This window comes from Sphingomonas sp. ABOLH, from assembly GCF_003951715.1.
GTDB classification, from domain to species: Bacteria; Pseudomonadota; Alphaproteobacteria; order Sphingomonadales; family Sphingomonadaceae; genus Sphingomonas; species Sphingomonas hankookensis_A.
The window spans coordinates 1-115,343 of sequence record NZ_QQWV01000004.1 but is presented as its reverse complement, the minus strand read 5'-3'; the positions used below and the strand labels follow the sequence as shown (position 1 = coordinate 115,343).

Genomic DNA, 115,343 nt, shown 5'->3' with positions numbered 1-115,343 from the left:
CTGGAGGCGCAGGGGAAGAATCTCCCGCGCGGACGGATCGTCAAGGACGAGACGATCGCCGATCTGGCCGGCAATCCGCCGCGCAGGCAGGGCGATCTGGCGAAGGTGCGCGGGCTGTCGGCGGCATGGGCGCACAACGATATCGGCGGACGGATGATGGCGGCGCTGGCCGATGCCGAACCGTTGCCGGCGAGGGAAATGCCGGGCCGCGACGAGCGCAAACCCGCGCTGGGCAAGGAAGGCGCGCTGGTCGCCGACCTGCTGAAACTGCTGCTGAAGATCCGGGCGAACGAGATCAAGGTCGCATCGCGGCTGCTGGCGCGGTCGGACGATCTGGAAGCGCTCGCCGCCGGGCAGCGCGACGGGCTCTCGATCCTGAATGGCTGGCGGTTCGAACAGTTCGGCCGCGACGCGCTGGCGCTGGTCGAGGGTCAGCTTGGGTTCACCGTGCTGGGTGGAAAGCTGAAGATGACCCGAGCGGAGGTAGTGGAATGAAGCCGACCATCCTGATCGTAGCCATGGCGCTGGGCGCCTGTACGACGACGCAGCAGACGGCGGGCGATCCCGCGCCGGCCGCGCCGGAGCTTCCCGGCGGGGCATGCGAGACTACGGCGCTTGCCGCGTTGGTCGGCAAGTCCTTCACCCCGGCACTGGAAGCGGATGCCAGGGCGCGGGCGAAGGCGAGGACCGTGCGGGCGATCCGGCCGGGGATGGCGGTGACGATGGATTTCCGGCCCGATCGGCTGAACATCGCCATCGATGAGAAGAATATGGTGGCTGGATTCCGCTGCGGCTGAGGCGTGGAAGTTTGCGAAGTTGACAGGACGTCGAAACTTTCGCGACAGGATTATCATGTTATTCTAGCAACTTAAGCGTAACCTTTTGCGCCGAAGTTGACGGTTTGCGACGGGGCGAGCGTCCGCGATGCTCGGTAGGGCTGCGACGATGTGAAAGAGCGTCGCCAGCCTCGCAGAACAATGCGCTGTAGGAAAGCGACGCCTCAGCGGGTGACCAGCGCCGCGTCCATGCCCATGGCGCTCGCCAGCGCGCGGTGGCGCTTCTGCACCGCTTCGCCGTAGAGCGCGGTGTCGGCGGTGGGGACGATCAGTTCCAGCTGCCCGCGCTTGCGGCGGACGTCGGTGCGCTGGAGCGGGGTGGCGACACCGCCGCTGAGACGCTGGCCCAGACGCATGGCAAGGCCCCAGCGGTGCGCCGCCTCCAGCGCGGCGATCGGCGCCAGGCGACCGAGCGGTTCGGGCGGGCCGTCGGTGCTGCCGCCGCCCAGACAGCTGTGCAGCGCCTGCGCGACGATCGCACGACCGGCGGCGTCGATCGCGACCCAGTTGCCGTGCAGCGCAATCTCCATGCCGCGTTCGGCGCGGAATTCGGGGTTCGCGTGCCAGCCCACATCGGCCAGCAGACAGGCGGCGTGGCGCAGGCGCACCGCGGCGGGGGCGTCGTCGGGAAAGAGTGGCGCGATCCATTTGTGGAGTAGGTCGCCATGTTCGACGAAGCGGCCCTGTCGCGCGCCTTCGTCATGCGCGGCGACGATCAGCGGGTCCTGCTTGCGGACCGACGACGGGAGCGCGGCATAGAGCAGCCCTTCGCGCAGGCCATAGGCGGAAATCATCGTCGTCGCGCTACCGAGATGCCGGGCCATCGCAGCCAACACGGCGGTCGCATTGTCGAGCGTCGGCAGGCGTCCGCCCGACAGGTTCGGCACCGCCTTCAGCTCGGCGCGGGGCGTCTGCGCGATGATCCGTTCGAGTTCGGCGATGCGGGCGAGCGACATGGTGTAGCCGTGCGCGATCGGCAGCGGATAGTGGGTCAGGTGCATGTCGAACCGGGCGAGCGCCCGCCACGACCCGCCGACGAGATAGAAGGGCAGCCCCTTCCCCCGCCCGGCCCAGCCGGCTTCGGTCACCAGCCGCTGCACCACGCGGTCGAGTTCGCCCGCGCGGCGGTCGCGGATCGCGCCGATGCGCAGCACGCCCAGCGGAAACGACACGCGGTCGCCGATCTTGCCGTTTTTCACCCGCACCAGTTCGAGGCTGCCCCCGCCCAGATCGCCGACGATCCCGTCGGCGTCGGGAATGGCGGATAGCACGCCGTTGCCGGCAGCCTGTGCCTCCTCCTCGCCCGACAGCGTTTCCACCGTCAGGCCGAGCGATTCGGCGAGCGCCACCAGTTCGTGTCCGTTGGCGGCATCGCGGACGGCGGCGGTCGCGACGGTGCGTACCACCTCCGCCTCCATTTCGCGGGTCAGCCATGCAAAGCGGCGCAGCGCGGTGGCGGCGAGCGCCATCGCCTCCGGATCGATCCGCCCGGTTTCCGCCAGCGAACGCCCGAGGCCCGCCAGCACCTTTTCGTTGAACAGCGTGGCCGGAATGCGCTCCGGCCCGCCATAGACGACGAGCCGGATCGAGTTCGACCCGATGTCGATGATCGCACTATGCGCCGCGCTGACCGGGCGGCTGGCCCAGGGCAGGCGGATCAAACCGCGCCGTCCCGTGCGGCCCGCCACGCGCGGAGCGACAATTTCTGCGGCACCGTCGCCGACCCGCTTTCGATCGCGGCACCGCGTCCCGATAGCGACGGGTTGGTCATGAAATAGCGGTGGAGGTTGAACGGACGCTCACCCTTGGCGACGCGGCGATAGCTGCCGTCCGGTCCGAGTTCCCATGTCTGTTCGGTGTCGAGCAGGTTGGCGACCATCACCTGATCGAGCACCTGGTCGTGGACGGTCGGGTTGTTGATCGGCAGCAGATATTCGACGCGGCGGTCGAAATTGCGCGGCATCCAGTCGGCCGAGGACACATAGACCAAAGCATCGTCATTGGGCAGCGCCTGTCCGTTGCCGAAGCAATAGATGCGGCTGTGTTCGAGGAAGCGGCCGACGACCGATTTGACGCGAATGTTGTCGGACATGCCCGGCACGCCCGGCCGCAGGCAGCAGATGCCGCGCACGATCAGGTCGATCTGGACGCCCGCCGCCGACGCCTCATACAGCTTGTCGATCAGCGCCGGGTCGACCAGCGAGTTCATCTTCAACCAGATCGATCCTTCGCCGCCCGACCGCGCGGTCTGGATCTCGCCCTCGATCAACGCCTCCAGCCGGTTGCGCAGATCGCGCGGCGAAATGGCGAGCTGTTGCAACGCCTGCGGTTCGACATAGCCGGTGATGTAGTTGAACACCTGCGCGGCGTCGCGTCCGATCACCGGATCGGCGGTGAAGAAGCTGAGGTCGGTATAGATACGCGCGGTTACGGGATGATAATTGCCGGTGCCGAAGTGGCAATAGGTGCGATAGCCCTGCTCCTCGCGGCGGACGACCATCGAGATCTTCGCATGGGTCTTCCACTCGATAAAGCCGTAGACGACCTGCACCCCGGCGCGTTCGAGGACCGAGGCGAGGTTGAGATTCTGCTCCTCGTCGAAGCGGGCCTTCAATTCGACGACGGCGGTGACCGACTTGCCCGCTTCGGCAGCGGCGACCAGCGCGGCGACGACGGCGGACTGCTTGCCGGCGCGGTAGAGCGTCTGCTTGATCGCCACGACATCGGGGTCGGCGGCGGCCTGTTTGAGGAAGGCCAGCACCACGTCGAAGGTTTCGTACGGGTGGTGGACGACGATGTCCTTCGCCCGGATCGCCGCGAAACAGTCGCCGCCATATTCGCGGATGCGTTCGGGGAAGCGCGGGGAGAAGGGCGGGAATTTCAGGTCGGGGCGATCCTCCGCGACCAGCATCGACAGGTCGCCGATGCCGAGAAACCCGCCGGTTTCGGTGATCAGCGCATCGCTGCCGCCCATTTCGTCGCGCAGCAGCTGGACCAGTTCGTCGGAGATGCCCGATTCGATTTCAAGGCGGATGATCCGTCCGCGACGGCGGCGTTTGATGGCGGTGCGGAAATAGAGGACGAGGTCTTCGGCCTCTTCCTCCAGCTCGATATCGCTGTCGCGGATCACGCGGAAGGCGGCCGACGCGCGCACGGTGTAGCCCGGAAAGAACAGGTCGGAGAAATGGCGCAGGATCGTTTCGATCGCGACATAGCGCGCGGCCTTGCCCGGCAGGCGGACGAAGCGCGGCATGGCGGGCGGGAGCAGGACGACTTCGCGCACCTCGACATCGTCCGAGCGGCGGATGAGGTCGAACAGCATCGCCGAGCCGAGGTTCGGGATGAAGGGGAACGGATGCGCCGGATCCAGCGCCTGCGGGGTCAGGACCGGAAAGATCTGGTCGCGGAAATGGCGTTCCAGCCAGACTTCGGTATCGCCGCGGATCTCGTCGGCGCCGAGCACGAAGATGTTGGCTTCGGCCAGCGCGGCGGCGATGTCGCGCCAGATGCGCTGCTGGCTGTCGACCAGCCCGGCGGCGTCGACGGTGATCGCGGCCAGCTGTTGCGAAGGGGTGAGGCCATCGACCGATTCATGGCCGACGCCCTGGTTCTGCTGCCCCTTCAGGCCGGCCACGCGGACCATGAAGAATTCGTCGATGTTGGTGGCCGAAATCGACAGGAAGCGGAGCCTTTCGAGCAGCGGATGGTCGGGGTTGCACGCTTCGTCCAGCACGCGGCGGTTGAACGCCAGCCACGACAGTTCGCGGTTGAAGTAGCGCGCTTCCGGCGCGGCGGCGACCGTGGTGCGGGCGGAGGGGACCGGATCGTTCACAGCAGGCGGTCCAAGAGCAGCGGGCTGTCGGACAGCGCGGCGCGCGCGGTCGGGATCGTCAAACGGCGCGTCGAGCGCAACATCGCATCTTCCTCCAAAGCCTCGACGATCCGAAGCACCGCAAGGTGGCTCCGTTCGACCCGGCGGGCAAGCCAGCGCACGACATCCGGCGCGGCGACGAGCTCCTTCCTGTCGAACAGATATTGCAGCAGTGTTTCGATCAGCAGTTCGTCGGGCGCTTCCAGCCGCAGCACCGGCGTCGCCCCCATGCGCGAACGCAGGTCGGGCAGGCCGATCCGCCAAATGGGCGGCGGGGCATCGGCGACGATCAGCAGCGGCTGACCTTCGCTCTGCGCGCGGTTCCAGGCGTGGAACAGTTCGGTCTCGTTCCACCGCTCCGCATCGTCGGCGATCGTGCCGCCGCTGCGCGCGACGAACGAGCGGGCGAGCAGCGTCCGGCCCGATTTGCGCGGGCCGACCAGCAGCGCGGCCTTGACTGGCCACGTCTCCCAATGGTCGAGATGATGGACGGCGGCTTCGTTCGACGGCCCGACGAGGAACAGGTCCTGCCGGGCGCCGGCGGGCAGTTCGAGCGAGAAGGAAAGCTGGGCCGATCCGGTACGCGACTGGGTCATCCCTGCGGCGTACTCGCGGGCGGCGGGGGCGTGGCGGCGGCGGCACGGCGGCGGATGCGAAGCGCGCCCTCACCCTGCTGGACTTGCCAGCCGCGGGCCTCCAGCGCGGCGGCAAGGATCGCGGCATCGCCGTCGAAGGTGACGCGCAGCACCGATACGCCGCCCAGCGCAAGGCTGGAGGTCGCGGCCGAACGGACGCCGGGAACGGCACGCAGCGCCGCTTCGGTCGATTCGACGGCAGCGACATTGGGGGTGTCGGCCTGGATCGACAGCGTGACCGCCTCGGCGGCAGGCGCGGGCGTCGGCGTGGCGGTGGGATCGGTCAGGGTCAGGTCGGTGATTTCCTCCTCGACCGGGGCGACCGGCGTGCCGGGCGGCGGCGCGGCGAGGACGACGTCGGGGCGCAGCGTGCCGGACTGCAACGCCTGTTGATACATTGCGTCGATCCGGCGGACGCCTTCGTCGAGAAGCGCGGGGACGGCGTCGCCCTGCTCCACCCGCAACGAGAAGCTGCCGAGCAGGCGGTTGTCGGGGCCGTAGCCGGCGGTGAAGGTGCCGATCACCGGGCCGCCGGGCCATTGGCGGTACAGGTGGACCTGCGGGATCAGCACGTCGGACGCGCCATATTGGTTGAGGACGGTGCGCCACCAGCCGCGCCCGCGCCGGGTCACCTGTCCGGCGTTCAGCAACAGGCCGTCGGCGCCGGTGCCGCTGGGGCGGACATAGTCCATGACGCTGCCGCCGGTGCGGAAGCGCGCCCATGCCGCCTGCCACGGGGTTGCGCGTTCGAACACCGTGCCCGTCCCACCGTCCCAGATGAGCGGCAGGACGAGCATGGCGGGACTGCGTTCGGAAACCCCGGCTATCCCTAGGATCGACGCGGCACGGCCGCGATTGAACAGCACGCCCAACCGCGCGATGTAGCGCTTCGGCCCGATCTGTTCGCTTTCGACGACGATGCCGCTGACCAGCGAATCGAGCGTGCCGTCGGGCAGCGAGCGGGCTTGCCCGGTCAGGCGCTGCGACAGCATTTGCCACCCCTTGCGCTGGGCGATGCGCCAGCCGGCGGTACGGGCGGCATCAGCAGAGGGGCCGGCGACATCGACGCGCACGCCGTTCACCTCGAAACTGCCCGAGCTGTCGATCGCGGCGACGCCGCCTTGTTGCGCCACGACCGCGCCCGTGGCGACGACGCCCAAGGCGACGGCGGCAAGGATGCGGCGGGGCTGATACAAAGTCATGGCCGCCTTTTGACGAAGCAGGCGTGGAAATCCAAGCGCGATGTAGCTAACCGGCAATCATGAGCAACGAAGCGGACCGCGGCGGCGGCTATACCTACGCACAGGCAGGCGTATCGATCGCGGCGGGCAATGCCCTGGTCCGTGCCATCGGGCCGTTGGCGAAATCGACGCGGCGCCCGGGGGCGGATGCCGAACTGGGCGGGTTCGGCGGGGTGTTCGATCCCAAGGCGGCGGGGTTCAAGGACCCGTTGCTGGTCGCCGCCAATGACGGCGTGGGCACCAAGTTGAAGCTCGCGATCGAGCACAACGCCCATGACGGCGTGGGCATCGACCTGGTCGCGATGTGCGCCAACGACCTGATCGTGCAGGGTGCCGAGCCGCTGTTCTTCCTCGACTATTATGCCACCGGCAAGCTGGTCGCCGAGACCGCCGAGCGCGTCGTCGGGTCGATCGCGGAGGGGTGCCGTCAGGCCGGCTGCGCGCTGATCGGCGGCGAGACGGCGGAAATGCCGGGCATGTACGAGGGCGAGGATTACGACCTCGCCGGCTTCTGCGTCGGCGCGGTCGAGCGCGAGCAGTTGCTGACCGGCGACAAGGTGGCGGTCGGCGACGTGATCCTGGGCCTCGCCTCGTCGGGGGTGCATTCGAACGGCTTTTCGCTGGTGCGGCGGCTGGCGGCGGACAAGGGGTGGAAGCTCGACCGCCCCGCCCTGTTCGATCAGGACGTGCTGCTGATCGACGCACTGATGGCGCCGACGAAAATTTACGTGAAGTCGCTGCTGCCGCTGCTCCGCGAGGGGCGCATCCATGGCCTCGCCCATATCACCGGTGGCGGATTGCTGGAGAATATCCCGCGCGTCCTGCCCGAGGGTGCCCATGCACAGGTCGATGCCGATGCGTGGGAACAGCCGCGGCTGATGGCGTTCCTGCAGGCGCAGGGCAATATCGAGCCGGAGGAGATGGCGCGGACCTTTAACTGCGGCATCGGCATGGCGGTGCTGGTCGCGGCCGACGATGCCGAGGCGGTCGCCGCAGCGCTGACGCAAGCGGGCGAGACGGTCGTGCGGATCGGTACGGTCGAGGCGGGCGACAAGGGCTGCACCGTGAAGGGCAGCGCGGGCACGTGGAGCGCGCGCGCCGACTGGAGCGCGACGCATCTTGGCTAGGCATCGTGTCGGCGTCCTGATTTCGGGGCGCGGGTCGAACATGGCGGCACTGGTCGCGGCGGCGAAGGCGGCGGACTGTCCCTATGAGGTCGTGCTGGTGGCGTCGGACAAGCCCGATGCCGCCGGCCTGACCCATGCCGCCGAACAGGGCATCGCGACCTTCGCCCATTCGCCCAAGGGTATCCCCAAGGCGGAGTATGAGGCGGCGATCGACGGCGCGCTGCGCGAGGCGGGCGTCGAAACGATCGCGCTGGCGGGCTATATGCGGCTGTTGTCCGGTGACTTCGTGGTGAAGTGGCGCGACCGGATCGTCAATATCCACCCCTCGCTGCTGCCCGCCTACAAGGGCCTCGACACCCATGCGCGGGCGATCGCGGCGGGTGACCGCGAAGCCGGCTGTTCGGTGCATGTCGTCACCGAAGAGCTGGATGCCGGGAGCGTATTGGCGCAGGCGCGCGTTCCGATCCTGCCCGACGATACGCCGGACAGTCTGGCGGCACGGGTGCTGGTGGAGGAACATCGCCTCTACCCGCAAACGCTGGCGGAGTTTGTGACGCGATGACCGAGATGCTCGACCGTATCCGTGAGGCCGTGAAGGTGTTGCCGGAGGTGGACGAGCGAACCACCCACGGTGAGCCGACCTTCTTCGTCCACGACCGGCAATTCGCGCAGTTTCGCGACGACCATCATGGCGACGGACGCACCGTGTTGTGCGTGCGGACCGGCAGCAGCGACGAACAGGCGATGCTGATCGAGGCGGCACCCGACACCTATTCCCTGCCCGCCTATCTCGCGGCGAAGGGCTGGGTCGCGATAACGCTGACCGGCGATGTCGACTGGACGCTCGTCGAGGATCGCATCGCGCGCAGCTGGGAACTGGCGGCACCACGCGCATTGCTGGAGGCGGGCGGTCGGTGAGCGGCGCGGAGGATGCGCGGGCCGAGCGGCGGCGCTGGATCGCGCTCACTTCAATTCGATGAAGTGGCGTAGATCAGTCCGGCTACGCGACCATGTTGTATCGTTCGGAGTTAGCTGTTCGTGGAGTGCGGTACAAACCGCACCCCACACCGTGATTTACGGACATTGAATGTTGTACTGCCAACAATAGGGTGGGTTCGGATCGGTCGGTGGTTTCGAAGGGGGGCCAGGAATTCCTTCGAGACAATCCTCGTACTCGGTCCCAACACATTCCTGATACGATGCGTATTCGTCGGGGTTGGCATCGCAGTAGTTTTTCGCAGCGCGAGCGCAAACAGCTTGCCTGCTCTCGGCCAAAGCCGGCACAGACATTGTGCTTGCGAGCGAAAAGGCACAAGCTACAAATAGACGCATTCTCGAAGATCTTGTCATACTTGTTTCCTTTGCAACGTGAGTCGCAAGGCAAACTTACTCGCACCAAACGCAACATCAATGCAAATAGAACCATTACATATATATTTAAGCGATCGGACAAATGTGCGGTCGCGTTTCAAAATTAGAAAATCGCGTTCTCCCCAAAACTCGGCAGGCTCGAGGCTGCTCGAACCGAACGGGTGGGGTGGTATGAGCCTTCAGACAAAGAAAAAGGCCCGCCTCCCAATGGGAAGCGGGCCCGTCTCCATCGACCGACCAAAATCAGCCGACGATCTCTTCCGGCTTGAAGAAGAAGTCGATCTCGATCTTCGCATTCTCTTCCGAATCCGAACCATGGACCGAGTTGGCTTCGATCGATTCGGCCAGTTCCTTGCGGATCGTGCCCGGCTCGGCGTTCGCCGGATTGGTCGCGCCCATGACGTCGCGGTTCTTCTGCACGGCGTTCTCGCCTTCCAGTACCTGCACGACGACCGGGCCGGAGATCATGAACGACACCAGGTCGTTGAAGAACGGACGCTCGCGGTGCACGCCGTAGAAGCCTTCGGCCTGTTCGCGGGTCATCTGGATGCGCTTCGAGGCGACGACGCGCAGGCCGGCTTCCTCCAGCATCTTGGTGACGGCGCCGGTCAGGTTGCGGCGGGTCGCGTCGGGCTTGATGATCGAAAAGGTACGGGTAGCGGCCATGGTGGTCGCGGCTCCTGCGTTATGGTGTTGGAAGGATTGTCGCCGGTCCCCCTAGTCGGGCGGCGCGCGACAGGCAAGCGTTACGCCGCCTGCTCCCAGCCGCCGTCACCCTGCCGCCAGTAGCGGCGCTCGACGTCCTCGCGGTCGGCCAGCCCCTTCCATGCGGTGCGGGCGGCGGCGATGTGATCCTCGCCGAAGAAGTGGAACGCGCGGTCGAAGGTGAGCGCTTCGTCGCGCCAGCGACCGTCGACGATCGCGACGTTGCGTGCGGCGTTGGCGTCGGTCGGTTCGGGGGCGATCAGCACCGCTTGGCAAGCGTCGTCGCCTGAGCCGGCCTCGGCATGCGGCAGGAAGCTGTCGGGGGCATAGGTCCACAGCAGCATGTCGAGGTGACGGCGCTGGTCGGCGTCGTCCGACAGCAGCAGCAGGCGCTCGCCATCGTCATGGAGACGCTGGGCGATGCGCGGCAGCACCCGGTCGAGCGGGCTGCGGGTCAGGTGGTAGAAGTCGACTTTCATGTCCGCGCCCTTTCGTCGTTCCCGCGCAGGCGGGAACCCATAGCCGCTAACGATCGCGATGGAGCCGCGACGTCAGCGTGTATGGATTCCCGCCTGCGCGGGAATGACGTCATTGCTCGAAATTATCCGCCACGAACCGGTCGAGCAGGCGCACGCCGAAACCGGTCGCGCCCTTGTCGTGATGGTTGCCGGGCTTGTCGGCCCACACCATGCCGGCGATGTCGAGATGCGCCCAGCGTACGCCGTCCTCGATATAGCGCTTGAGGAACTGCGCGGCGGTGATCGACCCGGCGCCGCGCGGGCCGATATTCTTCATGTCGGCGATCGGGCTGTCGAGCAGCTTGTCGTACGCCGGCGACAGCGGGAAGCGCCACAACAGGTCGCCCGATTCGCGCGAGGCGGCGAGCAGCTCGTCGGCCAGCGAATCGTCGTTGGCGAACAGGCCGCCATGTTCGTTGCCGAGGCTGATGATCATCGCACCGGTCAGGGTGGCGAGATCGACGATGGTCTTGGGGCGATGCGTCTTCTGGACCCAGGTGAGCACGTCGCACAGGACGAGGCGGCCTTCGGCATCGGTGTTCAGCACCTCGATGGTCTGGCCCGACATCGACGTCACCACGTCACCCGGACGCTGCGCCTTGCCGTCGGGCATGTTCTCGACCAGCCCGACCACGCCGACGACGTTCGCCTTCGCCTTGCGGCTGGCCAGCGCCTTCATCGCGCCGACGACGGCGCCCGCGCCGCCCATGTCCCACTTCATGTCCTCCATGCCGGGCCCGGGCTTGAGCGAAATACCGCCGGTGTCGAAGGTCACGCCCTTGCCGACCAGCGCGAGGTCGACATCGCCCTCGGCCTTGCCGGTCCAGCGCATCGCGAGCAGGCGCGATTCCTTTTCGGAGCCCAGACCGACGCCCAAGAGCGCGCCCATGCCGAGTTCGGCCATCTGCCGTTCGTCGAGGATCGTCAGTTCGACGCCCAGCGCTTCCAGCTCGCGGCACTTCTCGACGAAGCTGACCGGGTACAGGATGTTGGGCGGATCGGTGACGAGGGTGCGGGTCAGGTCCAGCCCCTTGGTGATCGCATCGGCGGCGACGAAGGCATCGTCGATGCCCTCGGGCGCGCCGACGATGGTCAGGCCGGTCAGCGTCGGCTTCGACTTTTCGGGCATCTTGGTGCGATAGCCGTCCTGCCGCCAGCCGCGCTGCGCCGCGGTTGCCGCGAAGCGGGCGATGGCCCTGGCCGACACGTCGGTGCCGGTGAAGTCGACGGTCAGGTCGGTCAGGCCCGACAGCAGGAAGCGGCCGGTCAGCGCACCGCCGGCCTTTTCGAGCGCCGGCCCTTCGCCGTCGCCGATGCCGAGCAGGATGACGCGACCGGCGCTATCCCCCTCGCCCGGCACGAAGATTTCGGCCATCGACCCGGCTTCGCCGTCGAAGCGCCCGGCCTTGGCGGCACCCGCCACCAGCGAGGCGACCTGCGGCTCCAGACCCGCGGCATCGACCCGCGCCAGACCGCCGGCGGCGATGGGCAGGACGAGGGCGGTGGCGGTTCCCCGCTGGGACGCGAACTGGATCGAAATCGACATGGGTTTCCTCAAGACAGTGGCGCACGCGGCGCAGGCACCTTCTAGGCGCGTCGCGATGGGCAGGTAAAGCGGGCCAAGGGCGATTGCGGTTCCCGCGCCACGATGCAATAGCGCGGAACGAGCGTCCGCGGGTCGGGCGCCAAACGGTTTGGGGAAGCGAGACTAGTGAAGCGTTCGTTGGGGTCGCTTGCCCTTGGCCTGACGCTGGCGATCGCCGGCCCTGCGGTCGCACAGGACCTGCAGGATCGCAGCCTTCCGCCTCCGCCACCGGGAAGCGCGCTGCCGACGCCCGCGACCAGCGACCAGATCGATTTTTCGTCAGACCTGCTGGAATATGACAGCAACGCCGATGTCGTGACCGCGACCGGCGAGGTGCGGCTGCTGCGCGAGGGCAACCGGTTGCGTGCCGACCGGGTGACGTGGAACCGCAAGACCGGACAGGTCGTGGCCGACGGCAATATTGCGGTCACCAACCCGGAAGGTGACGTCGCCTATGGCGACCGGATCGAGCTGACCGACAGCCTGAAGGACGGCGTGGTCGACAACATGCTGGTCGTGCTGGACGAAGGCGGCCGGATCGCGGCGAAGCGCGGCACCAGGTCGGAAAACGGCGTGGTGACGGTCGAAAGTGCCGCCTATACACCCTGTTCGGTCACGAACTCCGCCGGCTGTCCCAAGGAGCCGTCGTGGAAGATGACCGCGCTGAAGGTCCGGTACGACCCGACGCGCAAGCGCATTCGCTATACCGGCGCGGGGCTGACTATCTTCGGCCTGCCGACCATCCCGCTGCCGTCCTTCTCGCACACGATCGGCGATGGCAGCGATTCGGGGCTGCTGGCGCCGTCGATCCGGCTCGACCGGGTCAACGGGCTGGAAGTCGCGGTCCCCTATTATTTCAACCTCGCGCCCAATCGCGACCTGACAATCACCCCACATGTCTTCACCGCCGTCCTGCCGATGCTGCAGGCCGATTACCGGTCGCTGTCGAGCAAGGGCGCGTACCGGGTGCAGGGCTATGCAACGGTCAGCCGGCGCAGCGACGACCTGGTGCTCGGCGCGTCGCCGACCGGGACCGAGCGGTCGTTCCGCGGCTATATCGATACGGTCGGCCGGTTCCAGCTCGACCCGAACTGGAGCGTGTCGGGGTCGCTGCGCTATGCCACCGACCAGACGTTCCTGCGCCGCTACGACATTTCGCGCGACGACCGGCTGCGCAACAATGTGACGGTGGAGCGGATCGACCGCGATACGATGCTCTCGATCAGCGGCTGGGCGGTGCAGACGCTGCGCGTCGGCGACGATCAGGGGATGCAGCCGATCGCGCTGCCCGAGATCGATTATCGCCGCCGCTTCAACGGGTTGCTGGGCGGCGTCGCGCAGGTGCAGCTGAACACGCTGGCGATCAGCCGCAGCGAGGGACAGGATACGCAGCGCGCCTTCGTCGCCGCGCGCTGGGACCTGACCCGCTATACCCCGCTGGGGCAGGAGGTGACGTTCACCGCCTATGGCCGTGCCGATGCGTACAACGCGCGCGATACGATCGATACGGCGGTGCTCAGCTATCGCGGCGACGAAGGCTTCACCCCGCGCGGGATCGCCGCGCTGGCGGTCGATGTCCGCTGGCCGTTCGTCGGCGCGATCGGGCGCGGCACGCAGCGGATTTCTCCGCGGGTGCAGTTGGTCGCATCGCCCAGGATCGCCAATCTCGCCGTGCCGAACGAGGATGCGCGCGCGGTCGATCTGGAGGATTCGAACCTCTTCGCGCTCAATCGCTTCGCCGGATATGACCGGTTCGAGGATTCGTCGCGCGTCACCTATGGCCTCGACTATGCGCTCGACCTGCCGGGCGTGGCGGTGGCGGCGACGGTCGGGCAAAGCTATCGCACCAGCCAGCGGGCGAGCATCCTGCCCAGCGGCACCGGGCTGGACGACCGCTTTTCCGATATCGTCGGTCGCACCGACATGCGGTTCCGCGAACTGGTGACCTTCACCCACCGCTACCGGCTGGACAAGGACGGGTTGAAGATCCGCCGCAACGAAGTGGACGCGACGGTCGGCAGCCGGCGGACCTATGTCCAGGTCGGCTATCTGCGGCTCAACCGCGACATCGACGAGCTGGAAGATTTGCAGGATCGCGAGGAAATCCGCGTCGGCGCGCGGGCGGCGTTCGGGCCGTTCTGGTCGGCCTTCGCCTCCGCCACCGTCGACCTGACCGACAAGTCGGAGGATTCGCTGTCGCTGTCGGACGGCTATGACCCGATCCGCCACCGGCTGGGCGTGCAGTATGAGGACGACTGCCTGCGGCTGGGCCTCACCTGGAAGCGCGATTACCAGCGGATCGGCGACGCGCGCAGCGGCAGCAGCTATCTGGTAACGCTGGCATTGAAGAACCTGGGACGATAAGGCTCTGTTCAGGCGCGGCGGGCCATGAATTTGCCCGAATGATGCGGCACCGCCCTGATCATCCGCGCATGGGATATGACGACCAAGTGACCAAGAACATCGTGAATGCCGGCCGTATCGGCCGTTCGATCGCCGGTTTCGTCGCGATCGCCGCCGCCGCAACGCTGGCCGCGCAGACGGTTAGCGACGGGCAGGACGTGCCCGGCGCGAACCTGAACCTGCCGGGCAACCCGACGATCTTCGGCAAGCTGGACCCCAATATCCGCAAGCCGACCGCGATCGTGAACGACACGGTGCTGACCGGCACCGATGTCGACCAGCGCATGGCGTTGATCGTCGCGCTGAACGATTACAAGCTGACCGCCGAGGATCGCGAAGTGCTGCGCGCGCAGGTCGTGCGTCAGCTGATCGACGAGACGCTGCAGATCCAGCAGGCGAAGGCAAAGGACATCACCGTCACGCCTGCCGAGTTGGAGCAGAGCTTCAACCGGCTGGCCAAGCAGCGTTTCAACCAGACGCCGGAACAGCTGCGTGCCTATCTGCGCACCGCCGGCTCGTCGGAGCGGTCGCTGCGCCGCCAGATCGAGGGCGAACTGGCGTGGAGCCGGCTGCTGCGGCGGCAGGTCGAACCGTTCGTGAACGTGGGCGAGGAAGAAGTCGCCGCGGTCATCAAGCGGATGGAGGAATCGAAAGGCACCGAAGAATATAGCCTTCGCGAAATCTACATGGCGGCAACGCCCGACCGCGCGCCCGAGGTGCAGGGCGCGATGCAGAAGATGATCGAACAGATCCGCCAGGGCGCTCCGTTCGAATATTTCGCGCGCAACTTCTCCGAAGCATCGACCCGCGCGGTCGGTGGCGACCTGGGCTTCGTCCGGCTCAATATGTTGCCCGACGCGTTGCAGCGCGCCGCCACCCAGATGCAGGTCGGCCAGATCGCCGGCCCGATCGAGGTGCCGGGCGGCTATTCGATCCTGTACCTGGCCGACAAGCGGCAGGTGCTGATGGCCGATCCGCGCGACGCCAAGCTGGCGCTGCGCCAGCTGTTCCTGCCGTTCGCCCCCGGCACGACCGAGGCGCAGGCGAGCGCGAAGGTCGCCGCCTTTACCGAGGCAACGCAGGCGATCCGCGGTTGCGGCGATGCGACCAAGATCGCGCAGGCGCAGAAGGCCGAAGTCGTCGACAACGACTCGGTGGTGCTGCGCAGCCTGCCGCCGGCACTGCAGGACATCATCCTGAAGCTGAACGTCGGACAGGCGACGCCGCCGTTCGGTTCCCCCAAGGACGGCGTCCGCGTGCTGATCCTGTGCGGTCGCGAAGACCCGCGCACCGCCGGCATCCCGAGCGCGGCGCAGATCCAGCAGGGCTTGGAACAGGAGCGCGTGAACCTGCGTGCCCAGCGGATGATGCGCGACCTGCGGCGCGATGCGGTGATCGAGTATCGTTGAGGGGGCGGGCGCGATGCCGGTTGTCGCTCCGCTCGCCATATCGATGGGCGATCCGGCGGGTATCGGCCCGGAGGTGATCGCAAAGGCATGGGCGCGCCGGGAGACGGAGGCGCTGCCCTGCTTCTTCGCGGTCGGCGACGTCCGGGCGGTATCGCAGGTCTGGACCGGGCCGGTAGAGCGGATCGACGATCCGCGCGACGCGGCGAAGGTGTTCAACCGTGCGCTGCCCGTCGTGTCGGTGGTCGATGGCGATGCGATCGTGCCGGGGCGGCCGGATATCGGCGGGGCACGCTGCGCGCTCCAGTCGCTCGAGCTGGCGGTGGGACTGGCGCGATCGGATGCCGCGTCGGGGCTGGTCACCGCGCCGATCTCCAAGGCGGAGCTGTATCGCGTCGGCTTTACCTATCCGGGGCAGACCGAATTCGTCGCGGAGCGGTGCGGCGTGGCGCGCGAGAATGCGGTGATGATGCTGGCGGGACCGACGCTGCGCGTGGTGCCGATCACGATCCACGAGCCGCTGGCCGACGTCCCGTCGACGCTGACCGTCGAGCTGATCGTCGCGCGGGCGCGAACGACGGCGCGAGGGCTGACCCGCGATTTCGGGATCGCCGCGCCCCGGCTGACGCTGGCGGGGCTGAACCCGCATGCCGGCGAGAGCGGCGCGATCGGCCGCGAGGAGATCGAGGTGATGCAGCCGGCCGTCGCGCAGTTACGGGCCGAAGGGATCGACATCGTCGGACCGCTGGCGGCGGACACGATGTTCCATCCGCGCGCGCGGGCGAAATATGACGCGGCACTGTGCGCCTATCATGATCAGGCGCTGATCCCGATCAAGACGCTGCATTTCGACGATGGGGTCAACATTACGCTGGGCCTGCCGATCGTGCGGACGTCGCCCGATCACGGCACCGCGTTCGATATCGCCGGGGAAGACGTGGCCGAGCCGGGCGCGATGATCGCGGCGATCCGTATGGCGGGCGAGGCGGCCGCGCGCCGGGCCGCCGTCGCATGAGTGTCGCGCCGCTTACCCCGCTCCCGCCGCTGCGTGACGTCATCCAGCGGCACGGGCTGTCGGCGAACAAGGCGCTGGGGCAGAATTTCCTGTTCGACCAGCAGTTGCTCGACCGGATCGCACGCGTACCGGGCGATCTGCACGATCAGGAGGTGCTGGAGGTCGGACCAGGTCCGGGTGGCCTGACGCGGGCATTGCTGCTGGCGGGCGCGAAGGTGACGGCGATCGAGCGCGACCATCGCTGCATTCCCGCGCTGGAGGAGCTAGGGGCGTTGTTCCCGGGACGGCTGCGGCTGATCGAGGGAGATGCCCTTGAGATCGATGCTCCCGCGCTGTTCGAAGGGCGGCCGCACATCGCGTCGAACCTGCCGTACAATGTCGGCACCGCGTTGTTCGTCGGCTGGCTGTCGAGCGACTGGCGGCCATGGTGGCAGAGCCTGACGCTGATGTTCCAACGCGAGGTCGCGGACCGGATCGTCGCGGGCGCCAATGACGATGCCTATGGCCGGCTGGCGGTACTGGCGCAATGGCGCAGCACGGCGCGGATCGCGATGCCGGTGCATCGCAGCGCCTTCACCCCGCCGCCCAAGGTCATGTCGGCGGTGGTCCATGTCGTGCCGACCGATGCGCCGGACGGCGTTTCGCTGAAGGTGCTGGAGCGGCTGACGGCGGCGGCATTCGGTCAGCGGCGCAAGATGCTGCGGCAGAGCTTGAAGGCGGTGCCGGGCGCGATCGAGGCTGCGGAAGCGGTCGGGATCGACGTCACGCGGCGGGCGGAGACGGTGTCCGTCGCCGAGTTCGTGACGTTGGCGCGGGCACTGTCAGTTTAGGAACAAGGGGTTCACGCGAAGGCGCGGAGACGCGAAGGGGTTGCGTTTCTAGCGGACGGCCCGCGAACGGGTGACGTCTCGCGCGGCGAGGGCCGGTGCTGCCGCCGCTGGCGTGGCGGGCCGTTGCGACACGCGCAACGCCTTCGCGTCTTCGCGCGAATCCAACCTTCCTTGAACCAGCGCTTATTGCGGCGTGGCAGGCTTCGGCGCGCCCGGAACCACCGGCGGGGTCTGCTGCGCGGTCGCGGTGACCGGCGGGCCCTTGGCGATAACCGCCGCCAGTTCGTTCGCTGCCGGACAGGTCGCGCCGCACACCGTCTTGAGCTTGGCCAGCGTATCCTTGGCACGATTGACGGCGCCCTTCTGGACCAGCGCCTCGCCCTCACCCTTCAGCGCGGCGACGTCGTTCGGTTCGAGGCTCAGCGCCTCGCGGTACAGGCGGATCGATTTGCCGGGCAGCCCCTGCGCGCGAGCGATATCGGCAAGGGTGATATAGGCGGCGCGGTTGCGCGGATCGATCACCAGCGCGCTTTCGATCAGGCCGGTCGCGGCATTGGTGTCGCCGGCGGCCTGCGCGGCGCGCCCCTGTTGCAGCAGCGCCATCGACCGCGGATCGACCTGATTGTCGGGACGCTGACCGCTGAGCGAGGCCGATGCACAAACCAGCACCAGCGCGCCCGCGACCGAAACCGAGGTGAACCGCATCAACATCTCCGACCGAGCGACTGGCACCTTATGCCCGGCCGAGCCGTGCGACGAAGAAACCGTCGGTAGAGTCGGATGCCGGGGTCAGGCGCATGCCCCGACAGTGGACGCGGCCGCGCGGCAATGCAAGCGGCAGCGCTTGCCAATCGGAATGACGCGACAGGAACGCATCGACCTGACCCCTGCCTTCGGCGTCCAGCAGCGAACAGACGACATAGGTGATGGTGCCGGTCGGCGAGGTAAGGCCAGCCGCCACGTCGAGCAATCGTGCCTGGGTCGCCACGACCCGGTCGAGCCGATCCGGCGTCAGCCGCCAGCGCGCCTCCGGATTGCGGCGCCAGGTGCCGGTGCCCGAACAGGGCGCATCGACCATCACCCAGTCCGCCTGACCTGCAACATCGGACAGCATCGCCGCCTCCTTGCCCGGATCGAGCAGACGGGGCTCGGCGATGGTCACGCCGGCACGGGCGGCACGCGGCGCGAGCCGCGACAGGCGCGGCCGATCGGTATCGGTGGCGAGGATCCGCCCCCGCCCCGCCATCTGCGCGGCAATGGCGAGCGTCTTGCCGCCGCCGCCGGCGCACAGGTCGATCGCGAAGCCGTCCGGTGTCGCGCCGACGGCGAGCGACACGATCTGGCTGCCGAAATCCTGCACCTCGGCGCGGCCGTCCTGCAACACGCCGTCCTGATCGAGCGGCGCATCGGCGGGCAAACGGATCGCGTCGGGCAGATCGACCGCAGGCTCGCCTCCCAGCTCGGCAAGAACGGCGTCCCGGTCGGCGCGGAGGCGATTGACCCGAATATCGAGCGGTGCGCGCTCGAGCAGCGCGGCGAGGTCGGCATCGCCCAATTCCGAGCTTCGAAAGGCGTCGACCAGCCATGCCGGTGCCAGACCGGTTTCGGCGCGCGGTTCGTCGACGGTAATGGGCGACGGACCATAGGATGATCCGTCGAACGTCGCTGCCAGCGCCGCGTCCGCGTCGGCCATCGCGACGATCGCGGCGCGGGCCGATACCGGGACCGGTCCGAATCGTCGGACGGCGTCATAGGCCAGCGTGCGGATCGCACGACGGTCCTTCGACCCCGCATAGCGCCGCGCCGCGAAGAAGCGCTTCGCCACTTGATCCGCCGCCGCACCGCCGCTCTTCGCTGCATCGATGATCGCATCGACCAGATCGATTGCCGCCTGGGTCCGCGCTGCGGGATTCATGCCGAAACTTCCTGAAAATTGATACGCGACGCTACCAACATAACCTAGATCAATCCAGCGGGATGCGGATGGCCGTCAACGTACCCGCAAACGCCCGGCACCCGATTTCGGGGCCGGGCGTTGCGTGCGCCTGTGACGGGGTGCCGATCAGCGCGTGGGGTAGTTCGGCGCCTCCCGGGTGATCGTCACGTCATGGACGTGGCTTTCGCGCAGGCCGGCATTGGTGATGCGGACGAAGCGCGCGCGATCCTGCAATTCGGTGATGGTGTGCGATCCGGTATAGCCCATCGCTGCCTTCACGCCGCCGACCAGCTGATGAATGACGTCCTTGGCCGGGCCCTTGAACGCGACCTGCCCCTCGATCCCTTCGGGCACGAGCTTCAGCTGGTCCTTGATATCCTGCTGGAAATAACGGTCGGCCGACCCCTTGGCCATGGCACCCACCGAACCCATGCCGCGATAGCTCTTGTAGGCGCGGCCTTGGTACAGGAAGGTTTCGCCGGGCGCTTCCTCGGTGCCGGCCAGCAGCGATCCGATCATCACCGCCGATGCGCCGGCGGCGAGCGCCTTGGCGACATCGCCCGAGGTCCGGATGCCGCCATCGGCGATGACCGGCACGCCGGTGCCGGCTGCCGCCTTGGCCGCGTCCATCACCGCCGTCAGCTGCGGCACGCCGACGCCGGCGACGACGCGGGTGGTGCAGATCGAGCCCGGGCCGATGCCGACCTTGATACCATCAGCCCCGGCATCGATCAGCGCGCGGGTGGCTTCGCCGGTTGCGACGTTGCCGGCGATGACCTGGACGTGCGGGGCGATCGCCTTCACCCGTTTCACCGCTTCCGCAACCTGGCGGTTATGGCCGTGGGCGGTGTCGATGACGATCAGGTCGCATTCGGCCTCGATCAGCGCTTCGGTCCGTTCATAGCCCTTGTCGCCGACCGTGGTGGCGGCTGCGACGCACAGGCGCCCGGCGCCGTCCTTGGTCGCGTTGGGATAGGTGACGGCCTTTTCGATATCCTTGACGGTGATCAGGCCGACGCAGTGGTAATTGTCGTCTACCACCAGCAGCTTCTCGATGCGGCGCTGGTGCAGCTGGCGACGCGCCTCCTCCTGCGCAACGCCGATGCGAACGGTGGCAAGATTGTCCTTCGTCATCAGCTCGGCAACGGGCTGGTTCGGGTTCTCGGCGAAACGGACGTCGCGGTTGGTGAGGATGCCGACCAGCTTGCCCGAGGCGTCGACGACCGGAATGCCGCTGATCCGGTGGCGTTCCATCAGCGCGCGGGCGGCCGACAGCGGGGCGTCGGCGGTGATGGTGATCGGGTTGACAACCATGCCGCTTTCGAAACGCTTGACCGCACGGACCGCCGCGCATTGTTCCTCGATGGTCAGGTTGCGGTGGAGCACGCCGATGCCGCCCAGCTGCGCCATGACGATCGCCATGTCGGCTTCGGTCACGGTGTCCATCGCCGACGACAGGAACGGGATGTTGAGCGCCAGATTACGGGCGACGCGGGTGCGCGGGTCGGCCTGGCTGGGGAGCACGTCCGATTCCTGCGGAACCAGCAGCACGTCGTCGAAGGTCAGGCCGAGGGTGATATCCATGGGAAGCGTCGTCTCGTCTCAGTTGGCGGGGTAGCGGGCGGGATCGGCAAGCGCACGGGCGAGCGCGACATGCAGGTCGGCGTCCTCGGCGGCACCCGACAGGTCGATGTGCGCGAGGTCGTCATTGGGTTTGTGGTACGGCCCTTCGAGATAGGCGAACAGCCGCTTCATGTCGCTGACCGACCCGGTGGCCATCACCGCGGGGATGCCGCGCTTTCCGAACGCCCAGCCGTCCTGGCGCTGCACCATGATGTTCGCTTCGGTATCGGTATCGACCTTGCGGCCGATCGCGCGGGCGGTGGCGTCGACGATGGCGTCGATCTTCGGATGGTTGCCCCGCCCGACCATCGCCACCGGCATGCCGGTCGGCACGATCGCGGCGGTGTCGATATTGAGGTTCGCGACGATCTTCAGCGGGGTTTCGGCGACCGCGGCGGCATAGGCATCGGCACCGATCAGCCCTTTTTCCTCGGCGGTGGTCGCGACGAAGTAGATGCTGCGCTTGGACGGCGGCCCCTTGGCGAGGACCTTGGCGACCTCGATCAGGATCGCAGTGCCGCTGGCATTGTCTGCCGCGCCGTTGCAGATGCGGTCGGGTGCGCCTTCGGGACGGCAGATGCCGATATGATCCCAGTGCGCCGATAGCAGCACCGCTTCGTTCGGCGTCGCGGTGCCCGGGATCATGCCGACGATGTTGGCAGTGGTGTAGCGGTTGCGGACGGTGACCGCCGACAGAGCGACCGTTCCGTCCAGCGCGACGGCGCGAAAATCCTTAGCGGCGCCAACTTTCGTCAGCGTGGCGGCCTGCGGACCGAGCAGCGCGGCCGCCTGCGCTTCCGAAAGATAGGCGACGAGCATCGGTTCGACGCTGCCGTCGCGGACGGTGGCATGGCCGAACGCCTCGCGCAGTTCCGCTTCCTTGAGCGTCGCGGGCGCCACGAAGATCGCGGCGGCGGCACCGGCACGGGCGAGCGCCTCCAGCTTCGCGCTACGCCCCGGCCCCAGCGTCATCACGACGACCTTGTCGCGAACCGGTCCCGCCGCAAGCGCCGCACCGTCCAGCCCACCGGCATAGACCATGCCGACCCCGGCAATGCGCGTGTCGGGCATCTTGCCCGTGGCCACTACGCCGGGCAGCGAAGTCGTCCGACCGTCGCGCGTGACCGATCCACTGCTCGATACCGAGCGGACGCTGGTCAGCGACACTTCCTGCCGCCAGCGGCCATCGGGTGCGCCCGGCTTGAGCCCCGCATCGGCAAATGCCTGCAACACATAGGCTTCCGCACGATCGCCACCGGCGGTCCCGGGTTCCCGTCCTTCGTATGTATCGCTGGCGAGGACCGCGACATGGTCGCGCAGCATCTGCGGCGTGATCGACTGGGCAAGGACCGGCGTGCTGCACAGCAGGGCGGCGAGTCCGAGGATCGGGCGGAGCGTCATGCGCCCCACTATCGACCCGAACCGTTACGGGCAAGCGTCAAGGCGCGCGTTGCAGCGTCCGGCGTGCCATTTCGACGTGCATGTCCTCGATCATGCGATCCTGGAACCGCTCCGCCCCGCCCCGCGCGGCAGCGACCAGCGCCGTCGCCTCTTCGATTTCGGCGGCGCTGGGTGAAAAGGCCGTGTTCGCCACCGCGATCTGGTCGGGATGGATCAGCGACTTTCCGTCAAAGCCCATCAGGCGCCCATCGGCACATTCCTGCGCCAGTCCGGCGGCATCCTTCAGTGCGTTGAAGACGCCGTCGATCGCCCAGCCGCCTGCCGCCCGCGCGGCGATGACGACGGTCTGCAATGCATGCGACAACGACCCCCGCCCGGCACCCGGCGGCAGGCGCAGCGATGCGGCGAGGTCGTTGGTGCCGACCATCAGGCCGACCACGCCGGGCGTCGCCGCGATCTGCGGTGCCGCCAGCACCCCGGCGGGCGTCTCGATCATCGCCAGCACCGGATGACCGGCGAGTTGCGCAAGGTCGGCGGGCGATTCCACCTTCGGCACCACCACCAGCGCCACATTGGCCAACCGGATCGCGGCAAGATCCTCTGCGAAATAGGGCGTGCCGGGCGCATTGATCCTGACCCCGGCGCAACGACCATGCAGCAATTCGAGCGAGACCGGCAGCGCCTCGCGCGCGCCTGCCTTGTCCGCGTCGCGTACCGCGTCCTCGAGGTCGAGGACGATCAGGTCGGCGGGCAGGCCCGCCGCCTTGGCGATCATGCTGGGTCGGACCGCGGGCACGAACAAAACGCTCCGCGGTGCTAGGGTTATCGCTGGTTCCATCGGTCGGTCATGCTAGACAGCAAGGGACAAAACACAAGCTGGGGACGACCGATGCTCTTGGGCCTGATCGCCGCTATCGTTCTGATGGTCGTATTGTACCTGTTCGCGAGCGTGAAGATCGTCACGCAAGGGCATCAATATACGATCGAGCATTTCGGCCGCTTCACCGCCGTCGCGAAGCCGGGGTTCAACTTCTACCCCGCCTTTTTCTATCGGGTCGGCCGCAAGGTGAACATGATGGAGCAGGTGATCGATATACCGGGTCAGGAAATCATTACCCGCGACAATGCCATGGTATCGACCGATGGCGTCGTGTTCTTCCAGGTGCTGGACCCGGCCAAGGCAGCCTATGAAGTGTCCGACCTGTACGTCGCGCTCCAGCAGATCACGACGACCAATTTGCGCACCGTGATGGGGTCAATGGACCTCGACGAAACCCTGTCGAAGCGTGACGAGATCAACGCGCGACTGCTGGGCGTGGTCGACCATGCGACGAACCCGTGGGGCGTGAAGATCACCCGAGTCGAGATCAAGGACATCCGCCCGCCGGCCGATATCGTCAATGCGATGGGTCGCCAGATGAAGGCGGAGCGCGAGAAGCGGGCCAATATCCTGGAGGCGGAAGGGGCGCGTGCGTCCGAGATCCTGCGCGCCGAAGGCCAGAAGCAGGCCCGCATCCTCGAAGCCGAAGGGCGGCGCGAATCCGCCTTCCGCGATTCCGAAGCCCGCGAGCGCGCGGCGGAGGCCGAGGCCAAGGCGACGCAGGTGGTCAGCGACGCGATCGAGGCGGGCGGCACGCAGGCGATCAATTATTTCATCGCGCAGAAATATGTCGAGGCGGTCGGCAAGTTCGCCACCAGCCCCAATGCCAAGACCATCCTGTTCCCGGTCGAGGCGACCCAGCTGATCGGTACGCTGGGCGGCATCGGCCAGCTCGCCAAGGAAGCGCTGGGCGATGGCAAGGCCCCTGCCCCCGCGCCTGCCCAGCCGGTGCGCGAGCGGCCCGCCGGACCGTTCGAGCCACCGGTGCGATGATCAACAGCGGCTATGCATGGTTGCTGCTGGCGGTCGCGCTGGGCGTGGCCGAACTGGCGGTGCCGGGCGTCTTCCTGGTTTTCATCGCGATCGCCGCCGGGATCACCGGATTGTTGGCGCTGCTGTTCCCGGCGCTGACGGTGAGTGCGGAGCTGGCGGTGTTCGGGGCGTGGAGCGTCATCACGGTGCTGATCGGGCGGCGCTGGTATGCCGACTATCCGGTCGACAGCGACGATCCGTTGCTGAACGATCGAGGCGCACGGCTGATCGGCCAGTCGGTGACGGTGGTCGAGGCGATTGTCGGCGGCAGCGGGCGGGTGCGCGTCGGCGACAGCGAGTGGATCGCACGCGGCCCCGACCTGCCGGCCGGGGCGCGCGTCCGGATCGTCGGCGTCAGCGGCGCGGTGGTTCAGGTCGTGGCGGCCGATTGACGCCGCGCGTTCGCGCGACAAGTATCGCCGCGAACGATCTTGCCCGAAGGAACTGCCATGGACCTCACCCGCCGCGACTGGATCGCCGGTGCTGCCGCATCGACGCTCGCCGCCGCCCTGCCTGCCCGTGCGCAGCAGACTGTGACCAAGGCCATTGCGAGCCCCGCCGACCGCGCGGCCGAAGCCACGCTGTCGCAGATCGCCGAAAGCTGGCTGCAGGATTCACCCGAAAGCGCGACCGGGCTGGGCATCGATACCGGCCCGCGCGCCGCGCTGAAATCCCGGCTGGGCGACCGGTCGGCGGCGGGGCAGCGGCGCCTGGCGGAGCATCTGCAAGCGCATGTCGCAACGCTCAAGGCCATCGATACCGACGCGCTGTCGCCCACGACCCGTACCGATGTCGATGTCGTGCGAACCGCGTTCGAAACCGCGCTGGACGGCTTTGCCCTCCCTTACGGCGATGTCGCCGTCGGCGGGTGGCGCAACACGCCCTATGTCGTCATCCAGAATGTCGGGGCCTATCTGGACGTGCCGCGCTTCCTCGACAGCGACCACGGCATCGCGAACAAGGCCGATGCCGATGCCTATCTGGCGCGGCTGGACAGCTATGCCGCGCAGTTGGATGGCGAAACCGACCGGATGCGCGCGGCATCGGCACGCGGGGTGGTCGCGCCGGACTTCCTGCTCGACAAGACGCTGACGCAGCTGGGCAAGGCGCGTGGCGGTGACCCAGCGACATGGGACATCGTCACCTCGCTTGCCCGGCGGACGAAGGACATTCCCGGCGACTGGACCGCACGCGCCACCGCCATTGCGCGCGACAAGGTCGGCCCGGCGCTCGACCGGCAGATCGCGGCCGTCCGCGCCGACCGTGCGAAGGCGACAGCCGATGCGGGCATGTGGGCGCGACCCGATGGCGATCGCTGGTATGCCTGGGCGTTGCGCGCGTCGACCACCACGCCGATGACGCCCGATCAGGTGCATGCGCAGGGCCGCGACGAACTGGCGCGGCTGCAGGGGCAGATGGACCCGATCCTGCGCAAGCTGGGCTATACCGCCGGATCGGTCGGCGAGCGGATGACGGCGCTGGGCAAGGATCCGCGCTTCGTCTTTCCAGAAGGCGATCCGGGCCGGGCGCAGATCATGGTCCTCGTCCAGAACCGCCTGAACGATATCCGCGCGCGGATGCCGCGAGCGTTCAATACGTTGGCGCCGGGCAATGTCGAGGTGAAGCGCATTCCGCCGGTCGAGGAAGCGGGCGCGCCCGGCGCCTATGGCGGGGCGGGATCGATCGACGGCAAGACGCCGGGCCGCATGTGGATCAACCTGCGGACCACCGGCATCTGGACGCGCTATTCGCTGCCGACTTTGGTGTATCACGAAGCGATACCGGGCCATGTGTGGCAGGGCGAATATACGTTCCGCCTGCCGCTCATCCGCTCGTTGATGGCGTTCAATGCCTTTTCAGAGGGTTGGGCGCTCTATGCCGAGCAGCTGGGCGATGAACTGGGCGCCTATGACGGCGATCCCGTCGGGCGGCTGGGCTATCTGCAGTCGCTGGCGTTCCGCGCGTGCCGGATGGTGGTGGACACCGGGCTGCATGCCAAGCGCTGGACCCGGCAGCAGGCGATCGACTGGTTCGCCACGACCAACGGATCGAGCGTCGACGAAGTGTCGGGCGAGGTCGACCGCTATTGTTCCTGGCCGGGTCAGGCATGCGGCTACAAGGTCGGTCATTCGGAGATCGTGCGGCTGCGCGCGAAGGCGCAGGCGGCGCTCGGACCGCGCTATGACTTCAAGGCGTTCAACGATCTGGTCGTGCAGGGCGGTGGCGTGCCGATGACGGTGCTGGGCCGCAACGTGGACGCGTTCATCGCTGCCAATAGGGCCTAACGTCATTCCGGCGAAGGCCGGAATCGATGGATGGGGTGAGGTCGCGGTTCCAGCCGAGGCCGTCCGTGTCCATGGATTCCGGCCTCCGCCGGAATGACGGATTAGTGGGGCGGCGCTTCCTGCTCCTCCACCAACAGCCGCCGCTTCGGCAGGGCTTCGGGCATTTCGTCGCGGATATAGGCCAGCATCCCCTCGCGCAGCGAACAGCGCAGGTCGAACGCGCGGGCGGCGTCGGACGCGGTGGCGAGGATGCGGACCTCGATCGCGTCGGGTTTGGTATCGGTCACCTGCAACACATGCGCGCGCCCGTCCCACAGCGGATCGGCCTCGACCAGTTCCTCGAACTTTTCGCGCAGGCGCGGGATGTTGGTCGTCGGGTCCAGCCAGAAGAAGGCCGATCCCAACAGGCCGCTGGTCGTCCGCGTCCAGTTCTGGAAACTCGATTCGAGGAATTTCGACACCGGCACGACGAGGCGCCGTTCGTCCCACAACCGGACGACGACATAGGTCAGGCGGATCTCCTCGATCCGGCCCCATTCATTCTCGATGATGACAACGTCGTCGATGCGGATCGGTTCGGTGAACGCCATCTGCACGCCGGCGATGATGTTCTTGAGCGCCGGCTGGGCCGCGGCACCGACCGCAAGGCCGGCAAGGCCCGCCGATGCCATCAGCGTGACGCCGACCGAGCGGATGCTGGGGATGGAGAGCAGCATCAGGCAGACGGTGATGAAGCCGATGGCGATGATCGCGATCCGGCCGAGGATCGCGCTGCGCGTCCGCCGCCGCCGCGCGCGCAGATTGTCGGCGACGGTGATGTCGGTTGCGACCTCCACCGCCTTTACCGACGCGCGGATCATCGCGATGGCGAACCAGCCCATCAGCAGCGGCACGACCAGTCCCGCCATCTGCGTCCACAAATCGTCCCAGCGGTCGGGCAGGCGCAGCGGCTTGCGGACGCTGGCAAGCGCCATCGCGACGAGAATCCAGCGCATCGGTCGCCACGCATGGTCGACATAAACGTCATCAACCGACCCCGGCGTTCGCTCGGCAAAACGGCGAAGTACCCGGAAGGTGGCGGCGTGCAGCAGCAGCGCCGCGAGGATCGACAGGACGATGGTGCCCAGATCGGCGGCGGCCGGCGGCAGGGCGTTAAAGGCTTGCTGAAGATCGCGCATCGTCAGGGGCAACACGCTGCGCCGCACCATGTTCCGAACCGCCCTGATCCCGGTCGCGAGACTTGGCTTTCCGCCCCCGACCGGCTAATCTGCCATGCAACCGAAACATTCCCCGAAAGCATCGAACTTTGACAGACGCGACGCTGATCGCCGACCCATCCGATATCGCCCCCATCTCGATCGTGGACGAGATGCGGTCGAGCTATCTCGACTATGCCATGAGCGTCATCGTCTCGCGCGCGCTCCCCGACGTGCGCGACGGGTTGAAGCCGGTGCATCGGCGCATTCTCTATTCGGCGCAGGAAAGCGGCTTCGTGCCGGGCAAGGCGTATCGCAAGTCGGCGCGCATCGTCGGCGACGTGATGGGTAAATATCACCCGCATGGCGATACCGCGATCTACGACGCGTTGGCGCGCATGGCGCAGCCCTGGTCGATGCGGCTGCCGCTGATCGACGGTCAAGGGAACTTCGGGTCGATGGACCCCGATCCGCCCGCCGCGATGCGATACACCGAGGCGCGCCTCGCCAAGTCGGCGATGGCGCTGCTCGACGATCTCGACAAGGATACGGTCGATTTCGTGCCGAACTATGACGGGTCGGAACGGGAGCCGGCGGTCCTGCCGGCGCGCTTCCCGAACCTGCTGGTCAACGGTGCAGGCGGTATCGCGGTCGGCATGGCGACCAACGTGCCGCCGCACAATCTGGGCGAAGTGGTCGATGCCTGTCTCGCGACGATCGACCGCCGGGTCGAGGGTGGCGAGCCGCTGACCCATGAGGAACTGTGCGAGATCGTGCCCGGACCGGACTTCCCGACCGGCGCGCTGATGCTCGGTCGCGCCGGCGCGCGCGCTGCCTATGCCGGCGGTCGCGGGTCGATCATCCTGCGGTCGCGCCACATCGTCGAGGCGCGCGGCGAGCGGCGCTCGATCGTGCTCACCGAAATTCCCTTCCAGGTCGGCAAGTCGGGGCTGGTCGAAAAGATCGCCGAGGCCGCCAAGGACAAGCGCATCGAAGGCGTCAGCGACATTCGCGACGAATCGAACCGCGAAGGCGTGCGGATCGTCATCGACTTGAAGCGCGATGCGACGCCCGACGTGGTGCTGAACCAGCTGTGGCGGCACACGCCGGCGCAGTCGAGCTTCGCGGCGAACATGCTGGCGATCCGCGGCGGTCGTCCCGAACTGCTCAACCTCAGCCAAATCATCGACGCGTTCGTCGGCTTCCGCGAAGAGGTCATTACGCGCCGGTCGAAGTATGAACTGGCGAAGGCGCGCGAGCGGGCGCACCTGTTGCTGGGTCTGGTGATCGCGGTCACCAACCTCGACGAGGTGGTGCGGATCATCCGCGGGTCGGAAAGCCCCGCCGCCGCCCGCGCCGCGCTGCTGGCGCGCGAATGGCCGGTGGCGGAGATCGCGCCCTATCTGAAGCTGGTCGAGGCGGTCGAATCCGACACGACCGGCGACGTCTACCGCCTGTCGGACCTCCAGGTCCGCGCGATCCTCGACCTGCGGCTCCACCGCCTGACCGCGCTCGGCCGCGACGAGATCGGCGAGGAGCTGAAGGAACTGGCCGGGTCCATCGGGAACCTGCTCGAGATTCTCGGGAACCGTGCCAAGCTCTATGCCGTCATGCGGCAGGAACTGGTCGACGTCCGCGCCGAATTCGCGACGCCGCGCCGGACCGAGATCGCCGGTGCCGCCGACGGCATCGATGACGAGGACCTGATCGAGCGCGAGGACATGGTCGTCACGGTCACGGTGCAGGGCTATATCAAGCGCACCCCGCTCGATGCCTTCCGTGCGCAGAAGCGCGGCGGCAAGGGACGCGCGGGCATGGCGACGAAGGATGAGGATGCGATCACGAACCTTTTCGTGACCAGCACCCACACCCCGGTGCTGTTCTTCTCGACCGCGGGCAAGGTGTACCGCATGAAGGTGTGGCGCCTGCCCGAGGGCGGTCCGGCGACGCGCGGACGGCCGATGGTCAACCTGCTGCCGCTGGCGGCGGGCGAGACGATCTCGACCGTGCTGCCGCTGCCCGAGGACGAGGAGCGGTGGAGCGACCTGCACGTCATGTTCGCGACCGCGAACGGCACGGTGCGGCGCAACTCGATGGACGCGTTCGCGAACATTCCGACCGCCGGCAAGATCGCGATGCGCTTCGACGACGACAGCGACGATCGCCTGATCGGCGTGGCGCTGCTGACGGAAACCGACGACGTGCTCCTGGCGACCAAGGCGGGCAAGGCGATCCGCTTCGCCGCGACCGATGTGCGCGAGTTCCAGAGCCGGACGTCGACCGGCGTGCGCGGTATCTCGCTGGGCAAGGACGACGACGTCATCTCGCTGTCGATCCTGGGCGGGTTCGAGGCGAGCGCCGAGGAGCGCGAGCAGTACCTCAAGGCCGCACCTTGGAAGGAAGGCGACCGCGAAATCACGCTGCCTGCCGAACGCATGGCCGAGTTCGAGGCGGCGGAGGAATTCATCCTGACCGTCACCGCCAACGGCTTCGGCAAGCGGACCTCGGCCTATGAATATCGCCGTACCGGGCGCGGCGGTCAGGGGATCACCAACATCGTCACGTCCGACCGCAACGGGCCGGTCGTTGCCAGCTTCCCGGCGCATAATGGTGAACAGCTGATGCTGGTGACCGATCAGGCCAAGCTGATCCGCACGACCGTCGGCGACATTCGCGTCGCGGGTCGTAATACACAGGGGATCACCATCTTCCGCGTGGGCTTTGGCGAGCAGGTCGTGTCGGCGGCGAAGATCGACGAGGACGAGACGCCGGAGAACGAGGCCGAAGCGATCGTCGCCGAGGAACGCGCCGCGATGCCGGCGGCCGAGGGCGATATCGTGCTCGACGACGGCACCGGCCCCGACACGATCAGCGAAGGGGATGTCGAGGAATGACCCCGACCACCGCGTTCAAGGTGCTGACCGCCCAGCAGATGGCGGCGCTGGAGGCCGATGGCAGCTTTGCCGGCGCGCCGGTCGATCTGGCGGACGGGTATGTCCATCTATCGACCTTCGAGCAGTTAACTGAAACGGTCGACAAGCATTTCGCCGGGCAGGACGACCTGCATGTGGCGGAAGTCGATCTGGCGGCGTTGGGTGATGCGGTGAAGTGGGAGGAGTCGCGTGGCGGTCAGTTGTTCCCGCACCTCTATGCTCCACTGCCGCTCAACGCGGTGGTGGCGTATGGGCCGCTGCACCGGGATGAGGACGGCAAGGTGAAGCGGCCAATCACGGGCTGAAGGTCTTTCCCCGCCTGCGGGGAGGGGGACCGTCGCCGAGGCGATGGTGCAGGGGAATGCCCGCGAACGCTACCGTTCCGTATGGGGATACCCGCCTCCACCATGCTGCGAATGGTCCCCCTCCCCGTGCCGGGGAGGGTCTAGGCGTACAGCTCGATCACCTCCGCCCCCTGCCCGACCGCTTCGAGCAGCAACGTCCGGTGGCAATGCGCCGGCTCCCGCTCGAAGCATAGCAGCGCCGACGGCATCTCCGCCGCCAGGTCCAGCATGATCGCGGCCTGTGCCTGAGCCTCGGGCAGTTCGAGCTGCTCGTCATAGACCGCGCGCAACGTAGCGACGTCGCCCTTCTTCGCCGCGTCGCGCCCACGTTTCGGCGTGCCGAGCGCCTTCAGATGGACATAGTCGATGTCGTGCGTCGCGAGTTCGGCGGCGAGCGACGACTTCGAAAAGCCGGGTCGGCGTGACAGCGGCAGCGCACGCACGTCGATGACCCGGCGCACGCTGGCAGCCTGCAACGCCGCGACGAATTCCGCCATGGTCACCGCTTCATAGCCGATCGTATAGATTTTCATGCGTTCATCCCGTCGTGCCGGCACCCCGTCCATAAAACGATGGTCCGCGGCGTACGTTCATTGCCCGTTATCGTTGATCGGCCTAGACGCCTGCCATGCAATATGACGTTCACATCATCGGCGGCGGTCTGGCCGGTTCCGAAGCCGCATGGCAGTTGGCGGAGGCCGGCGCCAAAGTCCGCCTGTCGGAAATGCGTGGCGGCGGCGACAACACGCCGGCGCATCAGGGCGACGACCTGGCCGAACTGGTCTGTTCCAACAGCTTCCGTTCCGACGATGCCGAATCGAATGCGGTCGGGCTGCTGCATGCCGAGATGCGCGCGCTGGGATCGCTCATCATGGCAAAGGGCGACGAGCACAAGGTCCCGGCGGGGTCGGCGCTGGCCGTGGATCGCGACGGCTTCTCGGCGGGGGTAACTGCCGCCCTTGAAGCGCATCCCAACATCACCATCGTCCGCGAACGGGTCGATACCCTACCCGATGCCGGCATGACGATCGTCGCCACCGGCCCACTGACTGCCCCCGCGTTGGCCGGTGATATCGGCGGCGCGACCGGTGCCGAGGCACTCGCCTTCTTCGACGCCATCGCCCCGATCGTCCATTTCGATTCGATCGACATGGAGCAGGCATGGTTCCAGAGCCGCTGGAACAAGGGCGACGGCAAGGATTACATCAACTGCGCGATGAGCCGCGAACAGTATGAAGCGCTCCACGCCGGCCTGCTCGCGGGCGAGAAGGCCGAGTTTCGCGAATGGGAGAATGTCCCCTATTTCGAAGGCTGCATGCCGATCGAGGTCATGGCGGAACGCGGGCTCGACACGCTGCGTTTCGGCCCGATGAAGCCGGTCGGGTTGGATGATCCGCGTACGGGGCGTTGGCCGCATGCTGTTGTTCAACTTCGGCAGGACAATGCTACCGGTACGTTGTGGAACATCGTCGGGTTTCAGACGAAGCTGAAGCATGGCGAGCAGGTGCGGTTGTTCCGGACGATCCCGGGCCTGGAGAATGCCGAGTTCGCGCGGCTGGGCGGGCTGCACCGCAATACCTTTATCCGCTCGCCCGAACTGCTCGACCCGACGCTGCGGTTGAAAACTCGCCCGCATTTGCGTTTTGCGGGACAGATGACGGGGTGCGAGGGCTATGTCGAAAGCGCGGCGGTCGGGCTGATGGCGGGCCGCTTCGCCGCGGCCGAACTGGCGGGCAAGGAACTGGCGCCGCCGCCGGTCGAGACGGCGATTGGCGCGTTGCTGCACCACATCACCGGGGCGGCAGTCGCGGAAACCTATCAGCCGATGAACGTCAATTTCGGGCTGATGCCGCCGATCCCCGGCCGGACCAAGAAAGCCGATCGCAAGAAGATGTATACCGCCCGCGCCCGCGATGCGTTCGGGGAATGGGCGGCGGCGGCGCTCTAACGCTGGGTCAGGTTGAGGGCGAGGAAACTCGCCCCCGCCCCCAGCATCAGCAGCCCGAACCCGCCGATCGCGCCATAGACCGGCCCCCAGGCGGCGAAGGCCGTGACGAAGGTCAGCGCGACCAGCGCCCATCCGCCGCGCCGCCGCCAGGCGATGTCGATGCCTTCCCAGCGATGCTGGTGCCGGTCACTGGCGAGCGCGAGCAGGGAGAATGCGCCGAGCGCGATGAGGAGTGCGAGAGCGATCATTCGGCCGGCGCCAGATTGGAGGAAACGATAGCGGCATTGCGGGCGGGACGCCGCGCCTTCGGGCGATAGCGGTGCACCCGCCATGCGGCGAAGCCGAACCCGGCACCAAGCGCAAGGAAGGTCAGGTCGGCACCGGCCAATGCCCAGTCGCCCGATCCGATGGTCGCAAACAGGCCGGTGGGCAGGGCAACGATGTTGTAGAGCGGCAACGCGATCAGCAGCACCGCCTGCAACGCCAGCAGTTCGACCCATGCCCGTGTCGGCCGCCGTGCCAGCGAGTAGAGGAAGATCGCCGCCCATCCGGCAAACATCGCGTTGATCTCGGCATCGGCACGTGCGGCGAGGCTGGTCGGCAACAGGCGATTGGCCCAGAGATAGATCGTCATCGCCAGCGGAAATCCCGCGACGAAGCCGATGTTTAGCCGCTCGACCACGCGGAAGCCGAAGGGCGGTCGGGCCGCGTTCGGCAGGCGCTCCCGCCGCTTGACCGTCCACAACACCAACCCGCTGGCGACCATCAGCGAGCCGGCGATGCCGCACAGGAAATACAGCCAGCGCATCGGGTAATCGCCGAACCGGCCGGCGTGCAGCCCGACCATCACGCCCTGCGTCTCCACCGCGCCGCCCGGTGGCGGGGCCTGCCACAACATGCGGCCGGTCACACCGCCATAGGCGATGCTGGGGCTGCGCGCCGACAGCATCGACGTGCCCGAACGGGTCAGCGAAATGCGCGCAGCGGCGTCGCCGGGGTTGAGGACGGTGACATAGCCCGTCGTTCCGCCCATGCGACGTTCGGCATCGCGGATCACGCTGACCAGATCGGTCAGCGGCGCGGGGCGCCCCGTCCGCTCGACCGCCGGTGCTTCGGGGAAGACCGCAGCGTACAGCTTTGATTCGTCGCTGTAATTGGCGACGATCGCCCAGGGCATCAGCATCGCGATCAGCGTGACGAGGCCGGTATAGGTGATCATCAGGTGGAACGGCAGCGCGAGGACGGCGGTTGCATTATGCCCGTCCAGCCAGGATCGCTGCCCCTTGCCGCGTCGCAGGGTGAAGAAGTCGCGGAAGATCTTCTTGTGGGTCACGATGCCGGTGAAGATCGCGACCAGCATGAACATCGCGGCGATGCCGACGATCCAGCGGGCCCAGAAGACCGGCATATAATGCAGGTCGAAATGGAAGCGGTAGAAGAAGTCGCCGCCGCGCGTCTCGCGCGCCGTCCCCTCCTGCCCGTCGCTGCCGATAAAGGCGCGGGTGTCACGCCGCCCGCGTCGACGACCTTCCTCGCCGGGCTTGGCCTGCGGCACCCAGAACAGATCGGCACCGGCGCTTTGCGTCGTCGGCACGGTGATGAACCAGCTCTGTGCCTCGGGCGCCTTGCGCGACAGGAACGCGACCGCCCCTTCCACGACCCGATCGCGATCATCGATCCGGCTGAGTTCCGGCCGCGCCCAGCGGTTCAGCGCTTCGCGCCAATAGGCCGACGTACCGGCGACGAACACCGCGAACAGCAGCCAGCCGAGCAGCAGTCCCGACCAGGTATGCAGCGTCGATTGCGACTGGCGAAATCCCTTGCTCATATCCGTCCCCAGACCGCGATCGATCCCCAGCAAATTCCGCCGGCCACTGCCCCCGCGACGACCAACGTCCACAGGGCGCGCCAGCCGCTACGCGCGGCATAGGCCCACATCGCCGCCAGCGCGCACAGGACCAGCGCGATCAACGCAGCGGCGATCGTCGCCTGTACCGGATCACCGGGCAGGATGCGGGCGAGCGCCATCGACCAGAGGCTCGCCACCGCATAGCCGACCGGCAGCGCAGCGATCAGCCGCAACGCGTTGTCGCCGACCCGCCGCCACAGGACATGGCGCACCTGCCCGGCGGCACTCATGGCAAGGTTGCCCGGATGCTGGCGAGCACGGTCCGCAGTGCGCCATAGTAATTGCCTCGTCCGGTCGACGATATGCGGGCGTAATAGCTGCGGTCGAACAGGTTGTTGACGTTGATGGCGAGCGAGAGATTATCGTTGATACGATAGCCGGCCCGGACATCGGCAACGGCATAGGCCCCCTGCCGGACGATGCTGGAGCGCGTGCGCAGCGTGCCGTTGGCATTGTAGAATGCCGGATTTCCGGCCCAGGTCGAATCGAACCACGTCACCCCCGCGCCGATGCTGGCGCCGGCAAGCGGTCCGTCGACCGGTTCGTAGTTGGTGAAGACCTTCACCATATTCTCCGGAATCACCGGCAGCAGGCTCAGGCCCTCCAGCACGGGGTTGGCGTCCTCCAGATATTCGGTCCGGGTATAGCTGTAACCGCCATTGATGCGCCAGCCGGGCAGGATTTCGCCACTCGCCTCCGCCTCCACGCCGCGCGCGCGGACCTTGCCGATCTGATAGACGATCGTGTCGAGGTTGGGATCGTTGAAGACGCGGTTCTTCTGCGTGATCTGGTACACCGCCGCCGACAGCAGCAGGCGCTTGTCCATCAGCGAGAGCTTGCTGCCCGCCTCATACTGTTCGCCGATCAGCGGTTCGAGCGCGCGACCATCCGGACGGATACGCCCGCCGACCGGCGCCTGCGGCGTGAAGCTGTCGGCATAGCTGGCATAGAGGTTGAGGTCGCGGGTGACGTCCCACACCACCCCGGCATAGGGGGTGAAGCGTTCGTCGAAGCTGTAGGTCGAGGGCAGCCCCCGGACCAGTTGCGCCGAGATCAGCATGATCGTGGTGTCCCACCACGTCATGCGGCCGCCGCCGACCAGCGTCAGCCCGGCCAGCGGGCTTAGTCGCAGCTGTCCGTACAGGCCATATTGCTCGACATCGGTCACGCTGCCGTTGACCGCCTTGCCGGTCGCCAGCGTATAGGGATCGAGATCGGGCTCGGTCGGCGATACCGGATCGTACACGTTGATCGTCGCATAGTTCGAACGACGCGCACTGGCCGACGTCGACGTGCTCGCCTGATAGTCCGCGCCGAGGATCAGCGTCTGTTCGCGCCCGAAGGCAGGAAAGCTCCCTACCCCGTTGAAATCGAACGAGCGCGTTTGCATCGTGCTGTCGCCGCGATAGGCAATATGGCTGGTGACGCCGTTGGTTGGCGTGACCGGCTGATTGCCGATATAGCTGTACACGTCGATGCGATCGACGTCGCTCAACAGCCCCGTCGCACGCAGTGTCCAGCGGTCGCTGACGCGGTGGGCCAGTTCGACGAAGCCCGACCAGCTTTCGGAGCGGAAGCGGTTCCAGTCCGCGCCGAGATAGGTCGACCGCGCCACGTCGAGCAGCCGCCCTTCGCTGCCATCCGCGCCGCCGATGATGCCGGGCAGGCCGGACTGGATCGCGGGCTTGAACAGGTCGTAATTGCCGCCGACGGTCAGCGTCGTGTTGTCGCCGATCCGGGTGTCGGCGACACCGAACGCCGCGAAGCGGTAACGGTGCGCCACGTCGAAGAACTGATCCTGATCCTGGACCATCGCGCCCAGACGAATGCCCGACACCGGATCGAGCGGCGTCGAGACATCGACCTCCCCCCGGAAATTCCGGAAGCTGCCATAGCCCGCCAGCGCACTAACGCGACGTTCGTCGAGCGGACGCTTGCGCACCAGGTTGATGCTGCCGGCCGGATTGCCGGCGCCGCTGAACAGCCCCGCCGGGCCGCGCAGCACCTCTACCCGGTCGTAGAGGAAAAGGTCGGGCACCACCGCCGGAAAGCCGAAGGCAAAGGTCGGTACGCCGTCGACCAGATAGTTGTTGATGGTGAAACCGCGAGACAGATAGGACGGGTCCTCGCTGCTGATCCCGGTGATGGTGACGCCGTTGGTGGCGGTCAGCGCGTCTTCCAGCGTGAACAGGTTGCGTTGCTGGATCAGTTCCTGATCGATCACGGTGATGGTGTTCGGCACATCCTTCAGCGGGGTGACCGTCTTGCCAACGGCCTGCCCATAGCTTTTGCCAACGACGATGATCTCCTCACCGCGCTGATCCTCCGCATCGTCCTCTGCCGCCCGTTCGCTCGACACCGGTTCCGCCCATGCCGGCAGCGCGGGAAGACACAGCGCGGCAAGCCCCATCAGCGCGCGCGATCGTACCGAATGCTTCACCCCAACCCCTTTTGCGACTCGCTTTCAATATCGCCATTCTCTATCGGCCCATTTTGGACAAGGCAACGCTATTGCGACCTAATCGCATTATTACTATGCAGATCGGGCAGAACAGGAGAGAATTGATGCGACGTTTGGCCCTGATGATCGCGCTGGTAGCGCCGGCAACGGCGAACGCGCATGAGGTGTGGGTGGAGCGCGACGGCAACGGCCCGGCGCGCATCTATCTGGGTGAACCGGCCGAAGCGATGCCCGCCGGCGGCGATCCGGAGTTCAAGAACCTGACTGCGCCCAAGATCGTGGGTCAGGCCAATGTGCCGCTGGTACGTCGCGCAGGGTATATCGAAGCGGCGGTCGCGCCTGGCGACGTGCGCGTCACCGACGATTCGGTTTTCCAGCCTTGGGGCGAGGCCGGAGCGAAGGAAGGCGTAGTCTATTACGCCCGCGCCGGTCGCAGCGAGACGGGCACGCGCATGACCTATGAGATCGCGCCGTTGTCCGCCGGTGCGAACCGCTTCGCCCTGCTCCACAACGGCAAGCCGGTGGCCAGCGCCAAGATGACGCTGATTGCGCCCGACCGGAAGAGCGTGGAGCTGACCGCCGGTGCCGATGGCGCGGTGGACGTCCCCGTTGCCGGCAAGGGCCGCTATCTGCTGAACAGCGCACAGGTCGAAACCGGCCGCCTGCGGGTCGCGGGCGGCCCGGTCGACAAGCTGCATCACATTGCCACGACCACATTCGTCGTACCGTGATGCGGATGGCGGCGGGGCGCCTGCCCCGCCGCCTACCCGTCAGCGGACCGGCAGCGTGAACGGCGCGGCTGGCAGGTCGGCGCCATCGAACAGGTTGACGAACGGCGCGTCGGACCAGGCATAGCGGATCGTCGTCACCTCCGGCCGGTTGGCACCGGGCAGCACGATCGCGTCGCCCTGTACCATCCCGTCGACGAAGCTGCACATGGTCCCGGCGCACCGTTCGAACCCGATCGCCGAAGCGCCGCCATAGCGTTGCAGCCCGCCGGTCACATTGCGGAAGCGGACGACGATATCGCCGGCTTGCCGCACCGCCTCCACCGCCTCCGGTCCGCTGCGAAAGCCCGGCTGACGATAGGCGACGACACGGGCGAGTCGGGCGAGGCGTTCGCCCACGACCTTCTTCTGCGCCGGGTGGATGTCGAACCGGTCGCCGACGTCCAGCGTCACGCCCAGGCCGGCATGGGCGTCGGCCGCGACCGCCTCCGCCTGTGCCTGGCGCAGCGCCGCCCAGCCCGAATCGACCGGTACGGTCTGCGGCTTGCCAAAGGCGGTCAGCTGCACGACGAAGAAGGGCAGGTCCGGCTGGGCGAAGGTTCGCCGCCAATCCGCCATCAGCGTCGTCAGCAGCCCGCGATAGGCCCTCGCCTCGCCGGCGTTCGATTCCCCCTGATACCATGCGGCGAGCTTCAGCCCGTAGCCGGCGAGCGGAGCGATCATCCCGTTGTAGAGCGTCGTCAGGCTGTTCGGGACTTCCCAAGGCGCGGGCGGCACCTGCACATTCCCGATCCGGCTGCCGATCCGGTAGCGCCACGGACCGTTGAGCGGCACCGTGCCGCCATCGCCAAGGCCGATGGCGCGGTTGCCGGCGTTGGTGATCGCCATCCGCCCGTTCGCGCCGACCACGCGGACCGCGACGACGTTGCGCCCGGCCTTCAGCGTGCCGGACGGAAATTCGTAATTGCGCCAGACCCAGTCGACGCTGCCGCCGCCGACATAGCGGCCGTTGATATAGGTTTCGTCGAACTTGCCGATCGGTCCCAGCTGGATCCGCCGGGCCGCCGCGGCCTGTTCGGGCGTCAGGTCGATGGTCGTGCGCAACCACACGACGCCTTCAAGGCCGGCGCGGTCGGCCGCGGGCAGTTGCCCGTCATCCGCGGGAAGCGTCGCCCAGCCGCTATCGTCGAACGTTGCAGCGCGGAACGCCCGCTCCTTCTTTGCCGCCGGATCGAACCCATCCCAGATCGCCTCCCGCCGGGCGCCCTCCCGCGCGACCGCCGCCGCCGGATCGGAGCCGAAGGTCGCCACGCTCGCCAGCCGGTCGGCAAAGCCCGGCAGCTTGCCGAGCGACGGCGCGCTGATCCAGCTTTCGATCCGCGTGCCGCCCCATTCGGAGGCGATGAAGCCCATCGGCACCTGTTCGGTCGTACGCAGCGATCGGGCCATGAAATAGCAGACTGCCGACGCATCGCTGACGGTTTCCGGCGACACCGCCTTCCACTGCGCCCGCGCAGGCAGTTCGGCGGCGGGTGCCGGCACGCTGACGTCCGGAATGGTGGTGAAGCGCAACTGGGCGTCGTTCGCCGACGGAATGACCTCCAGCCCAGTCGCATGACTAACCTGGAATTCCATGTTCGACTGGCCACCGCACAGGAAGACGTCGCCGACCAGCACGTCGGACAGCTGCTGCGCCGGTGCACCCGCCGTCCCGCCGACGCTCAGCGTATAAGGACCGCCCGCGTGCATCGCCGGCAAGGTCGCACGCCACTTGCCGTCCTTGGCGGCGACGGCAGTGACGCTGCGATCGGCCAGTCGGACGGTCACTTTTTCGCCCGGCGTGGCATCGCCCCAGACCGTGATCGGCCGATCACGCTGCAGGACGGCATGATCGCCGAAGATATTCGCCAAGCTGGGCGCGGTTGCCTGCGCCCATGCCGGCGCGCTTCCCGCCAGCAACGCGGCCGTCAGACCCGCCGCCCATCCCATGACCGAACGCATAGCCTCTCCCCGATTCGCGTGTGAGCGCTACCATGGCAAAGGCCGCGAAGCTGCGCCAGCCACCGCGCGTACGGATCGGGTCGGCGATCAGCCCATCGCCGAGCGGGTATCCTCCAGCGCCAGCGTCACCAGAGCGTTCATCGCGTCTTCCGCCGCCCGTGCGTCGCCCGCCACGATGGCGTCGAACACCCGCGCGTGATCGGGGACCGGGTCGCGCGGCAGCGCGCGCTGCCGCTGTTTGAACTGCGTCGTCCAGTTCACTGCCGCGCCGATACTGGCGCTCAGCGCCACGAACGTCTCGTTATGGGTGGCGAAGATCAGCGCATCGTGGAAATCGCGGTCCGCCGCCCGACCGGCTTCGGTCGCGAGGGTATGGCGACGCATGCCGGCCAGCGCAGTCTTCAGCGCCTTGATGTCGTCCTTGTCACGCCGTTCGGCCGCCAGTCGCGCCACCGCCGGCTCGACGACCGAGCGCAGTTCGAACAGCCCGCGGACAAAGGCGATGTTCGGTTCCCCCTCGAACGCCCACGCCAAGACCATCGGGTCGAGGAAGTTCCAGCGGCGGCGCGGCAGGACGCGGGTGCCGATCTTCGGACGGCTTTCGACTAGCCCCTTGGCGGTCAGCACCTGCACCGCCTCGCGATAGGCGCTGCGCGACACGTCGAGCGCCTCGGCATTGGCAACTTCGCCGGTCAGCAATTCCCCCGGCGCGATCCGGCCGGACACGATTGCCGTGCCGAGATAATGCGCGACTGCCCCGCGGAGGCGTCGCCCCGATCCCTTGCGCGACGATCCGGCGTGATCGCCCAACGCACCGGTCGTCTCGGCGGCGACGATGTCTTCTTCCTCCAATGCGCTGTCCGTGTTCACGTCGTTTCCTTCGTCCTCGGCTTCGATCCGCATCGAGCACCCGATGTCGCCATCGTATTGTATAACCAATATTGAGCGGGCATTTGCGCGCGCCAGTGAAGCGATACGCTAGGCACGGCGGGAGCCGTCGTCAAACCGTGCTTCGATGCTCCACCGGGACGAACTTGCCCGATGGCCGGGGCAGACGACCAAGCGCTGTGGATAATAGCCGTTGACCGCAATTTCTTCCATCAATACCCAGACTAATAGCGGGCAAACAGACACCGTCGTCAGGAGAGAAGATGCGGGGCGGGACGATGACGGGCGTGGCCGTGCTGGCCATGGCATTGGCGGCGGGCGGCCCCGCTTCGGCGCAGGTCTGGCGATCGGACCAGGGCGATGGCACCTATCGCAACCCGTTGCTGTTCGCCGATTATCCGGATCCCGACATCATCCGGGTCGGCAGCGATTATTACTTCGTCACGACGACCTTTGCCAACGCGCCGGGGCTGACGCTGCTGCATTCGAAGGACCTCGTAAACTGGCGGCTGTTCAGCCATGTCGTGCCCCGGCTGGACGATCGTCCCGATTATCGGCTGGACAATGGCAAAGACGCCTATCGGCGGGGACTGTTCGCCGCCAGCCTGCGGTATCACGATGGGACGTTCTATGTGGCCGTGACGCCGGTCGGGCAGAACACGCGCATCTATCGTTCGCGCGATCCACGCGGCCCATGGGTGATGAACGAACTGGACCGGGAGGCATTCGACCCCGGCCTTTTCATCGAACCCGATGGCACCGCCTATATCGCGACCGCGATCGGTTCGGACGGCACCATCCGCCTGCTGAAGCTCGACCCCGGCCTGCGTCGCGTCGTCGACGACCGCAAGGTTCATTACAACGCCGGGGCCGAGGGGTCGAAGATCATCCGGCGCGGGCAATATTATTATCTGTTCAACGCGATCCCCCGGCGGCTGGGGCTGACCGTGTCGCGCGCCCACAGCCTGTACGGCCCATGGGAAACCCGGCCGCAGGTCGACGATCGCAGCGGCGGGCATCAGGGGGCGCTGGTCGATACCGCCGACGGCAAATGGGTCGGGTTCGTCATGCTCGACGCCGGGTCGATCGGACGGACGACGAACCTCAGTCCCGTCTTCTGGCAGGACGACTGGCCGGTCTGGGGCACGCCCGACGCACCGGGCCGCGTGCCGGAGCGGGCGGCCAAGCCGATTGCGGGGTTCCCCTTTGCCGAACCGGCGACGTCCGACGACTTTTCCTCGGCGAAACTGGGGCAGCAATGGCAATGGAACCATAATCCTGACGACACACGCTGGTCGCTGACCCAGCGGCCCGGCTTCCTTCGGCTGCGCCCGACCCGGGCGGACGGCCTCTGGCGGGCGCGCAACACGCTGACGCAGAAGGCGCAGGGTCCGCGCAGCCGGGCGGAGGTGAAGCTGGACATTAGCGGTATCGCGGCCGGCGACCGCTGCGGCTTCGGGACGTTCGGCCAATATAGCGCGACACTCGCCGTCAGCCGCGACGATCGCGGTGCCGCCCGGCTGGCGATGGACGTGATCGAAAGTACCGAGACGGGGCCGGTGGTCAAGGATCGGGCACCGCCGATAGCCTTTGCCGGGTCGACCCTGTGGATCGGTCTCGACCTCGATTTCACTACCGACCAAGGCCGTCTGTCGTACAGTCGCGACGGGAAGCGTTGGGTGGCGGCGGGCGGGGCGTTCCCCCTCGCCTTCGCGTGGCGGACCGGCACCTTCCAGGGGCAGCAGATGGTACTGTCCTGCTACAACGCCAAGCCGGGTAACGGCTATCTCGACATCGACCGCTTCACGCTGCGCGCGGCGCGGTGAGCGACTTCCTTCCACGACTGACCGGAGCAACCGACGTGGCATCAGACATTACCCGCCGCAGCCTTCTCGTCGGCGCCGCCACCGTTCCGGTTCTCGCCGGGTCCGTCGGCGCGACGGCAGCGCCCCGGGAGAAGCCGAAGCTGGCGCAGACACCGCCGATGGGCTGGAACAGCTGGAACAGCTTCGCGACGACCATCACCGAAGCGCAGGCGATGGAAACCGCCACGATCATGCGCGACCGGTTGTTGCCGGCGGGCTATTCGATCTTCACCATCGACATCCAGTGGTACGAACCGGGTGCGACCGGCTATGCCTATCGCGCGGATGCAGTGCCGGTGCTGGATGCGTATGGCCGGCTGCAACCCGATCCCAAGCGCTTCCCGTCCGCAGCCGATGGCCGGGGCTTTCGATCGATCGCCGACCGGGTGCACGCGATGGGGCTGCAATTCGGCATCCATTTGATGCGCGGCATCCCGCGCGAAGCGGTACGGCGCAACCTCCCGATCCTGGGCACCCGGTATCGCGCGCAGGACATTGCCGACCAAACCAGTATCTGTTCGTGGAACAGCGACATGTACGGCGTCGACATGCGCCATCCCGCTGCGCAGGCCTATTACGACAGCGTGTTCGCGCAATATGCCGACTGGGGCGTCGATCTGGTCAAAATGGACGATATGAGCCGTCCCTATGACTCGCACGCGCCGGAGATCGAGGGGGCGGCAAAGGCGATCGGCCGTTCCGGCCGCCCGATCCTGCTGAGCCTGTCGCCGGGCGAAACCCCGCTCGCCAGTGCCGACCATGTCTGGGCGCATGCGCAGATGTGGCGGATCAGCGACGATTTCCGGGACGAATGGCCACTGCTCGACGCGCAGTTCGTCCGCCTGGAGAATTGGCAGCGTTTCGCGGGGCCCGGGGGCTGGCCCGATGCCGACATGCTGCCGCTCGGCCGACTGGCACTAGGGCAGCGCGACACCAAGTTCACGCCGGCCGAACAGCGTACGCTGATGACGCTGTGGTCGATTGCCCGGTCGCCGCTCATCATGGGCGGCGACCTGCGCCATCTCGACGCGGCCACGCTCGACCTGCTGACCAATCCGGAGGTCATCGCCGTCAACCAGAGCAGTTCGGCCAACCGCCCCCTGCATGTCCAGGACGGCATGCGCGCCTGGACCGCACGCAGTCCAACCGGGTCGACCTATCTCGCGCTGTTCAATCCGGGCGACAAGCCGTCGCGGCCGGGCGTCGACCTGCGCTGGCTCGACCTGCGCGAGTCGGTGCGGGTGCGCGACCTGTGGGCCCGGCGGGACATCGGGACGGTTGCCGACCGGGTCGAGGCCGACGTGCCGCCGCATGGCGCCGCGCTGTTCCGCCTTGACCGCGCCTGAACTCCTGCCAACGAAAGAGCGATCGATGTTCCGCACCCTGATGACCGGCCTGCTGCTGACCGCTAGCATCGGCACCGCCATGGCCGAGCCAGCCCGGTTCAGCCGCTTCACCTATGACGGCCGCAGCGTCGAGCGCGCCACGCCGGGTCCGAACCAGTATCGCAACCCGATCCTGTCGGGCTATTATCCCGATCCGTCGGTGATCCGGGTGGGCGACGACTATTATCTCGCTTTGTCGTCCTTCGCCCATTATCCAGGCCTGCCGATCTTCCATTCGCGCGACCTGGTGAACTGGACGCAGATCGCCAACGCGATCGACCGGCCCGAACAGCTGGATTTCAGCGGGCGGCGGGTGTCCGAAGCGGTCTTCGCACCGGACATCAGCTACCACGATGGCACCTTTTACATCGTCAACACCTGCGTCCAGTGTCGCGGCAACTTCGTCATCACCGCCAAGGACCCTAAGGGCCCGTGGTCGAACCCGATTTGGCTGCCGTTCGAGGGCATCGACCCATCGATCTATTGGGAGAACGACCGAGCCTATATCGTCAACAACCGCGCACCGAACGAACCGCCGCGCTATGACGGCCACCGTGCGATCTGGATCCAGGAATATGACTGGCGCGCGGGCAAGATGGTGGGTGAATCGACCCAACTCATCAATGGCGGCGTCGACCTGTCGAAGAAGCCGGTGTGGATCGAAGGACCGCATATCTTCCGGAAGGACGGCTGGTATTATCTGACCGCGGCCGAAGGCGGGACGAGCGTCAATCATTCGCAGGTCGTGTTCCGGTCGAAGGAACTGCGTGGGCCGTTCGTGCCGTGGAGCGGCAATCCGATCCTGACGCAGCGCGACCTGCCGAACGATCGCGCCGACCCGATCTCGGCAGCGGGCCATGCGGAGCTGGTGCAGACGCAGAATGGCGACTGGTGGGCGACCTTCCTCGCGGTGCGACCGTATGGCGACGACTATTATAATATCGGGCGCGAGACGTTCCTGCTGCCGGTAACGTGGAAGGATGGCTGGCCGACGATCCTGCCTGCCGGACAGCGCGTACCGTTCGTCGCCGATCGCCCCAAACTGCCGAGCCAGCCTGCGCCGAAGCTGCCGACCAGCGGCGATTTCGGCTATGTCGACGAGTTCGATGGTTCGAAGCTCGCGATGCAGTGGATCGGCGTCCGCACGCCCAAGGCCCCCGTCTATCGCCTTGCCGGCGGCGACCTGCTGATCGATGGCGGTGCGGCGATCGGCGACCAGAATGGCGTGCCCGGCTTTGTCGGACGGCGTCAGCAGCATCATATCGCGACGATGGCGACGACCGTCCGCTTCTCGCCGCGTCGGGACGGCGACCGCGCCGGGCTGGTCGCGATGCAGAGCGACGAAAGCTATCTGTTCTTCGGCATTACCCGCCTCGCCGGCAAGCCGGTGATCGCGCTCTACACCCGCGCCAAGGGCACCGAGCAGCTGGTGGCGAGCGCACCGCTTACCGGCACGGGTCCCGTCACGCTGACGCTGCGCGCGGATCGCGGGACGATGGCGGTCGATTATGCAATCGGTGGCAAGCGCACTACGCTGGTCAAGGATGTCGATATCCGCTTCCTCAGCACGCGCATGGCGGGAGGGTTCACGGGTACGGTCGTCGGCCCCTACGCCTACCAACGATAAGCCGACAAAGAAAACCCCGCCAAGTCGCATGACCTGGCGGGGTTTTCCATGGCGCACCCGGAACGATTCGAACGTCCGACCCTCAGATTCGTAGTCTGATGCTCTATCCAGCTGAGCTACGGGTGCCCGGTGGAGGCCGCCTGTTAGAGAGGCTTTTCCGGTCTGGCAAGTCGGTTCGGCAGGGAAATTTCATGCCGCCGAACGTCATGCCGTCCGGACAAAGAAAACCCCGCCAAGTCGCATGACATGGCGGGGTTTTCCATGGCGCACCCGGAACGATTCGAACGTCCGACCCTCAGATTCGTAGTCTGATGCTCTATCCAGCTGAGCTACGGGTGCCCGGTGGAGGTCGCCTGCTACAGGCCACCTCCCCGGCTGGCAACCCCGTTGTGTCAATTTTTTTGCATGGGTATCGGTGGGCCATGACCCGCTCCGCGATCCCGCTCGTCCTGCCCGCCGCCCTGTTGTCGGCCTGCGCCGCGCCGGCGGGGGATTATCCCTCGCTGCTGCCGCGCCCGATCGAAAAGATCAGCCTGGCCGAACCGGTTCGCCCGGTCCCGGTGGCGACGCCCGACGCCGCGCTCGACGCCAAGATCGCGACGCTGACCCGCGAGGTCACCGGCGCGAAAAGCGCCTTCGATGCGGCGGCGGCCCGGGTAGGGAAGACCGTCAATGCCGCCGCGGGCACCGCGGAGGGCAGCGAGCGCTGGCTGGGCGCGCAGGTGGCGCTCGCCGAACTGGACGTCGCACGGACGGCGATCGACGTGCCGCTGGCCGAACTCGAACGCCTAGCGATCGATCGGGCGGCGGCCGGCGCCCCGCCCTACCCGGCGCTTGATGCCGCACTGGCCAAGGCGAACGCCGCCTCGACCGAACAGCGCGCCACCATTGCGTCGCTCAACGCACGCCTCAAATAACTATTGCAGCGCGCGCAGGACCGGCAGGATCGACGCATAGTCGTCGGTCCATGGCGCGGTGTCGGTCACTGGCAACGGTTCCCAATCCCCACCCGACGTCAGCAGCGTGCCCAGCACTTCCGGATCGCGGGTCAGCGCGATCCACAGCGAACCGGTTTCGGCCGGGTCGGATGATTTGGGCTGATAGGGCAGCTGCGCCGCCATCCATCCACCCGCCGTCCGCGCGACGACCGGGCCCAGGTCGAGATAGCGGTTCGACACATGGACCAGCAGCAGCCCGCGCCGCCCGAGCACCCGGCCGTAAGTCTCGAACGCCTCGCGCGTCATCAGGTGCATCGGCACGGCGTCGGACGAAAAGGCGTCGAGCGCCAGCAGGTCGAGGTTGCCTGCCGGCTCCTGCGATAGGCTCAACCGCGCGTCGCCGACTACGATCTGCGCACTGGGTGCACAACGCCGCAGGAAGGTGAAGGCACCGGAGTCGCGCGCAATCCGCACTACGACCGGATCGATCTCATAGAAGCGCCAATGCTGTCCCGGCTGCGCATAGCAGGCGAGCGTCCCGGTCCCGAGGCCGACAATGCCGATCCGCGCCGCCGGGCCGTAGAGCGACGGGGCCGCGCGCAACGCCTCACCCACGCCCGAGCCCCGCACATAATAGGTCGTCGGCGTCCGTTCCCGCTCCGGCGACCCGGTCAGCTGGATACCGTGCAGCGTCGTGCCGTGCTGGAGTTCGTTGACGCCTTGCCCCCGCATGATCGTGTAGACGCCGAAATAGCTCCGCGTTCGCGCACCCGGCTCCAGCGACAACGCGATCGCGCGATAGCCGCCGAACAGGAACAGCGCGGCGGCAAGCGCGAAGACGAACGGCGCGCGCGCACCGATTGCGAACAGTCCGACCGCGACGATCCCGAAAAACGCGACCGCATCGGGCTTGGCGCCGAGCATCCCGCCGGGATTGGTCATACCCATGGCGACCAGCACGCCGATGATCAGGATCACCGCGACGCGCAGCTTCACCCCGCCCGTTTCCCACAGACGCTGGGTCGCCGGCAGCAGAAACGGCAGCGGCGCGAGCATGCCCGCGGCCAGGATCAGCAGCGGATATTCATAGGTCCAGTCGAACAGGACCGGCGCGATCAGCCCGGCGAATACCCCGCCCAACGCCCCGCCGACCGACATGGCGAGATAGAAGCCAGTCAACCGACCCGGCGCCGGCCGCAACGCATACATGTGCGCATGGAGCGTGACCGAGACCGCAAACAGCAGCATCAGCGCGGCCAGTGCACTGAGCAGCGGAAAGTCGTGATGCCCGCCGATCATCATCCCGCCGAACACGAGGATCGTGATCGGTGCGTAGCGAGCGATTGCATCGGCCAGCCCCCGCCGCGCGGCGAACGCCACGGTGAAGCTGAGCAGATACGGCCCCAGCGGCAATACCCACAGCAACGGCACTGCCACGATGTCGGTCGTCAGGAAGGTCGAGGTCGCGAGCATCAGTCCCGACGGCACCAGCGCCAGCACGATCCAGTGCAGCACGCGCCGCGTGCCCGGTGCTTCGCCCTTGTCCAGCGGGACCGCCTGTTCACGGCGATGCGGCAACAGCCATCCGCAGCCGATCACCAGTACGAACAGCAGCACATAGCCGATGCTCCAGCCCCAGCTCTGCGCCCGAACCGGCAGCAGAGGTTCGACCAGCAGCGGATAGGCCAGCAGCCCGGCAAAGCTGCCGACATTCGACGCGGCATAGAGCGCATAGGGGTCGCGGCCGGGACAGACAAAGGCGAACCAGCGTTGCAGCAGCGGCGCCTGTGCCGACACGGCGAAGAACAGCGGGCCGATCGAGGCGGTCAGCAGCCACGGCGTCCACAGCGCCGGTTCTACCCCGGTCGGCGTCGGAGTCGAATTGACTCCGATCGGCAACCACACCGCCGCGCAGAGCAGGACGAGAATATGCACCGCCGCCTGCGCCTTGGGCATCAGCTTGCCGAGCAGATGGGCATAGGCATAGCCGCCGAGCAGCAGCGCCTGGTACACCAGCATCGCCGAATTCCACACCGCCGGCGCGCCGCCCAGCTGCGGCAACGCCATGCGCGCGACCATCGGCTGCACGAGGAACAGCAGGAACGATCCGGCGAGGATCGTGGTCATGAAGATCCAGCGGATTGGCCAGCCGGCGGTCCGGTCGGGTATCGTCACGGACGCGTCTTCCAATAGGTGATGTGGCGTTTCAACGGGCTGTCATCGGCGACGACCGGATGATCGAAATCCTCCTGCGGCGAACGGGTCATGCCGATCCGCTCCATCAACCCCCAGCTACGCGTGTTGGCAAGGACGGTGATCGCGCCGATCCGTTCGACCGGCAGATTGGCGAACCCCCAGGCAAGCGACGCTTCCGCCGCCTCACGCGCATAGCCCCGCCCCCAATGTTCCTTGCCGAACCGCCAGCCGATCTCGACCGAACCCTCCAGCGGCGTCCCCTCGGCACCCGGCTTCAACCCGCAAAAGCCCAGCATCCGACCGCTCGAACGGTCTTCGGCGACCCAGAAGCAGAAGCCGTGGCTCGCCATGTAGCCGTCCTGCCGCGCAATGGCGGCATCCACTTCCTCGCGGCTGAGCAGCGCCGGAAAATAGCGCATGACGTCCGGATCGGCGCAATGGGCGTAGAAGGTTTCGCGGTCACGGTCCTGCCACCGCCGCAGGACCAGTCGCCCGGTGTCGATCATGCGCCCAGCAGCCGGGCGGCATGGGCGGCATGATAGGTCAGCACCCCCGAACAGCCGGCACGCTTAAACGCCAGCAGTGTCTCCAGCACCATCGCATCGCGATCCGCCACGCCTGCCGCCACGCCGGCCTCGATCAGCGCATATTCGCCCGATACCTGATATGCGAACACTGGGACTTCGAACGCCGCCTTCACGCGGGTGATGATGTCGAGATAGGGTAGCCCCGGTTTCACCATCACGCTGTCGGCGCCCTCGGCCAGGTCGAGCGCGACCTCGCGCAACGCTTCCTCGCTATTGGCCGGGTCCATCTGATAGGTCTTCTTGTCGCCCTTCAGCAGGCCATGGGTCCCGACCGCATCGCGGAACGGGCCGTAGAAGGCGCTGGCGTACTTGGCGGCGTAAGCCATTATCTGCACATTGGGATGGCCACCGCTTTCCAGCGCGTCGCGGATCGCGGCGACGCGGCCGTCCATCATGTCGGACGGCGCGACGATATCGCTGCCCGCCTCCGCCTGCACCAGCGCCTGCCGGACCAGCGCCTCCGACGTCACGTCGTTCAGCACATATCCCGATGCATCGACGATGCCGTCATGCCCATGCGAGGTGTAGGGGTCGAGCGCGACGTCGGTCAGCACGCCGACCTCCGGCACCGCATCCTTGATCGCCCGGATCGCGCGGCACATCAGATTGTCGGGATTGAACGCCTCCGCCCCATCGTCGCTACGAAGTTCGCGCGGCGTGTTCGGGAACAGCGCGACGACCGGAATGCCCAGATCGCGAGCTTCACGGGCACGATCGACAATGCCCGACAGGTTCCAGCGCGATACGCCGGGCAGCGCCTTGACCGGCTCCCCCTCACCCTCGGTCACGAACAGTGGCCAGATCAGGTCGGCGGGCGTCAGCAGGGTTTCGGCGTGGAGGCGGCGGCTCCATGCGGTGGCGCGGGTGCGGCGCAGGCGGAGCGCGGGATAAGCAGCGGACATGGCGCGACTTGTGGGCCATGGCGTCCGGGCGATCAACCCAAAGTCGCGTGGGTCCATTTTCGTTACGGAACGTTACCGACGCCATGAACCGCATCCGCACCGCCGCCATGATCGTCAACGCCCGGTCACGCAGCGGGCAGGACCAGTTCGCCCAGGCGTGCCACGCCTTGCAGGGCGCCGCGTTCGAGGTCGACGCCCATGCCGTCGAAGACCCCGATCAGCTCGTCCCGACGCTGAAGCGCGCGCTGGAGCGCAAGCCGGACATGGTGATCCTGGGCGGGGGTGACGGGACGATCAGCAGCCTGGTCGACTATCTGCTGGGGCACGACGTCGTTCTTGGCGTGCTGCCGCTCGGCACCGCCAACAGCTTCTGCCGGACGCTCGGTATCCCGCTCGACATTCCGGGTGCAGTGGAGGTGCTGAAGACAGGCCGGCCGCGCCGCATCGACCTCGGCATGATCGACGGCGATTACTTCGCCAATTGCGCCGCAATCGGCCTGTCGCCGCAGATCGCCAAGACCGTACCGCATGGCGTCAAGAAGCTGTTCGGGCGGGTCGGCTATCTCGCCTGGGCCTCGCTGCAATTCGCGAAGTTCCATCCGTTTGAGCTGATCGTCGGCCAGGGTGCTAGCGCCAAGCGGATGATGGCGACCGAGGTTCGCATCTCGAACGGGCGCTTTCATGGCGGCACCGAACTGGTCGAGGAAGCGCGGTTGGACAGCGGAGAGATCATCGTTCAGGTCGTGTGCGGCAAGGGCAAGCGCAGCTTGGCCCGCAACTGGGCGGCCGGCTTCTTCCGGCTCGACTCCCGCCGGGTGGATACCGTGACGTTCCACGGCCAGTCGCTCCGGATCGAGACCAACCCGCCGCTGCCGATCTCAATCGATGGCGAGGTGCTGGCGAAGACGCCGGTCATGGCGAAGATCGCGGCGGGGATCATCGAGGTGATGGCGCCGGTCGAAGAGTGACGTCGTCCCCGCGCAGGCGGGGACCCATAAGCGCTGACGCCAGCGATGGAACCGAACCGTCGCGTTTATGGATTCCCGCATTCGCGGGAATGACGAGCGGGTCGCCAACAAAAACCCCGTCATTCCGGCGAAGGCCGGAATCCATTGTGTCGGGCGCTCACGGCAGAAACGCCGCCGTCACCCCATCCATGGATTCCGGCCTCCGCCGGAATGACGAAGCACCTTAGCCCAGCCGCCCCAGCGCCGCGTGCAACCGTGCCGCCTCGGTCATCTTGTCGGCATGGTCCGCCCGCGCCTTTTCGACCGCTTCGGGCTTGGCGCGCTCGACGAAGCTCGCATTGCCCAGCCGCCCGGCGAGCGCATCGCGCTCCTTCTCCGCCGCCGCGATCGCCTTGGTCAGGCGGGCGCGTTCCGCATCGAGATCGATAACGTCGCCCAGCGGCAGGACGAAGGTCGCTTCGTCAACTACGATCTGCAACGCGCCACCGGCCGGCGCATCGCCCGCAACCGCATCGACCCGCGCTAGCCGCGCCAGCACCGCACCCTGTCGCGCCAACCGCTCGGCCGTCTCGCCCGAAGCATCGCGAACATGCAGCGACAGGCGCGCGCCCGGCGGCACGTTCAGCTCGGTCCGCGCCGCGCGGATTTCGCTCACCAGCCGGACCAGCCAGTCGATCTCCTCGCGTGCCGCCGGATCGATCGCCCGCGCATCCGCCATGGGCCAGCGGGCGACGAGCAGGTCGTTCGACCGTGCCCCAAGCGCGTGCCACAATTCTTCGGTGATGAACGGCATGAACGGGTGGAGCATGACCAATATCTGGTCGAGCACCCAACCGGCGACCGCGCGCGTTTCCTCGCCGCTCTCGGCCCCACCCTGCAACACCGGCTTGATCAGTTCGAGATACCAGTCGCAGAACCGGCTCCACGTGAACTGGTAGATCGTGTTCGCCGCACCGTCGAAGCGCAGATCGGCGAGCGCGAGGTCCAGCGCCTGCACCGTCTCGATCGTCTCGGCGATGATCCAGCGATTGACCGCCAGCTCGGCCCGGGGCGGCTCGATCGTCGTTGATGCGCCGATGCCGTTGGCCTGCGCAAAACGGGTCGCGTTCCACAGCTTCGTCGCGAAGTTGCGATAGCCCTCGACCCGCTTCTCATCCATCTTGATGTCGCGGCCCTGGCTCTCCATCGCCGCCATGAAGAAGCGCAGCGCGTCGGCGCCATAGCGATCGATCAGCCCGAGCGGATCGACGGTGTTGCCCTTCGACTTCGACATCTTGGCGCCATCGGCGGCACGGACGAGCCCGTGGAGGTACAGCGTCTTGAACGGCACCTCCTTCATGAAGTGGATGCCCTGCATCAACATCCGCGCGTCCCAGAAGAACAGGATGTCGAAGCCCGAAATCAGCACGTCGTTGCTGTAGCGCCCGCCAAGCGTCGGGTCGGTGTTCTCCGGCCAGCCTAGGGTCGCGAAGGGCCACAGCGCAGACGAGAACCAGGTGTCGAGGACGTCCTCGTCCTGCTTGAGCGCAACGCCTTCGCCCGCCTCGGCCTGCGCCGCTTCATAGGTCTCGGCGACGAACACCCGACCGTCATCGGCGAACCACGCGGGTATGCGATGCCCCCACCACAGCTGGCGCGACACGCACCAAGGCTGGATATTCTCCATCCAGTTGAAATAGGTCTTTTCCCACGATTTCGGCACGATCTTGACCGCGCCCGACCGCACCGCCTCGATCGCCGGCTGGGCCAACGTCTTGGCATCGACATACCATTGGTCGGTCAGCCACGGCTCGATCACCACGCCCGAACGGTCGCCGAACGGAGTCTGGATCGTGCGTGGCTCGGCGTCGTGTTCGGCGCCGTCCTTGTCGACATGCGGGATCAGGACGCCTTCGTCCTTCAGCCGCGCGACGACCGCCTTGCGCGCGTCGGCGGTCGACAGGCCGAGGAACGCGTCGGGGATCAGGCCGTCCGCGGTCTGGACGATGCGCGCCTTGGCATCGAGCATGTTGAGCATGTCGCGGGCCTCGAAGCCCGCGCGGCGGCCGACCTCGAAATCGTTGAAGTCATGGCCCGGCGTAATCTTCACCGCGCCCGACCCGAGCTCGGGGTCGGCATGTTCGTCGGCGAGGATCGGGATCAGGCGACCGGTGATCGGCAGGCGCACCTGCTTGCCGATCAGTGCGGTATACCGCGCGTCGTCGGGATGCACCGCGACCGCCATGTCGGCCAGCATCGTTTCGGGCCGCGTCGTCGCGACCTCAATGAAGCCTGATCCGTCGGCGAGCGGATAGCGCAGGCGCCAGAAGCTCCCTCTGACCTCGCGCGTCTCCACCTCGAGATCGCTGATCGCGGTGCCGAGGCCCGGGTCCCAGTTGACCAGCCGCTTGTCGCGATAAAGCAGGCCCTGCCGATGCAGCTCGACGAAGACCTTGAGCACGGCCTTCGAAAAGCCCTCGTCCATGGTGAAGCGTTCGTTGGCCCAATCCATCGAACAGCCCAGGCGCCGCAACTGCCCCGTGATCTGCCCGCCGCTTTCGGCCTTCCAGTCCCAGACCTTTTCGATGAAGGCGTCACGCGTGAAGTCGGTGCGCTTCTGCCCGGCCGCGTTCATCTGGCGTTCGACGACCATCTGCGTCGCGATGCCGGCATGGTCGGTGCCGACGACCCAGCGCGCGTCCTTGCCCTGCAACCGGGCATGACGGACCAGAATATCCTGCAGCGTATTGTCGAGCGCGTGGCCGATATGCAGGCTGCCCGTCACGTTGGGCGGCGGATTGACGATGGTCCACGGCGTCGCGTTCGGACGCTCGGGGCGGAACAGGCCGCATTGTTCCCAATGGGCATACCAGCGCGCTTCGATGGCGGCGGGGTCGAAAGTCTTGGGCAGTTCGCTCATGCACCGCCGCATGGCGCGGATGCGGCGGCGTTGCAAGAGAGTGGGGGCAAGAGAGCGGCGTTACTCGCGCCCGCTGATCCGGGCGATCTCGCGCGCGACCATCGATTCGACGATGCCGGGCAGCTGCGCATCGAGCCATTCGCGCAGCATCGGTCTGAGCATCTCGCGCACCAGCCCTTCGAGCGAATCGGAACCTGGCGTTTCCGGCTTCACGACCAGCCGCGACAGCTGGTCGAGCGCACCGCGGCTCGCCTCGGCGGCACGTTCCGACACGATCGACGGATCGACCTTCGGCGCGGGCGCGGCGGCGACGGGTTCGGGCTCCGGTTCGGGTGCACGGGCACGCTCGACACGCGGCGGTTCGGCGCGCATCGCCTCTGCCCGCATCGCGTCGACCCGCGACGGCGGAGGCGGCGGCGCGGCGACGCTCTGGTTCAGTTCCAGCACCTCGTCGCGGTCGTCGATGTCGCGGACCTGCTGCGCAGTCCGAATCGATTTGCGCCCGCGCAACGCCTGGGCCGATCCTTCGCCCTCTTCGGCGATGATCCGCTTGATCGAGGACAGGATGTCCTCCATCGACGTTTCGTTGCTGATATCGCCCATCGCAACCCTCATCTCTATCGCCTCTGAACGCTTAGCTGTCGGGGTTGGCGCGCGGCGTGTCAACGCCCTGCGTGGCGCGCGGGGCGCCGCCCTGCCGATTGGGGGCATCGATGCCCTGGGTCGGGGTGTACGGATTGGGGCTGCGCTGCAGCGACGGATCGAGTTCGCGGGTGACGACCGGGGTCTGCGCCGGGCTGTTCACCGTGCTGGGCGCGATCGGCACCGGCGCGGGATCGCCGCTCCAGTCCCAGATATTGTTGCGCACCCGGCTGTAATTGACCGTCGGATCGTAGAGCGCGCCACCGTCGAGGCCCAGATCGCGTGCCTCGGCCTTGCCCATCGCCGCCAGCAGCGCGAAGCCCGCGACATAGGCGTCGCGCCGGGCCGACACCAGCTGGACCTGCGAATTGAGCAGTTCCTGTTCGGCGTTCAGGATGTCAAGGATCGTGCGCGTGCCCACGCTGTTCTCGGCGCGAACGCCCTCCAGCGACAGGCGGTTCGCCGCGACCTGCACTTCCGACGACTGGATCACGCGCAGCGCCGACTGCCACGCGGCGAAGGCCGAGCGGGCGTCGGAAACGACGGTACGTTCGACCTGCGTCACCTGTTCGATCGCGGCGCCTTCCAGCGCCTGCGCCCGGCGAATCTGGGCGCTCGGACGGCCGCTCTGCCACAGCGGCAGGCTCATCTGCACGCCGACCTGCGCCTGACCGCCGTCCTGCTGCAACACGATGCCGTTCACCGACTCAGCCGATCCGAGGAAGCTGGTATAGCCGCCGCCACCGACCGCGCTGATCGTCGGCAGCCGGCTGGCGCGCGCCACGCTGACGTCGAACCCGGCGGCATCGCTGGTACGACGCGCGGCGATCAGCGCGGGATTGTTCGCAACCGCCACCCCGACCGCCGCATTGGGATCGACCGGCAGGTTGGGGAGCACCGGCGGCGTGTCGAGCGTCGCGGCCGGCGAACCGGTGGTCGCGACATAGTTTTCGCGGCTGCGGATCAGCGACGCTTCGGCATTGCGCAACTGCGCCTGCGCCGATGCCAGCCGTGCCTCCGACTGCGCAACGTCGGTGCGGGTCAGGTCGCCGACCTGGAACCGGTCCTTCGATGCCTGGAGGTTCACTTCCAGCACGCGGACATTCTGCTGGTTCAGCCGGACGATCGCTTCGTCGCGGATGACGTCATTATAGGCGGCGACGACCAGCGTGAAGACATTCGCCTCGGTGCTGCGCAGGTTGGCACGGCCGGCATCGACCCGCGCATCGGCGGCGCGGACATTGTTGCGCACCGACCCGCCGGCGAACAGCGACTGCGATACCTGCACCTGCACGGTGCCCTGGCGTGGGGCCTGGGTGAAGCCGCGGCTTGCCGGGGTGATGACGTTCTCGATCACCGAGCTCTGGGTCGTGACCTGCGGCAGGCCCTGCGAGCGCGCCAGCGGTACGCCCTCGTCGGTCGCGCGCAGGTTCGCCCGCGCGCCGGTCAGCTGCGGGTTGGTGGCATAGGCCCGCGCCAATGCCTCGCGCAGCGTTTCCGCATTCGCCGGGCCGGTCAGCAGCGCCAGCGCCGCGACTCCGGTAATGAACTTCCCCCCCCGCATATGTCCCTTACCTTGCGAACTGAAATGTCTTGGGCTTGGCGAAACCGGGCAGCTCGACGCAGCCGAGATCGGCAAAATCGACCAGCCCGAAACCGCCCTCGGTGCGACGGCCCAGCGCCAGGCGGGTCACGCCGCGATCGACGATGCCGGTGGTCAGCCGCCCGCCGGGGGCCAGCTGCGTGACGATCGCGTCGGGAACCGACTCCACGGCGCCGTCGATGACGACGACGTCATAGGGTGCACCCTGCGCCCAACCGGCATTGAGCGGTCCTTCGACCACCTCCACCGTCGCGTCCGCGATCGCGTCGCGCGCGGCGGCGGCCAGCGCGGCATCCTCCTCCAGCGCCACGACCGAACCGGCCAGCCGGGCGAGCACGGCGGCGGCATAGCCCATGGCGGCCCCGACCAGCAGCACGCGGTCGGTCGGCTGCACTTCGGCGGCGGTCAGCAGGCGACCGGTAATCAGCGGCGGGTTGATCGCGCGGTCGCCACTGAGCGGCAGCGGTGCGTCGCGATAGGCGACCTCCGCCTGCGCGGGCGGCACGAAGCCTTCGCGTGGCACCTCGCCCATCGCACTGACGACGCGCACGTCGCTGACGGCGCTGGTACGCAACTGGCTGACGACCATCGCATGGCGCATCGCATCGAAATCGGGACGGGTCGGGATCGAATCGGTCATGGTGCAATCCTGTCGCACAACTGTTTTAGCCGCGCAACACACATCGCGCGATCGCCGCTGTCTATCGCGACCGACGCCCGCCGCCAAGGATACCTGCGGGGATAATTTACATTCCGGCAGTTGACACCGGCGCGCGCGCCCCGCAAATGCCCGCCTCCCACCGTATCGAGGCGCGATGGCGGAGTGGTGACGCAGAGGACTGCAAATCCTTGCACCCGGGTTCGATTCCCGGTCGCGCCTCCAACGATGGTAATTTCCTGACATTGCCGGAAATTACAACGGGGCCACGGCATCGCCGCAGCCCCGCGCAATCTTGTTCGCGTCCCGCTCAGGCGGCGAACTGATTCATCGTATTGCGCGCGCCGCCCGCCTTCAGCGCCGCCTCTCCGGCGAAATATTCCTTATGGTCGTCGCCGATATCCGACCCGCTCATATTCTGATGCTTCACGCAGGCGATACCCTGTCGGATTTCCTGGCGCTGCACCCCCTTCACATAACCAAGCATCGCCGCATCGCCGAAATAGTCGCGCGCCAGATTATCGGTGCTGAGCGCCGCCGTGTGGTAGGTCGGCAGGGTGATGAGGTGGTGGAAGATGCCGGCGCGCGCGCTCGCGTCCCGCTGGAAGGTACGGATCTTCTCGTCGGCCTCCTGCGCCAGTTCCGACGCGTCATAGTCGACACTCATCAGCTTCGCCCGGTCATAGCCCGACACGTCGCGCCCTTCCTCGACCCAGCGGTCGTACACCTGCTGGCGGAAATTCAGCGTCCAGTTGAAGCTGGGCGAATTATTGTAGACCAGCTTGGCGTTCGGCACGACGGCACGGATGCGGTCGACCATCGATGCGATCTGTTCGATATGCGGCTTCTCGGTCTCGATCCACAGCAGGTCGGCGCCATTCTGGAGCGAAGTGATGCAGTCCAGCACGCAGCGATCCGCACCGGTCCCCTCGCGGAACTGGAACAGGTTCGACGCCAGTCGCTTCGGCCGCACCAATTGCCCGTCGCGCTCGATCACCACATCGCCGCACAGCGCGGAAACGTCACCGACCGGCTCGCAATCGAGGAAGGCATTATACTGGTCGCCCAGATCGCCCTTCGCGGTCGAATAGGCGATCTGCTTGGTCAGCCCGGCGCCCAGCGAATCGGTCCGGGTAACGATGATGCCGTCCTCGACGCCCAGTTCGAGGAAGGCGTAGCGACAGGCGCGGACCTTCGCGAGAAAATCCTCGTGCGGCACGGTGACCTTGCCGTCCTGATGGCCGCACTGCTTTTCGTCGCTGACCTGGTTTTCGATCTGCAACGCGCAGGCGCCGGCCTCGATCATCTTCCTGGCGAGCAGGTAGGTCGCCTCGGCGTTGCCGAAGCCCGCGTCGATATCGGCGATAATCGGCACGACATGGGTTTCATACTGGTCGATCGCATTGCTCAGCCGCTGCGCCTCGACGGCATTGCCCTCGGCCCGCGCCCCGTCGAGGTCGCGGAACAGCATCCCCAACTCGCGCGCATCGGCCTGTTTCAGGAAGGTGTAGAGTTCGGCGATCAGCGCGGGCACGCTCGTCTTCTCATGCATCGACTGGTCGGGCAGCGGACCGAACTCGCTGCGCAGGGCCGCGACCATCCAGCCCGACAGATAGAGGTAGCGCCCCTTGGTCGTGCCGAAATGCTTCTTGATCGAGATGATCTTCTGTTGCGCGATGAAGCCGTGCCAGCACCCCAGCGACTGGGTGTAGGCCCCCGGATCGGCATCATAGGCCGCCATGTCGCGCCGCATGATCCCGGCGGTGTAGCGGGCGATGTCGAGGCCGGTCAGGAACCGGTTCTGCAACCGCATCCGCGCGACGGCGTCTGCATCGATGCCGTCCCACGTGCCGCGATGCTGCTGGATCAGCGATGCGGCACGCGCCGCCTGTTCTTGATAGGTCATGGTCGGTCCTTCTGTACGGACGGCACGGGGCGACCACCGGCGACGAAGCGGTCGCGCCGGCGGGGCGTGGTCGGGATGGTGGACGATGCGCGGTGCCAGCCCGCGCGGTGCTCAGCTTAGTCGGCCGAGGCGATGGTAGAGGTTGGAGAATTTCGACGACCGCGGCTCTTCCGCAATCTGCCGGACATAGGCGCCGACGGCTTCCTTCAGCAGGCCGAAATCCTCGGTCGAGAAAACCGCGCGGCTGCGTTGCGGTTCGTTGGTCATGCGTCACACCCTTTCGCGGGTGGCGAACCATTCGCCACCGATGTCAGGTAAGGAACATGATAGGATGACCCGCGTAAACGCACCGAATGCCCGGAACAGTGTCGCGACGTCGTCGCGAACCGCTCCGGGCATTGTCAGTTTGTCACGATTTTACAAATTCAGGACTCTGCCCGCTCCCAGTCGGGTTTGAGCACGACCTTGGTGCAGCGGTTCTGCTCGTCATGGAATTTCCGATACCCCTCCGGCGCATCCTCCAGCGCCATCCGGTCGGAGATCATGAAGGTCGTGTCGATCTTGTCCTCCATGATCGCGCTGAGCAATCCCGGCAGGTAGCGCTGGACATGGGTCTGCCCGGTCTTCAGCGTCAGCCCCTTCTCCATGATCGATCCGAACGGGAATTTGTCGATCAGCCCGCCATAGACACCGGGCACCGAGACGCGCCCGCCCTTGCGACAAGCGACGATCGCCTGCCTGAGCGCATGCGGTCGGTCGGTGCCAAGAAAGGTCGATGCCTTGAGTTGGTCGACGATATTGTCGACGAACATGCCGTGACTTTCGAGGCCGACGCTGTCGATCACCGCGTCGGGTCCGATCCCGCCGGTCATCGTCATGAGCGCGTCGTAGATGTCGGTTTCCTCGAAATTAAGGACCTCGGCCCCCAACCCCTTGGCCAGCGCCAGCCGGTGCGGAAAATGATCGATCGCGATGACGCGGTGTGCGCCCATCAGCAACGCCGACTGGATCGCGAACAGCCCGACCGGGCCACAGCCCCACACCGCGACGATATCGCCGTCCTCGATATCTGCATTTTCCGCCGCCATCCATCCGGTCGGCAGGATGTCGGACAGGAACAGTACCTTCTCGTCCTCGATACCATCGGGGATCACGATCGGCCCGACATCGCTGAACGGCACGCGGACATATTCCGCCTGTCCCCCCGGATAGCCGCCGGTCATGTGGCTGTAGCCGAACAGCGCCGATCCGACCTGCCCCCACAATTCCTGAGCAATGTCCTGATTGTCGGCCGGATTGCCGTTGTCGCAGCCCGAATATTGCTGCTTCGAACAATGATAACAGCTGCCGCACGCGATCACGAAGGGCACGACGACGCGCTGCCCCTTCTTCAACGTCGATTTGGGACCGGTTTCGACCACCTCGCCCATGAATTCATGGCCGAGAATGTCGCCCGCCTTCATCGTCGGGATATAGCCGTCGTACAGGTGAAGGTCCGACCCGCAGATCGCGGTCGAGGTGATCTTAATGATCGCATCGCGCGGGTTGATGATCTCGGGATCGGGAACAGTATCGACGCGGACGTCGTGCTTGCCGTGCCAGGTAAGTGCGCGCATCGCCGGCTCCTTATGATTTGGGTTCGCGATTGGGGGGCGTGGTCGTCGCGATCTCGCCGGTTTCCATCAGCTGCTTGAACCGGCGCAGGTCGCGCCGCGCCTGAATCGCCGGTTCCTGCTGCGTCACCTTGGCGACCAGCTTGCCGACGATGCCCGCGGGCAGGGAATAGGCGATCATCGCCGTAACCACCGTCCCCCGCGCGGGGCCGGCGTCCGCGAAGGAAACCCAGCCGCTGTTCGGCACGTCGGCCTCTTCGGCACGCCAGCCGATGCGCTGGTCCGGCACATCCTCGGTCACGACGGCGTCCCATTCGTAGGTACCGTTGGGACCGGCCACGCGCCAATGCGATCGCTCGCGGTCGATGACGTCGATGCCCTCGACATTCAGCATGAAGCTGGCAAGGTTCTCGAAGTCCCGCCAATAGGCGTAGAGTTCGGATGCGGGCCGGTTGATCGTGACCGCGACGCCGGAAACCGACGATTCGCCCTCCGGCGCCGCGTGCCCGCGTTCCTCCCGGTCTTTCGATGTGAAGGCGGGTCCGTCGTCCCGCTCGACGTCGCCGGGCAGTTCGGCTTGGGCCATGGCGATGCTCTCCCGTCCGCCGGGCCAGTGGCCCGACTGGTTGATCCATGATAAGCTATTGATCGAACATTATTTTCTGTTCGAAGTAGCCCCAACCTACGGGTCCACCCGCTGTTCCATGGGCGACCGCGCTTTTCGCCGCGAACAGCCCGGATTTGCAGACGGGCCGCATCGCGCTACACGCCGCGCCATGCACGGTGCCCCGCTCACGCTCCACAATTCGCTGACGCGCAGTACGCAGCGTTTCGAACCGCTCGATCCGACCAAGGGCGTCCGCGTCTATTCGTGCGGGCCGACGGTCTACAACTATGCCCATATCGGCAATCTGCGTGCCTATGTGTTCACCGACACGTTGAGCCGGGTGCTGCGATGGAAGGGCTATCCGCTCACCCATGTCATCAACATCACGGATGTCGGCCATCTGACGTCCGACGCCGATGCTGGCGATGACAAGATGGAAGCGGCGGCCAAGGCCCGCGCCCAGTCGATCTGGGACATCGCCGCCCATTATACGCAGGCGTTCAAGGGCAATCTGCGCGACCTGAACATCGACGACCCGACCCGCTGGTCGGTCGCGACCGACCATATCGCGGAGATGATCGCCTTCGCCGAACGCATCGCGCCGGAGCATTGCTACGAAATCGACAGCGGCCTGTATTTCGACAGCACCACCGTTCCCCATTACGGCGCACTCGCCGGCGGACAGGACGATGCCGGCGAAGGCCGCATCGATCCCGTCGCCGGCAAGCGCCATCCGCAGGATTTCGCGATCTGGCGCAAGACTCCGGCGGGCGAGAGCCGCCAGATGGAATGGGATTCGCCGTGGGGGAAGGGTGCGCCCGGCTGGCACCTCGAATGCTCGGTCATGAGCATCAAATATCTCGGCGCGCCTTTCGACATCCACACCGGCGGCATCGACCACCGCGAAATCCACCACCCCAACGAAATCGCCCAGAACCAAGCCTATTGCGGCTGTGCCGACAGTGGTGCCGCCTTCTGGATGCACAACAACTTCCTTGTCGAACGATCGGGCAAGATGTCGAAGTCGAAGGGCGACTTCACCACGCTCCAGACGCTGATCGACAACGGCGTGCATCCGCTCGCCTACCGGCTGATGTGCCTGTCGGCGCAGTATCGCTCGGAACTGGAATTTTCGGCCGACAATCTGCTCGCGGCGCTGACGCGGTTGAAGCGACTGGTGATGACCGTCGCCGCGCTGCGGTCCCGCGCGAGCGGCGAAGGCGACGCGGCCAAGGCGGCGGCCTATCGCGAGCGGCTCGATGCGGCTGTGTCCGACGACCTCAACACCCCGCGCGCGCTGCCGGTGCTCGACGAATTGCTGGCGGACAAGAAGCTGACGCCCGCCGACCGCCTCGCCGCGCTCGCCGACTTCGACGCGGTGCTCGGGCTCGGCCTCGCCACCCTCGACCGCGCCGACCTGCGCGTCCGCCCGGCCGATGCTACGATCGACGCTGCGACGATCGAGGCGCGGCTGGCCGACCGCAAGGAAGCCCGTGCTGCCAAGGATTTCGCCGCGAGCGACGCGATCCGCGACGAACTGATGGCGGCGGGGGTCGAGGTCATGGACGGCGACCCGCTCGGCTGGGATTGGCGCCCGACGCTGGCCTAGCCGCCCCTCACCCCGGCCTTGAGCCGGGGTAACGCTTCTTCCTCTACGGGCGGTAGGACGCGCGCCGGGATCATATACCGGCCGGCGGTTCACCAACCTGCCCGAACCCCTTGCTCCCGGCCCCGCTTCGCCTTCATACCCCTGCCCGCGAATCATCGGGGGTCGATATGCGGGGACAGGTGCTGGGCGTTGATCGGAACGGACGCGAAGGGCGTATCGCCGGCGACGATGGACAGCGTTACTGGTTCGAACCCGACGACTGGTCCGACCGGATCGGCCCGGCAGTCGGCGCGCAGGTGGATTTCGAGGTCTCGAACGGTCGCGCGCTGCGCATCTACCATGTGCCGGGCACCGTCGCGCCGCGCCCCGCCCCCGATCCGGCCCGCCGGCGTCCGCGCAAGGACAAGGTCGCGGCCGTGCTGTTCGCCTTCTTCCTCGGCACGCTCGGCGTCCACCGCTTCTATCTCGGTCGCACGGGGTCGGGCATCGTCATGCTGCTGCTCAGCTGCACGCTGGTCGGGCTTTTCGTCACCGGGCCGTGGGCGCTGATCGACGCGATCCGCTACCTCGTCATGGACCATGAGGAATTCCAGCATCGCTATGGCTGATCGAAGCGGTCGATCGGGGCGATGAACCTTTCCTTCATTGCGCGAACGGTCCGTTTCGCGCATGGGAATTGCCCGAACCGACTTGGATGGAATGTGACATGGCCGCAATCTGGGCCCCCGACAGCTGGAAATCCGCCGAAGCGCGCCAGCTCCCGACCTATCCCGACGCACAGGCGCTCGATGCCGCGACCGCGCAGCTCGCCAGCTATCCGCCGCTCGTCTTTGCCGGCGAAGCGCGCAACCTGACCGCCGAACTGGCGCAGGTGGCGGAGGGGAAGGCGTTCCTGCTGCAGGGTGGCGATTGCGCCGAGAGCTTTGCCGAATTCCATCCGAATTACATCCGCGACACCTTCCGCGTCATCCTCCAGATGGCGGTGGTGCTGACCTTCGCGTCGAAGCTGCCGACGGTGAAGGTCGGGCGCATGGCTGGACAGTTCGCCAAGCCGCGCTCGGCCGATACCGAAACGGTCGATGGCGTCGAACTGCCCAGCTATCGCGGCGACAATATCAACGACATCGCCTTCACCGCCGAAGGCCGCGTGCCCGATCCGCAACGGATGATCCGCGCCTATTCGCAGGCGGCGGCGACGCTCAACCTGCTGCGCGCCTTCGCGACCGGCGGCTATGCGAACCTGCATCAGGTGCATCGCTGGACCCATGACTTCATGGGCCGGTCGCCTTGGGCCAAGAAATATGCCGATGTCGCCGACCGTATCGGCGAGGCGCTCGACTTCATGGCGGCATGCGGCATCGATGCCGACAGCGTGCCGCAGCTGAAGGCGACCAGCTTCTACACCAGCCACGAAGCGCTGCTGCTGCCCTACGAGCAGGCGCTGACCCGGCAGGATTCACTGACCGGCGACTGGTACGACACCTCGGCGCATTTCCTGTGGATCGGCGACCGCACCCGCTTCGACGGATCGGCGCATGTCGAATTCCTGCGCGGCATCGGCAATCCGATCGGCATCAAGTGCGGCCCGACGCTCGAGCCGGACGCGCTGCTGCGCATGCTCGACACGCTCAACCCGAACCGCATCGCCGGACGGATGACGTTGATTACGCGCTATGGTCACGACAAGATCGAAGCCGGACTGCCCAAGCTGGTCCGCGCGGTGCAGCGCGAAGGGCACAAGGTCGTGTGGTCGTGCGACCCGATGCACGGCAACACGGTGAAGGCGACGACCGGCTACAAGACGCGGCCGTTCGACCGCATCCTTGCCGAAGTGCGCGGCTTCTTTGCCGTGCACCGTGCGGAAGGCAGCCATGCCGGCGGCATCCATGCCGAAATGACCGGGCAGAACGTCACCGAATGCACCGGCGGCGCGATCGCGGTCACCGAACAGGCGCTGGCCGATCGCTATCACACCCACTGCGACCCGCGCCTCAACGCCGGGCAGAGCCTCGAACTGGCATTTCTGCTGGCCGAGATGCTCAACGACGAGATGGCGGAGCGCCGCAAGGTAGCGGCGTAACCCCACCGTCATCCCGGCCTGTTTCAGGCTGACGAGAGCGACCGGTTTCGGCCTCTCCTTCGTCATTCCCGCGAAGGCGGGAATCCATTGCCGCTACCGTTTCGGCTTAGAACGAACTGCTGGCGCGTATGGATTCCCGCCTTCGCGGGAATGACGGACAATAGATTTACTCCAACCCCACCAACACCTTGTCGACGGTAATCGGATACTCCCGAACCCTCACCCCACAGGCATTGTACACCGCGTTCGCGACCGCCGCGCCGACGCCGCAAATGCCCAGCTCGCCCGCGCCCTTCGCCTTCATCGGCGACGAATAAGGGTCTGTCTCGTCAAGGAACACGACTTCCTGATGCGGAATATCGGCATGGGTCGGGACATGATATTCGGCGAGGTCGTGATTGATGAACCCGCCCAGCCGCGGATCGACGACCAGTTCCTCGGTCAACGCCGCGCCCACGCCCATCGTCATCGCGCCCAATATCTGGCTGCGTGCTGCCTTCGGGTTCAGTATGCGTCCGGCGGCAAAAACGCCCAGCATCCGGCGGACGCGAACCTCCGCGGTATCGGCGTCGACGCCGACCTCGACGAAATGCGCGCCGAAGGTCGCCTGCACGAACTTCTTCGTCAGGTCGCCGAACTCGATCCGGTCCTCAACCTCGATTCCCGCACCGCCCGCCGCCTCGCCCAGCGCGACCGACTGGTTGCCCGACCACACCCGGCCCTCGGCGAAGCGCGCCGTCGCGGGGTGGAACCCGACCGCCTCGGCGATCCGGTCGCGTAGCCCCACGCAGGCGGCGTAGACCCCCGCCGTCGAGCTGTTCGCACCAAACTGCCCCCCCGACCCCGCGGACACCGGGAAGCTCGATTCGCCCAGCCGGACCGTCACCTGATCCAGCTCGACGCCCAGCATCTCGGCGGCGGTCTGCGCCAGGATCGTATAGCTGCCGGTGCCGATATCGGTCATGTCGGTCGTGACCGTCACCCGGCCATCGCCGGCAATCCCGACCCGCGCCGCCGACTTCAACACCATGTTGCCGCGATACGCCGCCGCCATGCCCACGCCCACCAGCCAGCGCCCCTCACGTCGCCGGCCCGGAACCGGATTACGCTCGCGCCATCCGAAACGCTCTGCCCCCTCGCGCAGGCACCCGATCAGATCGCGGTGCGAAAAGCGGCGCTCGGGCTTTTCCGGGTCGACCTGCGTATCGTTCAGCACGCGCAGTTCGACCGGGTCGATCGCCAGCTTTTCGGCAAGCTCGTCCATCGCCGCTTCGATCGCCATCATCCCGACAGCCTCGCCCGGCGCCCGCATCGCGCTGGATTCGGGCAGGTTCAGCTCGGCGAGCCATTCGACCACCCGACGATTCGGCGCGGCATAGAGCTGCCGCGTCTGCGCGCCGGCACCCTCCGGACTGCCGCCGGGCAGATCGCCCGACCAGCTTTCATGCGCGATCGCCTGCAACCGCCCGTCTGCCGCCGCGCCCAGCCGCAGTCGCTGGATCGTCGACGACCGGTGCGTGGTGTTGTTGAACATTTGTGGCCGGGACAGCACAACCTTGACCGGCCGCCCAACCTGCCGCGCGGCGACGGCAGCCAACACCGCATCGGCACGGACCCACAGCTTACCGCCGAAGCCGCCACCGACATGATGCGCGACGATCCGCACCTTGTCCTTCGGCATCTTCAATATTTTCGCCATGTCGCGTGCCGCCCAGTCGACCATCTGGTTCGCGGTCCACAGCGTCAGCGCGTCACCCTCCCACGCCGCGATCGACGCGTAAGGCTCCATCATCGCGTGGGCATGATCGGGCGTGGTGTAGGTCGCATCGACCTGCACCGGCGCATCGGCAAAGGCACGGTCGAAATCGCCATGTCCGTTCGACCGGAACGGCTTGTCCGCCCCGCGCGCGGCCGCGTCCGCCAGATCGAAGGCACCGTCCGCCGCCGAATAGTCGACCTGTACCAGCTTCGAAGCCGCGCGTGCCGCCTCGAAACTTTCGGCCACTACCTAAGCCACCGCCTGGCCGAGTTGATCGACCTGCGGCCCGGCAAGCATCGGCACCTTGTGATCCTCGCCGATACCCAGCGGCCCGGCATTCTCGTGTGTCACCACCGCCAGCACGCCCGGCGCTGCCAAGGCGTCCGCCGCGTCGATCGACACGATTCGCCCGGTCGCGATCGTCGTGCCGACGACCACGCCATAGACCTGCCCCGCCACCGCGAACTCGGCGGCATAGGTTGCCCGTCCGCTGACCTTCAACGGCCCTTCGATCCGATCGGTCGGCCGTCCCAGCACCCGCATCGCATCGGTCGGGTTGGCGCCGGCGGCTTCGGTGAACTTCATGGCGCTACTTCCTATTTCCGTCCGAACAGCTTCTCGATATCGCCATGCGCCAGTTTGATCCACGTCGGTCGACCATGGTTGCACTGGCCCGAATGCGGCGTGACCTCCATCTCGCGCAGCAGGGCGTTCATCTCGACCACCGACAACACCCGCCCGGCGCGAACCGATCCATGACACGCCATGGTCGCCGCGACATGGTCGATCCGCTCTTTCAGCGACAGCGCGGCATCATGCGCGCGGATTTCGTCGGCAAGGTCGGTGACGAGGCCGATGACGTCGCCCTGCCCCAGCATCGCCGGCACGGCACGCACCAGCATCGCGCGCGGGCCGAACCGTTCCACCTCCAGTCCGAATTCGGCGAGTTCCTCCGCCTTGTCCTCCAGCGCGTCGCACGCGATCTCGTCCAGCTCGACCACTTCGGGGATCAGCAGCGCCTGCCGTGCCACGCCGCCCGTCGCCATTGCCGCCCGCATCCGCTCCAGCACCAGCCGTTCGTGCGCGGCATGCTGGTCGACCAGCACCAGCCCGTCCTCGGCCTCCGCCACGATATAGCTTCGCGCGACCTGCCCGCGCGCCGCGCCCAGCGGAAATTCCGTCGAGGCCGGCGGAGGCTCGACGGCCACCTCAGCGCGCGCCTGGGGCGGCGGCGCGAAGAACGTCGGACGCTTGTCGTGAAAGGCGAAGCCCGGGGACACGCTCGTCTCGGCAAGCGGCGGCAACGGCATTGCCGGGGCCGTCACCGGCGCCACCGGCTCGGTCGTCCATGCCGCCATCGCATCGGCGGCGGGACGCTGCACCGCGCGAAACCCCGCCTCGTCGAGTGCGCGCCGCAAGCCACCGACGATCAGCCCGCGCGCCGCCGCCGGATCGCGAAAGCGCACCTCGGTCTTGGCCGGATGGACGTTGACGTCGATAAGGTCGGGATCGACATCGAGGAACAGCGCGACCACCGCATGCCGGTCCCGCGCCAGCATTTCGGCATAGGCACCGCGCACCGCGCCCGACAGCAGGCGGTCCTTCACCGGCCTGCCATTGACGAACAGATATTGATGGTCCGCGACGCCCCGGTGGAAGGTCGGCAGCCCGGCGACGCCGCCCAGCCGCATCCCTTCGCGTTCCCAGTCGAGCCCGACCGAGTTCATCGCCAGCGCGCGATCGGTCAGCGCCGCGACGCGTTCCGGCCGCGATTCGCCCGCCTGCACGCCCAATATCCGGCGCCCGTCATGTTCGAGGGTGAAAGCGATATCGGGTCGCGCCATCGCCAGTCGCCGCACCTGATCGACACAGGCCGCGAATTCCGACCGGGGCGAGCGCAGGAACTTGCGCCGCGCCGGCACGCGGGCGAACAGCCCCTCGACCCGAATGCGCGTGCCCGGCGGGACCGCGGCGGGGCGATCCTCGACCACCTCACCATTGTCGACGGTGCGCAGCCACCCCTCCGCCCCGGCCGGGCGGCTCTCGATCGACAGGCACGCGACACTGGCAATCGACGGCAACGCTTCGCCGCGAAAACCCAACGTCGTGACCGCTTCGATCCGGTCGTCGGGCAGCTTGGAGGTCGCATGCCGTTCCAACGCGAGCGCCATGTCGGCCGGCCCCATGCCGCAGCCATCGTCGCTAACCTCGATCAAATCGATGCCCCCGCCCGCCAGGCGGACGAGGATGCGGCCGGCGCCGGCGTCGATCGCGTTCTCGACCAGTTCTTTCAGCGCGGAAGCGGGGCGTTCCACCACTTCTCCCGCAGCGATGCGGTTGACTAGATGCTCGGGCAGACGGCGTATTGACATGGGGGTCGCTCTAGCCCAAGCGGCGCCATCCCGCGACCCGCTTCCGCCATCTGGCAACCGACTGGAACCCCGGTCGGACGGGTCGAGGTACAAGCTGCGAACCGCCGCGTCGGGACACGCGGATAAGGACGGAAGTATCGATGGCCTTCTCGCGTTTCTTCAAGTTCATGTCGCATGATATGGCGATCGACCTCGGCACCGCCAATACGGTGGTGTACCTGCGGGGTCGCGGTGTCGTGCTGAACGAACCGTCGGTAGTGGCGGTCGAGACGCTGAACGGGGTCAAGCGGGTGAAGGCGGTCGGCGACGACGCCAAGCTGATGATGGGCAAGACCCCCGGCTCGATTGAGGCGATCCGCCCGATGCGCGACGGCGTCATCGCCGACCTCGACGTCGCCGAACAGATGATCAAGCACTTCATCCAGAAGGTGCATGGCCAGCGCCGCTTCATCCGCTGGCCGCAGATCGTGATCTGCGTGCCCTCGGGCTCGACCAGCGTCGAACGCCGCGCGATCCGTGACGCAGCCTCGAACGCCGGCGCATCGCAGGTCTGGCTGATCGAGGAACCGATGGCGGCCGCGATCGGTGCCGACATGCCGGTGACCGAACCGATCGGGTCGATGGTCGTCGACATCGGCGGCGGCACGACCGAAGTCGCCGTCCTGTCGCTGCGCGGCCTCGCCTATTCGACCTCGGTCCGGGTCGGCGGCGACAAGATGGACGAAGCGATCGTCAGCTATGTCCGCCGCAACCACAACCTGCTGATCGGCGAAGCCACGGCCGAGCGCATCAAGCAGGAAGTCGGCACGGCAAAGCCGCCGGCCGACGGCATCGGCACGCTGATCTACGTCAAGGGTCGCGACCTCGTGAACGGGGTGCCGAAGGAAATCCAGATCAACCAGGGCCAGATCGCCGAGGCGCTGTCCGAACCGGTCGCCGCGATCGTCGAGGGCGTCCGCATCGCGCTGGAAAACACCGCCCCCGAACTGGCCGCAGACATCGTCGACCAGGGTATCGTGCTGACCGGCGGCGGCGCGCTGCTGCAGGGTATCGACGAAGTGCTCCGCGACGAAACCGGCCTGCCGGTGACGGTCGCCGAAGACCCGCTGACCTGCGTCGCGCTCGGCACCGGTCGCGCGCTGGAGGATCCGATCTACAAGGGCGTCCTGCTCGCCGTCTGACATAGGGATTGGGGGGCATGGCGCCGCCACGCAACCACCGTCCGGGCTTTTCGCGGCGGGCGCAATATACGGTGTTCGCCGGGTACGTGCTGGCGGCAAGCGGCGCGCTCGTCGGGGCGATCCTGCTGCTGATCTCGATCATCGATCCCCGCGCCTTCTCCGCGCTGCGCGGGGCGATGCGGGAGGCGACGACCCCGATTTCCTCAGGCGCCGACTGGGTGTGGGACGGAGTGGCATCGGTGCCCGCAGGGATCGGCGACTATTTCGGCGCGGTGTCGGAGAACCGCCGTCTGCGCGCGCGGGAGGAGGCGACCCGCCGCTACCTGATGCAGGCGCGGCTGCTGAACCGCGAAAACGCCCGGCTGCGCACGCTCCTCGCCTTGCGCGACCGGTCGGCCGCTCCGGTGATTACCGCCCGTCTGGTCAACAGTTCGGCCAGCAGCACCCGCCGCTTCGCGACGCTTAACGCGGGGTCGCGACAGGGCGTGATGCGCGGACAGCCGGTGCGCGGACCCAACGGCCTGATCGGGCGCATCGTCGAAACCAGCCCCAACACCGCCAGCGTGCTGCTGATCATCGATCCCGAAAGCATCGTGCCGGTGCGTCGCACGCGCGACGGACTGTCGGCGATCGTCGCCGGCGTCGGCAACGGCATGGTCGAGGTCCGCACCGCCGGCGTCGTCAACGCGCCGCTGCTGGCCGGCGATGTCTTCGTCACCTCGGGCACCGGCGGCATCTATCCGCCGGGCGTGCCGGTCGCCCGCGTCTCGCGCAGCCAGCGCGATGTGGCACCCGCCCGTGTGTTCGCCGAACCCGACGGGCTGGATTTCGCACTGGTCGAGCGCGCGTTCCTGCCCGCACCGGTTCCCCGCCCGACCCCTAGCGCCACGCCGACCCCGACGCCCGCCGCCGAATGAAGCTGCTCGGCCCCGACGACGGTCGCGCCGAACGCGTGCTCACGCGCAAGGCGGTCGCGAGCATCCTCGCCGGTTCGCTCGTCACGCTGTTGCCGGTCGTCGCCACCGTGCCGTTCCTGCCGCCCTTCGGCCTGTTGATGTTCCTCGGCTGGCGGCTGCTTCGACCGGGCGCGCTGCCCGTCTGGGCGGCAGCACCGCTCGGCCTGTTCGACGACCTGGTGAGCGGCCAGCCGCTGGGCAGTGCGGTGCTGTTGTGGCAGCTTTGCTCGTTGATGCTCGATCTGGTCGATACCCGTCTCGTTACCCGCGATTTCTGGCAGGACTGGCTGCTCGCCGGCGGGTCGATCGCCCTCTGCCTCGTCGCCGGCCGAGCTTTTGCCACCCGGCTGTCGGCGCAGGTCGATACCGTGCTTTTGTTTCAGATCGTCGTATCGATAGCGTTGTTCCCGGCCGCCACAAGGCTATGTACCGCACTTGGTGGTAGCGAGGATGAATGAGCAGGATCGTCACCGAGGCCGCACAGGCTTTCAGCTTTTCCAGGCGCGCGATGGTGCTGGGCGGGGCGCAGGTGGCGGTGGGCGTCGTGCTGGCGGGGCGGATGGCATGGCTGTCGGTCGCCGAGAACGAGCGCTATAACCTCCTCGCCGAAAGCAACCGCGTCAACCTGACCATGATCCCGCCCCGCCGTGGGTGGATCATCGATCGCCACGGCGCGCCGATCGCCAACAATCGCACCGATTTCCGGGTCGACCTGATCCCCGACCGGCTGGAGGATCGCGACCGGGTGCTCGGCGAACTGCGGCAGTTGCTGGCACTGACGCCGGAGGACATGGCCCGCATCCAGACCGGCCTGAAGCGCGCCGGCAACTTCACCCCGGTCCAGGTCGCCGAGAATCTCGACTGGGAACGCTTCGCGGCGGTCAGCGTCCGCCTGCCCGAACTCCCCGGCGTCCAGCCTACCCGCGGTTTTTCGCGCAGCTATCCACCGGGCGCCGCGGTCGCGCATATCACCGGCTATGTCGGCGCTGCGACCGCCGAACAGTTCAAGGAAACCCGCGACCCGTTGATGGTCACACCGGGTTTCAAACTCGGCAAGGATGGCCTTGAAAAGACGCTGGAATCGCAGCTTCGCGGGACGGCGGGCGCCAAGCGCGTCGAGGTGACGGCGCGCGGCCAGATCGTGCGCGAACTCGACACGCGGCCCGACAAGCAGGGTAAGAATGTCCGCCTGACCATCGATCTCGGGCTACAGGAATATGCCGCCCGCCGGCTGGGGCCGAACTCCGGCTCGGCGGTGGTGATGGACGCGGTTACCGGCGACGTGCTGGCGATGGTGTCGATGCCCGCCTACGACCCCAACAGTTTTTCGGACGGGATCGGCCGGCTCGAATGGAAGATGCTGTCGGGCGACGACCATATCCCGCTGATGAACAAGACGCTGCAGGGGCTGTATCCGCCCGGATCGACGGTCAAGCCGATGCACGGCCTTGCCATCATGAAGGCCGGCGTCGATCCTCACCGCCGCGTCACCTGTTCGGGCGTGTTGCAGGTCGGCACCGGCCGCTTCCACTGCCACAAGCGTGGTGGCCATGGCCCGCTCGACCTGATCGGGGCGGTAGCACAGAGTTGCGATATCTATTTCTACACCATGGCCCGCGAACTGGGCTACGACGCGTTCGCGACCACCGTGCGACAGATGGGACTGGGGCAGAAATTCGAGCTTCCGTTCCAGTCGCAACGTTATGGCACCGTGCCAGACAGCGCGTGGAAGCTGCGGAAATATAAGCAGAAATGGACCGTCGCCGACTCGGTCAACGCGTCGATCGGGCAAGGCTATGTCCTGAGCAACCCGCTGCAGCTGGCGGTGATGGCTGCGCGACTGGCGCAGGGGCGCGAGGTCGTGCCGCGCCTGCTGCTCGATACCGCCCATAAGCCGGCGCCCTCGATGGGGATCGATCCGGAAATGCTGGCGACGGTGCACCGAGCGACCTGGGCGGTGGTCAATGGCGGCGGCACCGCCGGCCGATCGCGCTTTCAGGGGCTGCCGGAGGGCATCCAGCTGGCCGGCAAGACCGGCACCGCGCAGGTGCGTCGCATTACCATGGCGGAGCGTCGCACCGGTGTGCTGGGTGATAGCGCGATCCCGTTCCGGATGCGCGACCACTCGCTGTTCATCGGCTACGCCCCCGCCGCCGCGCCGCGCTACGCCGTATCGGTCGTGCTGGAGCATTCCGGCCATATCTATACCGCCGCGCCGATCGCCAGCGACATTCTCTCATGGCTGTTCGACCGTGACAAGGCGATGGCCCGGCTCGAACCGCTGGAGCGCGAATGGGGCGGCGACGTCCAGACCCGGATGGCGGCACAGTGGAAGGCGTTCGAGGCCGAACAGACCGCACCGGTCACCACCGTTCCCGCGACACCGGCCGATGTCGAGGGCGCGACGACCAACGTCGTCGACACCGCCGCCAACCAGAGCGCCCCCGACACCGCGGTGGCCCAATCCAACGTGACTGAACGGACCGAATGAAGCGCATCAACCAGACGACCTCGCACGGGCTGGGCTTCGTTCCGGCACCATTGGCGAAGCTGCCGTGGCGCGTCCTGTTCCTGTTGCTGGCGATCGGCGGGTTCGGGCTGGTCGTCCTCTTCTCGGCGGCTGGCGGCAGCGTACAGCCCTGGGCGTCGCGACAGGGGCTGGCCTTCGCCATCTTCCTGTTGGCGGCCATCGGCATTTCCCGCATCCGCATGAGCTTCTGGCAGGGGATCGCCCTGCCCGCCTATGCCGTCATCACCGTGATGCTGGTGCTGGTCGAACTGGTCGGCGCGGTGAAGGGCGGGTCGCAGCGCTGGCTCGACCTCGGCTTCATCCGGGTACAGCCATCGGAATTCATGAAGCCCGCCATCGTGCTGGCTCTGGCACGCTTCTACGACCTGTTGCCGGCGGGTGAGATACGTCGCTTCGGTGCGGTGTGGCCGGCGGCGGCGATGCTGGGAATCCCGGTCGTGCTGGTCATGCTTCAGCCCGACCTCGGCACCGCGCTGATGATTACCGCAGGCGGCCTGACGGTGATGTTCCTCGCCGGCCTGCCGCTTCGACTGTTCGTCGGCGGTGCGCTGGGCGTCGCCATCGCCGCGCCGCTCGCCTTCAACTTCCTGCTGCACGAATATCAGAAGAACCGCGTGCTGATCTTCCTCAACCCCGAAAGCGACCCGCTCGGCACCGGCTATCATATCAGCCAGTCGAAGATCGCGATCGGGTCGGGCGGCATCTTTGGCAAGGGGTTCCTGAACGGCACGCAGAGCCATCTCGACTATCTGCCCGAGGGGCATACCGACTTCGTGTTCGCGACCATGGCGGAGGAATGGGGGCTGGTCGGCGGCGTGCTGCTCATCACCGCCTTCATCCTGCTGGTGCGCTGGGGCGTCGGCGTCGGCGTCCGCGCGGAGGGGCGTTTCTCGAAGCTGGTCGCGGGCGGGCTCGCTACGACGATCTTCTTCTATGTCGCGATCAATCTCGGCATGGTCATGGGGCTGGCTCCGGTCGTCGGCATCCCCCTGCCGCTGGTCAGCTATGGCGGATCGGCCCAGATGACGGTGCTCGGCTGCATCGGCATCCTGATGGCGATCGACCGGGAGAATCGTGATCGCGTCCGGTTCTGACGCTATTTTTCGGAAATCTGAAAAATAGGGTTTGCGTGGGGCCAAAGGTTCGCTAAAGGCGCCGCTCCAACGGCGGATCGGCCAGCCCGGCCCGCCCCATCGCCCAGGCGACGGACGCATAGCTCAGTTGGTAGAGCAGCTGACTCTTAATCAGCGGGTCCTTGGTTCGAGCCCAAGTGCGTCCACCACCTGTCCAGCGAATGGACGCATAGCTCAGTTGGTAGAGCAGCTGACTCTTAATCAGCGGGTCCTTGGTTCGAGCCCAAGTGCGTCCACCATTCTCCCCAGACCGGCCGGAAGGGTCCTCCCCATCGTAGCAGAACGCCTGGCGCGTTTCGGCCGATCCTGCGCTCGACGCAGTGGCATTCACCCGTTGCGGCGCTGTTCCTGATCGAAGACGCCATATCGTCGTCACCCTGGGCTTGACCCGGGGTCCCGCTTCCTCGCCGATCGCCACAAGTCGGGACCGCCGATCACCTCCGCGGTGGTGAAGCGATCTGGTGGCCCGCTCCCGATCCCGTTCGCCCAGCACCCTACCGCGCGCAAACAAGAAGGCGGCAGACCACCTGGACCGCCGCCTTCTCTCCGTTCACGCAAACGACCGGCGCGCTCACACGCGCCGGCTGCTACCCATCAGAAGCGCACCTTCACCGTACCGCGATACGACTGGTTGCGGATGTCGCGTTCGATCGTCGTGTCGGCCGCGACCGAGAATTCGACCTTGTCGCTGCCGAACGCGAAGCCGCCGCCGATCTCACCCCATTCATCGTCGCGGCTGGGCAGCGCGAACGCCACGCTCGGCCCGATGCCGTTCGCGAAGTTCGCGGTGAAGAACGCCGCGCGATCCTCGAACTCCCGGACATAATAGGCCGAGGCGAACGGACGGAAGCCGCCGAACGCTCCGTCGAGCACCGCACCGGCGCGGCCTTGGAGGCTGGTGTAGTTGTCTGCATCGTAGCGCAGCGCCGGACCGCCGCCGGTTTCGACCGTCGGGGTGAAGCCCAGCTGGCTGGCACGAACCGCAACGCGCGGGCCGATGTGCAGCTGGTCGGTGCCGAACAGATAGCCCGCGCCGACTTCCGCCGACAGCGCCAGCGCATTGTCGCGGGCGCGCAGCGTGAAGGGCGTGGTGCCCAGCGTCACGTTACGGCTGGTGCGCGCCTGATAGACGCCCGCACCGAACTGCGCATCGACGGTGACGCCCATCGGCGCCTGCACCTTGCCGTACAGCGTCCCCTGGATCAGCTCGCCGCGCGCCTGCTGGCCAAAGCGCTGCTGCCCGTCGACATCGCTGTACGACAGGCCGAAGCCGAGCACGGCGGTATCCGACAGCGCCTTTTCGACGCCGCCCGCGATGTAGAAGCCGTCGAACTCGTCGCGACCCGATGCCGGGTTCGTGCCCGGCATCCCCGGCGAACTGCCGCGGATATAGCCGCCCGCGAGGAACGCACTGGCATCGTCGGGCAGCACGCCCTCGCGGATCGAGGTGACCGACGCATCGGTCTGTGCCGCGACGCCCATGGTCGGGGCCATCACTGCCCCCACCACCACATCGCTCGGCCGCCCCATCACCGCCAGCGTGCCACCCAGCGGCTGCGCCGGATCGATCGCCGCCAGCCGTTCGCGATAGAAGCGGGCGACATTGTCCATCGCCACCGTGCCGATCGCGCGCTTGGTCGTCTCGCTACGCGGGGCAAGACCCTCCAGCGACGCCTGGATCCCGGCCTGGCTCTGCAGGTCGAGAATGCCGTAAGCGCCCGCCACCGCCGCATAGTTGCTGCGGTTCTGGTCGAGCAGTTGGGCATAGGCGGTCTGGATCGGCGTCTGCGCGACGACGCTCGCATAGCTGCCGGCATCGATCCGCGCGGTCACGCTGTTGGCGGTGTAGCTCAGCACCGGCCGCAGGATCGCGCTAAGCGCCCCCGGCTGGGCAAAGCGGCCACGGATTTCGCCGGCGGCGGTCAGGATCGTGTAGCTGTCGTTATAGCGGATCGTGCTGCCCGCCACCGGATTGAACAGCACCGATCCGCCGATGCTAGCCAGCCCGTCGGTGGTGCCGTTGCGGACCAGTGCGATCCTGTCCGACGCGCCATTGTTGCCGATGTCGATCGCCAGCTGCGTGCCCGACGCCAGGATCAGGTTGCCGCCGATGGTCAGCGTGCCGATCGTCCCGATCGTGCCCGGCGCGATCGTGCCGCTGACACTCGTTAGGAAGCGCGAATCGACCCGGCCCGAACCGCTGAGCAACCCGCCCAGCAGGAAATAATCCCCGCCGGTCGCCACGCGGCCGTCGACGATGGTCTGGCCGTTCAGCTGGTTGATCTCGATCAGGCTGGTGAGCGAGCCGGTGCTGGTGACGTTCAACCGCGCCTGGCTGTTGGCGATCGACAGGCGGTCGATGGTGACGCTGGTATCGAGCGTCGTGGTACCCGCCGCGCCGAGCGTCACGTCGAAATAGCGTCCGACGATGCCCGACGCCTTTACCGGGTTCGTGTTGTTGGGGACGAAGTTGGTCGCACCCGGCAGGCCGTTGGCCAAAGTCGCGGCGGCACGCGCCACCGCGGCGGGACCGCGGTCGACCGGGTCCTGCGCGACCGCCACGCCGTTCTGGTAATAGATGCCGGTCGCCAAATCCTTGCAGATCGAGCTCGACGCGCTTTCGAAGCACAGCTGCCCGAAATCGCCGCCCGATCCGGCCTCACCCTGGCCCGCGGTGGTCGGCACGCCGTTCACCAGCTTGCCGTTCTGGATCACCTGATAGCTCGGGTCGAGCTCGGTCTGCCAATGGGTCGCGTCGGTCCACTTCGCATCGCCCGCCTTCGCGCTGACATAGCGGTAGGGGTTCGAGGCGACGATATAGTCCCAATAGAGATAGAGCGGCTGATAGAAGGACGTCGTGCCGTAGGACGACGACGGCTGCGCGGCATAATAGCGCGTGCCGCCCGAGAGTACGCCCAGCACGACCGGCTTGCTATACGTCTTGTCGAGGATCAGCGGACCACCCGAATCGCCGCCGGCGGTGATGCCTTCGTTCGGAAGCGCATTGTCCTTGAACAGGTTGAAGTCGAACCGGCTGGCCGACGCCGTGCCGCGACGCGGATCGTCGAGGTCGGTCATGTACAGGTTCTGGTTCAGCGTCCGCGCCGTGTCGCCATAGAGGAACAGGTCGACATCGCTGAGCGAGGTCAGCGCGCCGAGATAATTTTCCGCCACGCGACGACGATAATCGATCCCGCCGGTATCGCCGTTCAGCCCGGTACCGTTGCGGCCATAACCGGTGATGACGACATGATAGCCGGTGCCGGTGGCGTTGTTGATCGACGACGGCGCGGGCAGTGCCGAGAACAGCAGCGCCCATGCCGGGATACCGACCGCCGGCGTGTCGAGCGTCGCAATGGCGACGTCGGCCTGCAGGAAGCCGCGATTTTCGGGCTTCAGCGAGTCGGTCAGGTACGACACCTGATTGACGTTGAACATCGCATTGGCGGGGGTCGACCGGAACGCGGTCACGCCGGTCGTGGGATTACCGAACAGCCAGTCGCGCACGCCCTGCAGGTTATCGGCCTTGAAACCGAACGCCATCTGCTTGTTGCCGGTTTCGGTGCCATAGGCGCTGGCCGGACTGGTGTTCATGCAGTGCGCCGCCAGGATCACCATGCGCGGGTTGACCAGCGTGCCGGTGCACAGGCTCAGGCTGCCGCCGCCCTGATTGATGAACATCTGCCCGACGCCGGTGATGTCGTTCGGGTCGCGTGCCGTCGTGGGCGTGCCCGGCGGGTTGATGACGACCTGCGGCTCGTCGACCGACGACCCGCCCGGCATCACACCACCCGGCGCAATGCCCAGCGGAGCGACACTGACCGGCGCGCTGCCGATCGGAGCAACGCTCACCGGTGCGGCGGAGATCGTGCCGGCATGCGGTGCATGGACGGACTCCGTCGGACGCTCCTGCGCCTGTGCCTGCACGGCGAACGGCATCACCGATGTCAGCAACGCGCAACGAGCCATCCGGCGGAAAGCCGCCGATCGACGCTGTACCATGTAAATCCCCCTATACTTCGAACGGCCCGGAAAACGCCGTGATTGCGGCATCCTATGCTTTGTCGGGGGGCTGTCAATTCATGCCGGGTCGTATCGATCATCAATAATCCGGAATGCGCAACCTGTTGCAAAGCGGCATCACGCGCCGTCCTGCCCGCGTGACCAAAAATTCATGTGGCGCTCACCGCCCGGCGCGGCCCGATCCCGTAACGCGGCCGGCACAGTCGTTATTGAGGTCGCCGCCACGTGAGCAAGCCCATCTTCTTCGATCCCACCGGCCGGCGCGGCATCTGGGCGAGGCGCGGGGTCGCGCTGCTGATCCTGGCGGTCGTGCTGGCGGCGATCGCCTTTGCGACGACACTCGTACTGACGCCGCGCACGCTCGGCATGCCCCTGCCCTTCGCGCGGCGGCATGGCGAAGCCTTCGCGCCGCGCAACGACGGGTTGGCGAACCATCGCCGCTGGCTGCCCCGCACCAGCGCGCCGACGCCGGGATCGCCGCTGACCATCGGCTTCTACGTCCCCGACACCGCCGGCGGGCTGTCGTCGCTCCAGCGGCACATGACCGGCCTCGACTGGGTCGTGCCGGCCTTCGTCACCGTCGTCGGGCAGCAGGTCCATGCGATCGACGATCCACGCCTGACACAGCTCATGGCCGCCACGCGCCACGCGCCGAAGGTGCTGCCGATGGTGCAGAACCTGACCGACGAAAACTGGGACGGCGCAGGGGCCGCAAAGATGCTGGCCGATCCGCAGGCCCGCGCGGCTTTGGTGGCGCAGCTGGCCGGCTATGCGCAGGCGCATCACGCCGCCGGTCTGGTCATGGACTATGAAAGCCTGCCCGCCGCAGCGGTCGCCCGCTATCCCGCCTTCCTCGCGCAGCTCCACGCCGCCCTGCCCAAGGGCGCGATCCTCGCCGTCACCGCGCCGGCGGGCGATCCCGAATGGCGACTGGCCGATATCGCCCGCGCCACCGACCGGGTGATCCTGATGGCCTATGACGAACATTGGGAAAGCGGCACCCCCGGCCCCATCGCGTCGCAACCCTGGTTCGTCGATCAGGTCGAACAGGCCATTCGCCAGGTCGGTCGCGACAAGCTGGTCGTGGCGCTCGGCAGCTATGCCTATGACTGGCACGATGGCGGCGCCGATGCGCTCTCGATCGAGGAAGCCTGGCTCGCCGCGCACGACTCATCGGCCCCGGTCGGCTTCGACCGGTCGAGCGGCAATGCCGGCTTCACCTATGACGACGAACGCGGCAGCCGCCATCAGCTGTGGATGCTCGACGCCGCGACCAGCTGGAACGAACTGGCGGCGCTGCGTCGGTTGGGGCTGGACGATGTCGCGCTGTGGCGACTGGGCAGCGAGGATGCCGGCATCTGGAACGATTTCGCCGCCTTCCGCACCGCCGGGCGCGTGCCGCGGCTCGGCCGCCTGCGAAGCGCGGTCAATGTCGATGTCGAGGGATCGGGCGAAGTGCTGCGCATCACCAGCCGCCCGACGGATGGCCACCGCCTGCTGCAATTCGACCGCGACGGCATGATCGCCGACGAACGCTACACCGCGCTCCCTACCCCCTATGTCGTGCAGCGCACCGGCAGCGCCGATCCGAAGGCGATCGCGCTGACCTTCGACGACGGCCCCGACGCTACGTGGACGCCGCCGATCCTCGACGCGCTGGAAAAGGCCGGGGTGCCCGCCACCTTCTTCGTCGTCGGCGAAAACGCGCTCGAACATCCGGCGCTGTTGCAGCGGATCGTGGCCGATGGCGACGAGATCGGCAACCACAGCTACACCCACCCCAACCTCGCCACGACCGGCGAACGCACGACCAAGCTGGAGCTGAATGCCACCCAGCGGCTGATTCAGGCCTATACCGGCCGGTCGACCACGCTGTTCCGCGCGCCTTATTTCGGCGATGCCGAACCGACGACGATGGACGAAATCGCACCCGCGCTGCTGGCGCAGGACCTCGGCTACACCGTCGTCGGGCTGCACGTCGATCCCAACGACTGGCAGCGGCCGGGCACCGACGCGATCGTGCGGCAGGTGGTGGAGCAGGTCGAGGACGCCAGCGCCGACAGTTCGCGCAACGTCGTGCTGCTGCACGATGGCGGCGGCGACCGGCAGCAGACGGTCGATGCCCTGCCGCAAATCATCGCGATCCTGAAGGCGAAGGGCTATCACTTCGTCACCGCATCGCAGCTGGTCGGCGTGCCGCGCGCCGTCGCGATGCCGGCGGTGACCGGACGCGACCTCGCGGCGGTCCGCACCGATGTCGCCATCTTCATCGTGCTGGCGGCGATTGCGGTCGGCCTCGCCTGGCTGTTCTACCTCGCCATCGGTCTCGGCATGGCGCGCGCGGTGCTGATGGCGGCGCTGGCATGGTTCCAGTCGCGGCGGACGCGCCCGACCCCGCCCGACTATCATCCCAGCGTCTCGGTCATCATCCCGGCATATAATGAGGAGCGGGTAATCGCCGATTCGGTCGCGCGGGTGCTGGCCAGCGACTATCCGGGGCTGCAGGTGATCGTCGCCGATGACGGGTCGAAGGACGCCACCAGCGCCGTCGTGCGCGACCGCTTCGCCCGCGATCCGCGCGTCACGCTGCTGACGCTCGCCAATGGCGGCAAGGCGGCGGCGCTGAACCGCGCGCTGTTGCAGGCGGAGGGCGAGGTGATCATCGCATTGGACGCCGATACCCAGTTCGAACCGACGACCATCGCCCGGCTGGCGCGCTGGTTCGCCGATCCGAAGCTGGGGGCGGTCGCGGGCGATGCGCGGGTCGGCAACCGGGTGAACCTCGTCACCCGCTGGCAGGCGGTCGAATATATCACCGCGCAGAATCTCGAACGCCGCGCACTCGCCGGGTTCGATGCGATGACGGTGGTGCCCGGCGCGGTCGGTGCCTGGCGGCGCGCGGCACTGGATGCGGTCGGCGGCTATCCGGAGGACACGCTGGCCGAGGATCAGGACCTGACCATCGCCATCCAGCGCGCCGGCTGGCGCGTCACCTACGACCCGCGCGCCGTCGCGTGGACCGAAGCGCCCGAGAGCTTCAAGGCGCTCGCCAAGCAGCGCTATCGCTGGGCGTTCGGCACGCTGCAATGCCTGTGGAAGCATCGCCGCGTGCTGCTGACCGGCAAGCCCGCTGGCCTCGCCCGGATCGGCCTGCCCCAGGCATGGCTGTTCCAGATCTTCTTCGCCGCCATCTCGCCGCTGATCGACCTCGCGCTGATCCTGTCGATCGTCGGCACGGCCGTCCGCGTCGCGCAGCATGGCTGGGCACAGACCAGCGGCGATGTCGGGCAGATGGGCCTGTACTGGCTGTGCTTCACCGCGATCGACGTCTTCTGCGGCTGGATCGCCTATCGGCTCGACGGCAACAAGACGCGCTATCCCGCCCATCTGCTCGTCGCGCAGCGGCTGGTGTACCGGCAGATCATGTACTGGGTCGTGCTGCGCGCCATCGCCTCGGCGATCGGCGGGTTCGTGGTCGGATGGGGAAAGCTGGAGCGCAGCGGCCGGGTGGAGGCGGCGTGAGGTCAGAAGGGAATCTTCAGCCGCACCATCAGTCGTGGGATCGTGATCCCGCTGCCCAGCGCCGCGCTCTCACCCTCGACCGCGGCCTTGGCGTCACCAATCCGCACTTCCGCCCGCATCGGCTCTTCCGCCGCAGCGGGCGGGGCATTCAGGCGATAGCGGCGGCTGTCGCGCTCGCCGCACACGACGATCTCGCCGTCGTCTTCCGCCTTGCCGCATTTCGGTTCGGGCGACAGCGGCGTCAGGTCGATCCGCGCGGGCGGTTCGGTGCCCGCCTGCATCAACAGAAGCAACGCCCACATCGCCCGTCTCCTTCCGGTCAAGGAATGTTCCCGCGAAATACGGCACGGCAAAGGCAGCCCCTTGGAGCATCGACCGCCACCTTGCCCGAGTCCTCCCGGCATCCTAGCTGATAGCTCATGGTATTCGATCTGGGCCGGGCGATGCGCAAGAAGGCGGAGCATGAAACCGCGCGCCTGCTCGACTTCGAATTTCGCATGCGGGTCCGGGCCACCCGCATGCTGCTGTCACGCCTCGGCCTCGACGAAACCGTCGCTGCCTCGCTGGTGGCCACCATGGCGGAAGACGCCGCCCTCGCCCATGTCACGCAACTTGCCGGCACCGAAATCGACTCCGTGACCGCGTCCTATCGCGACTGCCTGACCATCGCCCATCGACAACTGGTCGCCGAACGCGGCGACCCGACCCCGCACCGCCTCGCCTGACCCTACACGGCGATCGTCATCCGCGCGACCAGCCCCGGCGCATTGTCGCCCAGCTCCAGCGTGCCGCCATGCAGATGCGCGACCGCCGCAACCAACGACAGGCCCAGGCCCGCCCCGCTTTCGGTCCGCGCCGCATCCAGTCGCCCGAAGCGCCGCAGCGCATCGTCGCGCCGGTCGGGTGGGATACCCGGACCATCGTCGGCAACGATGATCGCCACGCTGCCCTCCGCCTGCTCGACGCCGACCCGGATAACACCAGCGCCATATTTCAATGCGTTATCGACCATATTTGCCACCGCCTGTCCGATCATTTCGCGATTGGCGGGAACGGTCACACCGCCGCCATCCACGACGCGGATCGCCAGCCCGCGGTCCTCGGCCAGCGGTTCGAACATGTCGGCGACATCGGCGACCAGCGCGGACAGGTCGACCGGCTGGAACGCCTCCCGCCCGATGCCCGCCTCCGCCCGCGTGATGCGCAGCGCGGTGTCGAGCATCCCGAGCAACCGGTCGCCCTCATCCATCGCCCGCAGCACCGCGACCCGCCCCTCCTCGCTCTCCGCCGCCGCCAGCGCGCGTTCCAGCGTCGCGCGCAGCCGGGTCAGCGGGGAGCGCAGGTCATGCGCCAGCCCATCGGTCGCCAGCTTCAGCTCGCCGACCAGCATCGCGATCCGGTCGAGCATCGCATTGACCGACCGGCCCAGCGCCTCGAACGCGTCGTTGCCCCCGTCCAGCGCGACCCGCTGCGCCAGATCGCCCGCCGTCACCGCCGCCACCGTCTGTGCCGTCCGCCCGAGCCGCGCCGCGATCAGCCGCGCCGCCGCCCATCCGGCCAGGGCGGCCAGCAGCAGCGCGACGACCATCGCCGCGACCATCGCCGCCTCCATCGCGCCGACGAACGCCAGCTCGCCCTCGATCACATGGCCGGTCAGCAGCCGCGTCCCATCGGGCAGGACGGTGCCGATCACCCGCATCGCCTCCGGCTGGCTGCGCGCCACGCGAAAGATTTCGATGGTCGATGGCGGTCCGATCACGACATTCGGGGGCCATGCCGCCACATTGCCCGCCAGCACCCGCCCGTCGCGCCCGATCACCAGCACGACCGATTGCGGCCGGTCGCTCCGGTCCAGCCGCGCCTCGGCGACGCGCACCAGCCGGTCGACCCCGCCCGACGCCCATCCGTCCAGCAGCGTCGCGCGCAATCGCCCCGCCTCGTCGGTGGCATTGGCGGTCAGCTGCTTTTCGGTAATCGACCGGACCGTCAACAGCACGACCGCCGACCCGGCAATCTGCAACGCGAACACCAGCGCGGCAAAGCGCAGCGTCGCCGACCGGCTCCACCGGATCAGGCGTCGGCTCCCAGCTTATAGCCCGACCCGCGCACCGTATGCAGCAGCCGGCGTTCCTCACCCTCGTCGATCTTGCGCCGCAGCCGGCTGATATGCACGTCGGTCACGTTGCTGCCCGGATCGAAATGATAGTCCCACACGCCCTCCAGCAACATGGTGCGGGTCACCACCTGCCCGGCATGGCGCAGCAGATATTCGAGCAGCCGGAACTCGCGCGGTTGCAGGTCGATGACCCGCGTCCCCCGCCGCACCCGCCGGGCAAGCAGATCCATCTCCAGATCGTCGCAGACGAGCTTCGTCTCGACCGCCGGCCCGCCCGCCTGTTGCCGCCGGGTCAGCAGCCGGACGCGGGCGAGCAGTTCGGCGAACACGAACGGCTTGGTCAGATAGTCGTCGGCCCCCTGGGTCAGCCCGGCGACCCGGTCGTCGGGCGATCCCATGGCCGACAGGATCAGCACCGGCGTAGCGACCCCGGCGGCCCGCATCGCCGCGACCGCCGCCATGCCGTCCATCTGCGGCAGCATCCGGTCCATGACGATACAGTCGTAGCCGCCGTCAATGGCATGGAACAGCCCGTCGCGCCCGTTGGTGGCGCGATCGACGTTGAACCCGGCCTCGGTCAGCCCCTTGGCGATATAGCTGGCGGTTTGTTCATCGTCCTCGACGATCAGGATCTTCACCTTGGCCCTCCGTTGGTCGCCGCCATATCAGCGTGCGGCCCACGCCGTCACCCCTTGCCGCGACATGCAGGCGCGCGACGCCGTCGCCCTCCGCACGCAGCAGCATGTCCGGCGTCGGCGCGCCCGATCCGTCGACCCGGTCGATCACATCGCCGACGCGCAGCCCCGCTTGTGCAGAGGCGCCACCAGTCTCCAGGCTGGTGACGATCAACCCGTCCGGCGCCTGGGTAACGGACAGCGTCGCGCCGCCGGCCGTCACTGCGCTCCGCCCGCTGGCAAGGACGCTGGGTCCGACCAGGGCAAGGGCGACCAGACCGCTCAGCGCGATCCCGCGTACCGGCATTCCCGACCTGCGCCCGATCGCGTCCATCGCCACCTCCTTCGCCGCCACCCTGCGCCATGCCGGGCGTCCGGCGGATGGGCGGCACATGAAGATCGCGTCATCTTCGCACCTGCGAAGGTTGACATGCGCGCGGCGGCGTGGAGGAAGATGGCGCCCATGAAATCCCCGCGATCGCGCCCGTCCCGGCGCATCACCATCGTCGATGTCGCGCGCCATGCGGCGGTATCGACGAAAACCGTGTCCCGCGTGCTGAACGGCGAACCGCACGTCACCGATGCGGTGCGCGACCGGGTGCGCGAAGCGGTGCGCGTGCTCGACTATCACCCCAACATCATGGCGCAGGGGCTGGCGCGGCAACGCTCCTACCTGATCGGGCTGGTCTATGAAAATCCCTCGCCCAGCTATGGCGTCGACCTGCAGATGGGCGTGCTCGACCGGTTGCGCGGCGAACGCTACCGGCTGGTCGTGCTGCCGGTGCGTTCGGTCAACGACCATGCGGACGAGGTCGTCGGCCTGCTGCGCTCGGCCGCGATCGACGGCGTGGTGCTCGCCCCGCCGGCATCCGACAGCCGCCGCATCCTCGACGAACTGGTCGGGATCGGCATGCCCTTCGCCCGCATCTCGCCGACCCAGTTCGACGATATCGTGCCGGGCGTCGTCGTCGACGACGTGGTCGCCGCGGCCGAAGTCGCCGGCGCCGTCCTGGCGCAGGGCCATCGCCGCATCGGCATCATCAAGGGCGATCCGACCCATGCCGCCAGCAGCGCGCGCATGACCGGCTATGCCGACGCCTTCGCCGCCGCTGGCGCGCAGATCGATCCGACGCGGGTCATCGACGGCCTGTTCACCTTCGATTCGGGCTTTGCCGCCGCGCGGACCCTGCTCGACCGGCCCGACCGGCCGACCGCGATCCTTGCCCAGAACGACGACATGGCGGTCGGCGCGCTGATGGCCGCGCGCGAACTCGGCATCGACGTGCCGCGCGACCTGTCGATCGTCGGGTTCGATGATTCGGAAATCGCCCGCATCACCTGGCCGCGCATCACCACCATGCGCCAGCCGGTGTTCGACATGGCGGTCAGCGCGACGTCGCTGCTGCTCGATCAGCTGTCCGGCACGCCGGTCCCGGCGACCATCGCCCACGAACACCGCCTGATCCTGCGGGAATCGATCGCGCCTCCGCCGGTCGCTGGGGGGTAGCATCGCGGCACGACAGCCAATACAGCACGCTACAGCGATATGTCGGTCGGCCTGACCCGCATATCATCGAAGGAGAGGTCCGGGTCGTTCCGTCATCCACGGAACGGGGCCGCCAGGGTTTAAGGGAACCGGTAGATGACCGACGAGACACAGATGGTTGCAGCCCTCGACGCGCGGGTGCGCCGACGCGAGGAACGCCGGGACTTCTTCCGTGCCTTTGGCGCGGTGGCGGCGGTCGGCACCGGCCTCGCGCTGACCTCGTGCGGCGGCAACGACGACAACTCGCCCACCCCGACGCCCAGCGGCACGCCGACGCCGACCCCGACGCCGACCGCAACGAACAGCAGCGGTTTCACCGACCTCGACGTGCTGAACTTCGCGCTGAACCTCGAATATCTCGAAGCGCAATTCTATGCCTTCGCCGCCAATGGCACCGGCCTGGCTGCCACGCTGCTGACCGGCACCGGCACCGCCGGGACCGTGACCGGCGGCAAGAAGGCCAATCTGAGCGACCCGATCGTCGCCAACTATGCCCGCGAAATCGCACAGGACGAAGTGGCGCACGTCGAATTCCTGCGCAACGCGCTGGGCACCGGGGCGATCGCGATGCCGAACATCGACATCAGCGCGACCGCGACCAGCGCCTTTTCGAACGCCGCGCGTGCCGCCGGCCTGATCGGTCAGGGCGCGACGTTCGATCCCTATGAGAATGACGACAATTTCCTGCTCGCCGCCTTCCTGTTCGAGGATGTCGGCGTCACCGCCTATCGCGGCGCGATGGGCGGCATCGCCAACGCGCTGATCCGTCAGGCGGCGTCGGGCATCCTCGCCGCCGAATCCTATCACGCGGCGATGATCCGCTCGGCACTGTACATGCGCGGGCTGACCACCCCGACGCTGATCGATTCGACCGAAGCGATCTCGAAGGCGCGCGACGATCTCGACGGCGCCAGCGACATCGATCAGGGCGTGCGCCCGATCGGCGACCAGTCGAACATCATGCCGTTCGATTCCACCACCGGCCTCCCCTATGGCCGCACCACCGGACAGGTGCTCAACATCGCCTATCTGAACCGGAACGCCGTCACGACGGGCGGATTCTTCCCCGCCGGCGTCAACGGCGCCATCAAGTCCAGCGCGGCGAACTGAGCCTTTCGGGAGCGACCCAGATGACCAACGAATCGATCCTGTCGGTGCTCGACACCAACGATAGCCGCCGCGCCGATCGCCGCGACTTCCTGCGCAGCGCGGGCAGCGTGTCGGCCGTGGTGGCCGGCGCGTCGCTGCTCGCCGCCTGTGGCGGGAACAACAGCAACCCGGCCCCTACGCCCACCCCCACGCCGACCGCGACGACGTCGCCCACGCCGACGCCGTCCTCGACGCCGCTGACCGACGCCGATGTGCTGAACTTCGCGCTGAACCTCGCCTATCTCGAGGCGCAGTATTTCAGCGTCGTCACGACCGGCGCCGGCCTGTCCGCCGACCTGTTGACCGGGGCCGGCACCGCCGGGGCCGCCAGCGGCGGGCGCCAGCGCGTGTTCGCCGATCCCGTCCTCGGCCAGTTTGCGCGCGAAATCGCCGCCGACACCCGGGCACAGGTCGCGCTGCTGCGCCGCACGATCGGGACCCCGGTCATCGCCCAGCCGGCGATCGACCTCGGCGTCACCGCGACCAGCGCTTTCTCGAACCTCGCCCGCACGGCGGGGCTCATCACCGGTACGGCGGCGACCTATGACGTCTATGCCACCGACGAACAGGTCATGCTCGGCGCGTTCGTGTTCGCCGACGTCGCCGTCACCGCCTATCGCGGCATCACCGCCGGCGTGACCGGCGCGGCGTTCATCGACGCGATCGCGGGCATGGTCTCGGCCAAGGCCTATCATGCCGGCCTGATCCGCGCTGCGCTGTATCGCAAGGGCATCGCCACCCCGGCGATCCTCGATGCGACCGAAGCCCTGTCGAAGGCCCGCGACGACCTCGAAGGTGCCAACGACACCGATCAGGGGGTGAAGCCGGTCAACAACGCGTCGAACATCGTGCCGACCGACGGCAGCGCGCTGACCTTCAGCCGCCTGCCGGCACAGGTGCTCAACATCCATTACCTGACCCGCGCCTCGGTCTCGGCCGGCGGCTTCTTCCCGGCGGGGGTCAATGGCGCGCTGAAGACCAGCAACGCCGTCTAACGTCTGATTTCGGGAGCGTATCGCATGGCCCCTCCGACCAGCGCAGACGCTCCCGAGCGGCGCCCCAGCCTGCCGGGTTCGTTCCGCACCGTGCCGGTTCCAGCCGGCGCCGGGCAGTTCTGGCGCAAGCTCGGTGCCTTTGCCGGCCCCGGCTATCTCGTCGCGGTCGGCTATATGGACCCGGGCAACTGGGCGACCGACATCGCCGGCGGTTCGGCGTTCGGCTATACGCTGTTGTCGGTCATCCTGCTGTCGAACATCATGGCGATGGTGCTGCAATCGCTGTCGGCCAAGCTCGGCATCGTCACCGGCCTCGACCTCGCCCAGGCGTGCCGCGAATATTATCCTTCGCCGATCCGCTGGGTCCTGTGGGTGCTGTGCGAGCTGGCGATCATCGCCTGCGACCTTGCGGAGGTCATCGGCACCGCCATCGCGCTGCAACTGCTCTTCGGTATCCCGCTCGTCTGGGGCGTGTGCATCACCGCCGTCGACGTGATGCTGATCCTGCTGCTCCAGCAATATGGCTTTCGCAAGCTGGAAGCGTTCATCGTCGCGCTGCTCATCATCATCGCCGGCTGCTTCGCGGTGGAACTGTTCCTCGCGCAACCCTCGCTCGCCGCGATCGCCGACGGGCTGATCCCGCGAACCGAGATCGTGACCAATCCGGCGATGCTCTACATCGCGATCGGCATTCTCGGCGCGACCGTGATGCCGCACAACCTCTATCTGCACTCCTCGATCGTGCAGACGCGCAGCTTCGACCGGACGCCGGAGGGTCGACGCGAGGCGGTGAAGCTGGCGACGATTGACAGCTCGGTCGCGCTGATGCTCGCGCTGTTCATCAACGGATCGATCCTGATCCTCGCCGCTGCGACCTTCCACACCGCGGGCCGCACCGACGTCGCCGAAATCCAGGACGCCTATCAGCTACTGACCCCGATGCTGGGTGCCGGTGCCGCCAGCATCCTGTTCGCGGTCGCGCTGCTCGCCTCGGGCCAGAACTCGACCATCACCGGGACGCTCGCCGGACAGATCGTGATGGAGGGGTTCCTCAACATTCGCCTGCCGGCGTGGATTCGCCGGATCGTCACCCGGCTGATCGCGATCGTCCCCGCCGTCATCGTCGCCAGCCTTTATGGCGAAAGCGGCACGGCGCAGCTGCTGATCGCCAGCCAGGTCGTGCTGAGCCTCCAGCTGCCCTTCGCCGTCTATCCGCTGGTCCGCTTCACCGGCGACCGGGGCAAGATGGGCGACTTCGCCAACCGCCCGGTACTGGCGCTGGCCGCATGGGTCATCTGCGCGGCGGTGATCGTGCTCAACTTGGTGCTGCTCTATCAGGTCGTGACCGGCTGACTTTCCTACTTGGCCGAAACATGCATGCTGTTCCGGCTCTTTGACATTGCCCGGCACCGCTCGACGCACCGATTGAACCACAAGTGTCGACTTCCACGCCGAAGTTGCCCTGCAAGTCATTGCAGAACAACGAAATCTGGTCGTTATAAACTTCGACGTACCGTAACCTTCGCCAACTTTCGCCGCTGGACAGTGATTACGGTTGCGCTATGAAACTCATATGGCGCTTCCTTCTCTCTTCGACAGGCTGACGATCCCGGTCATCGGGTCGCCGCTGTTCATCATCTCCGGCCCCGATCTGGTCATCGCCCAGTGCAAGGCCGGGATCGTCGGCTCCTTCCCGGCGCTGAACGCCCGGCCGCAGGCGCAGCTCGACGAATGGCTCCACCGCATTACAGAGGAACTGGCCGCCCACGACCGCGCCAACCCGGACCGCCCCGCCGCGCCCTTCGCGGTCAACCAGATCGTTCACCGCTCCAACGACCGGCTGGAGGCGGACCTGACGACCTGCGCCAAATGGAAGGTGCCGATCGTCATCACCTCGCTCGGCGCGCGCGAGGACCTGAACACCGCCGTCCAGGGCTGGGGCGGGATCACGCTGCACGACGTCATCGACGACCGCTTCGCCCACAAGGCGGTGGAAAAGGGCGCCGATGGCCTGATCCTCGTCTGCACCGGCGCCGGCGGCCATGCCGGCCGCCTGAACCCCTTCGCCTTCACGCAGGAGGTTCGCCAGTGGTTCGACGGCCCGCTGGCGCTGTCGGGCGCGATCGCCAATGGCGGCGCGGTGCTCGCGGCCCAAGCGGCGGGCGCCGACCTCGCCTATGTCGGCTCCCCCTTCATCGCCACCGCCGAAGCCAATGCCGTCGCCGCCTACAAGCAGGCGGTGGTCGACGGCCGGGCGGACGATATCGTCTACAGCAACCTCTTCACCGGGGTGCACGGCAATTATCTTCGCGCCTCGATCGTCGCCGCCGGCCTCGATCCCGACGCCCTGCCCGACAGCGACGCCTCGAAGATGAATTTCGGGTCCGGCGCAAAGGCTTGGAAGGACATCTGGGGCGCGGGCCAGGGCATCGGTGCGGTCGATGCCGTCCTGCCCGCCGCCGACCGTATCGCGCGCATGGCGGAGGAATATCGCGCCGCCCGCACCCGGCTGGCGCTATAGCTGCATCGCCAGCCGTTCGAACATCGCCCGCGCCGGGCTGGCCGGCGGCGGGCTGGTCTTCGACCGCTCGATCCGTTCCGCCCGGCGATACAGGTCGAGGCTGGCGCGGATCAGCACCTGCGTCCCCGCCGGCATCGTCTCCAGCACCTCGTCCTCGGTCACCGGCGACGTGGCCAGCGCGCGCAGCGGATCCTCGGCCAGGTCCGGCGCCATCTCGCCCGCATCGATCGCGCGCTGGGTCAGCAGCCACGCGATGACGTGCATCAGCCGCGTCGTGATCTTGAGCGATTCGCACGACAGCACCACCCGCGCCATCGGGTCGAGCAGCGCGCGTTCCGCCTGTCCGGCATCGTTGAAATAGGATCGCGCCTCGTCGGCCAGCAGCATGGCTTCGACGTACAGCGAATCGATCAGTCGGCGTTGAACGTCCGCCCCGTGTCCGGCTGGTCCCATGATCCGCTGGATGCCACGCCCTGCCGCCGGACGACAAGCGCCCGATGACGCGCGACCGTCCCTGAACGAACCAACCGGGCGGTTCAGGCGATGATGTCGGGGATCAGCTGGTCCTCGATCGCCGCGATCTCGTCGCGCAGGCGCAGCTTACGCCGCTTCAGCCGGGCGATTTGCAACTGGTCGACCTGCGCCGCCATGCCCAGCGCCGCGATCGCATCGTCGAGGTCGCGATGCTCGATCCGCAGCAGCCCCAGACGCTGTTCAAGGTCCGATTCGTCCATCGCGGTCCACTCTCGCTTGGCGCTTGGCCGCTGGCAACGGCCCGTCGGTCATTTTCGCACGCCATGTCGAAAAAGCCGCTCGCGGCATGGCGACAATCGTCGGCGGCTGTGTTCTATTCATTCCCCCAACAGCCAAGCAGGAGGATGCAACGATGCAGTCTGCCCACCTCACCGCCCTCGAAGCGAAACATGCGACGCTCGATCGTCAGATCGCCGCCGAAACGCAGCGTCCTTCCCCCGACCAGGCGCTGCTGTCCTCGCTGAAGAAGCGCAAGCTGATGGTGAAGCAGGAGATGACGGCGCTGTAACGCGACGACCTGCGCGGGGCCCTGCCGGCCCCGCGCCTTGTCGTGCGCTCAATCCTCGCGCGATACCTTTTCCTGGCGTTCGTGGCGGCTCTGCGCCTCGACCGTCATCGTCGCGATGGGGCGGGCTTCCAGCCGGCCCAGCGCGATCGGCTCCCCGGTGACTTCGCAATAGCCATATTCGCCATCGTCGATCCGGCGCAGCGCCGCCTCGATCTTGGCGATCAGCTTGCGCTGGCGATCACGGGTGCGCAGTTCGATCGAAAAGTCGGTCTCGCTCGATGCGCGGTCGGTCAGGTCGGCCTCGCGCAGCGATTCGTTCTGCAGATGCGCCAGCGTGTCCTGCGCCTCGCGGTGGATTGCGTCCTTCCATGCCAGCAGTTTGGCCCGGAAATAGGCCTGCTGACGGGGGTTCATGAACGGTTCGTCCGCATGGGGACGATATCCGGTGCCATCGTCGTTCGCCGGCGGCGGTGGCATGTCGAGAGGTTGTTTCGTGTCGCTCAAAACCGTGGCCATCCCCATTCTCCACCCAGGGGCGTCCCTCTACGAAGCCCGCGGGGTCGCCCTCTCTTGTCCCGCGCGCCTATATCGAGCGGGGGGCGGCTCCACAAGCGTTGCGGAACATGGGACATTGTTCCCGTCGCATCGCCGACGGGTCCGTATCGTACCGGTGTGACTCGTCGTCCCTTTACGGTACGTTAACCGTAGCGAAGTGCTGGCGTAGCGCGCATTTCAGAAATATGACCGCGGGAATAGGTCACATTGGCTTGAACTTTACGGTTTCTTTCGCCTTGGTGATGCAGGACGGACCCGCGCGATGCTCTCGGGCACGTAGTCGGGGTTCTTTGGGAAGAGTGGTGCTGCATGTCGGTAAAGATGGCATTGGCGAAATTATGCGCATGTGCCTGTGGCGGTGCCGTCATCGGCGGCGGCGCGGTGCACGTCGCCGAATCGTCGCAACATCGTGAGATCACGAAGCGCGCCATCACCAAACGCGTCATCACGAAGCGAGTCGCGGCGCGCCCGGCCCCCAAGCGAGTCGTGAAGCGCATCGTCACCCGGACCAAGACCGTGTGCGCACCGACCGTCGTGACCGTCGCCAGCCAAGCCGATCCCGTGCCGCTGCCCCCCGCCTTTGCCAGCCCCGACATGCCGGTCATGCAGGGCGGCGGCTTCGCCCCCGGCCCGGTACTGGTCGGCGGCACCGGCGGCGGCGGGATCGGCGGCGGCTTCTTCGCGGGCGGCTTCTTCGGCGGCGGCGGTTCGGGCGGGTCGAGCGGGATCGTCGTATCGTCGACCTCCAGCACGAGCGGCTCCACCTCGACCTCGGCCGGTGGGTCATCGACCAGCACCGGCGGCGTGTCGAGCACCAGCAGCACGTCGTCCGCGTCGGGCGGCAGCAGCGGAAACGTGTCCAGCTCGTCCAGCGGCAATGTCTCGTCGTCGTCGAGCGGCAATGTGTCGACGTCCACCTCGTCGAGCGGGAACGTGTCGACCTCGACCTCCTCGAGCGGCAACGTCTCGACGTCGACCTCCACCTCGTCGAGCGGCAACGTATCCACCAGCACGTCGTCGGCATCGTCCGCCTCGACATCCTCGGCGACCAGCTCGTCCACCTCGTCGTCCTCCAACGGCTATCCGCCGCCCCCGCCGCCGGACAAGCCCCCGACGCCGGTGCCGGCCCCGCCGATGCTGCTGCTATTCGGTGGCGCCGCCGCGGCGCTGGTCCTGCGCAAGCGGTTCGCGCGCAAGGTGGCCAGCGACGCCGCCTGATCCCGGTCGATTGCACGACAAAACGGGCCGCGTGGAACCCCCGCGCGGCCCGTTTTCCGTTCCGGCCTTTCGGCATCAGGCGTTGGCGAGCAGCTTCTCGATCTGGTCGACCGGATGGCCGGTCAGGTCCTTGTCGAGTTCGCCGGCCAGCTTGTCGCTGACCGCCTTGTGATAATGTTTGCGCATCTCGCCCAGCGTCTTGGGCGGGGCGACGATGATCAGCGATTCGAACTCGTTCGCCAGCGCACGCTTGCGCAGCAGCTCGGCCGCTTCCGCCGCGAACCGGTCCTCGGCCTGCTGATGGAAATCGACCTCCCCCATCGTGCCGCCGGTGGTCGACGACGCCTGACCCGCCGCATCGGTCTTCTGGTGGCGGTCGGCGGGATTGGCCTGCAGCTTCTGATCCTCGACGATCAGGTTCGGCATGTCCGCATCGCCTTCGTTGCGAAAGAACAGCATCTTGCGCCCGTCCGCGACCAATATGCAGGCGTCATGGGGTATCCGCATCGTCCATCTCCTTATGGCTGTCCGGGCGAATGAACGCGCCGATGGGCGGGGCGGTTGCGGCTTGCATGGCTCGGCTGGCCTCGCCATAGCCCCGCCATGCACGATATCCGCCTGATCCGCGACGATCCCGCCGCCTTCGACGCCGCCCTTGCCCGCCGGGGTCTCGACCCGCGATCGGCCGAGATCGTGGCGCTCGACGAGCGCCGCCGCGCGCTTCAGACCGAGATCCAGACCGCTCAGGCGCGCCGCAACGAAGCATCGAAGGCGATCGGGGCAGCCAAGGCGAAGCGGGACGAGGACACTGCCGCAATGCTGATGGCCGAAGTCGCCACGCTGAAGGATCGGATGCTCGCGGCCGAGCTGGAGGAGGCGTCGCTCGCCAGCGAACTGCGCGGCGTTCTCTCGATCGTCCCCAACCTGCCGCTCGCCGATGTGCCCCAGGGCGCGGACGAGGACGATAACGTCGTCGAAAAGACCGTAGGCGATCCGACTGCCTTCGGCTTCGATCCTGCCGAGCATGACGCGATCGGCCCGGCCATCGGCCTCGATTTCGAAACCGGGGTCAAGCTGTCGGGCGCGCGCTTCACGCTGGTGCGCGGCGCGGCAGCCAAGCTGCACCGTGCGCTCGGCCAGTTCATGCTCGACACGCTGACCGGCATCCATGGCTATGAGGAGGTCGTGCCGCCGGTGCTGGTGCGTAGCGACGCGCTCTATGGCACAGGACAGCTGCCCAAATTCGCCGAGGACCTGTTCCGGACGACGGAAGAACATTGGCTGATCCCGACCGCCGAAGTGTCGCTGACCAATATCGTCGCAGGCGACATCCTCGCCGAGCGCGAGCTGCCGCTGCGCTTCACCGCGCTGACCATGTGCTTCCGTTCGGAAGCTGGTGCCGCGGGACGCGACACGCGCGGCTTCATCCGCCAGCACCAGTTCGAAAAGGCGGAAATGGTATCGATCACCACGCCGGAGCAGTCGGACGCGGAACATGAACGCATGACCCAGGCGGCCGAGGATATCCTCAACCGTCTCGTCCTTCCGTTCCGCCGCATGAAGCTGTGCACCGGCGACATGGGCTTCTCGGCCGCACGCACCTACGACCTCGAAGTCTGGCTGCCCGGCCAGCAGCGCTATCGCGAAATTTCGAGCTGCTCGACCTGCACCGACTTCCAGGCGCGCCGCATGAACGCACGCTATCGCCCGGAGGGGGAGAAGGCGACCCGCTTCGTCCATACCCTCAACGGTTCGGGCCTTGCGGTCGGGCGGACGCTGGTCGCGGTGCTGGAGAACTACCAGCAGGCCGACGGATCGGTCGTCGTGCCCGACGTGCTGCGCCGCTATGTCGGGCAGGACGTTCTGGCGCCCGCACGCTGACGGCTTTCCCGCTGCGGCGGCCATGGTTAAGGTCGCGTCGGGGATGACGGGCAAGGGGTTGGCGATGAAGGTCGGAACGCGGAGCGCGGCGGCGCTGATTGTCATGGGCCTGGCCAGCGGGTGCATCCCTGCCTCGCCCGGCTACGATCCTGCCCCGGCCCTGCCACAGGCGCCGCCGGTCGCCGCGCCCGGCACCCCGCCTGCGACCAAGCCGGAAGGCGACGGCGTCACCGCACTTCCCTCCCCGCCGCCGGCCTGGGAGGCACGTCGCGTCGTCGCCAATGCCCACAGCATCGCCGAAAGCAGCTACGTCGTCCGGCCCGGCGATACGCTGCGCGGTATCGCCAACGCGACCGGCGCCGGATCGGAAGCGATCGCCCGCGCCAACAACCTGCCCGCACCCTTCACCATCCGCGCCGGACAGCGCCTGACCATTCCCGGCGGCCGCTATCATACCGTGCATGAGGGCGAGACCGGCATCGCCATCGCCCGCGCTTACGGCGTCGACTGGTCGCGGATCGTCACCGCCAATGCCCTGACCGAACCCTATATCCTGCGTACCGGACAGCGCATCCTGATTCCCGGCGATGCCTTGCCGCGCTCCGCCGCCGAACGCGCCGCCGCGTTCCGGCTCGACATCGACGACATCCTCACCGGCGGCGAACCGGCAATCAAGCCGAACGAAAAGCCAGTGGTCGCGGTGACCTCGCCCAAACGCGTCCTGCCCTCGACCGCCGCCATCGCCGCGCCGACCACGACGCCCGGCACCTTCGCCTGGCCGGTCGATGGCCGGCTGTTCAAGCGATTCGGCGCCGGCGCCAGCGGGGAGCGCAATGACGGCATCAAGATCGCGGTGCCGCTGGACACCCCCATCGGCGCAGCGGCGGACGGCACCGTCGCCTATGTGGGGACCGGCGTGCCGGGGCTGGGCGGCGTGGTCATCGTCCGCCACGGCGGCGGGCTGACCACCGTCTACGGCCATGCCAGCCAGTTGCTCGTCCAGCGCGGGCAGGCGGTGAAGAAGGGGCAGAAGATCGCCCTGTCCGGCGATTCGGGCTTTGCCGACCGGCCGATGGTCCATTTCGAGATGCGTTCGGGCCGCACCCCGGTCGATCCGCTCACCCGGTTGCCGCGCCGGTGAGAGCGCCCGGCCGGCGCGCGATCCTGCGCCAGTCGTCGTCGCTGCCGGTCTGGGCCTCGATCCTGTGGCGGGTCGTCGCGGTGCTGGCGCTGGTCGGGATCGCCATCGGCGTCCACTGGTTCGACCGCGCGGGGCTGCGCGACAATTACGACGGGTCGGTCAGCTTCATCGACGTCATCTATTTCACGATGATCTCGATCACGACGACCGGCTATGGCGACATCGCACCGGTCACCGAACGCGCGCGACTTTTCGATGCGTTGATCGTTTCGCCGATCCGGGTGTTCGTCGTGCTGCTGTTCATCGGCACGACCTATCAGTTCGTCTTTCGGCGCAGTTGGGAGCGTTGGCGCATGGCGCTGTTGCAGGAAAAACTTTCCGGACACATCGTCGTCGCCGGCTTCGGCAAAACCGGTTCCGAAGCGGTCGATGAACTGATTGCCCGGGGCGAGGACGCCCGCCGCATCGTCGTGATCGATCCGGTACAATCGCATCTCGATGAAGCGCAAAAGATCGGCTGCATCGTGCTGCAGGCCGATGCCACCCGCGACGCGACGCTGAACGACGTCTGCGTGGCAAAGGCACGGGCGCTGATCGTCGCGACCGGCCGCGACGACACGTCGATCCTCGTGACGCTCACCGCCCGCCACCTCGCCCCCGACCTGACGATCAGCGTCATTGTGAAGGCGGAGGACAATGAATCTCCTGCCCGGGCCGCCGGCGCGACGACCGTCATCAACCCGGTCAGCTTTGCCGGCCTGCTGCTCGCCGGATCCTGCCGCGGCCCGCATATCGCCGACTACATGCTCGACCTCGCCTCGATCGACGGCGCGGTCGCCCTGTCCGAACGCCCCGTCGCTCCGCACGAAGTCGGGCAGCCGCTGTCCGCGATCACCACCGGCCTCGGCCTGCGCATCTACCGGCAAGGTGGGAAGATCCGGTTCGACAGCCCCGAAGCCCGCAACCTGCAACCCGGCGACACGATCGTCGAAGTGGTGACCCGATAATGCCCGATGCTGCCCGTCTCTGGCCGATCCTGCTGCTGATCGCGTCGAACATCTTCATGACCTTCGCCTGGTACGGCCATCTGAAGCACAAGGGGGCGCCCCTGTTCTTCGTGATCGTCGTCAGCTGGGGCATCGCCTTTTTCGAATATTGCCTCGCCGTGCCCGCCAACCGCATCGGGTCGCAGGTCTATTCGGCGGCGCAGTTGAAGGGGATGCAGGAGGTCATCACCCTGACCGTCTTCGCGATCTTCTCGGTCGCCTATCTCGGACAGAAGATTACGGTCAATCACATGATCGGCTTCACGCTGATCGCCGGGGGCGCGTTCTTCCTGTTCCGGCAATAGGTTCCGCTGCCCCTATCATTTTTCGCCGAAATCGCTATGTGACGCGGCGATCATGGCAACTCGTCTTCCTTCGCCCCCCCGTGTCGGGATGGTTTCGCTCGGCTGTCCCAAGAACCTGGTCGACAGCGAACGCATCCTGACCAAGCTGCGCAGCGACGGCTATCAGATGTCGCCCGACTATGCCGGCGCCGACGTCGTGCTCGTCAACACCTGCGGCTTCCTCGATTCCGCCAAGGAAGAGTCGCTCGAAGCGATCGGTGAGGCGATCGCCGAAAATGGCCGCGTCATCGTCACCGGCTGCATGGGGCAGGAGGCGGAGACGATCCGCGCCCGCTTCCCGCAGGTGCTGGCCGTCACCGGCGCGCATCAATATGAGCAGGTCGTCGACGCCGTCCACGAGGCCGCGCCACCAATCCCGTCTCCCTTCGTCGATCTGGTCCCCGAAAGCGGGCTGAAGCTGACGCCGCGCCACTACAGCTATCTGAAGATCTCGGAGGGCTGCAACCACCGCTGTTCCTTCTGCATCATCCCGTCGATCCGCGGCGATCTGGTCAGCCGCCGCCCCGACGCGATTCTGCGCGAGGCGGAAAAGCTCGTCGCCGCCGGCACGAAGGAACTGCTGGTCATCAGCCAGGACACCTCGGCCTACGGCATCGACATCCGCCGCGAACCGCGTGCGTGGAAGGGGCGCGAGGTCGTGCCGCACATGACCGACCTCGCCCGCGAACTGGGCCGGATCGCGCCTTGGGTCCGGCTGCACTATGTCTATCCCTACCCCCACGTCGACAGCGTGATCCCGCTGATGGCCGAAGGACTGGTGCTCCCCTATCTCGACATTCCTTTCCAGCACGCCTCGCCGTCGGTGCTGAAGGCAATGAAGCGCCCGGCCAACGATGCCAAGGTGCTGGAGCGCCTGCGCGGCTGGCGTGAGGTCTGTCCGGACATCGCAATCCGTTCGTCGTTCGTCGTCGGCTTCCCCGGCGAGACCGAGGCCGATTTCCAGTACCTTCTCGACTGGCTGGACGAAGCGCAGCTCGACCGCGTCGGCGCTTTCCGCTTCGAGCCCGTCGAGGGCGCCGCCGCCAACGCGCTGCCCGATCCGGTGCCGGAAGAGGTCAAGGAAGAGCGCTACGCCCGGATCATGGAAAAGACCGCCGCGATCTCGGCCGCCAAGCTCGCCGCCAAGATCGGCCGCACGATAGACGTCATCATCGACGAGGTCGGCGAAGAGGGCGGCGCCACCGGTCGCAGCACCGCCGATGCACCCGGCATTGACGGCGAGGTGTTCCTGCGCGACGCCGGCCATCTGGCCCAGGGCGATATCATCAAGGTCGAGGTCGAGGACGCCGACGAACACGACCTGTACGGCGTACCGCTGACCTGAGATCCTCCCCGCTTCGCGGGGAGGGGGACCAGCCGCAGGCTGGTGGAGGGGCGTGTCCGCGCACGGAACCGTAGCGTTGCGAGCTGATCCCTCCCCGTGCCGGGGAGGATTGCGCTGATCCATGGGTCGGTCCTACATCCCACCCATGACACCGACGATCACCGCCGACCGGGGGCAGGAAGCCCGCACCATTCACCTGATCGACCCCGCCGGCTTCGACACCTGGCGTGGCGCACAACCGCCCCGCATCCGCGCCGCCGTCGCTGCCCAGCGCCTGACCCCGAAACCCGGCAAGACCGCCACCCTGCCCGGCGAACAGCCCGACGACTGGTCGGTCGTCACCATCGTCGCCGATACCACGACGCTCACCCCCTGGTGCCTCGCGCACCTTCCCGCCCAGCTTCCCCCCGACCACTACCGGCTCGCCAGCGGCACGCCCGGCGCGGCGAAGCTCGGCTGGGCCACCGCCCAATATCGCTTCACCCGGTACAGGAAGGCGGAGGATGACGCCCCCCGCATCCTGCTGTCGCGCGATCCGGCGCAAATCGACGAAGCGCTGCGACAGGCGGCGGCGACCGCCCGCGTCCGCGATCTGGTCAACACCGCCGCCGCCGATCTCGGCCCGGCCGAACTCGCTGCCGAGGCGAAAGCGCTCGGCGAAGCGCATGGCGCTACCGTCACGATCACCGCCGGTCGCGACCTCGAAACCGGCTATCCGATGATCCACGCGGTCGGAAAGGCCGCCGCAAAGGGCCGCGAACCGCGCCTGATCGAACTCACCTGGGGCAACCCGGCCCACCCGAAGGTCGCGCTGGTCGGCAAGGGCGTATGCTTCGACAGCGGAGGCCTCGACATCAAGCCATCGTCCGGCATGCGGCTGATGAAGAAGGACATGGGCGGCGCGGCACACGCGCTGGCGCTGGCCGGACTGGTGATGGAAACCCACCTGCCTGTCCGGCTCCACCTGCTCATTCCGGCGGTCGAGAACAGCGTCTCGGGCGACGCCTTCCGCCCCGGCGACGTGCTGAACAGCCGCAAGGGGCTGACGGTCGAGAATACCAATACCGATGCGGAGGGGCGCCTCATCCTCGGCGACGCGCTGACCCGTGCGTGCGAGGGAGCACCCGAACTGCTGATCGACTTCGCGACGCTGACCGGCGCGGCGCGCGTCGCGCTGGGGCCGGACCTGCCCGCGACCTTCGTCAATGACGAAGCGCTAGCCGCCGACCTGATCGCCGCCGGCACCGCCGAAGCCGACCCGCTGTGGCAGATGCCGCTCTGGGACGCCTATGACGACCTGCTCAAGTCCGACATCGCCGACATGGTCAACGCACCCGACGGCGGCATGGCCGGCGCGGTAACCGCCGCGCTGTTTCTGCGGCGCTTCGTCACGCCCGGCACGGCTTGGGCGCATCTCGACACCTTCGCCTGGCGCGCCGCCGCCAAACCGGGCCGGGCCAACGGCGGTGAAGCATATGGCCTACGCGCGGCGTGGCGATTGCTGAAGGACCGGTACGGGCAACGCTAGGACCGGACCATCCCTCTCGCTCCAAACGTCATCCCAGCGCAGGCTGGGATCTCCCGGTGATAACGCGGGACAGGAACCGCGGGAGACCCCAGCCTGCGCTGGGGTGACGTTTCGTCTCGACTACGCCGCCTCCGCCGCCTCCGTCGTCCACCCCAGATGCGGCAGCGCGATCGAGCGTTTCCCCGCCAGATCGATCCGGCACACCATCAGGTCGCGCCCCTCGATATAGGCCAGCATCCGCTTCACCCGGCCGAGCGAGCTGGTGCCATAGGTCCGCGCGATCTCCGCTTCGCTCGGGCACGGCCGCCCTTCCCGCGCCGCCCGCGCAATCAGCATGAACGCGCCGAGCATGTCGTCGGGCAGCACGTCCGCGATCGCCAGCGCCTGCGCCCATTCCTCGTCCGGTGCGTCATAAATCCCGGCGCGCGCACAGGCCAGCCGCCGCGTGAAAGCGGGCAGGTCGAGCGGCGGTCGCGGCAGGCCAACCATGCGGCAGCGCACGTCGAAATCCTGATACAGCACCGCCGCCGCGCGCTGCTGATCGCCCTCGTCCTCCACCAGCGCGCGCAGCACGTCTGCGACGATACCGTCGGTCTCGTCCGCGCTGCGTTCGGGCAGGTCGGGCGCGACGCTGGGCCGGGGAGGAGCGGCAATCGCCGCCTCCACCGCCTCGGGCGGCGCGACATGGCGGATCGGCGGTCCCAGTGGCAACATCGCCTCGACCGGGGCCAGCAACAGGTTCTTGATGTCCGCCACCGGTGCGGTCGGCAGCGGGGTCAGCTTGGGGCTGCCGCTGCGCGCCGAGGTCTGCACCGGCCCGATCTTGATCGACAACGGCCGCCGCGACACCGCCGGCCCGAGCGCGAGGAAATGGCCGCGCTGCAGGTCACGAATCGCTTCGGCCTGCCGCCGCTCCATGCCCAGCAGGTCGGCGGCACGCGCCATGTCGATGTCGAGGAAGGTCCGCCCCATCAGGAAGTTCGACGCTTCGGCTGCAACGTTCTTGGCAAGCTTCGCCAGACGCTGCGTCGCGATCACACCGGCCAGGCCGCGCTTGCGCCCGCGACACATCAGGTTGGTCATCGCCGACAGCGACGCGCGTCGCACCTCCTCAACCACCTCGCCGCCGCCCGCCGGCGCGAACAACTGCGCCTCGTCGACCACGACCAGCGCCGGATACCAATGCTCGCGCGGCGCATCGAACAGCGCGTTCAGGAACGCGGCGGCGCACTTCATCTGCCCTTCGGCCTCGAGGCCTTCGAGGCTCAGCACCACCGACGCCCGATGTTCCCGCGCGCGCGTCGCGAATTTGGCGACCTCGCGCTCGCTATGGTCCGCCGCCTCGATCACGACATGGCCGTAGGCGCCGGCCAGCGTCACGAAATCACCTTCGGGATCGATCACCACCTGCTGCACATGGCCGGCGCTGCGTTCGAGCAGCCGGCGCAACAGGTGCGACTTTCCCGACCCCGAATTGCCCTGCACCAGCAGCCGGGTGGCCAGTAATTCTTCCAGATCAAGGGGAACGGTCTTGCCCGCCGGGTCCGTCCCCATATCGACGTTCACGGTCATCGCGGGTCTTTAGGCGGTCGCGGCGTGTCGGGGCAAGCGGTTGCATCGCCATCCGTCGCACGCCATGGTGCGGGCGGGTTCGGGGAGAGATGATGCGCTTCGACACACGCTATGCCGCGCTGACGCTGGCCCTGCTGCTGACCGAAATCGCCATCGCGCTGTTCGTCCGCGACGCGATCATCCGCCCCTATGTCGGCGATGCGCTGGCGGTGGTGCTGGTCTATGCCGGGCTGCGCACGGTCACGCGCCTGCGCGTCGTCCCTGCCACCACGCTGGCGCTGCTGATCGCCTTCGTCATCGAGTTCGCGCAATATTTCCGCCTGCTCGACCAACTCGGCCTGTCAGGCAATCGCTGGGCGCGGATCATCCTGGGCAGCGGATTCGACCCGCAGGATTTCGTCGCCTACACCGCCGGTGCGGTCACCGTGCTGCTCGTCGAGCGTTACCGCCGTGCATCGCGCGCTGCCGCCGGCACGCGCACGGTCAACTCGCCCAGCGATTCGTCGAGCACGATCTGACACGCCAGCCGACTGGTCGCGACCGCCCCTTCGGCGAAATCGAGCATATCCTCCTCCTCCTCGCTTGCCGCCGGCAGCCGCGCAAAGTCCACCGGATCGACGATCACATGGCAGGTCGAACACGCCATTTGCCCGCCGCACGTGCCCTCCAACGGCAGGTCATAGGCCTGCGCCAGATCGAGCAGCCGGTCGCCCGCTGCCCCGCGCGCTTCCTCGACCCGGCCATCGGTACGGACGAACCGAACGATCATCGCTGCCCCCGCGCGGCTCGGTCGATCGCCTGCAATGCCCGCACCAAATCCTCCTCCTGCGTATAGCGCCCGAACCCGATCCGGATCGACGACCGCGCCTCGCGTTCGGTAAGGCCCAGCGCGCGCAGCACATGGCTGCTCCGCCCCGACCCGCTTGAGCAGGCCGACCCCGCCGAGAAGGCGATATCGCGGCATTCGCTCATCAATCGCGCGACGTCCAGCCCGTCCATCCGCACGTTCAGATTGCCGTGCCAGCGCGACGCCTCGCTGCCGTTCAACCCCCAGTCCGGCGCCGACAGGATCGTGCGAGCGACGCGCCACAACCGTTCGGCCTGCACCCGGTCCTCCTCCGACAGCAACGTCGCCGCGACTCCGAACCCGACGCACAGCGCGGGGCTAAGCGTACCCGACCGCAAGCCGCCCTCCTGCCCGCCGCCATGCAGGATCGCCGCCGGCTCCATGCCGTCGCGCACCCACAACCCGCCGACGCCCGTTGGGCCATAGACCTTGTGCCCCGACACCGCGATCAGGTCGCAGGCATCAACCGGCACGTCGACCCGCCCCAATCCCTGCACCGCGTCGCAAAACATGACTGCCCCGGCCGCGCGTGCCAGTTCGCGCAGCCAAGCGACCGGCTGCACCACGCCGATCTCGTTGTTGACCAGCATCGCCGCGACAATCGCGGTTCGCCCGTCGATCGCAGCGACGGCGGCGTCGCGATCGACTAGCCCGTCCCGCCCGACCGGCAGCACGACGACCTCCGCCCCCAGCGCCGCTACGGTATCGAGCACGCAGGCATGCTCGGTGGAAATCGTCACCACCTTCGGCCGCTCGGCCCCGACGCGCGCAAAGGTGCCGGTGATCGCCCAGTTCGCCGCCTCGGTCGCGCCGCTCGTGAAGAACAACCGTCCACCCGTCACACCCAGCGCCGCCGCCACCTGCCCCCGCGCGACCTCCACCGCCGCCCTGGCGCGCCGCCCCTCACGATGCGGCGAATGGGGGTTGGCATGGTGGTCGCGCAGCCACGGCACCATCGCCTCGAACGCCTCGGGTGCGAGCGGCGTCGTCGCCTGATAATCGAGGTACGTCACGCCAACGCCCTCCACGCCGCCGCGAAGTGCTCGACATCGTGCGCCGTCGTCGTCCAGCCGAAACTGACCCGGATGACCTCGCTCGCCGCCTTGGCGTCGATCCCCATGGCGGTCAGGACATGGCTGGTCTTGAGCGTCCCCGACGAACAGGCGCTTCCCGCGGACACGGCAAACCCGGCGGAATCGAGCCGCATCAGTTGCGCCCCCGCCGATCGCCCCGGCATTCGATAGGCGGCGATGGTCGGGATGCGCGGCGAAGCATCGGCAATGACCTCGCCCCCATGCTCCCGCACCACATCGTCGAGGGTATGGCGCAGTATCGCCGTGCGCTCGAACCACTCGTGCGGCGCCTCCAGCGCGGCGGCAAAGCCCAGCGCACCCGGCACATTCTCCGTACCGCCGCGATAGCCCTGCTCCTGCCCTCCGGTCGGGGTCAGCAACGCAAAGTCCCGCACCAGCAGCGCGCCGATCCCCGGCGGCCCGCCCAGCTTGTGCGCCGACACCACGATCAGGTCGGCGGGTGGCAGCGGCAGCTTGCCCGCACTTTGCGAACAATCCGCAACGAGCACGTCCGCCTTCGCCGCCACGTCCGCGAGCGGTTGGAGCACACCGGTTTCGCTATTGGCGGACTGCACCGCCAAGCGCCGACCCGGCGGCACCTGCGCGGGATCGACCAGCCCATCACCGCCGACACTGATCCGGTCGCTTCCGACCACGCGCAGCACCGCATCATGCTCGACGCTGACAGCGACCGCATCATGACCTTTCAGCGCGATCGCGAGCGCCTCGCTCGCCCCGCTGGTCAGGATAACCTCTCCCTCCCAGCCCAGCGCCTTCGCGATCCGCGCCCGCGCATCCTCCAGCGCCCGCCTCGCCGCGCGCCCCTCGGCATGGGGGCTCGACGGATTGGCCCAGCGCGCCATGCCGTCCGCAACGGCGGCGATGGCTTCGGACCGCATCGGCGTGGTCGCGGCATGGTCGAGATAGATGCGAGTCGTCAAAACACTTCCGTTCCGATTGTCTGCGCCTATATAGCCGCGAACCATCTTCGCGCCATCGCTGCGCCTCCATCACAACAGGACGTCCCATGCCAGAAGTCATCTTCCCCGGTCCCGAAGGTCGACTGGAAGGGCGTTTCGCCCCGGCACCGCGTCCACGTGCGCCCGTTGCGATGATCCTGCACCCGCACCCCTCGTCGGGCGGGACGATGAACAACCGCATCGTGCAGGAACTCTACAAGACGTTCCAGCGCCGCGGCTTCGCGACGCTGCGCTTCAACTTCCGCGGCGTGGGCAAGAGCCAGGGGACGTTCGACAACGGCGTCGGCGAGCTGTCGGACGCCGCTTCGGCACTCGACTGGGTGCAAAGCTTCCACCCGGAAGCGCAGACGACGTGGATCGCGGGGGTCAGCTTCGGGGCATGGATCGGCATGCAGCTGCTGATGCGCCGCCCGGAAATTCGCGGCTTCATCTCGATCGCGCCGCCGGCGAACATGTACGACTTCACCTTCCTCGCGCCCTGCCCGTCGTCGGGTATCATCATCCAGGGCGACGCGGACGAGGTCGTAACGCCCGCCGCCACGCAGAAGCTGGTCGACAAGCTGCGCACGCAGCGCCACATCACGATTCACCACGACGTGATCCCAGGCGCCAACCACTTCTTCCAGAACGAAATGCCCGAACTGATGGGCAGCGTGGACAAGTATCTGGACATGCGCCTGGACCCGAACTCGCCGATTAAGTGAGACTCGGCGCAGCGGATTGGCGTTGCTAATCCGCGCCCGGCGGCGAGCCCGGCCGGCGGCGCACCAGGCGCCGACCGACGACGCGGCTTCGCCGCGTGGCCATATCCTGCTTGCCATATTCATTCACAACCATAGGGTGTCAGCAACACTCCGTTACAGGACGACCGGACCATGCTGACCTCCCTGCTGCTCGCCGCCGCCATGCAAGCCGCCCCTACACCTTCCCTCTCTCCGGCAACGGAAAAGCCGATCTGCCGCCGGGAAATCCCGATGGGATCGAACATGATGCGCAAGGTCTGTCACACCCGCGCGGAATGGGCACGGATCGACGGCGAGAATGCCAGCGCCAGCGGACAGGCGCTTCGCCAGCGGGTCAACCGGCCAGGTAGCAACAGCAACTGAGCGCTAGACGGTCCAGATCGCGACATTCCCGATCATCACCAAGGCACACACCAGCATCAGCCACCCATTGCGCCGTTCACCCCGCGCAATCATCCGCACGCCGAACACGGCCAGCAGCACCGCGACCAGCATCAGGATTGCCAACAGCGTACCCGCCGGCCCCTGCGTCATGCCGCCAACACCTTGGCATAGGCGGCGGCGTCGACATTACCGCCCGACACCAGCACCAGCGTCCCCGGTACCACCGCCACCCGCTTCGACAGGATCGCCGCCAGCGCCACCGCGCCTCCGGGCTCCACCACGGTGCGCAGATGCCGCATCGCCCAACGCTGCGCCTCCGCGATCTCGCCCTCGCTGACTGCTACCCCGGTCGCCCCGCGTCGCGACAGCACGTCGAACGTCCGCTCCGCCACCCGCATCGTCTGAAGCGCGTCGCAGGCGGTCGGCGGCGGCGCCTCGCCTACCGGCTCGATCCACCCGGCCTCCAGACTGCGCCGCATATCGTCCCAGCCCTCCGGCTCGACCGTCACCATCTCGGCATCGGGCAGCGCCAGCGCGATCCCGGCCGCCAGCCCGCCACCGCCACACGGCACGACGACCCGCGCGGGCGCCGGTAACCCCGCCGCCGCCATCTGCGCCGCCGCCTCGATCCCGGCCGATCCCTGCCCCTCGATCACCCAGGCATCGTCGAAGCTCGGCACCAGGGTCGCGCCACGCGCGTGGGCCAGATGCGCCGCAATCTTCTCGCGGCTCTCGGTCACCCGGTCATAGCGGACGACTTCCGCCCCCAGCGCCATCGTCGCCGCCAGCTTCGCCTGCGGCGCATCCGCCGGCATCACGATCGTCGCCGCAATGCTAAGCCGCTTCGCCGCCCAGGCGACGCCCTGCGCATGATTGCCCGATGAGAAGGCAACGACGCCGCGCGAGCGCGATTCGTCGCATAATGCGGTCAACCGATGCCATGCCCCGCGCAGTTTGAACGAGCCGACCGGCTGTAACGCCTCCATCTTGAAAGCGACAGCCAAGCCATTGATTTCCCTCACCATCAGCGGCGATGGCGGCAGGATTTCCGCGATCTTAGCCGCCGCATCGCGGACGCCGGCACGAGTGGGTTGTCGCATAATCGTCATAAAATGCACTTTCTGCCGCACAGACACTTTACATCAAGGTTTGCGGGTCATAGATCGCGCCTCCGCTGCCCCATGGGACTTCCAACCGCAAGGCAGCTTTTGTCACCGTATGCCGAAAGGCAATTGGAGGTCCCTTGAATTGGCCAAGCACCATAGCGCGCTGGGGCTAGCTGCCCCCTTTATCGCCCGTGACTCCTCGTTCGAGCGCGGGATCGACATTGCAGAGCGCCGACCCGTCGAACCGGTCACGCTCGTTCGCCCGCACGCCGCCGCGCGCGCAGCCCGATTCTTCGTCGAGAAGTTTCCGGGCCGCTCGATGTATGCGGTGAAGGCGAATCCGTCGCCCGACCTGCTCGGTGTCCTGTGGGACAACGGCATCGTCCACTATGACACCGCGTCGATCGGCGAGGTCCGTCTGGTGAAGGCGACGCTGCCGGACGCGACCTGCCACTTCATGCACCCGATCAAGGCGCCGGAAGCGATTGCCGAAGCCTATTTCGAGCATGGCGTGCGCACCTTCTCGCTCGACAGCATGGACGAGCTGCACAAGATCGTCGCCGCCACCGATGGCGCGACCGACCTGACGCTGTGCGTCCGGATGCGCGTGTCGTCCGAATATGCCAAGCTCTCGCTCGGATCGAAGTTCGGCGTGGCGCAGGGTGAGGCGAAGGACCTGCTGATCGCGACCCGCCAGGTCGCCGATGCGCTGGGCATCTGCTTCCATGTCGGCAGCCAGACCATGTCGCCCGACGCCTATGCCAATGCGATGGAGCGCGTCCGCGCCGCCATCGTCGAAGCGGGCGTCACCGTCGACGTGATCGATGTCGGTGGCGGCTTCCCGTCGCGCTATCCGGGCATGACCCCGCCGCCGCTGGAGCGTTTCTTCGAAACGATCCACCGCGCGTTCGAAAGCCTGCCGATCAGCTATTCGGCCGAACTCTGGGCCGAACCCGGCCGCGCGCTGTGCGCCGAATATGCGTCGGTCGTCGTCCGGGTCGAACATCGCCGGGGAGCCGAACTGTTCATCAACGACGGCGCCTATGGCTCGCTGTTCGATGCGGCACATATCGGCTGGAAATATCCGGTACAGCTGCTGCGGCAGCCGGAATCGGACGCCCGCGATATGGACTTCAGCTTCTGGGGTCCGACCTGCGACGATATCGACCAGATGCAGGGTCCGTTCCCGCTTCCGGCCGATACCCGCAGCGGCGATTATTTCGAGATCGGCATGCTCGGCGCCTATGGATCGGCCATGCGCACCGCGTTCAACGGCTTCGGCAATGGCGAAACCGTGCTGACCGACGACGAACCGATGGAGTCGATGTATATCGAACTCGATCCCGTTCCGGCGTTCGTGTCGAACAACGTCGTCAAGCTGTAACCAGCCGCTACTAACCAACCACCTCCCCCCTACCCGCACCTTGCGGGAGGGGCCGGGGGTGGGCTTTGCATGGCTTTGCCGCTATGCGACCGCCATCGGCTCCTCCCGCGTTTGTGGGCAGGAGGCCAAACCGGGTTTCCGCGTCCCCATAACGACGACGGCTTATCGATGATGATGGGACCATCATGACCGACACGACGATCAACGACACCCGCAAGGCCGAACTGCTTTCGACCACCGTCGAGCATGTCGACATCACCAAGTTCGACGCCCGCCCGATCATCGACGCCATGGGCAAGATGAGCTTCACCAGCCGCGACCTCGCGCGCGCCACCCGCATCTACAACCAGATGCTGGAGGACAAGGACTGCTCGATCTTCCTCGTGATCGCAGGCTCCACCTCGGCCGGCGGCTGCATGGACCTGTACGCCGAACTGCTGCGCTCGAACATGATCGATGGCGTCGTCGCGACCGGCGCGTCGATTGTCGACATGGATTTCTTCGAAGGGCTGGGCCACAAGCATTATCAGGCGCTGGAAATCCCCGACGACAACACGCTGCGTTCGCTCTACATCGACCGCATCTACGACACCTATATCGACGAAGAGCAGCTGCAGGATTGCGACCACACGATCGGCAAGATCGCCGACTCGCTGGAACCGAAGGCCTATTCGTCGCGCGCCTTTATCCGCGAAATGGGCAAGTATCTGTCGGAGCATGGCAAGAAGGAAAACAGCCTCGTCAAGCTCGCCTATGAGCATGACGTGCCGATCTTCTGCCCGGCCTTCGTGGACAGCTCGGCCGGCTTCGGTCTGGTCAAGCACCAGGTCGACCGTGCGAAGGAAGGCAAGCCGTACATGGTGCTCGACGCCATCGCCGACTTCCGCGAACTGACCGACATCAAGATTAAGGCGGGCACCACTGGCCTGCTGATGATCGGCGGCGGCGTACCGAAGAACTTCATCCAGGACACCGTCGTCTGCGCCGAAATCCTCGGTCACGACGATGTCGAGATGCACAAATACGCCGTGCAGATCACCGTCGCCGACGTGCGTGACGGCGCCTGCTCGTCGTCGACGCTCAAGGAAGCGGCCAGCTGGGGCAAGGTCGACACCGCGCTCGAACAGATGGTCTTTGCCGAAGCCGGATCGGTCATGCCGCTCCTCGCCTCGGACGCGTATCATCGCGGCGCGTGGAAGACCCGCGCGAAGCGCGCCTTCGGCAAGATGTTCGACTGATCCGTCGGCAAATCGCCGAAATCGAGAACGGCGAGGGAGCAATCCCTCGCCGTTTTTGTTTGCGCGCCGCAAAGGCGACCGACATGCATGTCATTCCACGAGCGCGGCAGAGCGCGACGTCGGCCCTATACCCGTCACCCCGGGCTTGACCCGGGGTGACGAGGGCGATCGCTGGATCACGCGCTCGCCCCCTACATCTTGAACCCGTACCGCGCATATTGCCGGTCGATCGTCGGGTTCATCCGCCGCGCCAGCGCCAGCTCGCCCGCCGCCTCGCCGTCGCGCTGCATCGCCTTCAGCACGGCGGCACGGACATAGCGGCTGGCCGCCATGTCCGGATTGGCCGCTAGCACGGTATCGAGATCGGCGAGCGCTTCCGGGTAGCGGCCCATCCGGTACCAGACCAACGCCCGGCTATCGAGCGCGGCCAGCGTATCGTCGCTCAGCTCGATCGCCTTCGTGCAGTCCTTCAGCGCGGTATCGAGCATGATGTTGCGCGTGCCCTTGGTCCAGCAGCGCCCGTTCAGCAGCGTCGGCGACCCCGGCTTCTCGGCGATCAGCGTATCGTAAAAGGCAACCGCCTCCTGGGGATTACCGAACTCACCCAACACGCTCGCCTTCATCTGCCGGAGAAACGGCCGCGACTCACCACCCAGCGCTATGCGTTCGTCGAGCAGCGCGACGGCACCCCTCAAATCCCCGGTTTCAGCACGGGTCTGCGCCACCTGCGCGATCGCGCCATTCGCCGCGGGATCCAGCGCGCGCGCCCGTTCGGCATCGGCCAGCGCCTTGGTCGGATCGCCCAGGTTGAACTGGGCATAAGACCGCTGGAGATACAGGTCGACTGATGGCTCCTTGGCGATCACCTTGTCCAGATCGGCCAGCGCGGCCCGGTAGTTACCGATGCCGGACTCGAACGCCGCCCGACTCTGATAGCCGCTCATTTCCTCGGGATCAGCGGCGATCGCCTTGCCGAAGATTGCGCGGATCGCCTGCACCTGGCTCGACTTCGCCAGCGTCGCGTCGTCCAGCGTCCAGCGCCGCGGCGTATCGACCGGCGCGACGACGCGCGGGATATTGGCCTTCGCCGTCGCCACCGCATCGCGCTCGACGGCGATCCGCGCCGCCGGGACTTCGGTGCCCGCCGCATCGAAGCGCTCGTCCATGGTCATCGTCCCGCCCGACAGGCGCGTGGTCCGCTTCACCACATAGCCTGCGAGCCGCTGATCGGCATCGGGCGCCCCTTCCAGCGTGAAGCCGCGCCCGCCATCGGGCAGCTTCACCTTCACATGCCGTTCCACGCCGAAAGGCGGCGGTGCGGCGACCGGGATGCTGCTCCAGTCGGGGCGGCTACGGTCGGGCGTAAAGTTGAGCTCGCCCAGCGCACCGCCGAGCGACCGCTTGCGCCGCCGGTCCTCGACGCTCCAGCTGGTGTTGACCACCCCCTTCGCCCGAACCACGACATCGCCACTCGCCGAATCGGGGGTGATCGTACCCTCGGCAAACTGCCCCTCTCCGACCGCCTGTTGCAGGATGGTCGAGATCAGCTCATGCTGTTCCTTCGGCCCGACCTGACTCTTGGCCGCCCGCAGCTGGGCCGCCATCTGGCCATGCGTCACCATCGTCACCTCGACCGGGCTGGGCAGGTCGACCGCGCCGCTTTCGTCGGCGTCGATCGTCACGCTGGCGATCGGGCGGGCATTGGGATGCGTCTCGATCCGCATCGGCGTGGCACCTGCGGCGCGGATCGGCAGGACATAACCGACGCCGGGCGTATCGCGAATGTCCGGCAGCCGCGCATTGCTGCCGGTCCCGTCGAGCCACAGCACCTCGCCACCGATCGTTGCCCGGACGAACACGTGGTTGAACGCCGCGGCGCTGGGCAACCGCTCGGGCACCGCATCGCCCAGCCCGACATTGGCGACGACCGGCTCCGCCTCGATCCCCATCGCGTGCAGCATCGCCAGCAGCATCAGCGTCTTGGCCTTGCAATCGCCGTAGCGGACTTCCCACGTCTTTGCAGGGGCTTGGGGCAGATAGTTGCCACCATCCATCCCGACCGCGAGATAGCGGATCTTGCCCTGCACCAGCTCCAGCGCGCGCTGCGCCCGGCCGAGCGGCGTCGCCTCCGCCTTCTCGATCGCCGCGACCTCGTTCGCCAGCGCGCTACCCGGCGCGATCAGGCCGTCGGTCTTGTACAGCGGGGCGAACGTCCGCGACACATCGGTCCAGTCGGCAAAGCTCGCCACCTCGATCAGCGGCGGATGGCGATAGCGCGCCGGCGCGTCCTCCGGCATGTCCTTGGGCTTGGCGAGCGGCAGCGCGAAGCTCAGTTCGGTCGTGTCGCCCTTGCGCACCGGCGTCGCCGTCACGCCATCGGCCAGCAGCTTGTATTTCGGCGCGCTGTCGTTCGACCACAGATAGCGCACCCGCCCGGCCCCGATGCGCAGCGGCAGCGCGGGCAGCGGCACGACGTCCTGTACCCGGCCCCCCAGCGCCGGATCGCGACCGGTGACCGAGAAGCGCAGGTCGAGCAGATCGCCGACCTCCAGCCCCTCGACCGCCAGCGTCGCAGTCAGGATGCCGGTCAGCTCGCGCTGCTCGAGCGCCTGTTCGCGCCGCAACACGGTGAATCTCTGCCCCTTCGCCAGCAGGTCGATCGTCTGGCCGTCACGCAGGATCGTCAGCCCATGAACGATCAGGTCGCCCTTGTCCGGCGCCCAGGGCAGCGTCAGCGTCGCCGCCTGCGACAGCATCTCGGCACTCGCGATCCGGGTGCGCTGATGGACATAGGAGGTCAGCTTGTCGCCCTCGATCCGCTTCTGGAAATCGAGCAGCACCAGCGGCGGCAGTTCATCCACCGGCCCCGCGGGCAAGGCCGGCGCCGCGCTGACCCAGGCGGGTGCCGATTGATACAGCGGCGTTTCACTGGCCCAGGCAAGCGCCGGCAACCCCGCCGCCGCCAGAGCGACCGCCTTCACCACCACGAAACGCGTCACGCAACTTCCCCCTGTTCATGCCGGCCCCCGCCGACCACCCAAGGTCTATCGCCCCGCCGCCGATTGTCGAGCGCTTTGGCGGGCGCGCGGCTTTTCCTGTGTCGATGGTGCGGTTAGGCTGACGGCAACGAACAGGGAGTGGAGCGGATGATCGACCGGCGGACCATCTTGGGTGCAACCATCGCACTACCGGTGGCGGCAAAGGCAGCGGCCCAGCCCGCCGCACGTCTCACGCCGGGCGGTGAACGCCTCACCCCCTGGCCCCCACGCGAACATTTCCGCCTGTGGCCCGCCCGCGCGCCCGGTGCCCGCACGACCCTGCCGACCTATGCCCCGTCGATGAACGGACGGCCCGAGATGCGCGAGCTATGGCTGCGCGGCGTGGCCGATCCGGTTGTCGGCGTGTTCCGCCCGGCCCGCCCCAACGGCACCGCCGTCCTCTCCATCCCCGGCGGCGGCTATGGCTTCGTCTCGATCGAGAATGAAGGGATCGACGTCGCCAAGGCACTGAACCCCGCCGGCATTACCGTCTTCGCGCTCGCCTATCGCCTGCCGGGCGAAGGCTGGGATGATGCGCAGGACGTGCCGCTGCAGGATGCGCAGCGGGCCATGCGCCTGATCCGCGCGAATGCCGCGCGCTACGGCATCGATCCGGCGAAGCTCGGCATCTGCGGCTTTTCGGCGGGCGGGCATCTCGCCGGATCGCTCACCATCGCCCATGACGACGTGGTCTATCCCCCCATCGACGCCGCCGACCGGCAGTCGGCGCGCCCGGCGTTCAGCGGCCTCGTCTATCCGGTCACCAATATCGCGGCGATGGACCGTCGCGGCTCCGGTCGACCCGAAGGCCCGATGGCGGTCTATCGCCATTACAACATCCCGGCACGGGTCACCGCACAGACCCCGCCGGTCTTCCTCGCCCATTCGGTCGACGACCCCGTCGTCCCGCTCGACCAGTCGCTCGAAATGCTCGCCGCCTGCCGCCGGGCCAAGGTCCCGGTCGAGGCGCATTTGTTCGAACGGGGCGGCCATGGCTGGGGGGCGCTGCATGCGCCGGTCGACAGCCCGCAACGCGTCTGGACCGACCTGTTCCGCCGCTGGATCGGCCAGCACGTTTAATCCTGCATTCCCCAAGTGGCGTGTCGTTTGAGGTGAAGATCGCCTGTATCCGAGCGCTAGACAAGGATTTTCTGCCGCAAGCGGCACCTGCGGTCGCGCAGACTGCTGGGTCTGGACGGATCAGACCG

98 protein-coding genes, 5 tRNA genes and 1 pseudogene (1 of these 104 running past the window's edge) are annotated in these 115,343 nt (G+C 67.3%); 52 read left to right on the top strand and 52 right to left on the bottom strand.

Translation table 11 applies throughout. The features are described from left to right. Positions 1–495, top strand: the 3' end of a protein-coding gene (gene rnd / locus CA237_RS03345) for a ribonuclease D (protein ID WP_066687875.1). It extends 681 nt beyond the left edge of the window; only the last 495 of its 1,176 coding nucleotides appear in the window; its start codon lies off the left edge, out of view; it ends in the stop codon at positions 493–495. Next, positions 492–797 (top strand): I78 family peptidase inhibitor, encoded by a 306-nt coding sequence (locus CA237_RS03340; RefSeq protein ID WP_126012800.1) that lies wholly within the window; start codon positions 492–494, stop codon positions 795–797. Before rnd ends, CA237_RS03340 begins: the two co-directional genes overlap by 4 nt. A gap of 203 nt (positions 798–1,000) precedes the next feature. Here CA237_RS03340 and CA237_RS03335 read toward each other — a convergent pair whose 3' ends face one another. Genes CA237_RS03335 through CA237_RS03320 form a run of 4 tightly spaced genes read right to left on the bottom strand, consistent with a single transcriptional unit; the run spans position 1,001 to position 6,544 of the window. After that, complete coding sequence (locus CA237_RS03335; protein ID WP_232307840.1) at positions 1,001–2,497, bottom strand: Ppx/GppA family phosphatase; 1,497 nt, start codon at positions 2,495–2,497, stop codon at positions 1,001–1,003. Next, positions 2,494–4,668, bottom strand: a complete 2,175-nt coding sequence (locus CA237_RS03330) for an RNA degradosome polyphosphate kinase (protein ID WP_066687869.1) — start codon at positions 4,666–4,668, stop codon at positions 2,494–2,496. The genes CA237_RS03335 and CA237_RS03330 overlap by 4 nt, the downstream gene beginning before the upstream one ends. Beyond that, entirely contained in the window at positions 4,665–5,303 is a 639-nt protein-coding gene (locus tag CA237_RS03325) for a chromosomal replication initiator DnaA (RefSeq protein ID WP_066687867.1), read from the bottom strand. Before CA237_RS03325 ends, CA237_RS03330 begins: the two co-directional genes overlap by 4 nt. Then, positions 5,300–6,544: a hypothetical protein gene (locus CA237_RS03320; protein ID WP_066687864.1), complete on the bottom strand. Its 1,245-nt coding sequence runs from the start codon at positions 6,542–6,544 to the stop codon at positions 5,300–5,302. The genes CA237_RS03325 and CA237_RS03320 overlap by 4 nt, the downstream gene beginning before the upstream one ends. Positions 6,545–6,603: 59 nt before the next feature. Here CA237_RS03320 and purM point away from each other — a divergent pair, with 59 nt between their 5' ends. Genes purM through CA237_RS03305 form a run of 3 tightly spaced genes read left to right on the top strand, consistent with a single transcriptional unit; the run spans position 6,604 to position 8,628 of the window. Continuing rightward, positions 6,604–7,710 carry a phosphoribosylformylglycinamidine cyclo-ligase gene (gene purM, locus CA237_RS03315; RefSeq protein WP_126012797.1) on the top strand — a complete coding sequence of 369 codons (1,107 nt, stop codon included), beginning with the start codon at positions 6,604–6,606 and terminating at the stop codon, positions 7,708–7,710. 40 nt (positions 7,711–7,750) lie between these two features. Next, positions 7,751–8,272 carry a phosphoribosylglycinamide formyltransferase gene (gene purN, locus CA237_RS03310; protein ID WP_126012843.1) on the top strand — a complete coding sequence of 174 codons (522 nt, stop codon included), beginning with the start codon at positions 7,751–7,753 and terminating at the stop codon, positions 8,270–8,272. Then, positions 8,269–8,628 (top strand): MmcQ/YjbR family DNA-binding protein, encoded by a 360-nt coding sequence (locus CA237_RS03305; protein WP_066687858.1) that lies wholly within the window; start codon positions 8,269–8,271, stop codon positions 8,626–8,628. The genes purN and CA237_RS03305 overlap by 4 nt, the downstream gene beginning before the upstream one ends. Before the next feature lie 696 nt (positions 8,629–9,324). Here the strand turns inward: CA237_RS03305 and ndk are convergent. The 3 genes from ndk to CA237_RS03290 form a co-directional block, all read right to left on the bottom strand. Beyond that, the gene (gene ndk / locus CA237_RS03300) at positions 9,325–9,747 is read right to left on the bottom strand and encodes a nucleoside-diphosphate kinase (RefSeq protein ID WP_066687857.1); all 423 of its coding nucleotides are present in this window, start codon (positions 9,745–9,747) and stop codon (positions 9,325–9,327) included. Positions 9,748–9,827: 80 nt separating this feature from the next. Next, positions 9,828–10,265 carry a DNA polymerase III subunit chi gene (locus CA237_RS03295; RefSeq protein WP_066687854.1) on the bottom strand — a complete coding sequence of 146 codons (438 nt, stop codon included), beginning with the start codon at positions 10,263–10,265 and terminating at the stop codon, positions 9,828–9,830. A gap of 109 nt (positions 10,266–10,374) precedes the next feature. Further along, positions 10,375–11,850 (bottom strand): leucyl aminopeptidase, encoded by a 1,476-nt coding sequence (locus CA237_RS03290; protein ID WP_126012794.1) that lies wholly within the window; start codon positions 11,848–11,850, stop codon positions 10,375–10,377. A gap of 165 nt (positions 11,851–12,015) precedes the next feature. Here CA237_RS03290 and lptD point away from each other — a divergent pair, with 165 nt between their 5' ends. The 4 genes from lptD (at position 12,016) to rsmA (ending at position 17,543) form a co-directional block, all read left to right on the top strand. Continuing rightward, entirely contained in the window at positions 12,016–14,253 is a 2,238-nt protein-coding gene (gene lptD, locus CA237_RS03285) for an LPS assembly protein LptD (protein ID WP_126012791.1), read from the top strand. Between the two features lie 86 nt (positions 14,254–14,339). Next, a complete protein-coding gene (locus CA237_RS03280) occupies positions 14,340–15,701 on the top strand; it encodes a peptidylprolyl isomerase (RefSeq protein WP_232307839.1) in 1,362 nt (453 codons plus the stop codon). A gap of 13 nt (positions 15,702–15,714) precedes the next feature. Continuing rightward, on the top strand, positions 15,715–16,713 hold the full coding sequence (gene pdxA / locus CA237_RS03275; RefSeq protein WP_126012788.1) for a 4-hydroxythreonine-4-phosphate dehydrogenase PdxA: 999 nt from the start codon (positions 15,715–15,717) through the stop codon (positions 16,711–16,713). Then, positions 16,710–17,543: a 16S rRNA (adenine(1518)-N(6)/adenine(1519)-N(6))-dimethyltransferase RsmA gene (rsmA, locus tag CA237_RS03270; protein ID WP_126012785.1), complete on the top strand. Its 834-nt coding sequence runs from the start codon at positions 16,710–16,712 to the stop codon at positions 17,541–17,543. The genes pdxA and rsmA overlap by 4 nt, the downstream gene beginning before the upstream one ends. A 183-nt stretch (positions 17,544–17,726) precedes the next feature. On the opposite strand, the gene CA237_RS03265 is transcribed toward rsmA, so the two are convergent. The 5 genes from CA237_RS03265 to CA237_RS03245 form a co-directional block, all read right to left on the bottom strand. Beyond that, the gene (locus CA237_RS03265; protein ID WP_066688125.1) at positions 17,727–18,248 is read right to left on the bottom strand and encodes a tetratricopeptide repeat protein; all 522 of its coding nucleotides are present in this window, start codon (positions 18,246–18,248) and stop codon (positions 17,727–17,729) included. 28 nt (positions 18,249–18,276) lie between these two features. Beyond that, entirely contained in the window at positions 18,277–19,458 is a 1,182-nt protein-coding gene (locus tag CA237_RS03260; RefSeq protein ID WP_126012778.1) for an RsmB/NOP family class I SAM-dependent RNA methyltransferase, read from the bottom strand. A 147-nt stretch (positions 19,459–19,605) separates the two neighbouring features. Continuing rightward, entirely contained in the window at positions 19,606–21,063 is a 1,458-nt protein-coding gene (guaB, locus tag CA237_RS03255; RefSeq protein WP_066687836.1) for an IMP dehydrogenase, read from the bottom strand. Positions 21,064–21,081: 18 nt separating this feature from the next. Then, positions 21,082–22,503: a M28 family peptidase gene (locus CA237_RS03250; protein WP_126012776.1), complete on the bottom strand. Its 1,422-nt coding sequence runs from the start codon at positions 22,501–22,503 to the stop codon at positions 21,082–21,084. Positions 22,504–22,540: 37 nt separating this feature from the next. Next, positions 22,541–23,341, bottom strand: coding sequence for a CoA ester lyase (locus CA237_RS03245; protein WP_066687832.1), 801 nt, complete (start codon positions 23,339–23,341; stop codon positions 22,541–22,543). A 51-nt stretch (positions 23,342–23,392) separates the two neighbouring features. On the opposite strand from CA237_RS03245, the gene CA237_RS03240 reads away from it, so the two are divergent. From CA237_RS03240 to CA237_RS03230, 3 genes are read left to right on the top strand one after another with little or no spacing between them, the layout of a single operon-like run. Continuing rightward, positions 23,393–24,376 carry an SPFH domain-containing protein gene (locus CA237_RS03240; RefSeq protein ID WP_066687831.1) on the top strand — a complete coding sequence of 328 codons (984 nt, stop codon included), beginning with the start codon at positions 23,393–23,395 and terminating at the stop codon, positions 24,374–24,376. Continuing rightward, entirely contained in the window at positions 24,373–24,807 is a 435-nt protein-coding gene (locus CA237_RS03235; protein WP_066687829.1) for an NfeD family protein, read from the top strand. Before CA237_RS03240 ends, CA237_RS03235 begins: the two co-directional genes overlap by 4 nt. Positions 24,808–24,864: 57 nt before the next feature. After that, the gene (locus CA237_RS03230) at positions 24,865–26,700 is read left to right on the top strand and encodes a DUF885 domain-containing protein (protein WP_126012773.1); all 1,836 of its coding nucleotides are present in this window, start codon (positions 24,865–24,867) and stop codon (positions 26,698–26,700) included. Positions 26,701–26,801: 101 nt separating this feature from the next. On the opposite strand, the gene CA237_RS03225 is transcribed toward CA237_RS03230, so the two are convergent. After that, positions 26,802–27,908 (bottom strand): mechanosensitive ion channel domain-containing protein, encoded by a 1,107-nt coding sequence (locus CA237_RS03225; RefSeq protein WP_241215422.1) that lies wholly within the window; start codon positions 27,906–27,908, stop codon positions 26,802–26,804. Between the two features lie 98 nt (positions 27,909–28,006). Here CA237_RS03225 and gyrA point away from each other — a divergent pair, with 98 nt between their 5' ends. Both gyrA and CA237_RS03215 read left to right on the top strand, forming a co-directional pair. Next, positions 28,007–30,790 carry a DNA gyrase subunit A gene (gyrA, locus tag CA237_RS03220; protein ID WP_066687821.1) on the top strand — a complete coding sequence of 928 codons (2,784 nt, stop codon included), beginning with the start codon at positions 28,007–28,009 and terminating at the stop codon, positions 30,788–30,790. Next, entirely contained in the window at positions 30,787–31,134 is a 348-nt protein-coding gene (locus CA237_RS03215; protein ID WP_126012770.1) for a DUF952 domain-containing protein, read from the top strand. Before gyrA ends, CA237_RS03215 begins: the two co-directional genes overlap by 4 nt. A 140-nt stretch (positions 31,135–31,274) precedes the next feature. Here CA237_RS03215 and CA237_RS03210 read toward each other — a convergent pair whose 3' ends face one another. After that, positions 31,275–31,706: a DUF488 domain-containing protein gene (locus CA237_RS03210; protein ID WP_206432941.1), complete on the bottom strand. Its 432-nt coding sequence runs from the start codon at positions 31,704–31,706 to the stop codon at positions 31,275–31,277. A 95-nt stretch (positions 31,707–31,801) separates the two neighbouring features. Between CA237_RS03210 and trmFO the strand changes: the two genes are divergently transcribed. After that, a complete protein-coding gene (gene trmFO, locus CA237_RS03205) occupies positions 31,802–33,121 on the top strand; it encodes a methylenetetrahydrofolate--tRNA-(uracil(54)-C(5))-methyltransferase (FADH(2)-oxidizing) TrmFO (RefSeq protein ID WP_126012764.1) in 1,320 nt (439 codons plus the stop codon). On the opposite strand, the gene CA237_RS03200 is transcribed toward trmFO, so the two are convergent. From CA237_RS03200 to CA237_RS03185, 4 genes are read right to left on the bottom strand one after another with little or no spacing between them, the layout of a single operon-like run. Beyond that, positions 33,118–33,369 carry a DUF3325 family protein gene (locus tag CA237_RS03200; RefSeq protein WP_164523816.1) on the bottom strand — a complete coding sequence of 84 codons (252 nt, stop codon included), beginning with the start codon at positions 33,367–33,369 and terminating at the stop codon, positions 33,118–33,120. The two genes, trmFO and CA237_RS03200, sit on opposite strands and share 4 nt — an antisense overlap. Then, entirely contained in the window at positions 33,366–34,949 is a 1,584-nt protein-coding gene (locus CA237_RS03195) for a PepSY-associated TM helix domain-containing protein (protein ID WP_126012758.1), read from the bottom strand. The genes CA237_RS03200 and CA237_RS03195 overlap by 4 nt, the downstream gene beginning before the upstream one ends. After that, the gene (locus CA237_RS03190) at positions 34,946–35,260 is read right to left on the bottom strand and encodes a hypothetical protein (protein WP_066687809.1); all 315 of its coding nucleotides are present in this window, start codon (positions 35,258–35,260) and stop codon (positions 34,946–34,948) included. The genes CA237_RS03195 and CA237_RS03190 overlap by 4 nt, the downstream gene beginning before the upstream one ends. Next, a complete protein-coding gene (locus CA237_RS03185; RefSeq protein WP_241215421.1) occupies positions 35,257–37,470 on the bottom strand; it encodes a TonB-dependent siderophore receptor in 2,214 nt (737 codons plus the stop codon). The genes CA237_RS03190 and CA237_RS03185 overlap by 4 nt, the downstream gene beginning before the upstream one ends. A 125-nt stretch (positions 37,471–37,595) precedes the next feature. On the opposite strand from CA237_RS03185, the gene CA237_RS03180 reads away from it, so the two are divergent. Continuing rightward, complete coding sequence (locus tag CA237_RS03180; protein ID WP_232307836.1) at positions 37,596–38,222, top strand: DUF4198 domain-containing protein; 627 nt, start codon at positions 37,596–37,598, stop codon at positions 38,220–38,222. Positions 38,223–38,261: 39 nt separating this feature from the next. Here CA237_RS03180 and CA237_RS03175 read toward each other — a convergent pair whose 3' ends face one another. Next, positions 38,262–40,220: a sialate O-acetylesterase gene (locus tag CA237_RS03175; RefSeq protein ID WP_206432940.1), complete on the bottom strand. Its 1,959-nt coding sequence runs from the start codon at positions 40,218–40,220 to the stop codon at positions 38,262–38,264. A gap of 87 nt (positions 40,221–40,307) precedes the next feature. After that, positions 40,308–41,057, bottom strand: a complete 750-nt coding sequence (locus tag CA237_RS03170; protein WP_066688122.1) for a FadR/GntR family transcriptional regulator — start codon at positions 41,055–41,057, stop codon at positions 40,308–40,310. Between the two features lie 314 nt (positions 41,058–41,371). Between CA237_RS03170 and CA237_RS03165 the strand changes: the two genes are divergently transcribed. From CA237_RS03165 to CA237_RS03155, 3 genes are read left to right on the top strand one after another with little or no spacing between them, the layout of a single operon-like run. Then, positions 41,372–42,934, top strand: coding sequence for a glycoside hydrolase 43 family protein (locus tag CA237_RS03165; RefSeq protein ID WP_126012755.1), 1,563 nt, complete (start codon positions 41,372–41,374; stop codon positions 42,932–42,934). Positions 42,935–42,969: 35 nt separating this feature from the next. Further along, the gene (locus CA237_RS03160) at positions 42,970–44,319 is read left to right on the top strand and encodes a glycoside hydrolase family 27 protein (protein ID WP_241215420.1); all 1,350 of its coding nucleotides are present in this window, start codon (positions 42,970–42,972) and stop codon (positions 44,317–44,319) included. A gap of 25 nt (positions 44,320–44,344) precedes the next feature. Further along, positions 44,345–45,985: a glycoside hydrolase family 43 protein gene (locus CA237_RS03155; protein WP_066687806.1), complete on the top strand. Its 1,641-nt coding sequence runs from the start codon at positions 44,345–44,347 to the stop codon at positions 45,983–45,985. A 49-nt stretch (positions 45,986–46,034) separates the two neighbouring features. Here the strand turns inward: CA237_RS03155 and CA237_RS03150 are convergent. After that, a tRNA-Arg gene (locus CA237_RS03150) sits at positions 46,035–46,111 on the bottom strand. Positions 46,112–46,247: 136 nt separating this feature from the next. Further along, positions 46,248–46,324, bottom strand: a tRNA-Arg gene (locus CA237_RS03145). 83 nt (positions 46,325–46,407) lie between these two features. On the opposite strand from CA237_RS03145, the gene CA237_RS03140 reads away from it, so the two are divergent. Next, the gene (locus CA237_RS03140) at positions 46,408–46,902 is read left to right on the top strand and encodes a hypothetical protein (protein ID WP_066687804.1); all 495 of its coding nucleotides are present in this window, start codon (positions 46,408–46,410) and stop codon (positions 46,900–46,902) included. Here the strand turns inward: CA237_RS03140 and CA237_RS03135 are convergent, their stop codons facing one another. Genes CA237_RS03135 through hemB form a run of 3 tightly spaced genes read right to left on the bottom strand, consistent with a single transcriptional unit; the run spans position 46,903 to position 50,608 of the window. Beyond that, complete coding sequence (locus CA237_RS03135) at positions 46,903–49,050, bottom strand: fused MFS/spermidine synthase (protein ID WP_126012823.1); 2,148 nt, start codon at positions 49,048–49,050, stop codon at positions 46,903–46,905. A 44-nt stretch (positions 49,051–49,094) separates the two neighbouring features. Beyond that, a complete protein-coding gene (locus CA237_RS03130) occupies positions 49,095–49,625 on the bottom strand; it encodes a GNAT family N-acetyltransferase (protein WP_066687802.1) in 531 nt (176 codons plus the stop codon). Beyond that, positions 49,622–50,608 carry a porphobilinogen synthase gene (gene hemB / locus CA237_RS03125; protein WP_126012751.1) on the bottom strand — a complete coding sequence of 329 codons (987 nt, stop codon included), beginning with the start codon at positions 50,606–50,608 and terminating at the stop codon, positions 49,622–49,624. Before hemB ends, CA237_RS03130 begins: the two co-directional genes overlap by 4 nt. Positions 50,609–50,691: 83 nt before the next feature. Here hemB and CA237_RS03120 point away from each other — a divergent pair, with 83 nt between their 5' ends. Then, on the top strand, positions 50,692–51,576 hold the full coding sequence (locus CA237_RS03120; protein WP_066687794.1) for a diacylglycerol kinase family protein: 885 nt from the start codon (positions 50,692–50,694) through the stop codon (positions 51,574–51,576). A 223-nt stretch (positions 51,577–51,799) separates the two neighbouring features. Here the strand turns inward: CA237_RS03120 and CA237_RS03115 are convergent, their stop codons facing one another. From CA237_RS03115 to CA237_RS03100, 4 genes are read right to left on the bottom strand one after another with little or no spacing between them, the layout of a single operon-like run. Continuing rightward, positions 51,800–54,475: a valine--tRNA ligase gene (locus CA237_RS03115; protein WP_066687780.1), complete on the bottom strand. Its 2,676-nt coding sequence runs from the start codon at positions 54,473–54,475 to the stop codon at positions 51,800–51,802. Between the two features lie 60 nt (positions 54,476–54,535). After that, complete coding sequence (locus CA237_RS03110) at positions 54,536–55,090, bottom strand: DUF2497 domain-containing protein (RefSeq protein WP_232307835.1); 555 nt, start codon at positions 55,088–55,090, stop codon at positions 54,536–54,538. 19 nt (positions 55,091–55,109) lie between these two features. Next, a complete protein-coding gene (locus CA237_RS03105) occupies positions 55,110–56,681 on the bottom strand; it encodes a TolC family outer membrane protein (RefSeq protein ID WP_126012748.1) in 1,572 nt (523 codons plus the stop codon). A gap of 7 nt (positions 56,682–56,688) precedes the next feature. Then, a complete protein-coding gene (locus CA237_RS03100; protein ID WP_126012745.1) occupies positions 56,689–57,360 on the bottom strand; it encodes a protein-L-isoaspartate O-methyltransferase in 672 nt (223 codons plus the stop codon). Positions 57,361–57,529: 169 nt separating this feature from the next. On the opposite strand from CA237_RS03100, the gene CA237_RS03095 reads away from it, so the two are divergent. Further along, positions 57,530–57,603, top strand: a tRNA-Cys gene (locus CA237_RS03095). 85 nt (positions 57,604–57,688) lie between these two features. Here CA237_RS03095 and CA237_RS03090 read toward each other — a convergent pair. The 4 genes from CA237_RS03090 to CA237_RS03080 form a co-directional block, all read right to left on the bottom strand. Then, positions 57,689–59,284 (bottom strand): isocitrate lyase, encoded by a 1,596-nt coding sequence (locus CA237_RS03090; protein WP_126012742.1) that lies wholly within the window; start codon positions 59,282–59,284, stop codon positions 57,689–57,691. A 111-nt stretch (positions 59,285–59,395) separates the two neighbouring features. Continuing rightward, positions 59,396–59,551 (bottom strand): hypothetical protein, encoded by a 156-nt coding sequence (locus tag CA237_RS19540; RefSeq protein WP_164523815.1) that lies wholly within the window; start codon positions 59,549–59,551, stop codon positions 59,396–59,398. 158 nt (positions 59,552–59,709) lie between these two features. After that, positions 59,710–60,900: a zinc-dependent alcohol dehydrogenase gene (locus tag CA237_RS03085; protein WP_126012738.1), complete on the bottom strand. Its 1,191-nt coding sequence runs from the start codon at positions 60,898–60,900 to the stop codon at positions 59,710–59,712. 10 nt (positions 60,901–60,910) lie between these two features. After that, complete coding sequence (locus tag CA237_RS03080) at positions 60,911–61,483, bottom strand: SRPBCC family protein (RefSeq protein ID WP_126012735.1); 573 nt, start codon at positions 61,481–61,483, stop codon at positions 60,911–60,913. Between the two features lie 190 nt (positions 61,484–61,673). Between CA237_RS03080 and cysS the strand changes: the two genes are divergently transcribed. The 3 genes from cysS to CA237_RS03065 all read left to right on the top strand — a co-directional run bounded on the left by cysS (position 61,674) and on the right by CA237_RS03065 (position 65,193). Then, complete coding sequence (gene cysS / locus CA237_RS03075) at positions 61,674–63,113, top strand: cysteine--tRNA ligase (RefSeq protein ID WP_126012732.1); 1,440 nt, start codon at positions 61,674–61,676, stop codon at positions 63,111–63,113. 167 nt (positions 63,114–63,280) lie between these two features. Then, the gene (locus CA237_RS03070; protein ID WP_066687759.1) at positions 63,281–63,721 is read left to right on the top strand and encodes a TM2 domain-containing protein; all 441 of its coding nucleotides are present in this window, start codon (positions 63,281–63,283) and stop codon (positions 63,719–63,721) included. Positions 63,722–63,819: 98 nt separating this feature from the next. Then, complete coding sequence (locus CA237_RS03065) at positions 63,820–65,193, top strand: 3-deoxy-7-phosphoheptulonate synthase class II (protein ID WP_066688108.1); 1,374 nt, start codon at positions 63,820–63,822, stop codon at positions 65,191–65,193. Between the two features lie 166 nt (positions 65,194–65,359). Here the strand turns inward: CA237_RS03065 and paoC are convergent. Together paoC and mutL are read right to left on the bottom strand one after the other, a co-directional pair. After that, positions 65,360–67,537, bottom strand: a pseudogene (paoC, locus tag CA237_RS03055) (aldehyde oxidoreductase molybdenum-binding subunit PaoC). An 11-nt stretch (positions 67,538–67,548) separates the two neighbouring features. After that, entirely contained in the window at positions 67,549–69,324 is a 1,776-nt protein-coding gene (gene mutL, locus CA237_RS03050) for a DNA mismatch repair endonuclease MutL (RefSeq protein WP_066687748.1), read from the bottom strand. A gap of 140 nt (positions 69,325–69,464) precedes the next feature. Here mutL and CA237_RS03045 point away from each other — a divergent pair, with 140 nt between their 5' ends. The 7 genes from CA237_RS03045 (at position 69,465) to CA237_RS03015 (ending at position 75,363) form a co-directional block, all read left to right on the top strand. Continuing rightward, positions 69,465–70,505 (top strand): rod shape-determining protein, encoded by a 1,041-nt coding sequence (locus CA237_RS03045; RefSeq protein ID WP_055756338.1) that lies wholly within the window; start codon positions 69,465–69,467, stop codon positions 70,503–70,505. A 17-nt stretch (positions 70,506–70,522) separates the two neighbouring features. Then, entirely contained in the window at positions 70,523–71,422 is a 900-nt protein-coding gene (mreC, locus tag CA237_RS03040) for a rod shape-determining protein MreC (protein WP_066687745.1), read from the top strand. After that, positions 71,419–71,919: a rod shape-determining protein MreD gene (gene mreD, locus CA237_RS03035; protein WP_066687742.1), complete on the top strand. Its 501-nt coding sequence runs from the start codon at positions 71,419–71,421 to the stop codon at positions 71,917–71,919. The genes mreC and mreD overlap by 4 nt, the downstream gene beginning before the upstream one ends. Continuing rightward, on the top strand, positions 71,916–73,952 hold the full coding sequence (gene mrdA, locus CA237_RS03030; RefSeq protein WP_126012729.1) for a penicillin-binding protein 2: 2,037 nt from the start codon (positions 71,916–71,918) through the stop codon (positions 73,950–73,952). The genes mreD and mrdA overlap by 4 nt, the downstream gene beginning before the upstream one ends. Then, positions 73,949–75,085: a rod shape-determining protein RodA gene (gene rodA / locus CA237_RS03025; protein ID WP_066687738.1), complete on the top strand. Its 1,137-nt coding sequence runs from the start codon at positions 73,949–73,951 to the stop codon at positions 75,083–75,085. Before mrdA ends, rodA begins: the two co-directional genes overlap by 4 nt. Before the next feature lie 112 nt (positions 75,086–75,197). Continuing rightward, positions 75,198–75,273, top strand: a tRNA-Lys gene (locus CA237_RS03020). A 14-nt stretch (positions 75,274–75,287) separates the two neighbouring features. Further along, positions 75,288–75,363, top strand: a tRNA-Lys gene (locus CA237_RS03015). A gap of 355 nt (positions 75,364–75,718) precedes the next feature. Here the strand turns inward: CA237_RS03015 and CA237_RS03010 are convergent. After that, positions 75,719–79,126, bottom strand: coding sequence for an autotransporter domain-containing protein (locus CA237_RS03010; RefSeq protein ID WP_241215419.1), 3,408 nt, complete (start codon positions 79,124–79,126; stop codon positions 75,719–75,721). A gap of 246 nt (positions 79,127–79,372) precedes the next feature. On the opposite strand from CA237_RS03010, the gene CA237_RS03005 reads away from it, so the two are divergent. Further along, a complete protein-coding gene (locus CA237_RS03005) occupies positions 79,373–82,669 on the top strand; it encodes a glycosyltransferase (protein WP_066687735.1) in 3,297 nt (1,098 codons plus the stop codon). Between the two features lie 2 nt (positions 82,670–82,671). Here the strand turns inward: CA237_RS03005 and CA237_RS03000 are convergent, their stop codons facing one another. After that, positions 82,672–82,971 carry a hypothetical protein gene (locus CA237_RS03000; protein WP_066687732.1) on the bottom strand — a complete coding sequence of 100 codons (300 nt, stop codon included), beginning with the start codon at positions 82,969–82,971 and terminating at the stop codon, positions 82,672–82,674. Positions 82,972–83,088: 117 nt separating this feature from the next. Between CA237_RS03000 and CA237_RS02995 the strand changes: the two genes are divergently transcribed. After that, a complete protein-coding gene (locus CA237_RS02995; protein WP_066687729.1) occupies positions 83,089–83,394 on the top strand; it encodes a hypothetical protein in 306 nt (101 codons plus the stop codon). A gap of 2 nt (positions 83,395–83,396) precedes the next feature. Here the strand turns inward: CA237_RS02995 and CA237_RS02990 are convergent, their stop codons facing one another. Genes CA237_RS02990 through CA237_RS02980 form a run of 3 tightly spaced genes read right to left on the bottom strand, consistent with a single transcriptional unit; the run spans position 83,397 to position 85,853 of the window. Next, the gene (locus CA237_RS02990) at positions 83,397–84,698 is read right to left on the bottom strand and encodes an ATP-binding protein (RefSeq protein ID WP_232307834.1); all 1,302 of its coding nucleotides are present in this window, start codon (positions 84,696–84,698) and stop codon (positions 83,397–83,399) included. Between the two features lie 41 nt (positions 84,699–84,739). Beyond that, positions 84,740–85,423 (bottom strand): response regulator transcription factor, encoded by a 684-nt coding sequence (locus CA237_RS02985; protein WP_066687725.1) that lies wholly within the window; start codon positions 85,421–85,423, stop codon positions 84,740–84,742. Then, complete coding sequence (locus CA237_RS02980) at positions 85,395–85,853, bottom strand: PDZ domain-containing protein (protein WP_126012723.1); 459 nt, start codon at positions 85,851–85,853, stop codon at positions 85,395–85,397. Before CA237_RS02980 ends, CA237_RS02985 begins: the two co-directional genes overlap by 29 nt. 69 nt (positions 85,854–85,922) lie before the next feature. Between CA237_RS02980 and CA237_RS02975 the strand changes: the two genes are divergently transcribed. The 5 genes from CA237_RS02975 to CA237_RS02955 all read left to right on the top strand — a co-directional run bounded on the left by CA237_RS02975 (position 85,923) and on the right by CA237_RS02955 (position 91,670). Continuing rightward, positions 85,923–86,966 carry a LacI family DNA-binding transcriptional regulator gene (locus CA237_RS02975; RefSeq protein WP_126012720.1) on the top strand — a complete coding sequence of 348 codons (1,044 nt, stop codon included), beginning with the start codon at positions 85,923–85,925 and terminating at the stop codon, positions 86,964–86,966. Positions 86,967–87,101: 135 nt separating this feature from the next. Continuing rightward, on the top strand, positions 87,102–88,115 hold the full coding sequence (locus CA237_RS02970; protein ID WP_126012717.1) for a ferritin-like domain-containing protein: 1,014 nt from the start codon (positions 87,102–87,104) through the stop codon (positions 88,113–88,115). Between the two features lie 20 nt (positions 88,116–88,135). Continuing rightward, complete coding sequence (locus CA237_RS02965; protein WP_126012714.1) at positions 88,136–89,149, top strand: ferritin-like domain-containing protein; 1,014 nt, start codon at positions 88,136–88,138, stop codon at positions 89,147–89,149. Between the two features lie 24 nt (positions 89,150–89,173). Further along, entirely contained in the window at positions 89,174–90,502 is a 1,329-nt protein-coding gene (locus CA237_RS02960) for an Nramp family divalent metal transporter (protein ID WP_126012711.1), read from the top strand. A 220-nt stretch (positions 90,503–90,722) separates the two neighbouring features. Then, positions 90,723–91,670: a nitronate monooxygenase family protein gene (locus CA237_RS02955; protein ID WP_066687712.1), complete on the top strand. Its 948-nt coding sequence runs from the start codon at positions 90,723–90,725 to the stop codon at positions 91,668–91,670. On the opposite strand, the gene CA237_RS02950 is transcribed toward CA237_RS02955, so the two are convergent. Beyond that, positions 91,665–92,123, bottom strand: coding sequence for a DUF1465 family protein (locus CA237_RS02950; protein ID WP_084401225.1), 459 nt, complete (start codon positions 92,121–92,123; stop codon positions 91,665–91,667). The genes CA237_RS02955 and CA237_RS02950 overlap by 6 nt on opposite strands. An 83-nt stretch (positions 92,124–92,206) precedes the next feature. Next, positions 92,207–92,404 carry a DUF465 domain-containing protein gene (locus CA237_RS02945; RefSeq protein WP_066687702.1) on the bottom strand — a complete coding sequence of 66 codons (198 nt, stop codon included), beginning with the start codon at positions 92,402–92,404 and terminating at the stop codon, positions 92,207–92,209. A 23-nt stretch (positions 92,405–92,427) separates the two neighbouring features. Here CA237_RS02945 and CA237_RS20185 point away from each other — a divergent pair, with 23 nt between their 5' ends. After that, entirely contained in the window at positions 92,428–92,712 is a 285-nt protein-coding gene (locus CA237_RS20185; RefSeq protein WP_332307259.1) for a YdcH family protein, read from the top strand. Between the two features lie 48 nt (positions 92,713–92,760). Here CA237_RS20185 and dksA read toward each other — a convergent pair whose 3' ends face one another. The 3 genes from dksA to CA237_RS02925 form a co-directional block, all read right to left on the bottom strand. Beyond that, positions 92,761–93,228, bottom strand: coding sequence for an RNA polymerase-binding protein DksA (gene dksA, locus CA237_RS02935; RefSeq protein WP_055756271.1), 468 nt, complete (start codon positions 93,226–93,228; stop codon positions 92,761–92,763). A 182-nt stretch (positions 93,229–93,410) separates the two neighbouring features. Next, a complete protein-coding gene (locus tag CA237_RS19965) occupies positions 93,411–94,328 on the bottom strand; it encodes a hypothetical protein (RefSeq protein WP_232307832.1) in 918 nt (305 codons plus the stop codon). Between the two features lie 232 nt (positions 94,329–94,560). Further along, the gene (locus tag CA237_RS02925; RefSeq protein WP_066687697.1) at positions 94,561–94,992 is read right to left on the bottom strand and encodes a host attachment family protein; all 432 of its coding nucleotides are present in this window, start codon (positions 94,990–94,992) and stop codon (positions 94,561–94,563) included. Positions 94,993–95,088: 96 nt separating this feature from the next. On the opposite strand from CA237_RS02925, the gene serS reads away from it, so the two are divergent. The 6 genes from serS (at position 95,089) to CA237_RS02895 (ending at position 101,770) form a co-directional block, all read left to right on the top strand. After that, positions 95,089–96,366 (top strand): serine--tRNA ligase, encoded by a 1,278-nt coding sequence (gene serS, locus CA237_RS02920; protein ID WP_066687690.1) that lies wholly within the window; start codon positions 95,089–95,091, stop codon positions 96,364–96,366. 64 nt (positions 96,367–96,430) lie between these two features. Continuing rightward, entirely contained in the window at positions 96,431–97,507 is a 1,077-nt protein-coding gene (locus tag CA237_RS02915) for a M23 family metallopeptidase (protein WP_206432939.1), read from the top strand. After that, on the top strand, positions 97,504–98,514 hold the full coding sequence (locus tag CA237_RS02910) for a potassium channel family protein (protein WP_066687688.1): 1,011 nt from the start codon (positions 97,504–97,506) through the stop codon (positions 98,512–98,514). Before CA237_RS02915 ends, CA237_RS02910 begins: the two co-directional genes overlap by 4 nt. Then, positions 98,514–98,858 (top strand): DMT family protein, encoded by a 345-nt coding sequence (locus CA237_RS02905; RefSeq protein ID WP_066687686.1) that lies wholly within the window; start codon positions 98,514–98,516, stop codon positions 98,856–98,858. Before CA237_RS02910 ends, CA237_RS02905 begins: the two co-directional genes overlap by 1 nt. Before the next feature lie 52 nt (positions 98,859–98,910). Further along, entirely contained in the window at positions 98,911–100,242 is a 1,332-nt protein-coding gene (rimO, locus tag CA237_RS02900; RefSeq protein WP_066687684.1) for a 30S ribosomal protein S12 methylthiotransferase RimO, read from the top strand. A gap of 145 nt (positions 100,243–100,387) precedes the next feature. After that, positions 100,388–101,770, top strand: coding sequence for a leucyl aminopeptidase family protein (locus tag CA237_RS02895; RefSeq protein WP_066687681.1), 1,383 nt, complete (start codon positions 100,388–100,390; stop codon positions 101,768–101,770). A gap of 120 nt (positions 101,771–101,890) precedes the next feature. Here CA237_RS02895 and CA237_RS02890 read toward each other — a convergent pair whose 3' ends face one another. After that, positions 101,891–103,342 (bottom strand): ATP-binding protein, encoded by a 1,452-nt coding sequence (locus tag CA237_RS02890; protein ID WP_066687679.1) that lies wholly within the window; start codon positions 103,340–103,342, stop codon positions 101,891–101,893. 92 nt (positions 103,343–103,434) lie between these two features. Here CA237_RS02890 and CA237_RS02885 point away from each other — a divergent pair, with 92 nt between their 5' ends. Beyond that, positions 103,435–103,860, top strand: a complete 426-nt coding sequence (locus tag CA237_RS02885) for a DUF2809 domain-containing protein (RefSeq protein WP_084401254.1) — start codon at positions 103,435–103,437, stop codon at positions 103,858–103,860. Here CA237_RS02885 and CA237_RS02880 read toward each other — a convergent pair. Genes CA237_RS02880 through CA237_RS02870 form a run of 3 tightly spaced genes read right to left on the bottom strand, consistent with a single transcriptional unit; the run spans position 103,785 to position 106,248 of the window. Further along, on the bottom strand, positions 103,785–104,111 hold the full coding sequence (locus tag CA237_RS02880; RefSeq protein WP_066687677.1) for a 2Fe-2S iron-sulfur cluster-binding protein: 327 nt from the start codon (positions 104,109–104,111) through the stop codon (positions 103,785–103,787). The genes CA237_RS02885 and CA237_RS02880 overlap by 76 nt on opposite strands. Next, positions 104,108–105,202 carry a cysteine desulfurase family protein gene (locus CA237_RS02875; RefSeq protein ID WP_066688102.1) on the bottom strand — a complete coding sequence of 365 codons (1,095 nt, stop codon included), beginning with the start codon at positions 105,200–105,202 and terminating at the stop codon, positions 104,108–104,110. Before CA237_RS02875 ends, CA237_RS02880 begins: the two co-directional genes overlap by 4 nt. Continuing rightward, positions 105,199–106,248 (bottom strand): aminotransferase class V-fold PLP-dependent enzyme, encoded by a 1,050-nt coding sequence (locus CA237_RS02870; protein ID WP_126012705.1) that lies wholly within the window; start codon positions 106,246–106,248, stop codon positions 105,199–105,201. Before CA237_RS02870 ends, CA237_RS02875 begins: the two co-directional genes overlap by 4 nt. 41 nt (positions 106,249–106,289) lie before the next feature. Here CA237_RS02870 and CA237_RS02865 point away from each other — a divergent pair, with 41 nt between their 5' ends. Both CA237_RS02865 and CA237_RS02860 read left to right on the top strand, forming a co-directional pair. Continuing rightward, positions 106,290–106,946 carry an alpha/beta hydrolase gene (locus CA237_RS02865; RefSeq protein ID WP_066687669.1) on the top strand — a complete coding sequence of 219 codons (657 nt, stop codon included), beginning with the start codon at positions 106,290–106,292 and terminating at the stop codon, positions 106,944–106,946. A gap of 171 nt (positions 106,947–107,117) precedes the next feature. Continuing rightward, complete coding sequence (locus CA237_RS02860) at positions 107,118–107,348, top strand: hypothetical protein (RefSeq protein ID WP_126012702.1); 231 nt, start codon at positions 107,118–107,120, stop codon at positions 107,346–107,348. 3 nt (positions 107,349–107,351) lie between these two features. Here CA237_RS02860 and CA237_RS19535 read toward each other — a convergent pair whose 3' ends face one another. Together CA237_RS19535 and CA237_RS02855 are read right to left on the bottom strand one after the other, a co-directional pair. Then, positions 107,352–107,519: a hypothetical protein gene (locus CA237_RS19535; protein ID WP_164523814.1), complete on the bottom strand. Its 168-nt coding sequence runs from the start codon at positions 107,517–107,519 to the stop codon at positions 107,352–107,354. Then, positions 107,516–108,478: a threonine/serine dehydratase gene (locus tag CA237_RS02855; RefSeq protein WP_066687666.1), complete on the bottom strand. Its 963-nt coding sequence runs from the start codon at positions 108,476–108,478 to the stop codon at positions 107,516–107,518. Before CA237_RS02855 ends, CA237_RS19535 begins: the two co-directional genes overlap by 4 nt. A 139-nt stretch (positions 108,479–108,617) precedes the next feature. On the opposite strand from CA237_RS02855, the gene CA237_RS02850 reads away from it, so the two are divergent. Continuing rightward, a complete protein-coding gene (locus tag CA237_RS02850; RefSeq protein ID WP_084401221.1) occupies positions 108,618–109,859 on the top strand; it encodes a type III PLP-dependent enzyme in 1,242 nt (413 codons plus the stop codon). Between the two features lie 185 nt (positions 109,860–110,044). Next, positions 110,045–111,097 (top strand): deoxyhypusine synthase, encoded by a 1,053-nt coding sequence (locus CA237_RS02845; protein WP_066687661.1) that lies wholly within the window; start codon positions 110,045–110,047, stop codon positions 111,095–111,097. A 191-nt stretch (positions 111,098–111,288) separates the two neighbouring features. Here the strand turns inward: CA237_RS02845 and CA237_RS02840 are convergent, their stop codons facing one another. Further along, on the bottom strand, positions 111,289–114,096 hold the full coding sequence (locus CA237_RS02840) for a DUF3857 domain-containing protein (protein WP_232307831.1): 2,808 nt from the start codon (positions 114,094–114,096) through the stop codon (positions 111,289–111,291). Between the two features lie 147 nt (positions 114,097–114,243). Here CA237_RS02840 and CA237_RS02835 point away from each other — a divergent pair, with 147 nt between their 5' ends. Beyond that, a complete protein-coding gene (locus CA237_RS02835; RefSeq protein WP_066688098.1) occupies positions 114,244–115,215 on the top strand; it encodes an alpha/beta hydrolase in 972 nt (323 codons plus the stop codon). Positions 115,216–115,343 lie beyond the last annotated feature (128 nt).

Bases quoted from the DNA above. Each gene is read 5' to 3' on its own strand.
- trmFO (WP_126012764.1), top strand. From the start codon at position 31,802: ATGCAATATGACGTTCACATCATCGGCGGCGGTCTGGCCGGTTCCGAA.
- CA237_RS03070 (WP_066687759.1), top strand. From the start codon at position 63,281: ATGCGGGGACAGGTGCTGGGCGTTGATCGGAACGGACGCGAAGGGCGT.
- CA237_RS02905 (WP_066687686.1), top strand. From the start codon at position 98,514: ATGCCCGATGCTGCCCGTCTCTGGCCGATCCTGCTGCTGATCGCGTCG.
- CA237_RS03130 (WP_066687802.1), bottom strand. From the start codon at position 49,625: ATGATCGACACCGGGCGACTGGTCCTGCGGCGGTGGCAGGACCGTGAC.
- CA237_RS03080 (WP_126012735.1), bottom strand. From the start codon at position 61,483: ATGGCCCAAGCCGAACTGCCCGGCGACGTCGAGCGGGACGACGGACCC.
- CA237_RS19540 (WP_164523815.1), bottom strand. From the start codon at position 59,551: ATGACCAACGAACCGCAACGCAGCCGCGCGGTTTTCTCGACCGAGGAT.
- CA237_RS03140 (WP_066687804.1), top strand. From the start codon at position 46,408: ATGACCCGCTCCGCGATCCCGCTCGTCCTGCCCGCCGCCCTGTTGTCG.
- rimO (WP_066687684.1), top strand. From the start codon at position 98,911: ATGGCAACTCGTCTTCCTTCGCCCCCCCGTGTCGGGATGGTTTCGCTC.
- CA237_RS02865 (WP_066687669.1), top strand. From the start codon at position 106,290: ATGCCAGAAGTCATCTTCCCCGGTCCCGAAGGTCGACTGGAAGGGCGT.
- CA237_RS02860 (WP_126012702.1), top strand. From the start codon at position 107,118: ATGCTGACCTCCCTGCTGCTCGCCGCCGCCATGCAAGCCGCCCCTACA.
- CA237_RS02895 (WP_066687681.1), top strand. From the start codon at position 100,388: ATGACACCGACGATCACCGCCGACCGGGGGCAGGAAGCCCGCACCATT.
- rodA (WP_066687738.1), top strand. From the start codon at position 73,949: ATGAAGCGCATCAACCAGACGACCTCGCACGGGCTGGGCTTCGTTCCG.
- CA237_RS03175 (WP_206432940.1), bottom strand. From the start codon at position 40,220: ATGCGTTCGGTCATGGGATGGGCGGCGGGTCTGACGGCCGCGTTGCTG.
- CA237_RS02915 (WP_206432939.1), top strand. From the start codon at position 96,431: ATGAAGGTCGGAACGCGGAGCGCGGCGGCGCTGATTGTCATGGGCCTG.
- CA237_RS03320 (WP_066687864.1), bottom strand. From the start codon at position 6,544: ATGACTTTGTATCAGCCCCGCCGCATCCTTGCCGCCGTCGCCTTGGGC.
- CA237_RS02945 (WP_066687702.1), bottom strand. From the start codon at position 92,404: ATGGACGAATCGGACCTTGAACAGCGTCTGGGGCTGCTGCGGATCGAG.
- dksA (WP_055756271.1), bottom strand. From the start codon at position 93,228: ATGGCCACGGTTTTGAGCGACACGAAACAACCTCTCGACATGCCACCG.
- purM (WP_126012797.1), top strand. From the start codon at position 6,604: ATGAGCAACGAAGCGGACCGCGGCGGCGGCTATACCTACGCACAGGCA.
- CA237_RS03305 (WP_066687858.1), top strand. From the start codon at position 8,269: ATGACCGAGATGCTCGACCGTATCCGTGAGGCCGTGAAGGTGTTGCCG.
- CA237_RS02955 (WP_066687712.1), top strand. From the start codon at position 90,723: ATGGCGCTTCCTTCTCTCTTCGACAGGCTGACGATCCCGGTCATCGGG.
- mreC (WP_066687745.1), top strand. From the start codon at position 70,523: ATGGCGCCGCCACGCAACCACCGTCCGGGCTTTTCGCGGCGGGCGCAA.
- CA237_RS03245 (WP_066687832.1), bottom strand. From the start codon at position 23,341: ATGGAACCAGCGATAACCCTAGCACCGCGGAGCGTTTTGTTCGTGCCC.
- serS (WP_066687690.1), top strand. From the start codon at position 95,089: ATGCACGATATCCGCCTGATCCGCGACGATCCCGCCGCCTTCGACGCC.
- CA237_RS03115 (WP_066687780.1), bottom strand. From the start codon at position 54,475: ATGAGCGAACTGCCCAAGACTTTCGACCCCGCCGCCATCGAAGCGCGC.
- CA237_RS03000 (WP_066687732.1), bottom strand. From the start codon at position 82,971: ATGTGGGCGTTGCTTCTGTTGATGCAGGCGGGCACCGAACCGCCCGCG.
- CA237_RS02995 (WP_066687729.1), top strand. From the start codon at position 83,089: ATGGTATTCGATCTGGGCCGGGCGATGCGCAAGAAGGCGGAGCATGAA.
- CA237_RS03240 (WP_066687831.1), top strand. From the start codon at position 23,393: ATGCTCTTGGGCCTGATCGCCGCTATCGTTCTGATGGTCGTATTGTAC.
- CA237_RS03325 (WP_066687867.1), bottom strand. From the start codon at position 5,303: ATGACCCAGTCGCGTACCGGATCGGCCCAGCTTTCCTTCTCGCTCGAA.
- ndk (WP_066687857.1), bottom strand. From the start codon at position 9,747: ATGGCCGCTACCCGTACCTTTTCGATCATCAAGCCCGACGCGACCCGC.
- CA237_RS03155 (WP_066687806.1), top strand. From the start codon at position 44,345: ATGTTCCGCACCCTGATGACCGGCCTGCTGCTGACCGCTAGCATCGGC.
- CA237_RS03110 (WP_232307835.1), bottom strand. From the start codon at position 55,090: ATGAGGGTTGCGATGGGCGATATCAGCAACGAAACGTCGATGGAGGAC.
- CA237_RS03045 (WP_055756338.1), top strand. From the start codon at position 69,465: ATGGCCTTCTCGCGTTTCTTCAAGTTCATGTCGCATGATATGGCGATC.
- mutL (WP_066687748.1), bottom strand. From the start codon at position 69,324: ATGTCAATACGCCGTCTGCCCGAGCATCTAGTCAACCGCATCGCTGCG.
- CA237_RS03225 (WP_241215422.1), bottom strand. From the start codon at position 27,908: ATGGTGCGGCGCAGCGTGTTGCCCCTGACGATGCGCGATCTTCAGCAA.
- CA237_RS02880 (WP_066687677.1), bottom strand. From the start codon at position 104,111: ATGATCGTTCGGTTCGTCCGTACCGATGGCCGGGTCGAGGAAGCGCGC.
- purN (WP_126012843.1), top strand. From the start codon at position 7,751: ATGGCGGCACTGGTCGCGGCGGCGAAGGCGGCGGACTGTCCCTATGAG.
- CA237_RS02925 (WP_066687697.1), bottom strand. From the start codon at position 94,992: ATGCGGATACCCCATGACGCCTGCATATTGGTCGCGGACGGGCGCAAG.
- CA237_RS02845 (WP_066687661.1), top strand. From the start codon at position 110,045: ATGACCGACACGACGATCAACGACACCCGCAAGGCCGAACTGCTTTCG.
- CA237_RS03105 (WP_126012748.1), bottom strand. From the start codon at position 56,681: ATGCGGGGGGGGAAGTTCATTACCGGAGTCGCGGCGCTGGCGCTGCTG.
- rsmA (WP_126012785.1), top strand. From the start codon at position 16,710: ATGAGTGTCGCGCCGCTTACCCCGCTCCCGCCGCTGCGTGACGTCATC.
- CA237_RS03210 (WP_206432941.1), bottom strand. From the start codon at position 31,706: ATGAAAATCTATACGATCGGCTATGAAGCGGTGACCATGGCGGAATTC.
- CA237_RS03010 (WP_241215419.1), bottom strand. From the start codon at position 79,126: ATGGTACAGCGTCGATCGGCGGCTTTCCGCCGGATGGCTCGTTGCGCG.
- hemB (WP_126012751.1), bottom strand. From the start codon at position 50,608: ATGTCCGCTGCTTATCCCGCGCTCCGCCTGCGCCGCACCCGCGCCACC.
- CA237_RS02975 (WP_126012720.1), top strand. From the start codon at position 85,923: ATGAAATCCCCGCGATCGCGCCCGTCCCGGCGCATCACCATCGTCGAT.
- CA237_RS03180 (WP_232307836.1), top strand. From the start codon at position 37,596: ATGCGACGTTTGGCCCTGATGATCGCGCTGGTAGCGCCGGCAACGGCG.
- CA237_RS02885 (WP_084401254.1), top strand. From the start codon at position 103,435: ATGCGCTTCGACACACGCTATGCCGCGCTGACGCTGGCCCTGCTGCTG.
- CA237_RS03190 (WP_066687809.1), bottom strand. From the start codon at position 35,260: ATGAGTGCCGCCGGGCAGGTGCGCCATGTCCTGTGGCGGCGGGTCGGC.
- CA237_RS02950 (WP_084401225.1), bottom strand. From the start codon at position 92,123: ATGGGACCAGCCGGACACGGGGCGGACGTTCAACGCCGACTGATCGAT.
- CA237_RS03135 (WP_126012823.1), bottom strand. From the start codon at position 49,050: ATGACCACGATCCTCGCCGGATCGTTCCTGCTGTTCCTCGTGCAGCCG.
- CA237_RS19535 (WP_164523814.1), bottom strand. From the start codon at position 107,519: ATGACGCAGGGGCCGGCGGGTACGCTGTTGGCAATCCTGATGCTGGTC.
- CA237_RS03120 (WP_066687794.1), top strand. From the start codon at position 50,692: ATGAACCGCATCCGCACCGCCGCCATGATCGTCAACGCCCGGTCACGC.
- CA237_RS02980 (WP_126012723.1), bottom strand. From the start codon at position 85,853: ATGTGCCGCCCATCCGCCGGACGCCCGGCATGGCGCAGGGTGGCGGCG.
- CA237_RS02870 (WP_126012705.1), bottom strand. From the start codon at position 106,248: ATGGTTCGCGGCTATATAGGCGCAGACAATCGGAACGGAAGTGTTTTG.
- CA237_RS03200 (WP_164523816.1), bottom strand. From the start codon at position 33,369: ATGATCGCTCTCGCACTCCTCATCGCGCTCGGCGCATTCTCCCTGCTC.
- mrdA (WP_126012729.1), top strand. From the start codon at position 71,916: ATGAGCAGGATCGTCACCGAGGCCGCACAGGCTTTCAGCTTTTCCAGG.
- CA237_RS03065 (WP_066688108.1), top strand. From the start codon at position 63,820: ATGGCCGCAATCTGGGCCCCCGACAGCTGGAAATCCGCCGAAGCGCGC.
- CA237_RS03100 (WP_126012745.1), bottom strand. From the start codon at position 57,360: ATGACCGATTCGATCCCGACCCGTCCCGATTTCGATGCGATGCGCCAT.
- mreD (WP_066687742.1), top strand. From the start codon at position 71,419: ATGAAGCTGCTCGGCCCCGACGACGGTCGCGCCGAACGCGTGCTCACG.
- CA237_RS02835 (WP_066688098.1), top strand. From the start codon at position 114,244: ATGATCGACCGGCGGACCATCTTGGGTGCAACCATCGCACTACCGGTG.
- guaB (WP_066687836.1), bottom strand. From the start codon at position 21,063: ATGGATATCACCCTCGGCCTGACCTTCGACGACGTGCTGCTGGTTCCG.
- CA237_RS03260 (WP_126012778.1), bottom strand. From the start codon at position 19,458: ATGAATCCCGCAGCGCGGACCCAGGCGGCAATCGATCTGGTCGATGCG.
- CA237_RS03195 (WP_126012758.1), bottom strand. From the start codon at position 34,949: ATGAGCAAGGGATTTCGCCAGTCGCAATCGACGCTGCATACCTGGTCG.
- CA237_RS03230 (WP_126012773.1), top strand. From the start codon at position 24,865: ATGGACCTCACCCGCCGCGACTGGATCGCCGGTGCTGCCGCATCGACG.
- CA237_RS03265 (WP_066688125.1), bottom strand. From the start codon at position 18,248: ATGCGGTTCACCTCGGTTTCGGTCGCGGGCGCGCTGGTGCTGGTTTGT.
- CA237_RS03340 (WP_126012800.1), top strand. From the start codon at position 492: ATGAAGCCGACCATCCTGATCGTAGCCATGGCGCTGGGCGCCTGTACG.
- CA237_RS02970 (WP_126012717.1), top strand. From the start codon at position 87,102: ATGACCGACGAGACACAGATGGTTGCAGCCCTCGACGCGCGGGTGCGC.
- CA237_RS03290 (WP_126012794.1), bottom strand. From the start codon at position 11,850: ATGTCGATTTCGATCCAGTTCGCGTCCCAGCGGGGAACCGCCACCGCC.
- CA237_RS03090 (WP_126012742.1), bottom strand. From the start codon at position 59,284: ATGACCTATCAAGAACAGGCGGCGCGTGCCGCATCGCTGATCCAGCAG.
- CA237_RS02890 (WP_066687679.1), bottom strand. From the start codon at position 103,342: ATGACCGTGAACGTCGATATGGGGACGGACCCGGCGGGCAAGACCGTT.
- CA237_RS03215 (WP_126012770.1), top strand. From the start codon at position 30,787: ATGACCCCGACCACCGCGTTCAAGGTGCTGACCGCCCAGCAGATGGCG.
- CA237_RS03250 (WP_126012776.1), bottom strand. From the start codon at position 22,503: ATGACGCTCCGCCCGATCCTCGGACTCGCCGCCCTGCTGTGCAGCACG.
- CA237_RS03165 (WP_126012755.1), top strand. From the start codon at position 41,372: ATGCGGGGCGGGACGATGACGGGCGTGGCCGTGCTGGCCATGGCATTG.
- CA237_RS03295 (WP_066687854.1), bottom strand. From the start codon at position 10,265: ATGAAAGTCGACTTCTACCACCTGACCCGCAGCCCGCTCGACCGGGTG.
- CA237_RS02855 (WP_066687666.1), bottom strand. From the start codon at position 108,478: ATGACGATTATGCGACAACCCACTCGTGCCGGCGTCCGCGATGCGGCG.
- CA237_RS02965 (WP_126012714.1), top strand. From the start codon at position 88,136: ATGACCAACGAATCGATCCTGTCGGTGCTCGACACCAACGATAGCCGC.
- cysS (WP_126012732.1), top strand. From the start codon at position 61,674: ATGCACGGTGCCCCGCTCACGCTCCACAATTCGCTGACGCGCAGTACG.
- pdxA (WP_126012788.1), top strand. From the start codon at position 15,715: ATGCCGGTTGTCGCTCCGCTCGCCATATCGATGGGCGATCCGGCGGGT.
- CA237_RS03085 (WP_126012738.1), bottom strand. From the start codon at position 60,900: ATGCGCGCACTTACCTGGCACGGCAAGCACGACGTCCGCGTCGATACT.
- CA237_RS02960 (WP_126012711.1), top strand. From the start codon at position 89,174: ATGGCCCCTCCGACCAGCGCAGACGCTCCCGAGCGGCGCCCCAGCCTG.
- CA237_RS03235 (WP_066687829.1), top strand. From the start codon at position 24,373: ATGATCAACAGCGGCTATGCATGGTTGCTGCTGGCGGTCGCGCTGGGC.